Source organism: Lysobacter sp. F6437 (assembly GCF_052547215.1).
Genome location: NZ_JBQWRB010000001.1, coordinates 852,179 through 966,059, shown reverse-complemented (window position 1 = coordinate 966,059; position 113,881 = coordinate 852,179). Strand labels below are relative to the sequence as shown.

The 113,881-nt window shown below is 68.1% G+C and carries 101 protein-coding genes, 6 tRNA genes, 1 other RNA gene and 1 pseudogene (2 of these 109 cut by a window edge); 68 read left to right on the top strand and 41 right to left on the bottom strand.

Annotated elements, in window-relative coordinates; translation table 11 throughout:
* The 6 genes from clpX to ACT9F5_RS04460 all read left to right on the top strand — a co-directional run.
* On the top strand, positions 1-457 hold the 3' portion of the coding sequence (clpX, locus tag ACT9F5_RS04485; protein WP_445118713.1) for an ATP-dependent Clp protease ATP-binding subunit ClpX. The gene continues 839 nt to the left of window position 1, outside the view; the window shows 457 of its 1,296 coding nt (coding positions 840-1,296); its start codon lies beyond the left edge, outside the window; it ends in the stop codon at positions 455-457.
* Positions 458-677: 220 nt separating this feature from the next.
* Positions 678-3,116 (top strand): endopeptidase La, encoded by a 2,439-nt coding sequence (lon, locus tag ACT9F5_RS04480; RefSeq protein WP_445118712.1) that lies wholly within the window; start codon positions 678-680, stop codon positions 3,114-3,116.
* Positions 3,117-3,339: 223 nt separating this feature from the next.
* On the top strand, positions 3,340-3,612 hold the full coding sequence (locus tag ACT9F5_RS04475) for an HU family DNA-binding protein (protein WP_445118711.1): 273 nt from the start codon (positions 3,340-3,342) through the stop codon (positions 3,610-3,612).
* A gap of 45 nt (positions 3,613-3,657) precedes the next feature.
* A tRNA-Val gene (locus ACT9F5_RS04470) sits at positions 3,658-3,732 on the top strand.
* Positions 3,733-3,771: 39 nt separating this feature from the next.
* A tRNA-Asp gene (locus ACT9F5_RS04465) sits at positions 3,772-3,848 on the top strand.
* A 143-nt stretch (positions 3,849-3,991) separates the two neighbouring features.
* Positions 3,992-5,971, top strand: a complete 1,980-nt coding sequence (locus tag ACT9F5_RS04460) for a SurA N-terminal domain-containing protein (RefSeq protein WP_445118710.1) — start codon at positions 3,992-3,994, stop codon at positions 5,969-5,971.
* Between the two features lie 69 nt (positions 5,972-6,040).
* Here ACT9F5_RS04460 and ACT9F5_RS04455 read toward each other — a convergent pair whose 3' ends face one another.
* The 3 genes from ACT9F5_RS04455 to gloB all read right to left on the bottom strand — a co-directional run bounded on the left by ACT9F5_RS04455 (position 6,041) and on the right by gloB (position 8,665).
* Complete coding sequence (locus tag ACT9F5_RS04455) at positions 6,041-6,835, bottom strand: SDR family oxidoreductase (RefSeq protein ID WP_445118709.1); 795 nt, start codon at positions 6,833-6,835, stop codon at positions 6,041-6,043.
* Between the two features lie 64 nt (positions 6,836-6,899).
* The gene (locus tag ACT9F5_RS04450; RefSeq protein WP_445118708.1) at positions 6,900-7,775 is read right to left on the bottom strand and encodes a transglycosylase SLT domain-containing protein; all 876 of its coding nucleotides are present in this window, start codon (positions 7,773-7,775) and stop codon (positions 6,900-6,902) included.
* A gap of 110 nt (positions 7,776-7,885) precedes the next feature.
* Entirely contained in the window at positions 7,886-8,665 is a 780-nt protein-coding gene (gloB, locus tag ACT9F5_RS04445) for a hydroxyacylglutathione hydrolase (RefSeq protein ID WP_445118707.1), read from the bottom strand.
* A gap of 72 nt (positions 8,666-8,737) precedes the next feature.
* On the opposite strand from gloB, the gene ACT9F5_RS04440 reads away from it, so the two are divergent.
* The 3 genes from ACT9F5_RS04440 to dnaQ are packed head-to-tail and all read left to right on the top strand — an operon-like array spanning position 8,738 to position 10,609.
* Positions 8,738-9,406, top strand: a complete 669-nt coding sequence (locus tag ACT9F5_RS04440; protein WP_445118706.1) for a methyltransferase domain-containing protein — start codon at positions 8,738-8,740, stop codon at positions 9,404-9,406.
* The gene (rnhA, locus tag ACT9F5_RS04435) at positions 9,403-9,855 is read left to right on the top strand and encodes a ribonuclease HI (RefSeq protein WP_445118705.1); all 453 of its coding nucleotides are present in this window, start codon (positions 9,403-9,405) and stop codon (positions 9,853-9,855) included. The genes ACT9F5_RS04440 and rnhA overlap by 4 nt, the downstream gene beginning before the upstream one ends.
* Positions 9,856-9,880: 25 nt before the next feature.
* Complete coding sequence (gene dnaQ, locus ACT9F5_RS04430) at positions 9,881-10,609, top strand: DNA polymerase III subunit epsilon (protein ID WP_445118704.1); 729 nt, start codon at positions 9,881-9,883, stop codon at positions 10,607-10,609.
* A gap of 3 nt (positions 10,610-10,612) precedes the next feature.
* On the opposite strand, the gene ACT9F5_RS04425 is transcribed toward dnaQ, so the two are convergent.
* Positions 10,613-11,317 (bottom strand): protein phosphatase 2C domain-containing protein, encoded by a 705-nt coding sequence (locus ACT9F5_RS04425; protein WP_445118703.1) that lies wholly within the window; start codon positions 11,315-11,317, stop codon positions 10,613-10,615.
* Positions 11,318-11,543: 226 nt separating this feature from the next.
* Positions 11,544-11,634 (bottom strand) — tRNA-Ser (locus tag ACT9F5_RS04420).
* A gap of 102 nt (positions 11,635-11,736) precedes the next feature.
* Here ACT9F5_RS04420 and ACT9F5_RS04415 point away from each other — a divergent pair.
* The gene (locus ACT9F5_RS04415) at positions 11,737-12,144 is read left to right on the top strand and encodes a DUF6165 family protein (RefSeq protein WP_445118702.1); all 408 of its coding nucleotides are present in this window, start codon (positions 11,737-11,739) and stop codon (positions 12,142-12,144) included.
* Between the two features lie 18 nt (positions 12,145-12,162).
* On the opposite strand, the gene ACT9F5_RS04410 is transcribed toward ACT9F5_RS04415, so the two are convergent.
* Both ACT9F5_RS04410 and ACT9F5_RS04405 read right to left on the bottom strand, forming a co-directional pair.
* Positions 12,163-12,483, bottom strand: coding sequence for a hypothetical protein (locus ACT9F5_RS04410; protein ID WP_445118701.1), 321 nt, complete (start codon positions 12,481-12,483; stop codon positions 12,163-12,165).
* Between the two features lie 46 nt (positions 12,484-12,529).
* Positions 12,530-13,612, bottom strand: coding sequence for a glycosyltransferase family 9 protein (locus tag ACT9F5_RS04405; protein ID WP_445119495.1), 1,083 nt, complete (start codon positions 13,610-13,612; stop codon positions 12,530-12,532).
* A gap of 16 nt (positions 13,613-13,628) precedes the next feature.
* On the opposite strand from ACT9F5_RS04405, the gene ACT9F5_RS04400 reads away from it, so the two are divergent.
* Positions 13,629-14,378: a 3-deoxy-D-manno-octulosonic acid kinase gene (locus ACT9F5_RS04400; protein WP_445118700.1), complete on the top strand. Its 750-nt coding sequence runs from the start codon at positions 13,629-13,631 to the stop codon at positions 14,376-14,378.
* Position 14,379: 1 nt separating this feature from the next.
* Positions 14,380-15,168, top strand: coding sequence for an MBL fold metallo-hydrolase (locus ACT9F5_RS04395; RefSeq protein WP_445118699.1), 789 nt, complete (start codon positions 14,380-14,382; stop codon positions 15,166-15,168).
* Here the strand turns inward: ACT9F5_RS04395 and ffs are convergent.
* Both ffs and ACT9F5_RS04385 read right to left on the bottom strand, forming a co-directional pair.
* Positions 15,155-15,251, bottom strand: an RNA gene (gene ffs, locus ACT9F5_RS04390) — signal recognition particle sRNA small type. The genes ACT9F5_RS04395 and ffs overlap by 14 nt on opposite strands.
* A 49-nt stretch (positions 15,252-15,300) precedes the next feature.
* Positions 15,301-15,393, bottom strand: a tRNA-Ser gene (locus ACT9F5_RS04385).
* Positions 15,394-15,602: 209 nt separating this feature from the next.
* Here ACT9F5_RS04385 and dnaX point away from each other — a divergent pair.
* The 4 genes from dnaX to ACT9F5_RS04365 all read left to right on the top strand — a co-directional run bounded on the left by dnaX (position 15,603) and on the right by ACT9F5_RS04365 (position 18,912).
* Positions 15,603-17,390 (top strand): DNA polymerase III subunit gamma/tau, encoded by a 1,788-nt coding sequence (gene dnaX, locus ACT9F5_RS04380; RefSeq protein ID WP_445118698.1) that lies wholly within the window; start codon positions 15,603-15,605, stop codon positions 17,388-17,390.
* Positions 17,391-17,492: 102 nt separating this feature from the next.
* A complete protein-coding gene (locus ACT9F5_RS04375; protein WP_445118697.1) occupies positions 17,493-17,813 on the top strand; it encodes a YbaB/EbfC family nucleoid-associated protein in 321 nt (106 codons plus the stop codon).
* 16 nt (positions 17,814-17,829) lie between these two features.
* Positions 17,830-18,426 (top strand): recombination mediator RecR, encoded by a 597-nt coding sequence (gene recR, locus ACT9F5_RS04370; protein ID WP_445118696.1) that lies wholly within the window; start codon positions 17,830-17,832, stop codon positions 18,424-18,426.
* Between the two features lie 135 nt (positions 18,427-18,561).
* Positions 18,562-18,912, top strand: a complete 351-nt coding sequence (locus ACT9F5_RS04365) for an HIT domain-containing protein (RefSeq protein WP_445118695.1) — start codon at positions 18,562-18,564, stop codon at positions 18,910-18,912.
* A gap of 63 nt (positions 18,913-18,975) precedes the next feature.
* Here the strand turns inward: ACT9F5_RS04365 and ACT9F5_RS04360 are convergent, their stop codons facing one another.
* From ACT9F5_RS04360 to ACT9F5_RS04345, 4 genes are read right to left on the bottom strand one after another with little or no spacing between them, the layout of a single operon-like run.
* Positions 18,976-19,473 carry a Slp family lipoprotein gene (locus ACT9F5_RS04360; protein ID WP_445118694.1) on the bottom strand — a complete coding sequence of 166 codons (498 nt, stop codon included), beginning with the start codon at positions 19,471-19,473 and terminating at the stop codon, positions 18,976-18,978.
* Positions 19,474-19,499: 26 nt separating this feature from the next.
* Positions 19,500-21,491, bottom strand: coding sequence for a transglutaminaseTgpA domain-containing protein (locus ACT9F5_RS04355; RefSeq protein WP_445118693.1), 1,992 nt, complete (start codon positions 21,489-21,491; stop codon positions 19,500-19,502).
* A complete protein-coding gene (locus tag ACT9F5_RS04350) occupies positions 21,484-22,449 on the bottom strand; it encodes a DUF58 domain-containing protein (RefSeq protein ID WP_445118692.1) in 966 nt (321 codons plus the stop codon). The genes ACT9F5_RS04355 and ACT9F5_RS04350 overlap by 8 nt, the downstream gene beginning before the upstream one ends.
* Positions 22,450-23,409: an AAA family ATPase gene (locus tag ACT9F5_RS04345; RefSeq protein WP_445118691.1), complete on the bottom strand. Its 960-nt coding sequence runs from the start codon at positions 23,407-23,409 to the stop codon at positions 22,450-22,452.
* Positions 23,410-23,527: 118 nt separating this feature from the next.
* On the opposite strand from ACT9F5_RS04345, the gene ACT9F5_RS04340 reads away from it, so the two are divergent.
* Entirely contained in the window at positions 23,528-25,450 is a 1,923-nt protein-coding gene (locus tag ACT9F5_RS04340; RefSeq protein ID WP_445118690.1) for a glycosyltransferase family 39 protein, read from the top strand.
* 15 nt (positions 25,451-25,465) lie between these two features.
* Here ACT9F5_RS04340 and ACT9F5_RS04335 read toward each other — a convergent pair whose 3' ends face one another.
* Both ACT9F5_RS04335 and ACT9F5_RS04330 read right to left on the bottom strand, forming a co-directional pair.
* Complete coding sequence (locus ACT9F5_RS04335; RefSeq protein WP_445118689.1) at positions 25,466-26,047, bottom strand: Maf family nucleotide pyrophosphatase; 582 nt, start codon at positions 26,045-26,047, stop codon at positions 25,466-25,468.
* A gap of 3 nt (positions 26,048-26,050) precedes the next feature.
* Positions 26,051-26,425: a hypothetical protein gene (locus ACT9F5_RS04330; RefSeq protein WP_445118688.1), complete on the bottom strand. Its 375-nt coding sequence runs from the start codon at positions 26,423-26,425 to the stop codon at positions 26,051-26,053.
* 168 nt (positions 26,426-26,593) lie between these two features.
* Between ACT9F5_RS04330 and ACT9F5_RS04325 the strand changes: the two genes are divergently transcribed.
* The 13 genes from ACT9F5_RS04325 (at position 26,594) to ACT9F5_RS04265 (ending at position 37,561) form a co-directional block, all read left to right on the top strand.
* The gene (locus tag ACT9F5_RS04325; protein WP_445118687.1) at positions 26,594-27,130 is read left to right on the top strand and encodes a YceD family protein; all 537 of its coding nucleotides are present in this window, start codon (positions 26,594-26,596) and stop codon (positions 27,128-27,130) included.
* Between the two features lie 53 nt (positions 27,131-27,183).
* Positions 27,184-27,378, top strand: coding sequence for a 50S ribosomal protein L32 (rpmF, locus tag ACT9F5_RS04320; RefSeq protein ID WP_332615154.1), 195 nt, complete (start codon positions 27,184-27,186; stop codon positions 27,376-27,378).
* Positions 27,379-27,601: 223 nt separating this feature from the next.
* On the top strand, positions 27,602-28,582 hold the full coding sequence (locus ACT9F5_RS04315) for a beta-ketoacyl-ACP synthase 3 (protein WP_445118686.1): 981 nt from the start codon (positions 27,602-27,604) through the stop codon (positions 28,580-28,582).
* Between the two features lie 126 nt (positions 28,583-28,708).
* A complete protein-coding gene (gene fabD / locus ACT9F5_RS04310; protein WP_445119494.1) occupies positions 28,709-29,635 on the top strand; it encodes an ACP S-malonyltransferase in 927 nt (308 codons plus the stop codon).
* 107 nt (positions 29,636-29,742) lie between these two features.
* Complete coding sequence (gene fabG / locus ACT9F5_RS04305) at positions 29,743-30,489, top strand: 3-oxoacyl-ACP reductase FabG (protein WP_445118685.1); 747 nt, start codon at positions 29,743-29,745, stop codon at positions 30,487-30,489.
* 103 nt (positions 30,490-30,592) lie between these two features.
* A complete protein-coding gene (gene acpP / locus ACT9F5_RS04300; RefSeq protein WP_332615151.1) occupies positions 30,593-30,832 on the top strand; it encodes an acyl carrier protein in 240 nt (79 codons plus the stop codon).
* A gap of 133 nt (positions 30,833-30,965) precedes the next feature.
* Positions 30,966-32,222 carry a beta-ketoacyl-ACP synthase II gene (gene fabF, locus ACT9F5_RS04295; RefSeq protein WP_445118684.1) on the top strand — a complete coding sequence of 419 codons (1,257 nt, stop codon included), beginning with the start codon at positions 30,966-30,968 and terminating at the stop codon, positions 32,220-32,222.
* 38 nt (positions 32,223-32,260) lie between these two features.
* Positions 32,261-33,652 carry an aminodeoxychorismate synthase component I gene (locus ACT9F5_RS04290; protein WP_445118683.1) on the top strand — a complete coding sequence of 464 codons (1,392 nt, stop codon included), beginning with the start codon at positions 32,261-32,263 and terminating at the stop codon, positions 33,650-33,652.
* Positions 33,639-34,520, top strand: a complete 882-nt coding sequence (gene pabC / locus ACT9F5_RS04285) for an aminodeoxychorismate lyase (protein ID WP_445118682.1) — start codon at positions 33,639-33,641, stop codon at positions 34,518-34,520. Before ACT9F5_RS04290 ends, pabC begins: the two co-directional genes overlap by 14 nt.
* A 29-nt stretch (positions 34,521-34,549) precedes the next feature.
* Positions 34,550-35,581 (top strand): endolytic transglycosylase MltG, encoded by a 1,032-nt coding sequence (gene mltG, locus ACT9F5_RS04280; protein ID WP_445119493.1) that lies wholly within the window; start codon positions 34,550-34,552, stop codon positions 35,579-35,581.
* The gene (gene tmk / locus ACT9F5_RS04275) at positions 35,578-36,225 is read left to right on the top strand and encodes a dTMP kinase (protein WP_445118681.1); all 648 of its coding nucleotides are present in this window, start codon (positions 35,578-35,580) and stop codon (positions 36,223-36,225) included. The genes mltG and tmk overlap by 4 nt, the downstream gene beginning before the upstream one ends.
* Positions 36,222-37,205, top strand: a complete 984-nt coding sequence (locus ACT9F5_RS04270) for a DNA polymerase III subunit delta' (protein ID WP_445118680.1) — start codon at positions 36,222-36,224, stop codon at positions 37,203-37,205. Before tmk ends, ACT9F5_RS04270 begins: the two co-directional genes overlap by 4 nt.
* Positions 37,202-37,561 (top strand): PilZ domain-containing protein, encoded by a 360-nt coding sequence (locus tag ACT9F5_RS04265; RefSeq protein WP_445118679.1) that lies wholly within the window; start codon positions 37,202-37,204, stop codon positions 37,559-37,561. Before ACT9F5_RS04270 ends, ACT9F5_RS04265 begins: the two co-directional genes overlap by 4 nt.
* 119 nt (positions 37,562-37,680) lie before the next feature.
* Here ACT9F5_RS04265 and ACT9F5_RS04260 read toward each other — a convergent pair whose 3' ends face one another.
* Positions 37,681-39,750 carry a 3-hydroxyacyl-CoA dehydrogenase NAD-binding domain-containing protein gene (locus ACT9F5_RS04260; protein WP_445118678.1) on the bottom strand — a complete coding sequence of 690 codons (2,070 nt, stop codon included), beginning with the start codon at positions 39,748-39,750 and terminating at the stop codon, positions 37,681-37,683.
* Positions 39,751-39,981: 231 nt separating this feature from the next.
* Here ACT9F5_RS04260 and rpoE point away from each other — a divergent pair, with 231 nt between their 5' ends.
* The 9 genes from rpoE to recO all read left to right on the top strand — a co-directional run bounded on the left by rpoE (position 39,982) and on the right by recO (position 48,694).
* Complete coding sequence (gene rpoE / locus ACT9F5_RS04255) at positions 39,982-40,602, top strand: RNA polymerase sigma factor RpoE (RefSeq protein WP_445118677.1); 621 nt, start codon at positions 39,982-39,984, stop codon at positions 40,600-40,602.
* Positions 40,602-41,561, top strand: coding sequence for an RseA family anti-sigma factor (locus ACT9F5_RS04250; RefSeq protein WP_445118676.1), 960 nt, complete (start codon positions 40,602-40,604; stop codon positions 41,559-41,561). The genes rpoE and ACT9F5_RS04250 overlap by 1 nt, the downstream gene beginning before the upstream one ends.
* Before the next feature lie 62 nt (positions 41,562-41,623).
* A complete protein-coding gene (locus tag ACT9F5_RS04245; RefSeq protein ID WP_445118675.1) occupies positions 41,624-43,108 on the top strand; it encodes a Do family serine endopeptidase in 1,485 nt (494 codons plus the stop codon).
* Between the two features lie 136 nt (positions 43,109-43,244).
* Positions 43,245-45,038, top strand: a complete 1,794-nt coding sequence (gene lepA, locus ACT9F5_RS04240; RefSeq protein WP_445118674.1) for a translation elongation factor 4 — start codon at positions 43,245-43,247, stop codon at positions 45,036-45,038.
* 30 nt (positions 45,039-45,068) lie between these two features.
* Positions 45,069-45,854, top strand: coding sequence for a signal peptidase I (gene lepB / locus ACT9F5_RS04235; protein ID WP_445118673.1), 786 nt, complete (start codon positions 45,069-45,071; stop codon positions 45,852-45,854).
* 48 nt (positions 45,855-45,902) lie between these two features.
* Positions 45,903-46,283, top strand: coding sequence for a DUF4845 domain-containing protein (locus ACT9F5_RS04230; protein ID WP_445118672.1), 381 nt, complete (start codon positions 45,903-45,905; stop codon positions 46,281-46,283).
* Positions 46,284-46,286: 3 nt separating this feature from the next.
* A complete protein-coding gene (rnc, locus tag ACT9F5_RS04225; RefSeq protein WP_445118671.1) occupies positions 46,287-46,946 on the top strand; it encodes a ribonuclease III in 660 nt (219 codons plus the stop codon).
* Positions 46,947-47,035: 89 nt separating this feature from the next.
* Positions 47,036-47,941 carry a GTPase Era gene (era, locus tag ACT9F5_RS04220; protein ID WP_445118670.1) on the top strand — a complete coding sequence of 302 codons (906 nt, stop codon included), beginning with the start codon at positions 47,036-47,038 and terminating at the stop codon, positions 47,939-47,941.
* 6 nt (positions 47,942-47,947) lie between these two features.
* Positions 47,948-48,694, top strand: a complete 747-nt coding sequence (gene recO / locus ACT9F5_RS04215; RefSeq protein ID WP_445118669.1) for a DNA repair protein RecO — start codon at positions 47,948-47,950, stop codon at positions 48,692-48,694.
* Here recO and ACT9F5_RS04210 read toward each other — a convergent pair.
* Positions 48,685-49,452 (bottom strand): response regulator, encoded by a 768-nt coding sequence (locus tag ACT9F5_RS04210; protein WP_445118668.1) that lies wholly within the window; start codon positions 49,450-49,452, stop codon positions 48,685-48,687. The two genes, recO and ACT9F5_RS04210, sit on opposite strands and share 10 nt — an antisense overlap.
* A 34-nt stretch (positions 49,453-49,486) precedes the next feature.
* Between ACT9F5_RS04210 and ACT9F5_RS04205 the strand changes: the two genes are divergently transcribed.
* The 9 genes from ACT9F5_RS04205 (at position 49,487) to ACT9F5_RS04165 (ending at position 59,290) form a co-directional block, all read left to right on the top strand.
* The gene (locus ACT9F5_RS04205) at positions 49,487-51,520 is read left to right on the top strand and encodes a hypothetical protein (protein ID WP_445118667.1); all 2,034 of its coding nucleotides are present in this window, start codon (positions 49,487-49,489) and stop codon (positions 51,518-51,520) included.
* Positions 51,521-51,576: 56 nt separating this feature from the next.
* A complete protein-coding gene (locus tag ACT9F5_RS04200) occupies positions 51,577-52,194 on the top strand; it encodes a DUF1318 domain-containing protein (protein ID WP_445118666.1) in 618 nt (205 codons plus the stop codon).
* 520 nt (positions 52,195-52,714) lie between these two features.
* Positions 52,715-54,073: a 23S rRNA (uracil(1939)-C(5))-methyltransferase RlmD gene (gene rlmD, locus ACT9F5_RS04195; RefSeq protein WP_445118665.1), complete on the top strand. Its 1,359-nt coding sequence runs from the start codon at positions 52,715-52,717 to the stop codon at positions 54,071-54,073.
* 9 nt (positions 54,074-54,082) lie between these two features.
* Positions 54,083-54,583 carry a CYTH domain-containing protein gene (locus ACT9F5_RS04190; RefSeq protein ID WP_445118664.1) on the top strand — a complete coding sequence of 167 codons (501 nt, stop codon included), beginning with the start codon at positions 54,083-54,085 and terminating at the stop codon, positions 54,581-54,583.
* Positions 54,584-54,758: 175 nt separating this feature from the next.
* A complete protein-coding gene (gene nagZ / locus ACT9F5_RS04185; protein WP_445118663.1) occupies positions 54,759-55,754 on the top strand; it encodes a beta-N-acetylhexosaminidase in 996 nt (331 codons plus the stop codon).
* Positions 55,754-56,299, top strand: a complete 546-nt coding sequence (locus tag ACT9F5_RS04180) for a hypoxanthine-guanine phosphoribosyltransferase (RefSeq protein ID WP_445118662.1) — start codon at positions 55,754-55,756, stop codon at positions 56,297-56,299. Before nagZ ends, ACT9F5_RS04180 begins: the two co-directional genes overlap by 1 nt.
* 103 nt (positions 56,300-56,402) lie before the next feature.
* A complete protein-coding gene (locus tag ACT9F5_RS04175) occupies positions 56,403-57,179 on the top strand; it encodes an S-methyl-5'-thioinosine phosphorylase (RefSeq protein ID WP_445118661.1) in 777 nt (258 codons plus the stop codon).
* A gap of 111 nt (positions 57,180-57,290) precedes the next feature.
* Positions 57,291-57,497 carry a cold-shock protein gene (locus ACT9F5_RS04170; RefSeq protein WP_332615109.1) on the top strand — a complete coding sequence of 69 codons (207 nt, stop codon included), beginning with the start codon at positions 57,291-57,293 and terminating at the stop codon, positions 57,495-57,497.
* A 119-nt stretch (positions 57,498-57,616) separates the two neighbouring features.
* Positions 57,617-59,290, top strand: a complete 1,674-nt coding sequence (locus tag ACT9F5_RS04165; protein WP_445118660.1) for an acyl-CoA dehydrogenase family protein — start codon at positions 57,617-57,619, stop codon at positions 59,288-59,290.
* Positions 59,291-59,293: 3 nt separating this feature from the next.
* On the opposite strand, the gene ACT9F5_RS04160 is transcribed toward ACT9F5_RS04165, so the two are convergent.
* The 4 genes from ACT9F5_RS04160 to ACT9F5_RS04145 all read right to left on the bottom strand — a co-directional run bounded on the left by ACT9F5_RS04160 (position 59,294) and on the right by ACT9F5_RS04145 (position 63,246).
* Positions 59,294-61,078 (bottom strand): ABC transporter transmembrane domain-containing protein, encoded by a 1,785-nt coding sequence (locus ACT9F5_RS04160; RefSeq protein WP_445118659.1) that lies wholly within the window; start codon positions 61,076-61,078, stop codon positions 59,294-59,296.
* Between the two features lie 61 nt (positions 61,079-61,139).
* Positions 61,140-61,733 (bottom strand): YigZ family protein, encoded by a 594-nt coding sequence (locus ACT9F5_RS04155; RefSeq protein ID WP_445118658.1) that lies wholly within the window; start codon positions 61,731-61,733, stop codon positions 61,140-61,142.
* Complete coding sequence (locus ACT9F5_RS04150; RefSeq protein ID WP_445118657.1) at positions 61,730-62,695, bottom strand: hypothetical protein; 966 nt, start codon at positions 62,693-62,695, stop codon at positions 61,730-61,732. The genes ACT9F5_RS04155 and ACT9F5_RS04150 overlap by 4 nt, the downstream gene beginning before the upstream one ends.
* Positions 62,692-63,246 (bottom strand): RNA polymerase sigma factor, encoded by a 555-nt coding sequence (locus tag ACT9F5_RS04145; protein WP_445118656.1) that lies wholly within the window; start codon positions 63,244-63,246, stop codon positions 62,692-62,694. The genes ACT9F5_RS04150 and ACT9F5_RS04145 overlap by 4 nt, the downstream gene beginning before the upstream one ends.
* Before the next feature lie 147 nt (positions 63,247-63,393).
* On the opposite strand from ACT9F5_RS04145, the gene ACT9F5_RS04140 reads away from it, so the two are divergent.
* Positions 63,394-66,000, top strand: a complete 2,607-nt coding sequence (locus ACT9F5_RS04140; protein ID WP_445118655.1) for an EAL domain-containing protein — start codon at positions 63,394-63,396, stop codon at positions 65,998-66,000.
* On the opposite strand, the gene ACT9F5_RS04135 is transcribed toward ACT9F5_RS04140, so the two are convergent.
* The 4 genes from ACT9F5_RS04135 to xseA all read right to left on the bottom strand — a co-directional run bounded on the left by ACT9F5_RS04135 (position 65,990) and on the right by xseA (position 72,518).
* A complete protein-coding gene (locus ACT9F5_RS04135; RefSeq protein ID WP_445118654.1) occupies positions 65,990-67,717 on the bottom strand; it encodes a YfbK domain-containing protein in 1,728 nt (575 codons plus the stop codon). The genes ACT9F5_RS04140 and ACT9F5_RS04135 overlap by 11 nt on opposite strands.
* Positions 67,718-67,799: 82 nt before the next feature.
* The gene (locus ACT9F5_RS04130; protein ID WP_445118653.1) at positions 67,800-69,236 is read right to left on the bottom strand and encodes an aldehyde dehydrogenase family protein; all 1,437 of its coding nucleotides are present in this window, start codon (positions 69,234-69,236) and stop codon (positions 67,800-67,802) included.
* A gap of 124 nt (positions 69,237-69,360) precedes the next feature.
* Positions 69,361-71,016 carry an acetolactate synthase large subunit gene (locus ACT9F5_RS04125; RefSeq protein ID WP_445118652.1) on the bottom strand — a complete coding sequence of 552 codons (1,656 nt, stop codon included), beginning with the start codon at positions 71,014-71,016 and terminating at the stop codon, positions 69,361-69,363.
* Positions 71,017-71,180: 164 nt separating this feature from the next.
* Positions 71,181-72,518 (bottom strand): exodeoxyribonuclease VII large subunit, encoded by a 1,338-nt coding sequence (gene xseA, locus ACT9F5_RS04120; RefSeq protein WP_445118651.1) that lies wholly within the window; start codon positions 72,516-72,518, stop codon positions 71,181-71,183.
* 188 nt (positions 72,519-72,706) lie between these two features.
* On the opposite strand from xseA, the gene ispG reads away from it, so the two are divergent.
* The 3 genes from ispG (at position 72,707) to ACT9F5_RS04105 (ending at position 77,292) form a co-directional block, all read left to right on the top strand.
* Positions 72,707-73,975, top strand: coding sequence for a flavodoxin-dependent (E)-4-hydroxy-3-methylbut-2-enyl-diphosphate synthase (gene ispG / locus ACT9F5_RS04115; protein ID WP_445118650.1), 1,269 nt, complete (start codon positions 72,707-72,709; stop codon positions 73,973-73,975).
* Positions 73,953-74,696 carry a phosphatase PAP2 family protein gene (locus ACT9F5_RS04110; protein WP_445118649.1) on the top strand — a complete coding sequence of 248 codons (744 nt, stop codon included), beginning with the start codon at positions 73,953-73,955 and terminating at the stop codon, positions 74,694-74,696. The genes ispG and ACT9F5_RS04110 overlap by 23 nt, the downstream gene beginning before the upstream one ends.
* A 400-nt stretch (positions 74,697-75,096) precedes the next feature.
* Positions 75,097-77,292, top strand: coding sequence for a M4 family metallopeptidase (locus tag ACT9F5_RS04105; protein ID WP_445118648.1), 2,196 nt, complete (start codon positions 75,097-75,099; stop codon positions 77,290-77,292).
* Between the two features lie 56 nt (positions 77,293-77,348).
* On the opposite strand, the gene ACT9F5_RS04100 is transcribed toward ACT9F5_RS04105, so the two are convergent.
* From ACT9F5_RS04100 to ACT9F5_RS04065, 8 genes are all read right to left on the bottom strand, one after another.
* Positions 77,349-78,254, bottom strand: a complete 906-nt coding sequence (locus ACT9F5_RS04100; protein ID WP_445118647.1) for an EamA family transporter — start codon at positions 78,252-78,254, stop codon at positions 77,349-77,351.
* A complete protein-coding gene (gene murB, locus ACT9F5_RS04095; RefSeq protein ID WP_445118646.1) occupies positions 78,254-79,321 on the bottom strand; it encodes a UDP-N-acetylmuramate dehydrogenase in 1,068 nt (355 codons plus the stop codon). The genes ACT9F5_RS04100 and murB overlap by 1 nt, the downstream gene beginning before the upstream one ends.
* On the bottom strand, positions 79,318-80,376 hold the full coding sequence (locus ACT9F5_RS04090; protein WP_445118645.1) for a quinone-dependent dihydroorotate dehydrogenase: 1,059 nt from the start codon (positions 80,374-80,376) through the stop codon (positions 79,318-79,320). The genes murB and ACT9F5_RS04090 overlap by 4 nt, the downstream gene beginning before the upstream one ends.
* Before the next feature lie 27 nt (positions 80,377-80,403).
* Entirely contained in the window at positions 80,404-81,936 is a 1,533-nt protein-coding gene (amaB, locus tag ACT9F5_RS04085) for an L-piperidine-6-carboxylate dehydrogenase (RefSeq protein ID WP_445118644.1), read from the bottom strand.
* 110 nt (positions 81,937-82,046) lie between these two features.
* Positions 82,047-82,123: transfer RNA gene (locus tag ACT9F5_RS04080), tRNA-Arg, on the bottom strand.
* 101 nt (positions 82,124-82,224) lie between these two features.
* Positions 82,225-83,076 carry an SIS domain-containing protein gene (locus ACT9F5_RS04075; protein WP_445118643.1) on the bottom strand — a complete coding sequence of 284 codons (852 nt, stop codon included), beginning with the start codon at positions 83,074-83,076 and terminating at the stop codon, positions 82,225-82,227.
* A gap of 2 nt (positions 83,077-83,078) precedes the next feature.
* Entirely contained in the window at positions 83,079-84,191 is a 1,113-nt protein-coding gene (locus ACT9F5_RS04070) for an enolase C-terminal domain-like protein (protein ID WP_445118642.1), read from the bottom strand.
* Positions 84,188-85,672 carry an SH3 domain-containing protein gene (locus ACT9F5_RS04065; protein WP_445118641.1) on the bottom strand — a complete coding sequence of 495 codons (1,485 nt, stop codon included), beginning with the start codon at positions 85,670-85,672 and terminating at the stop codon, positions 84,188-84,190. The genes ACT9F5_RS04070 and ACT9F5_RS04065 overlap by 4 nt, the downstream gene beginning before the upstream one ends.
* A gap of 258 nt (positions 85,673-85,930) precedes the next feature.
* Between ACT9F5_RS04065 and ACT9F5_RS04060 the strand changes: the two genes are divergently transcribed.
* From ACT9F5_RS04060 to ACT9F5_RS04035, 6 genes and pseudogenes are all read left to right on the top strand, one after another.
* Positions 85,931-87,391, top strand: a complete 1,461-nt coding sequence (locus ACT9F5_RS04060) for a transglutaminase domain-containing protein (RefSeq protein ID WP_445119492.1) — start codon at positions 85,931-85,933, stop codon at positions 87,389-87,391.
* Positions 87,388-90,423: a carboxypeptidase regulatory-like domain-containing protein gene (locus ACT9F5_RS04055; protein WP_445118640.1), complete on the top strand. Its 3,036-nt coding sequence runs from the start codon at positions 87,388-87,390 to the stop codon at positions 90,421-90,423. The genes ACT9F5_RS04060 and ACT9F5_RS04055 overlap by 4 nt, the downstream gene beginning before the upstream one ends.
* A gap of 82 nt (positions 90,424-90,505) precedes the next feature.
* A complete protein-coding gene (locus ACT9F5_RS04050) occupies positions 90,506-91,741 on the top strand; it encodes a membrane dipeptidase (RefSeq protein WP_445118639.1) in 1,236 nt (411 codons plus the stop codon).
* A 32-nt stretch (positions 91,742-91,773) separates the two neighbouring features.
* Positions 91,774-93,303 (top strand): serine hydrolase, encoded by a 1,530-nt coding sequence (locus ACT9F5_RS04045; protein WP_445119491.1) that lies wholly within the window; start codon positions 91,774-91,776, stop codon positions 93,301-93,303.
* Positions 93,242-93,973: pseudogene (locus ACT9F5_RS04040) on the top strand (M15 family metallopeptidase); the annotation flags it as partial. The gene ACT9F5_RS04045 and the pseudogene ACT9F5_RS04040, both read left to right, overlap by 62 nt.
* A 15-nt stretch (positions 93,974-93,988) precedes the next feature.
* On the top strand, positions 93,989-94,987 hold the full coding sequence (locus ACT9F5_RS04035; RefSeq protein WP_445119490.1) for a serine hydrolase: 999 nt from the start codon (positions 93,989-93,991) through the stop codon (positions 94,985-94,987).
* Between the two features lie 105 nt (positions 94,988-95,092).
* Here the strand turns inward: ACT9F5_RS04035 and ACT9F5_RS04030 are convergent.
* Both ACT9F5_RS04030 and rnd read right to left on the bottom strand, forming a co-directional pair.
* Positions 95,093-95,168, bottom strand: a tRNA-Ala gene (locus ACT9F5_RS04030).
* A 177-nt stretch (positions 95,169-95,345) separates the two neighbouring features.
* The gene (gene rnd / locus ACT9F5_RS04025) at positions 95,346-96,485 is read right to left on the bottom strand and encodes a ribonuclease D (RefSeq protein WP_445118638.1); all 1,140 of its coding nucleotides are present in this window, start codon (positions 96,483-96,485) and stop codon (positions 95,346-95,348) included.
* Between the two features lie 182 nt (positions 96,486-96,667).
* Here rnd and ACT9F5_RS04020 point away from each other — a divergent pair, with 182 nt between their 5' ends.
* On the top strand, positions 96,668-98,515 hold the full coding sequence (locus tag ACT9F5_RS04020) for an SUMF1/EgtB/PvdO family nonheme iron enzyme (protein WP_445118637.1): 1,848 nt from the start codon (positions 96,668-96,670) through the stop codon (positions 98,513-98,515).
* Positions 98,516-98,556: 41 nt separating this feature from the next.
* Positions 98,557-99,483, top strand: a complete 927-nt coding sequence (locus ACT9F5_RS04015; RefSeq protein ID WP_445118636.1) for a M48 family metalloprotease — start codon at positions 98,557-98,559, stop codon at positions 99,481-99,483.
* Between the two features lie 125 nt (positions 99,484-99,608).
* Here the strand turns inward: ACT9F5_RS04015 and phaR are convergent, their stop codons facing one another.
* The 3 genes from phaR to gluQRS are packed head-to-tail and all read right to left on the bottom strand — an operon-like array spanning position 99,609 to position 101,890.
* The gene (gene phaR, locus ACT9F5_RS04010) at positions 99,609-100,124 is read right to left on the bottom strand and encodes a polyhydroxyalkanoate synthesis repressor PhaR (protein ID WP_445118635.1); all 516 of its coding nucleotides are present in this window, start codon (positions 100,122-100,124) and stop codon (positions 99,609-99,611) included.
* Positions 100,125-100,166: 42 nt separating this feature from the next.
* On the bottom strand, positions 100,167-100,907 hold the full coding sequence (gene phbB / locus ACT9F5_RS04005; RefSeq protein ID WP_445118634.1) for an acetoacetyl-CoA reductase: 741 nt from the start codon (positions 100,905-100,907) through the stop codon (positions 100,167-100,169).
* 38 nt (positions 100,908-100,945) lie between these two features.
* Positions 100,946-101,890, bottom strand: coding sequence for a tRNA glutamyl-Q(34) synthetase GluQRS (gluQRS, locus tag ACT9F5_RS04000; RefSeq protein WP_445118633.1), 945 nt, complete (start codon positions 101,888-101,890; stop codon positions 100,946-100,948).
* Between the two features lie 86 nt (positions 101,891-101,976).
* Between gluQRS and htpX the strand changes: the two genes are divergently transcribed.
* The gene (htpX, locus tag ACT9F5_RS03995) at positions 101,977-102,876 is read left to right on the top strand and encodes a protease HtpX (RefSeq protein ID WP_445118632.1); all 900 of its coding nucleotides are present in this window, start codon (positions 101,977-101,979) and stop codon (positions 102,874-102,876) included.
* 19 nt (positions 102,877-102,895) lie between these two features.
* On the opposite strand, the gene ACT9F5_RS03990 is transcribed toward htpX, so the two are convergent.
* Both ACT9F5_RS03990 and epmB read right to left on the bottom strand, forming a co-directional pair.
* Positions 102,896-104,974: an EAL domain-containing protein gene (locus tag ACT9F5_RS03990; RefSeq protein WP_445118631.1), complete on the bottom strand. Its 2,079-nt coding sequence runs from the start codon at positions 104,972-104,974 to the stop codon at positions 102,896-102,898.
* Positions 104,975-105,274: 300 nt separating this feature from the next.
* A complete protein-coding gene (epmB, locus tag ACT9F5_RS03985; RefSeq protein WP_445118630.1) occupies positions 105,275-106,294 on the bottom strand; it encodes an EF-P beta-lysylation protein EpmB in 1,020 nt (339 codons plus the stop codon).
* Between the two features lie 127 nt (positions 106,295-106,421).
* Between epmB and efp the strand changes: the two genes are divergently transcribed.
* From efp to ACT9F5_RS03950, 7 genes are all read left to right on the top strand, one after another.
* Positions 106,422-106,988 carry an elongation factor P gene (gene efp, locus ACT9F5_RS03980; RefSeq protein WP_445118629.1) on the top strand — a complete coding sequence of 189 codons (567 nt, stop codon included), beginning with the start codon at positions 106,422-106,424 and terminating at the stop codon, positions 106,986-106,988.
* On the top strand, positions 106,989-108,326 hold the full coding sequence (locus ACT9F5_RS03975; protein WP_445118628.1) for a TRZ/ATZ family hydrolase: 1,338 nt from the start codon (positions 106,989-106,991) through the stop codon (positions 108,324-108,326).
* 11 nt (positions 108,327-108,337) lie between these two features.
* On the top strand, positions 108,338-109,069 hold the full coding sequence (gene ubiG / locus ACT9F5_RS03970; RefSeq protein WP_445118627.1) for a bifunctional 2-polyprenyl-6-hydroxyphenol methylase/3-demethylubiquinol 3-O-methyltransferase UbiG: 732 nt from the start codon (positions 108,338-108,340) through the stop codon (positions 109,067-109,069).
* On the top strand, positions 109,066-109,743 hold the full coding sequence (locus ACT9F5_RS03965) for a phosphoglycolate phosphatase (protein WP_445118626.1): 678 nt from the start codon (positions 109,066-109,068) through the stop codon (positions 109,741-109,743). The genes ubiG and ACT9F5_RS03965 overlap by 4 nt, the downstream gene beginning before the upstream one ends.
* Before the next feature lie 4 nt (positions 109,744-109,747).
* A complete protein-coding gene (locus ACT9F5_RS03960) occupies positions 109,748-110,539 on the top strand; it encodes a phytoene/squalene synthase family protein (RefSeq protein WP_445118625.1) in 792 nt (263 codons plus the stop codon).
* Positions 110,540-110,659: 120 nt separating this feature from the next.
* Positions 110,660-111,589 carry a GTP cyclohydrolase FolE2 gene (gene folE2 / locus ACT9F5_RS03955; RefSeq protein WP_445118624.1) on the top strand — a complete coding sequence of 310 codons (930 nt, stop codon included), beginning with the start codon at positions 110,660-110,662 and terminating at the stop codon, positions 111,587-111,589.
* A gap of 198 nt (positions 111,590-111,787) precedes the next feature.
* Positions 111,788-113,398: a diguanylate cyclase gene (locus tag ACT9F5_RS03950; protein WP_445118623.1), complete on the top strand. Its 1,611-nt coding sequence runs from the start codon at positions 111,788-111,790 to the stop codon at positions 113,396-113,398.
* A gap of 35 nt (positions 113,399-113,433) precedes the next feature.
* Here ACT9F5_RS03950 and ACT9F5_RS03945 read toward each other — a convergent pair whose 3' ends face one another.
* Positions 113,434-113,881, bottom strand: partial view of a peptidoglycan DD-metalloendopeptidase family protein gene (locus tag ACT9F5_RS03945; RefSeq protein WP_445119489.1) — the 3' portion only. The gene runs 389 nt beyond the window's last position; the window shows 448 of its 837 coding nt (coding positions 390-837); its start codon lies beyond the right edge, outside the window; the stop codon is at positions 113,434-113,436.

The window sequence follows — 113,881 nt, the reverse complement described above, 5'->3', positions numbered from 1 at the left end:
CGAGCGCAAGACCGAGATCGGCAAGGTGCTGGCCGAGGTCGAGCCGGAAGACCTGATCAAGTTCGGCCTGATCCCCGAGTTCGTCGGCCGCCTGCCGGTGGTCGCGACCCTGGAGGAACTGGACGAGGAAGCCCTGGTCACCATCCTGACCGAGCCGAAGAACGCGATCACCAAGCAGTTCAAGAAGCTGTTCGACATGGAAGGCGTGGAACTGGAGTTCCGCCCCGACGCGCTGGTCGCGATCGCGCGCAAGGCGCTCAAGCGCAAGACCGGTGCGCGCGGCCTGCGCACCATCGTCGAGTCGGTGCTGCTCGACACCATGTACGAGCTGCCGTCGCTTGAGAACGTCAGCAAGGTCGTCGTCGACGAGTCGGTGATCGACCACAAGACCGAGCCGTACCTGATCTACCAGACCCCTCCGGCCGCCGCGCCGCAGAAGGCCGCTTCGGGCGACTGAACCGCCCGATCCGCAGGTTCGACCCCGACAGCCGCTTGCACCCGCAAGCGGCTGTTTTATTTGGGGAATACGCGACCCCAAGCCAGCTGAACGCACGCGTTGCTTGCATCCTCGCGCGCCGGCCCCCATAACCGTGGCCAAGGCCCCGGCAAAGCCGGCGCTTGCCCATTTCCGGCCCGGCGCCACGCGTGCCCGGCCACCTGATGTCCCGGAGCCATCCATGACCGAATCCCTCGATCGCGACCCCGTCGAGCGCGAAGTGCTCGACCTTCCCGTGCTCCCACTGCGCGATGTCGTGGTGTTCCCGCACATGGTTATCCCGCTGTTCGTCGGCCGCGACAAGTCGATCCGCGCGCTCGACCAGGCGATGGAGGCCGACAAGCGGATCCTGCTGGTCGCGCAGAAGACGGCCGAGACCGATGACCCGGCCGGCGACGACCTATACGAGATCGGCACGCTCGCGCACGTGCTGCAACTCCTGAAGCTGCCCGATGGCACCATCAAGGTGCTGGTCGAGGGCGTGTCGCGGGTCCGGGTCGGTGCGATCGTCGAACGCGATGGTGCCCTGGCCGGCCATGCCGATCCGATCGAGCCGGTGGTCGACCGCGAGGAACGCGAACTGGAGGCGATCACCCGTTCGCTGATGGGCCTGTTCGAGCAATACGTCAAGACCAACCGCAAGCTGCCGCCGGAATTGATGCAGACTCTCTCGGGCATCGAGGAGCCGGGCCGCCTCGCCGACACCATCGCCGCGCACCTCGGCGTGCGCATCGGTGACAAGCAGAAGCTGCTCGAGACCGACGGGATCGGCGCGCGGCTGGAGCAACTGGTCGGACTGGTCGACGGCGAGATCGACGTCCAGCAACTGGAGAAGCGCATCCGCGGCCGGGTCAAGGGCCAGATGGAGAAGAGCCAGCGCGAGTACTACCTCAACGAGCAGATGAAGGCGATACAGAAGGAACTGGGCGAGATCGACGACGCGCCCAACGACATCGAGGAGCTGACCCGCAAGATCGCCGCCGCCGGCATGCCCAAGCCGGTCGAGGCCAAGGCCAAATCCGAGCTCAACAAGCTCAAGCAGATGTCGCCGATGTCGGCCGAGGCCGCGGTGGTGCGCAACTACCTGGACTGGCTGCTGGGCGTGCCGTGGAAGAAGCGCAGCAAAGTGCGCAAGGACCTCAAGGCAGCGCAGGACGTGCTCGACGCCGACCACTTCGGACTGGAGAAGGTCAAGGAACGCATCCTCGAATACCTCGCCGTGCAGACCCGGGTGAAGCAGATGAAGGGCGCGATCCTGTGCCTGGTCGGGCCGCCGGGCGTGGGCAAGACCTCGCTCGGCCAGTCGATCGCCAAGGCGACCAACCGCAAGTTCGTGCGGATGAGCCTCGGCGGCGTGCGCGACGAGGCCGAGATCCGCGGCCACCGCCGCACCTACGTCGGCTCGATGCCGGGGCGGATCGTGCAGAACCTCAACAAGACCGGCACGCGCAACCCGCTGTTCATGCTCGACGAGATCGACAAGATGTCGATGGACTTCCGTGGCGACCCGTCATCGGCGTTGCTGGAGGTCCTCGACCCCGAGCAGAACCACGCCTTCAACGACCACTACCTGGAAGTCGACCTGGACCTCAGCGAGGTGATGTTCGTCGCCACCTCCAACTCGCTCAACATCCCCGGCCCGCTACTGGACCGGATGGAAGTGATCCGGCTCCCGGGCTACACCGAGGAGGAGAAGGTCAACATCGCGATGCGCTACCTGCTGCCCAAGCAGATCAAGGCCAACGGGTTGAAGCCCGACGAGTTGAAACTGGCGGAGTCGGCGGTGCGCGACATCGTGCGTTACTACACACGCGAGTCCGGCGTGCGCAACCTCGAGCGCGAGATCTCGAAGATCTGCCGCAAGGTGGTCAAGGAAGTCGCGTTGGCCGGTCCGCAGAAGAAGGCGAAAACTACCAGCGTCAACTCCAAAAACCTCGACAAGTACCTGGGCGTGCGGCGCTTCGACTTCGGCCGCGCCGAGGAACAGAACGAGATCGGCCTGGTAACCGGGCTGGCCTGGACCGAGGTCGGTGGCGAGTTGCTGCAGGTCGAGACCACCCTGGTGCCGGGCAAGGGCCAGTTGATGCTGACCGGCCAGTTGGGCGACGTCATGAAGGAGTCGGCCTCGGCCGCGTTGTCGGTTGTGCGTGCGCGCACCGAGCGGCTCGGGATCGACCTGGACTTCCTGCAGAAGCAGGACGTGCACGTGCACGTGCCCGAGGGGGCGACACCCAAGGACGGTCCCAGCGCCGGCATCGCGATGGCCACCGCCCTGGTGTCGACGTTGACGCGCAACCCGGTGAGGGCCGAAGTCGCGATGACCGGCGAAATCACCTTGCGTGGCCGCGTGCTGCCGATTGGCGGACTGAAGGAGAAGCTGCTGGCGGCGCTGCGTGGTGGCATCACCACGGTAGTCATCCCGGAAGAGAACAAGAAGGACCTGGCAGACCTGCCCAGGAGCGTGACCCAGGGACTCAAGATCATCACCGCCAAGTGGATCGACGAAGTGCTCGACGTGGCGCTTGAGCGTCCGCTTACCCCGATGCCTGCCTCGGGCGGTGGGGTCCTGCCGGTGCACGACAAAAACGAACCCGCTTCCCGGGCTGGCGTCAAGCACTAATCGGCATGATCCGACGCAAAATGCATGAATCGGCTGAAACCCGCGTCATTGCTACGTTTCCGGCTTGCACCCCCAAAATGCCGCTGGTATAACAACTGGCAACCGCACCACAGCGACGCCCATGTCCTGCGGTGCGGCAAGGTCGGTCGAAGGCTCGCCGTGCGCGGGGGGTGCTTCGATTCTCAGAACAATGCGGGCCAATCCGCACAGGGAGTCCAAACGAATGAACAAGGGTGATTTTGTTGCCAGCGTCGCCGACGCTGCAGAGCTGTCCAAGACCGACGCCGCCAACGCAGTAGACGCGATGGTCAGTGTCATCACCAAGGCCCTCAAGAAGGGTGACACGGTGACGCTGGTCGGCTTCGGTACCTTCCAGGTCCGCAAGCGCGCCGCTCGCCAGGGTCGCAACCCGAAGACCGGTGAGGCGATCAAGATCAAGGCGTCGAAGAACCCGGCATTCAAGGCTGGCAAAGCCCTGAAGGACGCTGTAAACTAAGCAGCTTGCCCGCCGATGCTGAACAACGCATCGGTACTGTACCCAGGGTGCTTAGCTCAGTGGTAGAGCGTCTCCTTTACACGGAGAGGGTCGGGGGTTCGAAACCCTCAGCACCCACCAGGCACCGGGCGGAACAGTTGCGGGACAGTTTCAAAGTGCGGAGTGGTAGTTCAGTTGGTTAGAATGCTGGCCTGTCACGCCGGAGGTCGCGGGTTCGAGTCCCGTCCACTCCGCCAGTCTTGATGTCGAACGCCGGGAGAGCAGATCTCCCGGCGTTTTTTTGCTGCGCGCCGCGTGGGTTTCGTCGCCGTGCCGACGGGACTGGTCACGGCCAACCGCGCTAGACTGTGCGGCTTCCGCCTTTCGACGCGACTGGACCATGCTGCAGAAACTCCGCGAAAAGACCTCCGGCTGGATCGCCACGGTGATCCTCGGCCTGCTGATCATTCCCTTTGCGTTCTTCGGGCTCGAGCAGTACATGGGCCAGCGCAGCAACACCACCGTCGCGTCGCTCGAGGCACCGCCGATCTGGTGGAACTCGGCGCCTTCGTTCTGGCCGGTGTCGGTGTTCTGGCGCCACGAGGAAATCACGGTCGACGAGTTCCGCCAGCAGTTCGAGCAGGTGCGCCAGCAGCAGCGCGCCACCCAGGGCGACGCGTTCGACGCGCGCGCCTTCGAGAGCTTCGAGAACAAGCGCGCCGTGCTCGACACCCTGATCGACCAGGAGGTCCAGGCGATGGCCGCCGACAAGGCCGGGGTGAAGGTCAGCGATGCGATGGTGCGTGATGCGATCCAGGCCATCCCGGCGTTCCAGGTCGACGGCAAGTTCGACCTGCAGCGCTACCAGCTGGCCCTCGCTTCGCAGGTGCCGGCACAGAGCCCGGCGCAGTTCGACCAGCTCGTGCGCGAGGGCCTGCAGCAATCGCTGATGGCGAGCACGGTGGCCGGCAGCAACTTCATCACCACGGGCGAGATGGATCGCCTGATCCGGCTGATGGGCGAGCGTCGCGATGTCAGCCTGCTGGTCATCCCGGCCGCGGAGGCCGATACGGCGGCGGTCAGCGATGCCGAAGTGCAGGCCTGGTACAAGGCCCACGAGTCGGATTACCGCGCACCCGAGAGCGTCGCCATCGAATACATCGAGCTCGACGCCAACACCATGCCGGCGCCAGCGGTGGCCGACGAGGCGACGCTGCGCGCCCGCTACGAGCAGGAGAAGGCGCGCTACACGGAAGAGTCGCAGCGGCTGGCCTCGCACATCCTGGTCAACGTCGACGAGGGCGCGGATGCCGCGGCCTGGCAGGCCGCCGAAACCAAGGCGCGTGAATTGGCCACCCAGGCCCAGGCCGAGGGTGCCGATTTCGCCGCGCTCGCCACGGCCAGCAGCGATGACGCCGGCTCCAGCGCGAGCGGTGGCGACCTCGGCTGGATCAGCAAGGACATGATGCCGGGCGCATTTTCGGATGCGCTGTTCGCGATGGCGCCTGGCCAGGTCAGCGATCCGGTCCGGAGCGATTTCGGCTGGCACGTTATCCAGCTGCGCGAAGTCCGCGCCGGGGAGCAGGAGCCGTTCGAACAGGTTCGCGATGCCCTGGCCGCCGAGCAGGTCCAGGCCGATCGCGAGCGCGCCTTCAGCGACGCATCGAGCGCCGTGGTCGACGCCGTGCTGCAGAATCCGGGTGCGCTGGCCCCGGCCGCCGCCGCCGCGGGTACGACGGTGCAGAAGCTCGGGCCGTTTTCACGTGAGGCGAGCGAAGGCCTCGCGGCAAGCCCCGCGATCAAGCGCGCGGCGTTCTCGGAAGCGCTGGTCCAGGACGGCACCGTCAGCGACCCGATCGAGGTTGCGCCGGGCCACAACGTCTGGATTCGCGTGACCGACCACATGCCCGAGCAGGCGCAGCCGCTGGCCACGGTCCGTGGTGAAGTGGTGGCGGCGGTCCGTGCCGACCGTGCCCGCAAGGCCGCCATCGAGCGTGCCGATGCATTGCTGGCGCAAGTGGCTGGTGGCAAGACCCTTGCCGAGGTCGCCACCACCGCTTCGTTGCCGGCGCCGCAGTCCGTGCCGGGCGTGCCGCGTGGCGCCCCGCTGGTGGATCAATCGGTATCGGAGGCGATCTTCGTCGCCGCGGCGCCTGCCGAGGGCAAGGTGACCCCGGGACGGCAGGTGCTGGCTGATGGGACGACCGTGTTGTTCACCGTCGACAAGGTGGTTCCCGGCAATGCCGCCGAGCTTCCACCGCAACAGCTGGAACAGCTGCGGCAGCAACTGGCACAGGTCGCCGGCGCGGACGAAGCGGCCGCACTGGTGGCGGCGATGCGCAAGGACATGAAGGTCAAGGTCGTCGAGCAGAACCTCTGAGCAACGAAAAAGCCCGGCTTCGAGCCGGGCTTTTTCGTTGCCGTTACCGTTGCCGGAGCAACCGGCGCATCACTCTTCCTTGCCGAGTCCGGTCATCCCGAGGATGTTGTAGCCCGCATCGACGTAGGTGACCTCGCCGGTGACGCCAGCCGCGAGATCCGAGCACAGGAACGCGGCGACGCCGCCGACGTCCTCGATCGTCACGGTGCGGCGCAACGGGGCGTTCTCTTCGACGTGGCCGAGGATCTTGCGGAAGCCGGCTATGCCGGCCGCGGCCAGGGTCTTGATCGGGCCGGCGGACACGGCGTTGACCCGGATGCCCTCCGGGCCGAGGTTGTAGGCGAGGTAGCGCACGGTCGCTTCGAGGCTGGCCTTGGCCACGCCCATGACGTTGTAGCCCTCCAGCGCGCGCTCGGCGCCGAGGTAGGACAGGGTCAGGATCGAGCCGTTGCGTCCGGCCATCGCCGGCCGCGCGGCCTTGGCCAGCGCCGCCAGCGAGTAGGCCGAGATGTCGTGGGCCATCGCGAAGTTCTCGCGGGTGAGGCCGTCGAGGAACTGGCCGGCGATCGCCTCGCGCGGGGCATAGGCGATCGCGTGGACGAGGATGTCGAAGCCGTCCCAGCGCTGGCCGAGTTGCTCGAAGCAGTTGGCGATGCTGCCGTCCTCGGCGACGTCCAGCGGCAACACGATGTCGCTGCCATATGCGGCGGCAGCCTTCTCCACGCGCGACTTCAGCTTTTCGGTCTGGTAGGTGAACGCCAGTTCGGCGCCTTGTGCGTGCATCGCCTCGGCAATGCCGCTGGCGATGGAACGCTCGCTGGCGATGCCGGTGATCAGTGCGCGCTTGCCTTGCAGGAAACCCATGGGTGCTCCTCGGTGGTGGGTGCCGACCCGGACCTGGTCGGTAAGGCGCTAGTGTACCTGCGCCCTAGTTGCCACCGGCGGCAACGCCCGCCTCGGTCGTCGCTGCGGGTGCCGCCACGCCGTCGACCGGGTCATCGGCCAGTGCCAGCAGTTGCACAGGGGTGGCACCGTGGCGGATGCGACCATCGACGAACACCGGGTTGAGCCGGCGCAGGCGCTCCGCATCCTGGTCGTTGGCCGCGGCCCATGCCTCGATCCGGTCGATCCCGCCCGGCACGGTCACCACCTCCAGCCGCGGCACCGGGCGATCGAGCGCCTGCAGCCACGGTTCGCGGTCCCCGGCCGCGGTCAGCACGCACGCCAGCGCGTGCAGCTTGCGCACGTAGGCGTGGGTGATGCCCGACAGCCCGGGCAGTTCGGCCGGGCGGGCTTCACGGGCGACCTGGCCGCTGCGCTTCAGCGCCCCGAGGATGCGGTACTCACCGGCGTTGTAGGCCATTGCCGCAAGCCGCCAGTCGCCCGCGAACATGCCGTGCAGGGTTTTGAGGTAACGCACCGCGGCGCGGGTGGAGTCGACCGGCGACAAACGCCCGTCGTAGCCGTTGCGGATTGTCACGTCGTGGTCGCGGGCGGTCCGCTTGATCATCTGCCACAGCCCGGCCGGGCCCAGCGAGCTGCGCGCGGCGGGCTTGTAACCGCTTTCGACGAACGGGATCAGTGCGTATTCGGTGGGCAGGCTGGATTGCCGCAGGTTGTCGACCACGTAACCGAACAACGCCAGGGTGTTCGCATCGGCGGTCGCCAGGCGCTTGGGCGCGGCGGCGAAGTGTTTGCTCCAGCGCGCGCTGACTTCCGGCCCGCAGGTCGGGGTTGCCAGGCCTTCGCGGAACTGCCGGTAGATCTCCTGGCCGTTGCGGGTGGTGTCATCGGCTGCAGGCACGGGAGGCTGCGCCGGGCCCGTGACACCCGACGCCACCGCGGCTTGGGTCGCCAGTGCGACTGCCAGCAGGACGCCGGACACGGCCGCGACAAGGCGTCTTGACGCCCGTGTCATGCACTGAACCCGTCTTTCCAGCGCCGCAGTTCGGCGAATACCTCCACCGGCCCGTCCGGCCCGCGTCCCAGCCGTTGCTCGACCGCGGCGATGACCGCCGGCTGGTCGCAACGCAGGAACGGGTTGCAGGCGCGCTCCTGCGCGATCGTGCTGGGCAGGGTGGGGCGTTGGGCCTGTCGCATTGCCTGGGCTTCCTCGGTGCGGCGCCGCAGCGCCGGGTTGTCGGGTTCGACCACGCGCGCGAACGCCGCGTTGGACAAGGTGTACTCGTGGCCACAGCAGACGCGGGTGGCGTCCGGCAACGCGGCCAGCCGGGATAGTGACCCGTGCATTTGCGCCGCGCTACCCTCGAACAGCCGCCCGCAGCCCAGGCTGAACAGGGTGTCGCCACAGAACAGCAGGCTTTCGCGGCCGGCATCGAGGTGAAACGCGACATGGCTGGTGGTGTGACCTGGGACGGCGATCACGTCGAACGCGTATCCGCCGGCGGTGATCCGCTCACCATCTCCGACCCGGGTGGGGTCGCAGGCGATCCGGTCGTCGCATGGAGCGAACACGGGCAACCCGGGCCAGCGCGCCTGCAGCTCCGCGGCGCCACCGATGTGGTCGGGATGGTGGTGGGTCAACAGCACCGCGGTGGGGCGGAAGCCGCCGGAGGTGGCCGCGTCCACGACTGGCCCGGCCTGGCCCGGATCGACCACCACCGCGCCGCCAGCGTCATCGCGTAGCACCCAGATGTAGTTGTCGGACAGCGCGGGCAGGGCCTGCAGTTGCATCGGAATTCCTTGGGCCAGGTGGCGGACTGGCGCAGAATCAGGCCGCCATCGACCTTTTCACGCACCGGGACCATGCTCGCGACCGCACCCCAGCGTCAAATCCAGCCACCGCCCGGCACGCCCTTCGACTGGTTCGGGAGCGAGGCCGGACAAGGCCTGCTGGCGACCGAAGCCGGCGCGGTCGAGCGGATACTGCGGCGCTCGCCTCCCGGCCTGCCGTGGACCTGGCTCGGCGTGACCGCCGCCGAGCCGCCATCCGCGGCGGGACGCGGCCTGCTGCTGCAGCGCGGACATCGGCACTGGGTCGGCGCCGTGCACAGCGGACTGCCGCTCCCGCTGGCCAGCGAAACCCTCGGTGCGGTGCTGCTGCAGCATGTGCTCGACGACGCGTCCGACCCCGATGCGCTGCTGGGCGAATGCGCGCGCGTGCTTGCCCCCGGCGGCACCCTCTGGCTCGCGGCGCTCAACCCGTGGACGCCCTACCGCTTCCGCTGGGCTGGCACCGGCCTGCGCGCACGCGACCCCGGGCATTGGCAGGCCGCGTTGCGTCGCGCCGGATTCTCCGGCAACTCGGTCAGCCTGCAATGGTTGGGGCCGCACTGGCGGGTCGGCCATGGCGAAGCCGGCATCGGTGCGACCGACCGCCTGCGCGCCGGGTTGGCATTGACTGTTGGCAAGCGGGTGCGCGCGCCCATTCCGCCCACCCGCTTGCGGTTGCGCTCGGCAATAATGGGCGGATGACCTCCGATTCCAGAAAGACCGTTGAAATCCACACCGATGGCGCCTGCCTCGGCAACCCCGGCCCCGGCGGCTGGGCCGCGCTGTTGCGCTGCAAGGGCCGCGAACGCGAAGTCGTCGGCGGCGAAGCCGACACCACCAACAACCGGATGGAGCTGATGGCCGCGATCGCGGCGCTGGAAACCCTCAGCGAGGCCTGCGAGGTCGTCCTCCACACCGACTCCCAGTACGTGCGCCAGGGCATCACCCAGTGGATGGCGAACTGGGTGCGGCGCGGCTGGAAGACCGCCGCTGGCGCCCCGGTCAAGAACCGCGACCTGTGGGAGCGCCTGCATGCCGCAGCGCAGCGCCACGTGATCGACTGGCGCTGGGTCAAGGGCCACTCCGGCAACCCCGACAACGAACGCGTCGACGTGCTCGCGCGCGACGAGGCGATCAAGCTGCGCGGGTAGCCGCACGCCGCTTACACTGGCTCCCATGCGCCAAGTCATCCTCGATACCGAAACCACCGGCCTGAGCTGGGAGCGCGGCAACCGCGTGGTCGAGATCGGCTGCGTCGAGTTCGTCGAGCGACGCCCGACCGGCCGCACCTTCCATCGCTACCTCAACCCGGATCGCGAGTTCGAGCAGGGCGCGCAGGAGGTTACCGGCCTGACCCTGGAGTTCCTCGCCGACAAGCCGCGCTTCGCCGAGGTGGTCGAGGAGTTCCTCGAGTTCATCGACGGCGCCGAGCTGGTGATCCACAACGCCGCGTTCGACGTCGGCTTCCTCGACAACGAACTGCGCATGGCCGGCGCCCGGCACGGTTGCCTGGCCGACCGCTGTGCGATCGAGGACTCCCTGCGGCTTGCCCGCGAACGCTATCCCGGCCAGCGTAATTCGCTGGACGCGCTGTGCAAGCGGCTGGGCGTGGACAATGCCCACCGCCAGTTGCACGGCGCATTGCTCGACGCCCAACTGCTCGCCGAGGTCTACATCGGCCTGACTTCGGGGCAGGAGGAAATCGGTTTTGGCGCCCCCACGCCGGAGCCGGGCGCGGCTGCCGCGGTGGAATTCAAGGTCGACCTGAGCCGCCCGCGCCCGCGCGTGCTGGTTTCCGACGACGAGCGGGCCGCCCACGAGGCGCGGCTGGCCGGCCTGCGCAAGAAGGCCGGGCGTGCGCTGTGGGACGTGGCGACCGAAGCCGAACAGGCGGTCCCGGCCTGACCGCTAGTGGCTGCGCACCAGCACCACGGTGACGTTGTCCGAACCGCCCCCGTCCAGCGCCGCGGCGACCAGGCTGTCGACGCATTCCTGCGCGCTGCAATCCTGGTGTCCCAGCACGCGGGCGATGCTGCGGTCGTCGACCTCTTCGGTCAGGCCGTCACTGCATAGCAGCAGCTGCATGCCGGGTTGCAACTCGCCGGTCATGGTCTCGACGTTGAGGTTGCGCGGGTCGGTCACGCCCAGGGCCTGGGTGACGACATTGCGGTGCGGATGGCTGCGCGCCTGCTCATGGGTGATCGCGCCGTTGGCGATCAGCTCCTGCACGTAGCTGTGGTCCTGAGAAAGCTGGGCCAGTTGCCCGTCGCGCCACAGGTAGACGCGGCTGTCGCCGACCCAGGCCACCTCGAACCGGTTGCCGTCGACGCGCGCGGCGACCACGGTGGTGCCCATCGGCAGCGCGTCGTGGCGACGGCGCGAGGTGCGGATGATCTCCTCGTCGGCGATCCGGATCGACTGCGCGAGCGGGGTGCCGTCGCGGACCTCGCGGACGATGGTCTCCCGTGCAAGCGCGCTGGCGACCTCGCCGTACTCGTGCCCGCCCATGCCGTCGGCCACCAGCCACAATCCCAGTTCGCTGTCGCCGTAATAGCTGTCTTCGTTGAGCTCGCGACGCAGGCCGACGTGGGTCAGGTGTCCGAATTCGATCATGGGTCGGTCATGCCGGTCGCGTTGTCGGGCTCTTCTGACGGAATAACGGAATCATCGTGGCGTGGCGGCCGCGAGGCAAGGCGACCCCCGTCCGGATGGCGTCGATGGAAACACCAAGGAAGCAGGCAGGGGAGGTGGGCAGGGCGTCATGCCCATCAGGCGAAAGCGGCAGGCAGTTACTGCCGCTCAAGAAAAAGGGCTGCAAGCAGCCCATTTCCTGGAACATTGGCGGAGAGGGGGGGATTCGAACCCCCGGTACGCTATTAACGTACGCCTGATTTCGAATCAGGTACATTCAACCGCTCTGCCACCTCTCCGGGTGCAGTCGAGCCGGAAATGATACGGGGCGATCGCCGCCGCGACAAGATCTTTCGTGCCGGCGCTACACTGTCCGCCCCTCTATTCTCGATGGCGGCGTCATGTCGGAAATCCTGGTCCCCGTGTCCTTCGGCGAATTGCTCGACAAGATCGCGATCCTGCAGATCAAGTCCGAGCGCATGAGCGATCCGGCCAAGCTCGCCAATGTCCGCAACGAACTGTCGGCGCTGGAGAAGACCTGGCTGGGGCATCCGGCCGCCAATACCGACATCGTGCGCCTGCGCGCGGACCTCAAGGCGGTCAACGAACGCCTGTGGGACATCGAGGACGACATCCGGATCAAGGAAAAGGCCCAGGCCTTCGACGAGGGCTTCATCAAGCTGGCCCGCAGCGTTTACTTCCAGAACGACGAGCGCGCCCGGCTGAAGCGCGAGATCAATGCCGCGCTGGGTTCGGCCTACGTCGAGGAAAAGTCGTACGAGGATTACGGGTCCGCGGGCGCGCCCTGAACCGGATCCGCGTAGCGCCTACGTCGCCAGAGCGTAGGCGGCGACCGCGAACGCCAGCACGGCGGCGGTGGCGGCCACCAGTGAAAGCCGGTTGGCGCGCTCCAGCTTGCGTTCGAGCTCGCCGGATGCCTGCTGCAGCGCCGTCAGCGTCTGCTGCATTTCCGCGGCGAGTACCCGCACCGATTCGGCGTTCTGTGCCGCCGCGTCCTGCAGTTCGGCGATCTGTCGCGGGACCAGGTCCGGCGCCTTTTCCTCGCCCTTGCTGCGGGTGAAGATCGGCTTTGCCATCTGGATGATGTCGGGCAGGAACGGTGCGACCGCGGTGAACCAGGCTGCCATCGGGAACTCCTGAAAAGTGGTCGATCACGGAACGTGGCCGTGCAGCCTACGCTCCCATATGTGGATGGTCGGTGCGGTAACGCTCGAACGCCGCGACAGCATCGTCGACGGTGACCAGGTCCATCACGCCGTCATGCTCGATCTTGGTTCCCCACGCGATGTCGGCGGCGGGTTTGCCGAGGTATTTGCGCGCGGCATCGTCATAGCGGTCGACGCAGTAGCGCCGATCCGAATAGGGGCCGCTGCGGACCGGGTTGCTTGCCGCATGCAGCCCCAGCACCTTGGTCCCCATCGCGTTGGCGATGTGCATCGGGCCCGAGTCCGGGGTCATCACCAGTTGCGCGCGCTCCAGCAGCGCCGGCAGTTGCTTGAGGGTGTCCTTGCCGATCAGGTCCAGCGGCGTGTCGCGCATCGCCGCGATGATCGCGTCGCCGGCCTGCCGCTCCAGTTCGCTGCGACCGCCGCACAGCACCACCCGCCAGCCGCGGTCGATCGCGTGGTCGGCCACTTCGGCGTAACGGTCGGCATGCCAGTTGCGCCGGACGTGGCTGGAGCAGGGCGAGATCATCAGCGTCGGCTTGCCGTCGGCCGGCCATTGCGCGGCGGCCCACTCGCGCGCGGCGTCCGGGACCGGCAGGTCCCAGCGCACTTCGGTCTGGCGCAGGCCCAGCGGCTCGCAGAAGCTGCCGATCGCGTCGAGCACGTGGATGCCGGGGCGGTCGGGGATGCGGCGGTTGACGAACAACCCGTGGCCGTCCTTCGAGCGCGCGCGGTCGTAGCCGACACGGGTCCGCGCAGGGATGAAGGCGGACAGCACGTTCGCGCGCGCGGCGACCTGCATCTGCAACAACGCCTCGAACGGCAGATCGTGGTCCTGCCGCACCCGGCGCCGCAATTCCAACATGCCGCTCAGGCCGGACTTCTTGTCGTACTCGATCAGTCCGACCCCTCGCAGGCCTTCGAGCAACCGCCGCTCGCCCTTGCCGATCACCCAGCACAGGCGCGTGCCGGGCCAGGCCGACTGCAGCGTGTGCACGAGTGGCACGACATGGGTGACGTCGCCGAGCGCCGACAGTCGCAGCAGGCAGATCGAGGCGGGCGCGGGGGCGGATGCGTGCGTGGCGGTAATTGCTAGACTCCGGGCGATGACGGGGTATGACGCCACTGAGGGATTGACGCCGTTCCGCGACGCCAGCGGATACGGTGCGATTCTGTTCGACCTGACGCGGGTGCGGCAAGCGGATCCCGAATGGTTCTCGCCAGCATACTGGGACGGCAAGGCCCGCCCGGTCGAGAGCGGGGGACGCGGTGGAGCGTGGTTCGTGGACGCGCCGTTCGGCCAGTCGGTGCTGCGGCGCTACCTGCGCGGCGGGCTGGTGGCCCGATTCAACCGCGATCGCTACCTGTGGCGGGGTGCGGACGACACCCGCAGTTTCGCCGAGTTCCGCCTGACCCGCGCCGTTGCCGAGAAGGGCGTGCCGGTGCCGCGGCCGATCGCGGCATGCTACCGGCGCGAAGGCCTGTACTACCGTGCGGCGATCCTGATCGAACGCCTGCCCGACGTACGCACGCTGGCCGACCGCGCCATGGTGGCCGGAGACGGTGCGCCGTGGGAGGAGGCCGGCCGGCTGGTTGCGCGCGCGCATCGCGCCGGACTCGACCATGCCGACCTCAACGCGCACAACCTGTTGTTCGACACGACCGGGCAGGGCTGGGTGATCGACCTCGACCGCGGACGGATGCATATCCCCGCGACCGGCTGGCGCGAGCGAAACCTCAAACGGCTCAAGCGGTCATTGTTGAAGTTGCGCGGCGATCGGCCGGTCGAAGCGGTCGAGCGTGATTTCGCACGGCTTCGCGATACCTACGATCGCATCTGGGCCCGGGGCTACTGACATGGGTTGGGCATTGCGACTGAACGGTGTCGGCAACTCCTCGGCGGTCGAGCTGGGCTCGGCGATGGCCACCATCGAGCGCGATGGCAAGCCATGGTTGACCATCGACTGCGGTGGAGAAGGCCTGACCGCCTATCTCACGCAATACGGCGGGATGCCAAGGGCACTGTTCGTAACCCACACCCACCTCGACCATGTCGGGGGATTCGAGCGGCTGTTCGTCGGCAGCTATTTCAATGAAGAGCGGCGCGGCAAGGTGCGACTGTACGTGCCGGCCAAGCTGGTGCCCTTGCTGCACCAGCGCGTCGGCGACTACCCCAATGCGCTGGCCGAGGGCGGCGCGAATTTCTGGGATGCGTTCCAGGTGATTCCGGTCGGCGAGGCGTTCTGGCATGACGGTGTGCGGCTGGAGGTGTTCCCGGCGCGGCACCACTGGCCCGACACCGCATTCGGCCTGCGCCTGCGCGGCAGCCTGGTCTGGACCGGCGACACCCGGCCGATTCCGGAAGTGCTGGCGCGGTTCGCCGACGCCGGCGAGTTGGTCGCCCACGACTGCGCGCTGCACGGCAACCCGTCGCACAGCGGGATCGATGACCTGGAGCGCGAGTACCCGCGCGAGCTGCTCGACCGCTGCCTGCTCTATCACTACGCCAGCATCGCCGAGGGCGAAATGCTGGCCGCGCGCGGTTACCGGGTGGGGTATCGGGGCGAAGTCGTCGACCTCGCCGATACCAGTGCGGCGCAAGTGCGCCCGGACGAAGCCCGGAAAGGCGATGACCCCGCCGGCTGACCTCGGCACCCGCGTCAGTCAATACCGTTGCTGCCTTCCGGCCCTGGCGGAGTTTTCGACCTAGCGTCGCGAGGGGCCGACGGGGCCACCACAGAGACTTGCTGACCTGCTGGTACTTCTTGCCGGTAAAACTGGCGGAGAGAGGGGGATTCGAACCCCCGAAGCGCGGTTTAGACGCTTACACACTTTCCAGGCGTGCTCCTTCAACCACTCGGACACCTCTCCGCACTGAACACAGCGCCTGAATACGCAGGCCCCCGCGGACGGCATCGCGCCGCCAGCGGGCCGCAAAGTCTAGCGGTGGCGGGGCCTGCCAGCAAGCGCGGTGATGGGCCGGCGGCCCGCATCCGGGGCCATGGCACAATGCCCGGGAACCCGTCGGGTGGCGCGAACCGTCGCGACCACCGACCTTGCCGGACTCCCAAAAGGTACCGATGTCCTACCTCGTCCTCGCCCGTAAATGGCGCCCCAGGCGCTTCGCCGAACTGGTCGGGCAGGAGCACGTGGTGCGCGCGCTGACCAACGCCCTCGACAGTGGCCGCGTCCACCACGCCTTCCTGTTCACCGGCACCCGCGGCGTGGGCAAGACCACGATCGCGCGGATCTTCGCCAAGTCGCTCAACTGCGAACGCGGCACCTCGGCGGAGCCGTGTGGCGAGTGCAACTCGTGCATGGACATCGACGCCGGCCGCTTCCTCGACCTGCTGGAGATCGACGCGGCCTCCAACACCGGCGTCGACGATGTCCGCGAGGTGATCGAGAACGCCCAGTACATGCCGTCGCGCGGGCGCATGAAGGTCTACCTGATCGACGAAGTGCACATGCTGTCGAAGGCGGCGTTCAACGCGTTGCTGAAGACGCTGGAAGAGCCGCCGGGGCACGTGAAGTTCCTGCTGGCCACCACCGACCCGCAGAAGCTGCCGGTGACGGTGCTGTCGCGCTGCCTGCAGTTCAACCTCAAGCGGCTCGACGAGGCCCAGATCAGCGGGCAGATCAACAAGATCCTCGACGCCGAGGGCATCGCGGTGGAGTCCGGCGCGGTGCGCCAGCTCAGCAAGGCTGCCGACGGCAGCCTGCGCGATGGCCTGTCGCTGCTCGACCAGGCGATCGCGTATACCGGCGGCGAGCTGACCGACGCCGCGGTCGCGACCATGCTCGGCAGCGTCGACCACACCCGTGTCGGCGCCCTGCTGGATGCGCTGGCCGACGGCGATGGTGAAGCGTTGCTGGCCGAGGTGGCGGCGCTGGCCGAGTTCTCGCCCGACTGGGGCAGCGTGCTGGAGGCGTTGACCGAGGCGCTGCATCGGATCCAGGTGCGGCAGTTGGTCCCGTCCGCGGCGGTCGAGACCGACGGGGTCGATGTCGATGGTCTTGCGGGACGGTTGCGGCCGGAACTGGTGCAGCTGTGGTACCAGATGGCGCTGCACGGCCGCCGCGACCTGCCGCTGGCGCCAAGCCCGCGTGCCGGGTTCGAGATGAGCGTGCTGCGGATGCTGGCGTTCCGTCCGGCGGGTGAGGGCGGTGAGCCCCGGGCAGTGCCCGCCACGCGCCGGTCCGGGGCGTCGACGCCAGCCGGCCCGCTTCCGGTGGCGCGCGCGGAAAATGACGATTCGATGCCCGTTGCTGAGGCCTCGTCGGGTGCGATCTATACTTCCCCAGCCGAGCCCGCCGTCGTGGTGCCGGCGGATGTAGTTGCGACAACTGCCGCATCGAGCCATCGCGTGGCCGAACCGATCGTCCCTGCGGCGGCACCCCCGGAACAGCGCGGGGACACTCCGCAGGATCACGGCACGCAACCCGCGTCGGCGCCCGGATTCCCGGACGGTGCCATCGTCGACGCCGAGGGCTGGCTCGATTGGCTTACCCGCTGCGAGCTCCGGGGGCCGGCGCGGGTCCTGGCCGAGCATGCCGGCTTCATCCGCAGCGGTGACGGCACCCTCGCACTGGTCCTGGCCGAAGGCGACGAACTGCTGAACAAGCCGGCGCTGGTCAACGAGATCGCCCAGGCCCTCGCGCCGCTGTTCGGCGCGCCGCCGAGGATCCAGTTCGAACTTTCGGATCGCCCCGCCGAATCGCTGCGCCGGCGCACCGAACGCGTGCGCGACGAACGCCAGGTCGCCGCCGAGCAGGCGTTCATGAACGACCCCGAGGTGCAGCGCCTGATCGACCAGCACGGCGCCCGGGTCGTGCCGGATTCGATCCGTCCGTTCCATGACGCATGACGGAGGGGGGCCCTTGAACCACGGCCCCGTCGCCATCATTCCACTGACAGTACGGCCGTCGTTCGTGACGGCTTCCATTTGCCCAGCCAACGAGTAAACGACATGCGCGGAAACATCGCCCAACTCATGCAGCAAGCGCAGAAGATGCAGGAAAACGTGCAGCGCGCGCAGGAAGAACTGGCCAACATCGAGACCACCGGCAACTCGGGTGGCGGCATGGTCAACGTGACCATGACCGGCCGCATGGAGTGCCGCAAGGTGCGGATCGACCCCAGCGTGCTGGCCGACCCGGAAATGGCCGAGGACCTGATCGCCGCGGCGATCAACGACGCGGTCAACAAGATCAACGTCGCCTCGCAGGAGAAGATGGGCGCAGCCACCGCGGGCATGCAGTTGCCGCCCGGGATGAAGATGCCGTTCTGACCGGCGTCGTCGCTCGATGACCTCGCCGCTGCTCGAACAGCTGATCGAAGCCTTCCGGGTGTTGCCCGGCGTCGGCCAGAAATCCGCCCAGCGCATGGCCTACCACGTGCTCGAACGCGAGCGCGACGGCGGCCGGCGGCTGGCCGATGCATTGGCCGCGGCGGTCGAGAAGGTCGGCCATTGCAGCCGCTGCCGCGACTTCAGCGAGGACGAGGTCTGCGCGACCTGTGCCAGCGCCTCGCGCGACGTGCAGCAGCTGTGCGTGGTGGAGAGTCCGGCCGACCGGCTGGCGATCGAGCAGGCCACCGGCTATCGCGGCCTCTATTACGTGCTGCAGGGCCGGTTGAGCCCGCTCGACGGTATCGGTCCGAACGAACTCGGGCTTGACCGGCTCGGCGAGCGGCTGGCCGAGGGCGAGGTGTCGGAGATGATCATCGCGACCAACCCGACCGTCGAAGGCGAGGCGACCGCGCATTACCTCGGCCAGCTGGCCCGCAAGCACCGGGTGCGGCCGAGCCGCCTGACCCACGGCGTGCCGCTGGGCGGCGAACTCGAGTACGTCGACCGCGGCACCCTGTCGCACGCGTTCGGCAGCCGCAGCGAAATGCCATAGGGTTTTGTAGGAGCGGCTTCAGCCGCGATCTGGAACCGGTACGAGCGAACGATTTCCGATCGTGGCTGAAACCGCCCCTACGCCCCGAAGGAAGTCCCCTTGGCGGACAATAGCGCCATCGATCAAGGAACCATCATGACCGACACCATTTTCGACAAGATCATCCGGCGCGAGATCCCCGCCGACATCGTGTACGAAGACGAGCACCTGATCGCGTTTCGCGACATCGCTCCGCAGGCGCCGGTGCATGTGTTGTTCGTGCCGAAGACGCCGATTGCGACCCTCGACGACCTCGCCCCGGACCAGGCCGCGGTCATCGGCCGGCTGGCCTACGCGGCCGCGCAATACGCCAGGAGCGAAGGCTTCGCCGAGGACGGCTACCGGGTGGTGATGAACTGCAACGAGCATGGCGGGCAGACCGTGTTCCAGATCCACCTGCACCTGCTGGCCGGTGCACCGCTGGGACGGTTCGGCACGCCAAAGTGACGCAGGCTTCGCCGTAAAAGGAAACGCCCGGTCAGCCCGGGCGTTTCTCGTTGCGGTCCCGACTCACCACCAGCCCCACCACGGCCACGGTGCCGGACGGGTCACGACGTCGACGCGCTCGCGCACCGGCCACAGGTAGACGACGTCGGCGGCGACCCGCGGGAAGCGGTAGTCGTACTCGCCGATCCGGCGGCTTTCGTAGCCGTCGATGCGACCGGTGAAGGTGACTTCGCGGTTCTTCTCGAACAGCGCCGGATCGTAGAAGCCGTCCCGGCAGGCGATGAAGCGGCCGCCGACGTCGTCGGTCGCCCAGTACGGACGGCCGGAGGCGGTCAGGCGGGTCGAGATCATCTCGAAGCAGGTGCGGTTGGGCTTCGGCTCGACCTGCACGATGCGGCCGCCCCAGCGAACCATCGCACCGGCGCGGTCGGTGCTGGCGGCATCGCGCGGACTGATCTGGGCGAACTCGCCCTGCAGCGGTTTTGGCTGGGTGGCGCACGCGGCCAGCAGCGTGGGAGCCAACGCAAGCGCGGCCCATCGAATCATTCGGGTGGTCTTCATCGGGACACCTTTCATTGGGAGAGGTTTCATCGAGGTTCTCCGTTGCGTGGCCGGTGGGCGCGCAGGGCGCGGACCAGCTGGCGTGTTTCCAGGGCCCGTGCCGCGCCCGGGTGATCCCCAGCGTAGCGCCAATCGCTGAAACGTTGGCTGAGTCGCTGCAGTTCCGTGCCCAGCTCGGGCTTGGCCTGGCTGACCCGTTTGGCCCATGCCAGCGCGCTCTCGGACGGCTCCCTGCCCAGGTGCAGACGACGGTAACGTTTGTCCAGCGCGTGCCAGGCGCGCAACACCGGATCGGGCTGGCGCTCGCCGCGACGGCTCAACCAGGCCATCCAGAGCAGGGCCAGCAGCACCGACAGCGCGAACAGCAGCCCCAGCCGCACGCCGTCGAGCCGTTCGATCCCGAGTGGTCGCAGCATGCGTGCCTGGCGGTCGGCGTCGAAACCGAGGACGAGGTTGTTCCAGCCGCGACGCAACCAGTCGCCGGCGTTGAACCAGTCGCTGCCGGCGCCGAATACGCCGCCCAGCAGGCCGTCCGCGCCGGGCAGGCGATCGTGGATGGTGTCGTAGATGCGCTCGGGCGCGACCGCGGCGGTGGGGTCGACCCGGACCCAGCCGCGGCCGTCCAGCCATACCTCGGCCCAGGCGTGCGCGTCGGAACGGCGCACGAGCCAGTAGTCGCCGAGTGGGTTGCGGTAACCGCCGACGTAGCCGGTGACGACCCGGGACGGGATCCCGGCGGCGCGCATCAGCACCACGAACGCCGAGCTGTAGTGCTCGCAGAAGCCGGCCTGCTGGTCGAACAGGAATTCGTCGACCGCGTTGCGGCCGGGCAGTGGGGTGTCGAGGGTGTAGGCGAACTCGCTGCGGACCCAGTCCAGCGAGCGCTGCACGATCGCAGCGTCATCGTCGCCCGCCTCTGCGCGCCATTGCCGGGCGAGTGCATGGGTGCGCGGGTTGTAACCGGCCGGCAACTGCAACGCGGCACGACGCAGGACCGGCCGCAGTTGCGGCTCGTAGGCCAGTGGCCGTGCCGACTGCATGCGCCAGCGCGTCAGCGAGGTCAACGGTCGCGGCGCGAGCAATTCGTGGTCGTGGTTGAGCCGCGTGCCGTCCGGCGCGGCCAGCGGCAGTTCGAGCGCGACCAGTTGGCGGCGGTCGGTCGGCTCGATCTCGACTTCGTAATCCCAGCGCGTCGGCCCGTGCTGTACCTCGGCCGGCGGCAGCGAGCGCAGCCAGTCCGAGCGCGTCCAGCTGCGGCCGTCGTAGTGCCACATCACCGGGCCGCGCCAGTACATCTGCGAGGTTGGCGGGGTCGCGCCGAAGAAGCGCACCCGCAACGCCGGGGTGTCGTCGGCGATCAGGTCGATCCACTGCCCCGGCGTCATCTCGCCGGACAGGCCCGGCCGACCGAGTGCACGCTCCGGCACGCCCCACATCGGCGAGCCCAGGCGCGGGAACAGCCAGAACGCGGCCAGTGCCAACGGCAACCCGATCGCCAGCAGGCGGCCGATGCCCGCCAACCGGCGGCCGGCGCCCGTCGCCAGCGCATCGCCCGATTCCAGGTCGGCCAATCGTTGCAGCGCGCACAGGGCCAGCAGCGCGCCGACCAGTCCGAGCGCGAGCGCCAGCGGCCCCTGGTCGAGCAGGAACGTGCCAAACGGGGCGAACAGGGCAAAGCCAATCAGGCTGCGGGCGTCGCGCAGGGTGGAGGTCTCGGCCGGCTTGATCGCCAGCATCGCCGCGAGTACCGCGCAGCCGGTGTCGCGGCCGATCCCGAAGTTGGTCAGGACCAGCACCGTGCCGAGCAGTCCGACTGCGAGCACCGCCCGCAGCAGGCCGTGCATCGGTCGCCGCCATGACAGCGTCGCCACCAGTACCGCCGCTGCCGCGACCGTGATCGATAGCGCCGCCGGCAACTGCAGCAGCAGCGGCAACAGGCAGGCCGCGGCGGCGACCAGCGCCCAGCGCCGGCTGCCGGGGTCGAGTTGCGGGGTTGGGGTCGGCACGTGCTCAGCCATGTGGCATCAGCGCCAGTGCGCGCAGGCAGGCATGGCGGTGGACTGGCCCCTGGTCGGGGCCGATCGGGGGTTGGCCGGGCAGGGCCATCCGGTAGCGGCGGCCATCGCGTTCGGCCTCGTCGACCCAGCGTGCCAACCGCGAGATCCTCGCCTCGTACGGCAGCGGCCCGAGGCCATGCCAGTCGAGCACGATGTCGGCGCCCAACGGCTGCTCGTACTCGCGTACCAGCAGGGTGTCGCGTCGCGCCGAAGGCTTCCACGCGATCGCCCGGCGCGAGTCGCCGCGACGGTAGCTGCGCAGGTGGTGGACGTCGTCGCCGCTGGGATGCAACCGGCTCTGTACGCGGTCGCCGGAACCGCTTGGCAATGGCGGGCCGTCGGCTTCGGGGCGCGGGTACACCAGCAGTGGCGCCTGCGACCATGCGTAGGACCATGCCCGCGCGAGCCCCAGCGGCCGGGTGGTCGAGACTTTGAGCCGCGGCAGGTCCAGCCAGCCGCGCTCGACGGTCGGCAGCGGCAACCCGGCTTCGCCACGGCCCTGTTCGAGGTTGAGTACCGCCTCGCGCGACGGCGACGGTTCCAGGCCGACCGCGAGGCCACGGCGGCGCCGGCCGTCATCGGCGTGCGCATGCACCCGCAGCAGCAGGTCGGTACCGGCGGCGACCGGTTCGGCCTCGATCGCGACCACCGCCAGCCCGGTCAACTGCAACTGCGCGGCAACCAGGCTGGCCAGTCCCGCCCCACCGAGCAGCAACCCGAGCAGCAACGCGGGGTTGTTGTTGTAGTTCAGCGCGCCCAGCAGCATCACCAGCAATAACACGGCGTAGAACAGCCCGAACCGGGTCGGCAGCACATAGACCCGGCGGCGGTGGAAACGCGCCGGCAGCGCTTCGGGTTCGCGCGGGCGCGTCCACACCAGCGCCAGGTCATGCAGACGCCGCAAGGCCGTCGACAACATCTAGTCCACCGGCACCGCGTGCAGGATCGACTTGGCCAGCGCCGCATCGTTGCCGGCATCGGCTTCGGGAACCAGTCGATGCGCCGCGACCGCGGTGAACAGCGCCTGCACGTCGTCGGGACGTACATGGGAGCGACCGAGCAGCAACGCATAAGCCCGCGCTGCCCGCAACAACGCCAGCCCCGCGCGTGGCGACAGCCCTACCCGCACGCCCGGATGCTTGCGGCTGCGCGTCAACAACGCCTGCACGTAGCCGATCAGGGCATCGCCGGCATGCACGGACGTGACCGCCGCGCGTGCCGCGATCACGTCGTCGGCGGTCAGCAGCGGCCGCGCCTGCGCGATCAGGCTGCGGCGGTCGGCACCGGCCAGCAGGCCACGCTCCGCGTCTTCGCCCGGATAGCCCAGTGCGAGCCGCAACAGGAAGCGGTCGAGTTGCGAGTCCGGCAACGGATAGGTGCCCGACAGGTCGACCGGATTCTGCGTGGCGATCACGAAGAAAGGCGACGGCAACGCGTGGCTGGTGCCGTCGACGGTGACCTGGTGTTCGGCCATCGCTTCCAGCAACGCGCTTTGCGTGCGCGGTGGCGCGCGGTTGATCTCGTCGGCCAGCAGCACCTGGGTGAATATCGGGCCGGGATGGAACTCGAAACGTCGCGCCTGCGGGTCGAACACCGAGACTCCGACGATGTCGGCCGGCAGCAGGTCGGAGGTGAACTGCACGCGCTGGAACTGCAACCCGAGGGTCGCGGCAAGCGCATGCGCCAAGGTGGTCTTGCCGAGGCCGGGCAGGTCCTCGATCAGCAGGTGCCCCTCCGACAGCAGGGCCACGAATGCCAGCCGTACCTCGTGCGGTTTGCCCAGCACCAGCGAGTTGACCTGCGTCTGTGCGCCGTCAAGGGCAGCGCGCAGGTGGTCGGGTAGCATGCTCGCCGAAGCCGGGGTTGCGGATACCGCCATTCGTACTCTCCAGGAAGCTGCCCGGCCGCATTGCGGAACCCTTGCCGGCATCGCGGGTCAAGCCAGCGATGCCGTGGTGTTTGCTGCGGCCACGATCATCCGAGTCTACCGAGGTCACATGTCCATGCGGGAACGCCCGTCGCCTGTCGTGCCACCGCGATCACCCTTCTCCGGCCCGGCTTCATCGTGGTCACAGCCGGAGGCGGCGAATGCACGTCGGCTGTTCTGGGGGCTGTTCGCGGTGGTGTTCGCGATCAAGCTGCTGGTCGCCGCGCGGTTGCCGCTGTTCGTCGACGAGGCGTTCTACTGGCTCGAAGGGCAGCACCTGGCGCCGGCGTATTCCGACCTGCCGGGCCTGACCGCATGGCTCGCACGGCTGGGCGTCACCCTCGGTGGCGACACCGCGCTCGGCCTGCGGCTGCCGTTCCTGCTGATTGCTGCGCTGGTGCCGTTGCTGGCGATGCGGATCACCGCCCGCGAACACGGCGAGGTCTACGGCTGGCAGGCCGGTTGTTTCGCGCTGCTGCTGCCGCTGTCGGGCACGCTTGGGCTGCTGGCCCTGCCGGACGCGGCGATGGCGCTGGCGACGTTGTTGTGTGTCGACGCCGGCGCGCGGCTGTTGCGCCACGTGACTGCCGGCGGCGCGCTGGAACTTGCGCTCGGGTTGACCATCGGCGCGTTGAGCCATTACCGGTTCATCGCGGTGATCGGGGTTGGACTGGTGGTCCTGTTGTTGTTGGCGGATGGCCGGAAACTGCTGCGCGATGCCCGCGTCTGGACCGCGATCGCGATCGGTGCAGCGGCGTGGACCCCGCTGGTGGCATGGAACTTCGACAACGCCGATGCCGGCCTGCGTTTCCAGCTGGTCGACCGCCATCCCTGGGCGTTCCATGTCGATGGCCTGTGGTTCATCGCGATCCAGGCGTTGCTGGTCACGCCGCTGCTGTTCGTGGCGCTGGCTTCGGCGAGCTGGCGCGGCAACCGGAGTGCCTCCTCGACCTCGCGCTATTTCGCATTGCTTGGCGGGCTGGTGGTGCTCGGCTTCTTCGCGCTCGGGTTCTTTGCCGATACCGAGCGCGTCAGTTTCCACTGGCCACTTCCTGGCTACCTCGCCTTGTTGCCGTTGCTGCCGGCCGTGCTCGCGGCATGGCCGCGCTGGCTGCGAGGGGCGACCTGGGGGCTGGCCGGACTCGGGCTGGTCGCGATGCTCGGCTATTACGTCGCGGTGTCGGTTCCCGACCTGCGGGCGCGGACCGCGGCGGAGAAGTGGTATCCGTCCAACTTCGCCGGCTGGAACGAGCTGGAGGAGGCGGTGCGACTCGCGCGCGCGCAGATGCCCGACGACACCCGGATCGTCGCTGGAAACTTCAAGCTCGGTGCCGAGTTGGGCTTCGCCTTGGGCGAGTCGCGCATCGCCGTGCTCGACCACTCGCTCAACCACAAGCATGGCCGTGCGCCGCAACTGCGGTTGTGGGGCTTGCAATCGTCGGGTCGCGCCGACTGGGGCGATGCGCCGGTGCTGCTGGTGGTCGGCGCGACCGACGTGCCCTACAAATCGCTGCTGCAGCGCTACCACGACCTGTGTGGCATGGTCGGGCCGTTGCCGCCGCCGCGAGTGATCAACGTCGACCATGGGCACCAGCGGTTCCTGCTGTTCAAGCTGGGACGCGGGGTGGACGCCCCGGCTGGCGCGACCTGCACCACGCCGTCGATGGCATGGATCGATACGCCCGTGAGCGGCGCCAAGGTCGGCACGAACTTCGAGGTCGCGGGTTGGGCGTTCAAGAACGGCGTCGGACTGGATCGTGTCGAAGTGACGCTCGATGGTGCCCTGGTCGCGCAGGCGCAATACGGGCTGGAGAACCCCGGGGTCGCGCGCTACTGGCAACTGGCGAACGATCCCAACCAGCCGCGCGTGGGTTTCAGTGCGAGCGTCGACGCCGCTTCCGTCTCGCCGGGCCGGCACTGGCTCGGGCTGCGGCTGCATGGCAGCGACGGCAGCGTGGAAGTCTGGCCGGAGCAGCCGGTCGATATCCGCTGACTGTAGTCGGGCGGGTCAGGGCACTGCGAAACCCGCCTCGCGCAACAGGCGGGCGGTTTCGATCAACGGCAGGCCGACCAGCGCGGTCGGGTCACGGCTGTCGATCGCCTCGAACAGGCTGATGCCAAGGCCTTCGCATTTGAAACTGCCGGCGCAGTCGAACGGCTGCTCGGCATCGACGTAACGCGCGATCTCGTCCGCAGTTAGGGGGCGGAAGCGCACCGTGGTGGTGTCGATCGTGCTCAGGCATTGCTGGCCACGGCACAGCGCCAGGCCGGTGCGGAATGCGATCGCGCGGCCCGACATCGCGCCCAGCTGCGCGATCGCGCCATCGCGGCCACCGGGCTTGCCCAAGGGGTGTCCGTCCAGTTCGGCCACCTGGTCGGACCCGATCACCCACGCGTCGGGATGACGGGCGGCAATGTCCGTGGCCTTGGCAATGGCGAGGCGCCGGACCAGCTCGGTCGGTGTTTCGCCGGGCAGGACGGCCTCGTCGGTTCCGGGGCGAAGGGTCTCGAACGGCAGGCCCAGTCGCGCCAGCAGTTCGCGTCGATAGGGCGAGGTGGACGCGAGGATCAGTCGTGGTCGTACCGCCATCGCTCAGGTCACGGGTACGCGGGCGCGCTCGATGCGGTCCAGTTGCTGCTCGATCCGGCTGCGCGCATCGACGATGGAGCCGCGCACCTGCTGCAGCTCGTCGACGCTGGCGGTGTCGCCATGTTCCCTCAGCCACAGGCGCTGGCGCAGCATCTCGCGCAAGGCATCGTGGACCGGGTCGTCGATATGGTCGCCGGCGACCGCCTCGATCTCCGAACGGGCGGTGCGCAGGCGCGCTTCCAATGCGTCCGCGGCATCCAGCAGTTGCCGGATTTCACGATGGCGACGGCTGTTCCGACGCCGCGCAACCGCGATGGTGAACAGGAGTGTCGCCGCAACCACGGCGAGGCCGAACACTGTCAGTAGGGATGCGTTCACGGTGCCAACAAGCGGGAATCGAGTATCCAGTCTGCCGCGCCCGCAGGGGCGGGGGCAAATCGGTGCGGATGGCGGCGTACAATCCGCCTGCGGGCCGCTCCGGGTGGCCTCTGGCGGGCTGTCACCGGTTTGACAGGTGTCCGCCCCATCCTTAACATTCCCCGGCTTATGTCCGCTGACGCGCCCAAAGTGCCGGTACCCGAAGTCCTGGATGCCTCACGCATGGTCGCGGCGCGACGTGGCGTGGCGGGGCGGGTGTCTCTGTCGGCATTGACGAGGTTGCGCGACAGCCTGTTCGATACCGAAGGCGAGGTGGCGTATTCGCTCGAGTTCGGCACCGACGAGTTGAAGGTTCCATTCGTCGAGTTGCGGATCGAAACGGAGTTGCCGCTGCTGTGCCAGCGCAGCCTCGAGCGCTTCCTGTTCCCGGTGGCGATCGAGCAACGGCTCGGCCTGATCCGCGACGAAGCCGACGAGGCCGCGTTGCCCCCGGGCTACGAGGCGTTGCTGATGCCAGAGGACGGCACGCTTAAGCCGGTCGAGCTGGTGGAGGACGAGCTGATCCTCGCCATCCCGGTGATACCGGTAAAGCCCGGCACCGAGGCGATGGAGCGCGACTGGCCCGCCGAGGAGGTCGAGCTGGAACGCTCCAATCCGTTCGCGGCGCTGTCGGCATTGAAGAACAAACCGGATTCGTCGAAGTAGTTTTTCGCCGGTCCATCGACTGAAGTTTTCAAGGTTTTCCCTGGAGTAAGACCATGGCTGTCCAGAAGTCCCGCGTTTCCCCGTCCAAGCGTGGCATGCGTCGCGCCCACGATTCGCTGTCCAGCAAGCAGCTGGCGACCGATCCGACCACCGGCGAGACCCACATCCGCCACCACGTCACCGCCGACGGCTACTACCGTGGCAAGAAGGTGATCGACACCCAGTCGAAGGTCGCCGACGAAGAGTAAGCTCGACGCGCCCGCAGGTTCGCGGGCGCTCCCGCACCCGCGGTGGCCGCGCCGGGCTGAATCGTTGGCCCGGCCAGCCCGGGCGTTCTCCGGGTCGGCCTGACCGGCTCGTGGCGGCCGCATGGCGTTGTTTCGGTGCGTCCAACTGCGGGGAGCCTCATCGCCAGCACGCTGGCGTTCGTGAACAGCCCTCGTGAACCAGCCCTTTCGCCGCGGAGCCGCAATGACCGATCCCATTTTTTCCCGCATCGCGGGTACCGGCAGCTACTTGCCGGAGAAAGTGCTGACCAACGACCACCTGTCGAAGATCGTCGATACCACCGACGAGTGGATCGCCTCGCGCACCGGCATCCGCGAACGCCACGTCGCCGCTGAAGGCGAGACCACTTGCGACCTGGCCTACCACGCCGCGGTGCGCGCGATGGAAGCGGCCGGTGTCGAGGCGTCCGAGCTCGACCTGATCGTGCTGGGCACCACCACCCCCGACCTCATCTTCCCGTCGACGGCCTGTCTGTTGCAGCACCGCCTCGGTGCCAACGGCTGCCCGGCATTCGACGTCAACGCCGCCTGTTCTGGTTTCATCTACGCGTTGACCGTGGCCGACAAGTTCATCCGCAGCGGCGCGGCGAAGACGGTGCTGGTGGTCGGGGCCGAGACCCTGACCCGGATGCTCGACTGGAACGACCGTTCCACCTGCGTGCTGTTCGGCGATGGCGCCGGTGCGGTCGTGCTGAAAGCCGACAGCGAAGCCGGCATCCTCAGCACCCACCTGCACGCCGATGGCGGCAAGAAGGAACTGCTGTGGAACCCGGTGGGCGTCTCGGTCGGTTTCAAGCCCGAGGAGCACAACGCCGGCGTCAAGGTGCTGATGACCGGCAACGACGTGTTCAAGCATGCGGTGAAGGCGCTGGATGCACTGGTCGAGGAGACGCTCGAAGCCAACGGGCTGGACCGCCACGACATCGACTGGCTGATCCCGCACCAGGCCAACCTGCGCATAATCGAGGCCACCGCCAAGCGGCTGGACATGCCGATGGAGCGGGTCATCGTCACCGTCGACAAGCACGGCAACACGTCCTCCGGGTCGGTGCCGCTGGCGCTGGACGAGGCCGTACGCTCCGGGCGCATGCAGCGCGGGCAACTGGTGTTGCTGGAGGCGTTCGGCGGCGGTTTCACCTGGGGTTCGGCGCTGCTGCGCTACTGATCCCGCGCAAACTGTACGCCGTGGTACAGACGGGTCGGTGCGATCGCTCGTATCATGGCGCGTTCTTTCCGCAGGGGCCGTCGTGTGAGCGATCCACAACACACCGACCAACAAGCTGATCCGCAACTGGCCTTCGTTTTCCCGGGGCAGGGCTCGCAGTCGCTCGGCATGCTCGCCGGGCTGGCGCAGGACCACGCGATCATCGGTGAAACCTTCGCCGAAGCCAGCAACGGCGCCGGCACCGACCTCTGGACGCTGAGCCAGTCCGGTCCCGAGGATCGTCTCAACCAGACCGAGTTCACCCAGCCGGCATTGCTGGCCGCGGGCGTCGCGGTATGGCGCCTGTGGCAGGCACGCGGTGGTGCGATGCCGGCGCGACTCGCCGGCCACAGTCTCGGCGAGTACAGCGCGCTGGTCGCGGCTGGCGTGCTGACACTGGTTGACGCAGCCCGGCTGGTGCGCCTGCGTGGACAGTTGATGCAGGATGCCGCGCCTGCGGGCACCGGCGCGATGGCGGCCGTGCTGGGTGCCGAGGATGCGCTGGTGCAGGAAGTCTGCGAAGCGGCGTCGGGCAAGGAAGTGGTGGTCCCGGCCAACTACAACTCACCCGGCCAGATCGTGATCGGCGGCCATGCGGCTGCCGTCGACAAGGCATTGACCCAGTTGGCCGAGCGCGGAGTGCGCAAGGTGGTGAAGCTTGCCGTCAGCGTGCCGTCGCACACGCCGCTGATGCGCGAGGCCGCCGACAAGCTGGCCGAGTCGATGGCCGACATCGAATGGCAGGCACCGCGTCTGCCGGTGGTGCAGAACGTCGACGCTACGGTGCATGAAGGCACCGACGCGATCCGCGACGCGTTGGTGCGCCAGCTGTACCTGCCGGTGCAGTGGACCGGTTGCGTGCAGGCGCTGGCATCGGCGGGCGCGACCCGCGTCGCCGAATGCGGTCCCGGCAAGGTGCTGGCCGGGCTGGTCAAGCGCATCGACAAGTCGATCGACGCGCGCGCACTAGGTGCACCGGCTGACTTCGAGGCCGCGCTGGACGATTGGAAATAACCCGAACCCTGTAGGAGCGGCTTCGGCCGCGATCGCATGTTTGTGGTGCGAACTGATTCCCGATCGCGGCTGAAGCCGCTCCTACCAAAGAAAGCAGGAAGGAACACATGAGCAACTTGCCCCTCACTGGAGAGATCGCACTCGTCACCGGCGCCAGCCGTGGCATCGGTGCGGCGATCGCCGACGAACTGGCCGCGCAGGGCGCGACGGTCATCGGCACCGCGACGTCCGACGCCGGCGCCGCCGCCATTGGCGAGCGCCTGTCCGCGAACGGCGGCCACGGCCGCGTGCTGGACGTCGCCAACCCGGATTCGATCAGCGCGCTGGTCGATGCCATCGGCAAGGACATCGGTGCGATCTCGATCCTGGTCAACAACGCCGGCATCACCCGCGACAACCTGCTGATGCGGATGAAGGATGAGGACTGGCAGGCGATCATCGACACCAACCTCACCAGCGTCTACCGCACCTCCAAGGCGGTGATGCGCTCGATGATGAAGGCGCGCAAGGGCCGCATCGTCAACATCGCCTCGGTGATCGGCGTGACCGGCAACGCCGGCCAGGCCAATTACGCCGCGGCCAAGGCCGGAATCATCGCCTTCAGCAAGTCGCTGGCCAAGGAGATCGGGTCGCGCGGGGTCACCGTCAACGTGGTCGCTCCGGGTTTTATCGACACCGACATGACCCGCGCATTGCCGGAAGATGCGAAGGACGCGATGCTCGGGCAGATCGCGCTTGGCCGATTCGGCGAGCCGGCCGACATCGCACGCGCGGTGGCTTTCCTGGCCGGGCCGTCGGCCGCCTACATCACCGGCGAGACCCTGCACGTCAACGGCGGCATGTACATGGCCTAGGCCATAAAGCATTGAGACACAAGGCCTTTTGCAGCTATTCGCAGGGGCCTCGATTCCACTACACTATTCCATCGAATATCCCGTCCGGGAGGAGTGAACAGCAATGAGCAGCATCGAAGAGCGCGTCAAGAAGATCGTGATTGAACAGTTGGGCGTGAAGGAAGAGGACGTCACCAACAATGCCTCGTTCGTCGACGACCTGGGTGCCGACTCGCTCGACACCGTCGAGCTGGTGATGGCGCTGGAAGAAGAGTTCGAGTGCGAGATCCCGGACGAAGAGGCCGAGAAGATCACCTCGGTCCAGCAGGCGATCGATTACGTCAAGGCCCACGTCAAGGCGTAAGCACCTGCTTCCAGCAACACAGACCGGGGCCGCATCGTGCGGCCCTGCGTCTTTCTCGACAGCCATCACCCGTCGCATATTTCCAGGCGCGGATCCGGCCCATCGCCGGTCGCGTTCGCAAGCGGAGTCATCCATGTCCAATCGTCCGGCCTCCTTCAACCGGCGCGTCGTCGTCACCGGCCTCGGCCTTGTCTCGCCGCTGGGCAACGACCTGGCCAGCAGCTGGGACGGCGTCATCAACGGCCGCTCCGGCATCGGTCCGATCACGCATTTCGACACCACGGGTTTCACCACCCGCATCGCTGGTGAAGTGCGCGATTTCGACGTCACCAAATGGGTGTCGCCGAAGGACGCGCGCAAGATGGATCCGTTCATCCACTACGGCGTCGCCGCGTCGATGATGGCGATGGAGGATGCGGGCCTGGTCGTCGACGAGTCCAATGCCGAGCGCATCGGCGCGCTGATCGGTTCGGGCATCGGCGGCATCCTCGGCATCGAGGAGCAGACCATCAAGTTCCATGAGGGCGGCGCGCGCAAGATCTCGCCGTTCTACGTGCCCAGCACCATCATCAACATGCTGCCCGGTCAGGTGTCGCTGCTCACCGGCATCAAGGGGCCCAACTTCTCCGCGGTATCGGCCTGCGCCACGTCCAACCACTCGATCGGCATGGCGATGCGCATGATCCAGTACGGCGACGCCGACGTGATGATCGCCGGCGGCGCCGAGCGCGGTTCCTCGCCCACATCGGTTGGCGGCTTCTGCGCGATGAAGGCGATGTCGACACGCAACGACGACCCGACGGTCGCCTCGCGCCCGTGGGACAAGGACCGCGATGGCTTCGTGCTCGGCGACGGCGCCGGCATCCTCGTGCTCGAGGAGTACGAGCGCGCCAAGGCCCGCGGCGCGCGCATCTATTGCGAACTGGCCGGCTTCGGCGCCAGCTCCGACGCGTTCCACATGACCGCGCCCAGCGAGAACGGCGAAGGCCCGGCGCGCTGCATGGCGATGGCGATCAAGGACGCGGGGGTCAACCCGGAAGAGATCGGCTACCTCAACGCCCACGGCACCTCGACGCCGCTCGGCGACCTGGCCGAGACCCTCGCGATCAAGCGCGCGTTCGGCGACCACGCCTACAAGACCATGGTCAGCTCGACCAAGTCGATGACCGGGCACCTGCTCGGCGCGGCCGGCGGCGCCGAGGCGATCTTCTCGGTGATGGCGCTGCACGAGGGCGTCATTCCGCCGACCACCAACCTGGACGAGCCGGGCGAGGGCTGCGACCTCGACTACGTGCCCAACACCGCGCGCGAGGCGAAGATCGACGTCGCGATGTCGAACGGCTTCGGCTTCGGTGGCACCAACGGCACGCTGGTGTTCAAGCGGGTCTGACCGGCGCGGTTCCGCGACCGCGGTGACGACGACTCGACATGCTGCTGACCCGCGCGCTGCCGCCCTCGATCGACCTGCTGGACCTGCATCGGCACGATCGGGGGCGTTACCCGTTGCTGCTTGAATCCAGTGCAGCCGGTACGGCGCAGGGCCGCTGGGACCTGTTGCTGGTTGCCGATGGTGCTTCGTTGCGGCTCGACTGCGATGGCGTCACCCGCGACACCGATGGACGCGCGGTCACCGGCGATTTCCTGCAGGCGCTGGATGCTGCATGGAGCGCCGCCCGGACCGCCCGTGACGAGCCGCGCTGGCCATTCCGTGGTGGCTGGGCATTGCTGTTGGGGTATGAGCTGGCCGCGCAGGTCGAGCCCGTGCTGCACCTGCCGCCGGCACCGGGTGGCCTGCCGGTGGCGCTCGCGCTGCGGTGTCCCGGTGCGATCTTGCGTGACCACGCCAGTGGCGACTGCGTGGCGGTTGTCGAGCCCGGCCACGAGGCCCTGCTTGAAAAGATCATGGCCGACCTCGCGCCGGTCGCGGCGCTCGCGCCGTTGCCCGAATGGCAGCCGCCGGACCGGATCGACGAGGACCCGCCGCACCGCTACACCGATGGTGTCGCCCGGGTACTCGACTACCTCGTTGCCGGCGATGTCTTCCAAGCCAATCTCTCGCGTGGCTGGCTTGCGCGGTTCGATCGCCCGCTGCAGCCGGCGGGGCTGTTCCAGCGCCTTCGCGAGAACAACCCGGCGCCGTTTGCGGGATTGTTCGCCGGCAAGGACTGGGCGGTCGTCAGTGCCTCTCCCGAGCGCCTGGTATCGGTACGGGGCGACCTGGTCGAGACCCGTCCGATCGCCGGCACCCGTCCCCGCATCCCCGGCGACGACGACCACGCGCGCATCAGCGAGCTGGTCGGCCACCCCAAGGAACGCGCCGAGCACGTGATGTTGATCGACCTGGAGCGCAACGACCTCGGCCGTGTCTGCACGCCGGGCAGCGTCGAGGTCGACGAACTGATGACGGTCGAGAGCTACGCCCACGTGCACCACATCGTCAGCAACGTGCGCGGCCGCCTGCGTGAAGGCGTCACCCCCGGCGAGGTGATCCGTGCGACCTTTCCCGGCGGCACCATCACCGGCTGCCCCAAGGTGCGTTGCATGCAGATCATCGCCGAGCTGGAGGGCGAGGGCCGCGGCGCGTACACCGGCGCGATGGGCTGGCTCAACCGCGACGGCGACCTCGACCTCAACATCCTGATCCGCAGCGCCGAGGTCGAGGACGATTGCGGTGGCAGCCTGCTCCGGTTCCGCACCGGCGCCGGTATCGTCGCCGACTCCGACCCGCAGCGGGAACTCGACGAAACCCGGGCCAAGGCGCGCGGCATGTTGCGTGCGCTCGGGATCGATGATGCACGGGGGGCGTGTGGCGAGCCCTGAGGTCCGGGTATTCGTCGGCGACGACCGCGTGTCGGGAATCCCGCTGGACGATCGGGGATTGGCCTATGGAGATGGCGTATTCGAAACCATGCGCGCGCATCGTGGCGAACTGCCGTGGTGGGATCTGCACTGGGCACGGCTCGAACGCGGCGCGTCGCGACTGGGGCTGGCGTTGCCACGGCGGGCGCAGGTGCGCGAGGAGGCCGGGCGCCTGCTCGATGGCGCTGATGCCGTGCTCAGGTTGCAACTCAACCGGGGCAGCGGCGGTCGCGGCTACGCGCCATCGCCGGGTGTCGACCCGGTCTGGATACTCGCCCGCCATCCACTACCCGCTGCGATGCCGCCGCGGGGCATCGCTTTGCGTTGGTGCGCCACCCGTCTGGCCATCCAGCCGGCGCTGGCCGGGATCAAGCATTGCAACCGCCTCGAACAGGTGCTGGCCCGCGCCGAATGGCTGGCGGCCGATACCGATGACAGCGACGCCGATGACGGCCTGATGTGCAGCATGGAGGGTGACGTGGTCTGTGCGATCGCCGCGAACCTGTTCGTGCTGCACGATGGCCTCTGGCGCACGCCGTGGCTGGACCACTGCGGTGTCGCGGGCGTGTGCCGGCAATGGCTGCTCGACGACGTCGGGATCGAGCAGGCGCGGTTGAAGGTCATCGATGTCGAAACTGCCGACGCCATCGTCCTGACCAATGCGGTGCGCGGTATCCTGCCGGTCGCGCGACTGGGCACGCGACGTTGGCGGCAGCACCCCGCGGTGCTTGAATGGCAGCGACGCCTGGCCCGGGCCCATCCCGGGTTTGCCGCGGCGGATCCCGGTCCGTCCGGCCCCCACCCATCCAGCCCACCGGAGATGCCGTGAGCCGCACCCGCAAGCGTCGTTTTGGCGCGATGTTCCTGTTGCTTTTGATCGTCTTGGCGATCGCGGCCGCCGTGGTCGGGGCCTGGGCATGGCAGCGCTACACCGCGTTCGCCGATGCGCCGCTCGCCGGCTTGCAGCAGGGCGACAGCGTGGTGATCGAGCGCGGCGATTCGTTCCCGACGGTCATTGCCAGGCTGCGTACGGCAGGTGTGCGCGAAGGCGAGCAGCTCGAATGGCGCCTGCTGGCGCGGCAACTGGGCGCGGCCGCGAACCTGCATGTCGGCGAATACGCGCTTGATCCCGGCACCACGCCGCGCGAGTTGCTGGTCGCGATGCGCGAAGGCGACACCATCCAGCACCGCTTCACCATTGTCGAAGGCTGGAACATCCGCGAGCTGCGCGCCGCGCTGGCGACCGCCGAGCCGCTGGAGCACGAGTCCGCTGAAATGGATGCCGCGGAGCTGATGGTGGCGCTCGATCACGCCGACGAACACCCCGAGGGGCGCTTCCTTCCCGAGACCTACCTCTACACCCGTGGCGACAGCGACCTCGACCTGCTGCGCCGCGCATACGCCGCCAGCGAGAAGGCGCTGGCCGCCGCGTGGGAGAAGCGCGATCCCGACACCCGGCTCGATACGCCCTACGAGATGCTGATCCTCGCCTCGATCGTCGAGAAGGAAACCGGCATCGCCTCGGAACGGCCGCAGATCGCCGGGTTGTTCGAGCGCCGCCTGCGCATCGGCATGAAGCTGCAGACCGACCCGACCGTGATCTACGGTCTCGGCAAGGACTACGACGGCAACATCCGGCGCCGCGACCTGGTCACCGACACGCCCTACAACACCTACACCCGCGCCGGCCTGCCGCCGACCCCGATCGCGATGCCCGGCGTCGATGCGCTCAATGCGGTCGCCAACCCGGCCGAAGGCACCGCGCTGTACTTCGTCGCCATCGGTGACGGCAGTGGCCGGCACCTGTTCGCCGACAGTCTGGCCGAGCACCAGTCCAACGTCCGCACGTACCTGCGCAACTACCGCCAGAACACCGGTAGCGCCGAATGAGCCTGCAGCGACAGCCGCGGCTGGTGACCCTGGAAGGTGGCGAGGGTGCCGGCAAGTCGACCGTGCTGGCCGCATTGCGCGACGCGTTGCTGGCCAGCGGCTGCGAGGTCGTATGCACCCGCGAACCCGGCGGCACGCCGCTGGCGGAGCAGATTCGCGGCTTGCTGCTCGACACCCGCCACGAGCCGCCGTCACCGGAAACCGAACTGCTCTTGATGTTCGCAGCGCGGGCCCAGCACGTCAGCGAGACCATCGTGCCGGCGCTGCGTCGTGGCGCCTGGGTGCTGAGCGATCGCTTCACCGATGCCAGCTATGCTTACCAGGGCGCTGCCCGTGGTGGGGATGTCGACTTCATCACCGAGCTCGAACGGCGCGTGGTCGGGATCAGCCCGGGGCTGACCCTGCTGCTCGACCTGCCGGTCGAGATCGGCCTGCAGCGTGCCCGCGGACGCGGCGATGCGGACCGGATCGAGTCGGAGGCCGACGAGTTCTTCGAACGCGTGCGCAGCGGTTACCGCACGCGCGCCGAGGCCGAACCGCAGCGGTTCCGGATCATCGATGCCAGCCGGCCGGTTGAAGCGGTTGCCGCACAGGCGGTGGCTCAACTGCAGGTGCATCGTGACGCATTGCAGGTATCCGGATGACGACCTTCGCACCCTGGCAGCAACGGATCCACGACCAGGCCGCCGCCGCGCTTGATGCCGGTCGCCTGGGTCATGGCCTGCTGTTTTGCGGACCGGGCAGGCTGGGCAAGCGCCAGGTCGCCGAACATCTCGCCCGTCGCCTGCTGTGCACCGACCGCCGCACCGATGGCGAGCCCTGCGGCGAGTGCCGCGGCTGTCGCCTCTGGGCCGCCGGCAGCCACCCGGACTATCAACTGGTGTCGTTCATCCCGACCAAGGACGGCAGCAAGCTGCGGACCGAGATCGTGATCGAGCAGATCCGCAAGCTGTCCGAGCAGATGGCGCTGACCCCGCAGTACGGCGGCGCCCAGGTCGTGATCATCGATCCGGCCGACGCGATCAACCACGCCGCTGCCAACGCGTTGCTGAAAACCCTCGAAGAGCCGGTGCCGGGACGTTATCTGTGGCTGGTCAGTGCCCAGCCGAGCCGGTTGTCGGCCACCATCCGCAGCCGCTGCCAGAAACTCGAGTTCCGCCTGCCGCCACGCACTGAGGCGCTGGACTGGCTGCAGCGGCAGGGTCACGCCGCCACCGAGGCCGGGGAAGCCCTCGACGCCGCGCGCGGTCACCCGGGGCTCGCCCACGAATGGCTGGGAGGCGAGGGCCTGGCGTTGCGCCGCGAAGTCGCTTCCGACCTCGACAAACTGCTGCGCAATGAACTGGCGGTGGTCGAGACCGCGCAACGCTGGACCGCCGACGGACAGGCCGACCAGCGGCTCCGTTTTGCCGCCGATCTCGCCGTGGCCGAAGCGACCGGCGGCTTGACCGACCCGCTGCGGGCGCGCAGTCTGGCGGAGTGGTTCGACCGCGCCAACCGCGCCCGCGAATTGTTGCGCACCACGGTGCGCGCGGAGCTGGTGGTGGTCGAGTTGTTGATGGCCTGGCGGGCCGGGGTTGGCCGGGCCGGGACTAACCAGATGGGACAGGGGATGAAAGCATGAGTTCGACAGGCGGCAGTGCGCGTCAGGGCATCCTGTCGCTGGCGGTGAAGGACAAGGCGTCGCTGTACAACGCCTACATGCCGTACCTGAGGCACGGTGGCATCTTCGTGCCGACGCCCAAACGTTACTTCCTTGGCGACGAGGTGTTCCTGCTGTTGACCCTGCCCGAATCCAGCGAGCGCCTGCCGGTTGCCGGCAAGGTGGTCTGGGTCACGCCCGCCGGTGCGCAGGGTAATCGTCCCGCCGGGGTCGGCGTCCAGTTCGGAGACGGCGCCGAAGGCGAGAACGTCAAGGGCAAGATCGAGGCGCTGCTGGCCGGCACGCTCGGCTCCGAGCGCGCGACCCATACGATGTAGCCAGCCGATGTAGCCGGCTCGTTCCTTTGTAGGAGCGGCTTCAGCCGCGATCGGAAGTCGGTGCGGGCGAACGATTCCAGATCGCGGCTGAAGCCGCTCCTACAGGGAGCACCGCAGGCTCACCGCAGCGCGGAGGAATCCCAGCCCGGGCGCGGCGCGAAACGATCGCCATGGCGCGCCTGCAACTGCTTCAGCCGCTCCAGCAGTCCATCCACACCGGTCTCGCGGATGTACTGGATCGGGCCGCCACGGAACGGTGCGAAGCCGGTTCCGAAGATCACTCCGGCGTCGAGCAGGTCGGCATCGGCCACCACGCCATCGTGCAGGCAGGCCACTGCCTCGTTGAGCAGCGGCAGGATCAGGCGATCCTCCAGGTCGTCGGGTGTCTTGTAGTTCTCCGGCAGCTCCGGCTTGACCGCCTTGCCTTCCTCCCACTTGTACAGGCCCTGGCCATCCTTCTTGCCGCGCTTGCCCTGCTCGGCGCCGCCGGCAAGCGCCGCCGGAACCTGCAACCCAAGGAACGGCGACAGCTCCGCACCGACGCCTGCCGCCACGTCCAGCCCCACCGTGTCGACCAGTTCGATCGGCCCCATCGGCATGCCGAACTTGACCGCGGCCTTGTCGATCGCCTTGCCCGGGATGCCTTCCGAATACGCGGTCACCGCTTCCAGCATGTACGGGAACAGCACCCGGTTGACCAGGAACCCCGGCGTCCCCGCGACCGGTACCGGCAACTTGCCGATCGCCTTGCAGAACGACGCGAGCCGTTGCCGGGTCTCGGCCGCCATCGCATCGTGCTGGACGATCTCGACCAGCGGCATCAGCGCCACCGGGTTGAAATAGTGCAGGCCGGCGAACTGCGCCGGGCGCGCGATGTCGTCGCGCAACTCGACCAGCGGGATCGACGAGGTGTTGCTGGTCAGCAGCGCGTCGGCTTTCATCCGCGGCTCGACATCGGCATACAGCCCGCGCTTGGCCTCGGCCTGCTCGATGATCGCCTCGATCACCAGGTCAGCCGTCGCGGCGCCATCACCAGCGAGGTCGCTCTTGAGCCGGGCCGCCACCGCCGGACGTTTGCTTTCGTCCTTGACCTTCTTCGTGAACAACTCGCCGGCGCGATTCATCGCATTGTCGATGAAGCGCTGCTCGCGGTCGTTGAGGGTGACCTCGAAACCCTTGTAGGCCGACCACGCCGCGATGTCGCCGCCCATCACTCCCGCGCCGATCACATGCACGCGGCTGATCCCGTGATCCTTGCCGCCGGCCGACTTCAGCCGTTCCTGCAGGAAGAACACCCGGATCAGGTTGCGCGCGGTCGGGGTCGAGGCGAGTTTGGCGACCGACTTGCGTTCGGCTGCGAGCTTGCGCTCGATGCCGCCACCGGTGTTCTTCCAGGTGTTGGCCAGCGCGTACGGCGCCGGGTAATGCTCCTTGCGGGCCTTGCGCGCGACCTGCTTGAGCAGCATCGGAGCGATGACCTGCCGCGCCGGCCAGGTATTCGTCAGCCATCCCATGAAGCGCTGCTTGAATGGCCGCTTGCGACCCTTCAGTGCCAGCGACGCGGCGCTGTCGACCAGCACCGCCTTGTCCGCGGTCTTGTCGACCAGGCCCGTGGTGCGCGCGGCCGATGCCGACAAGGTGCGACCGGTCAGCATCATGTCGAACGCCGCCGGCGCACCGACCAGCTTCGGCAACCGCACGCTGCCGCCCCAGCCCGGGTAGATGCCGAGCTTGACCTCAGGCAGGCCAATCCGTGTCGAGTCGTCCGTGCTGGCGACGCGGTAGTCGCAGGCCAGCGCCAGCTCGGTGCCGCCGCCCATGCAGAAGCCATGGATCGCGGCGACGGTCGGGCAGGGCAGTTGCGCCAGTCGCTGGAACACCTGCTGGCCGCGCTGGAGTGCGCCGGCGACGTTGCCCTTTTCGTCGAAGCCCTGGAACTCCTTGATATCGGCACCGGCGATGAAGCCGCTGTCCTTGGCCGAGCGGAATACCACGGCCTTGGGCGGGTCGATCGCGATGCGCTCCAGCAGGCCGTCGAGCTCGATCAGCACGTCCTGCGACAGCGCATTGACCGACTCGCCGGCGCGATCCAGCGACAGCACGAGGACTTCGTCGGGGCGCTTTTCCACGTGCCAATGCTGGACACGAAGCCCGTCGAAGCTCGGAAGTCCGGTGTCGTGCGAGGCCATGCTGCACCATCCGTTCAGGTATGGAATAGGCCGCTATCATCCCGAGGATGCTCGATCGCCGTCAAATGAAGTCGGCATCGGACCATGCAGCGCTCGCCCGGCCATCGGGGGTGCCGGGTGGCAGTTGCGGAAGGGTCGCCGTGCCCCAATCGTTGTGGAGTGAACTTTTCCCCGACAGGGTTGTCCCATTGTTCGGCCACGGCCGAGCTGACAGGAGTGCCGGCGCGCGGTATGGCCGAGAATGACGTGGAGTCAAACCAGGAGCTGGACCAGGAGCTCGTCAGGCGTGTCCAGCGCGGTGACAGCACGGCCTTCGATGCGTTGGTGCGCAAGTACCAGCACCGGATCGTCGGGCTGATCGGGCGCTACGTCTCGGACTGGAGCGAGTGCCAGGATGTTGCCCAGGACACCTTCATCCGCGCCTATCGCGCGCTGCCGAACTTCCGTGGCGACGCGCAGTTCTACACATGGTTGCACCGGATCGCAGTGAATACCGCCAAGAACCACCTAGTCGCGCAGAACCGCCGCCCGCCGCCCGCCGACATCGACGTTGGTGATGCCGAGCAGTTCGACGTCGGTATCCGCCTGCGTGACAACGACACGCCGGAGCGTGAATTGATGCGGCAACAGGTGGAACAAACCGTCATGCGCGTGGTCGAAGGCTTGCCCGAAGACCTGCGCACGGCAATCAGCCTGCGTGAGGTCGATGGCCTGAGTTACGAGGAGATCGCGCAGAGGATGGACTGTCCGATCGGCACGGTGCGTTCGCGGATTTTCCGCGCCCGCGATGCGATCGACGCCGAGTTGAAACCCTTGCTTGACCAAGACGACCGCCGGGAACGGAGCATTTGATGTCGACCACCCAACACCATGATGCAGATCGGGAAACCCTCAGCGCGCTGTTCGATGGCGAGCTGCAGGGCGATTCGGCGCGCTTCGCGTTGAGGCGACTCGACCACGACGTGCAGTGGGGCGAGGCGTGCGGCCGCTGGCAGTTGTGTGGCGATGTGCTGCGCGGCCAGGCGGGCGTGGTGGCGCCGGCGGGATTCGCGGAGCGTGTCGGCGCGGCTTTGGCGCAGGAAGCCGTGGCCCAACCGGCGACTGCCGTGGCGCGTGCGACGCCGGTGCGCCGACGCTGGATCGGTGGTGCCGCGCTGGCCGCATCGGTGGCGGTTGCGGCGCTGTTCGTAGTCCGGCCGTTCTCGCAATCGGGTGACTTGCCGTTGTCGGCCCCGCAGGTCGCGGCGACCGCTGGTTCGATCGTGGCGCCGGTTGATGGCGACGCGGGTACGCCCGGGCAGCTCGCGATGCAGGAGCCGGCCGCACCGGCTGCGCCAGACACCATCCCGGAGGCACCGGGTACCGGGATCGGGCTTGCCGCCGCGGCGGTGGCAGTCGCCGAGGTGCCGCGCCGCGCCGGTGAGCGCCGTTCGCGCGGCCAGTCGCAGCGCGCGGCCGTACGCAATTCGCGAAACCAGGCCGCACCCCCGGCGATGGCAGCCGTTTCGAGCCCATCGACGGCGGTAGCCACCACGGTCGACCCAGCGCCTGCATTGATCCAGCCCTCGTCGACCCATCCGTTCCTGCCGCAGGGCGAGATCGTTTCGCGACCTTGGCCGCGCGCGGCGCTGCCGGACTATCCGACGGGCAACACCTTCACCGCGGGTTTTTCCGGTCGCTCCGCCGTGGCGCAGTCGCCGGACGCGACATCGCCGTTCTATCCGTTTGAACCACTGCTTGAGCCGCAACCCGAATCCGCGACGACGCCTGGCGCCGGACAACCGGACGGGTCCGACTGGCCACGGCGCTGACAGGCGCACTGCCACTGCGTCTTCCGAACGACAAGAATCCATTCGCAACCCGAGGCCGATCCATGAACCGACCGCTTCGCGCCGTTGCCGTGCTTGGCATCCTCGCCGCTTCATTGCCGGTAGCCTGCACGGCGCAACAGACCCCCACCACCGCCGCTGCCGCACAGGCGGTCACGCCGCCCATCGCGGCGCCGATCGTCACCGGCTTGCCGGACTTCACCCAGCTGGTCAAACGGGTCGGTCCCGCGGTGGTCAACATCAGCGCCGAGATCGCCCCGCCCGAGCGTGGCGCCAACAGCGGGATGCCGCCGGGCTTCGAGGATTTCCTGCGCCAGTTCGGCATGCCGATGCCGGGCATGCCTGACGACCCGCGCGGCGGCGGCACCTCGCTGGGCAGCGGTTTCGTGATCTCCGATGACGGCTACGTGCTGACCAACAACCATGTCATCGACGGCGCCGACGACGTCACGGTGACCCTTTCCGACCGTCGTGAATTCAAGGCTGAAGTGGTTGGCAGTGACGAGACATATGACATCGCCCTGCTCAAGATCAAGGCTGACGGCCTGTCATGGCTGCGTACCGGCAACTCGCATAGCCTGCAGCCAGGACAGTGGGTGGTCGCGATCGGCTCGCCGTTCGGGCTCGACCACTCGGTTACCGCCGGCATCGTCAGCGCGGTCGGCCGCGCCAACCGCAGCCAGCAGTACGTGCCGTTCATCCAGACCGACGTCGCGATCAACCGCGGCAACTCTGGCGGCCCGCTGCTCAACACCTCCGGCGAGGTGGTCGGGATCAACTCGCAGATCTTCAGCAATTCCGGCGGCTACATGGGCGTCAGCTTCGCGATCCCGATCGACCTGGCGATGAACGCGGTCGAGCAGATCAAGGAGACCGGCGAGGTCCGCCGCGGCATGATTGGCGTCGGCATCCAGCCGGTAACCACCGAGGCTGCGCGGGCGATGGAATTGCCGGACACGCGGGGCGCGATGATCAACAACGTGCAGCCCGGCAGTGCCGCGGACAAGGCAGGCCTCCGCCGTATGGACGTGATCCGCGCTTTCAACGGCGTCCGCATCGCCGACGCCAGCGACCTACCACCACTTGTCGGTGCGATCGCGCCTGGCAGCAAGGCCACCGTCGAGGTGCTCCGCGAGGGCGACACCGTCAAGCTGGACCTGGTACTCGGCGCCGAGAGCGCGCTGGGTGCAACCGCCACCGGCGGGGCCCGCGGCAATGACGGCGACAGCACGGTGCCCGCAGGCTCCAATCCGCTGGGCCTGGAGGGTCGTGAACTGAATGACGCGACCCGCCGGCGGCTCGGCGTCAGTGGCGACGAAGGCATGCTGCTGGCCCGGGTACCGGCCGAGATTACCCGTGAAACCGGATTGCGAGCAGGTGACGTGGTGTTGCAGGTTGGGCGCCAGAGCGTCGCCAGCGTGGCCGGATTCAATCGCGCACTGGCCGACGTGGAGCCCGGCGATACGGTGATGCTGCTGGTCCAGCGAGGCGGCGCCAGCCAGTTCGTGGCGGTGACGGCACCGGACTGACCGGCTGCCGGTGATGGGGCGGCGACCCAGACACTCTCCAGTCGCCGCCGCGCGCCCCGTGAATACGGGGTTGCCGGGATGCGGTATGCGATAATCGCCCGTTAACTTTCCCGGCCCCCGAGCCATTGCCGACCCCATGCAGCAGATCCGCAACTTCTCCATCATCGCCCACGTCGACCACGGCAAGTCGACCCTGGCCGACCGCATCATCCACCTGTGCGGCGGCCTGACCGAGCGCGAAATGGAAGCGCAGGTGCTCGACAACAATCCGATCGAGCGCGAGCGGGGCATCACCATCAAGTCGCAGTCGGTGTCACTGCCGTACACCGCGCGCGATGGCAAGACCTACCACCTCAATTTCATCGACACCCCGGGCCACGTCGACTTCAGCTACGAGGTCAGCCGCTCGCTGGCGGCGTGCGAGGGCGCGCTGCTGGTGGTCGATGCGGCGCAGGGCGTGGAGGCGCAGTCGGTCGCCAACTGCTACACCGCGGTCGAGCAGGGCCTGGAAGTGGTGCCGGTGCTCAACAAGATCGACCTGCCGACCGCCGACGTCGATCGCGCCAAGGCCGAGATCGAGGCGGTGATCGGCATCGACGCCAGCGATGCGGTCGCGATCAGCGCCAAGACCGGGCTCAACATCGATGAAGTGCTGGAGGCGATCGTCAAGCGCATCCCGCCGCCGCAGCCGCGCGACACCGACAAGCTGCAGGCGCTGATCATCGACTCGTGGTTCGACAACTACCTCGGCGTGGTCAGCCTGGTGCGCGTCATGCAGGGCGAGATCACCCCCGGCAGCAAGATCCTGGTGATGTCGACCGGCCGCACCCACCTGGTCGACAAGGTCGGCGTGTTCACCCCCAAGCGCAAGGAGCTGGGCAAGCTCGGAGCCGGCGAAGTGGGCTGGATCAACGCCTCGATCAAGGACGTCCACGGCGCCCCGGTCGGCGACACCCTGACCCTCGCCGCCGATCCCGCGACCAAGCCGCTGCCCGGCTTCCAGGAGATGCAACCGCGCGTGTTCGCCGGCCTGTTCCCGGTCGACGCGGAGGACTTCCCGGACCTGCGCGAGGCGCTCGACAAGCTGCGCCTCAACGACGCCGCGCTGCGTTTCGAACCCGAATCGTCGGAGGCGATGGGCTTCGGCTTCCGCTGCGGCTTCCTCGGCATGCTGCACATGGAGATCGTGCAGGAGCGGCTGGAGCGCGAGTACGACCTCAACCTCATCAGCACCGCGCCGACGGTGATCTACGAGGTGCTGAAGACCGACGGCACGATCCTGCCGCTGGACAACCCGTCCAAGCTGCCGCAGGTCAACCTGGTCGAGGAAATCCGCGAGCCGATCATCCGCGCCAACATCCTCACCCCGCCCGATTACGTCGGCAACGTGATCACCCTGTGCGAGGAGAAGCGCGGCAACCAGATCGGCATCACCTACATGGGCCAGCAGGTGCAGATCAGCTACGAGCTGCCGATGGCCGAGGTGGTGCTGGACTTCTTCGATCGCCTGAAGTCGGTGTCGCGCGGCTACGCCTCGCTGGACTACCACTTCATCCGTTTCCAGGCCGGTCCGTTCGTGCGGGTCGACACCCTGATCAACGGCGACAAGGTCGACGCGCTGAGCATCATCACCCACCGCGCCCATGCCGACCGGCGCGGCCGCGAGATCGCCGAGAAGATGCGCGAGCTGATTCCGCGGCAGATGTTCGACGTCGCCATCCAGGCCGCGGTCGGCTCGCAGATCATCGCCCGCAGCACGGTCAAGGCGATGCGCAAGAACGTGTTGGCCAAGTGCTACGGTGGCGACATTTCGCGCAAGAAGAAGCTGCTGGAAAAGCAGAAAGCCGGCAAGAAGCGGATGAAGCAGGTCGGCAGTGTCGAGATCCCGCAGGAAGCCTTCCTGGCGGTGTTGCAGATGGACAACAAATAACAGTGTCGCCAGTCGATCAAAGGAGCAGGCATGCGTTGGTTTGAAATCGCCCTGGTGGTGCTCACCCTCGTCACCGGGCTGGTCTGGCTGCTCGACAGGCTGGTACTGGCCAAGCACCGCGCTACCCACCAGGGACTGTTGGATGACGATGCCGAGCCCTGGTACGTCGACTATGCCAAGGCCTTTTTCCCGGTGCTGCTGGTGGTGCTGATCCTGCGCAGCTTCATTGCAGAACCCTTCCGCATCCCGTCCAACTCGATGATGCCGACCCTGCTGACCGGCGACTTCATCCTGGTCAACAAGTTCGCCTACGGCCTGCGCTGGCCGATCATCAACAAGAAGTTCATCGACATCGGCGAGCCCGAGCGCGGCGACGTGGTGGTGTTCCATCCGCCGCACCACCCCGAGCAGGACTGGATCAAGCGGGTCATGGGCCTGCCGGGCGACCGCATCGGCTATTACGACAACCAGGTCCACATCAATGGCGAGCCGATCGGCTACGAGTCGCTGGGTACCTACCAGGGCCATGACAGCGGCGTCGGCATGACCGGTGCCGAGGAACTGCGCGAGCAACTCGCCGGTCGCCCGCACCTCGTGCTCGAGCGCACTGGCCTGCCGTACCGCGATCCGGGCGAAGGCGAGTGGGTGGTCCCGCCGGGCCACTATTTCGTGATGGGCGACAATCGCGACAACAGTGAAGACAGCCGATACTGGGGCTTCCTGCCGGAGGAGAACCTCCGCGGCAAGGCGTTCCTGATCTGGATGAATATCGATGGGGGTATCGATTTCTCCCGGATCGGCAAGAGCATCCAGTAGGATCCGTGCAGCGGGATCCGTCGACCAGTCATCCAGGGGAGTAAAGGCATGAAACGTGCGCAAGGGGGCATGACCCTTATCGGGTTCATCATCGTGCTGGCCGTGGCCGGCGTGTTCATCTACACGGGCATGAAAGTCATCCCGATGTATTCGGAGTACTACGCGGTCAAGCAGGCCCTGCAGGGGCTGGCCGGAGAGCCCGGGATCGCCGACCAGAGTCCGGCCAAGATCAAGGACCTGTTCTTCCGCCGCCTGTACATCAGCTATGCAGACACGGTGAAGTCCGAGCACGTGAAGATCGTGCGCAAGGACGCCGGCTACCTGATGACGGTGAAGTACGAAGTCCGCAAACCTTTGATCGCCAACCTGGACGTGGTCGGCAAGTTCGAGGCGGAAAAGGAACTGCGCCGCGGCGGGGCGATCGACTGACCGATGGTTGACCGTATCGGCCATCCGTTCGTCCGGCCGGAGTTGCTGGCGCAGGCGCTGACCCATCGCAGCGCCGGCGCTCCGCACAACGAGCGGTTGGAGTTCCTCGGCGACGCGCTGGTCAACCTGTTCGCGGCAGAGGCCCTTTACGCGCGCTGGCCGCGGGCCGACGAAGGCGCGTTGACCCGTGCACGCGCCGAGCTCGTCCGCGAGTCGGCGCTGGCACCGATCGGCCGGGCGCTGGAACTGGGCGGACGCCTGACCCTCGGCCCCGGGGAAATGAAATCCGGTGGCCACCGTCGCGACTCGATCCTGGCCGACGCGGTCGAGGCCGTGGTGGCCGCGATCTACCTTGACGCCGGTTTCGAGGCCTGCCGCGCCGTGGTCCTGCCATGGTTCACCGCCGCGATGGACGCGCTTCCACCACCGCACAAGGTCGGCAAGGACGCCAAGACCCGCTTGCAGGAATGGCTGCAGGGTCGGCAGAAACCGTTGCCGGTGTACGACCTGGTCGCCGAGAGCGGCGAGGACCACGCCAAGACCTTCCGGGTCAGCTGCACGCTGGCCATGCCAGCGCTGGTCACCGAGGGTGAAGGCAACTCGCGCCGCAGCGCCGAGCAGGCCGCCGCCGAGGCGATGCTGGCGGCCATCGAAGCGCTCTGAGCGGCGGGTACCGGGTACAAGAACCCCGGTACAGGCGCACACCGCATAAGTACCCCCGACCAGCCCTGCAAAACCTACAATCCCCCCCCATGAACCCATCACACCGCAGTGGCCACGTCGCCGTCATCGGTCGGCCCAACGTCGGAAAGTCGACCCTGACCAACGCGCTGGTCGGGGCCAAGATCAGCATCGTCTCGCCGCGCCCGCAGACCACCCGCCACCGTCTGCTCGGCATCGCCACGGTCGACGGCGGCCAGTTGCTGCTGGTCGATACCCCGGGCCTGCACCGCGACCAGGGCAAGTCGACCGCGACCGCGATGCACCGCTGGATGAACCGTGCCGCCCGCGGCGCGCTGGAGGGCATCGACGCGGCCATGCTGGTGGTGCGCGCCGGCCAGTGGGACGAAGCGGATGATTTCGCCTACCAGGCACTGCGCCACGTCGGCGTGCCGGTGGTGCTGGTGGTCAACCAGGTCGACCGGCTCAAGGACAAGACCGTGCTGCTGCCGTACCTGGCCCAGGTCAGCGAGGGCCGCGAGTTCGCCGGCGTGCACCCGATCTCCGCACTCAAGCGCAAGGGGCTCGAAGCGTTGACCAAGGAGGTCCTGGCACTGCTGCCCGAGCAGCCCGCGCTGTACGCCGAGGACGAGATCACCGACAAGAGCCAGCGCTTTCTCGCCGGTGAACTGGTGCGCGAGCAGCTGATGCGCCAGCTTGGCGAGGAGCTCCCGTACGCGACCACGGTCGAGATCGAGCGCTTCATTGTCGACGGTGCGTTGCTGCGGATAGGCGCGGTGATATGGGTCGAACGCGACGGCCAGAAATCGATCGTGATCGGCAAGGGCGGCGAGCGCCTGCGCGAGATCGGCACCAAGGCGCGACAGCAGATGGAGCGACTGTTCGACTCCAAGGTGTTCCTGGAAACCTGGGTGCGCGTGCGCGAAGGCTGGTCGGACGACGAAGCCGCGCTGCGCACGTTCGGGTACCACGATTAGGCGCCGATGCGCCTGGACAGCGAGCCAGCGTTCGTCCTCCATGCCCGTGCCTGGCGCGAGACCAGCCTGCTGGTCGAGGTGTTGAGCGCGAACCACGGCCGTGTCGGATTGCTGGCGCGCGGTCTTCGTGGACCGCGGAGCCACCCGCTACGCGCCGCGCTGCAGCCATTGCAATCGATCCGCTTCGATGCGGTGCAACGTGGCGAACTGGCTCAGCTGCGCGCGGCTGAAGCGCTCGACGCCGCCCCGCGACTGGCCGGCGACGCGATGATGGCCGGCTTCTACCTCAACGAGCTGGCCCTGCGCCTGACCCAACGCGACGACCCGCAACCCGACCTCTTCACAGCCTATGCGCGCACCCGCGAGCGCCTGCGTGCCGGGGAGCCGCTGGCGTGGACGCTGCGCAGGTTCGAGCGCGACCTGCTGGACGCGCTGGGGCTGGGGTTCGAGTGGAACGTCGATGGCGATGGCGAACCGATCGACCCGGCCGCGCGTTATCGACTCGATCCCGAACACGGCCCGCGGCGCGTGCTCAGCGACCGCGGCCAGGCGGATCGCAGCGGCGCGGCGACCGGACGTGGCTTGATCGACCTCGGTGCCGACCGGCAACCGGCCGATGTCGACCTGCCGGGCCTGCGCCGGGTGTTGCGCAGCGTGCTCGCGCATCACCTGGGTGCGCGCGGGCTGAAGTCGTGGGAGATGCTTGCCGGGTTGAAGACGCCGGGGTCCGGCCTCGTCAGGGATCAGGAGTAGTCGGGCTTGCCGTCGTTGTTGCCTGACCGTTCGACGATGTCGAGCGCGGCCCGATCGAAGCATTCCAGCACATCGGTGGCATCGGGTTGTGATTGCAGCGCCCGTACGGTGTCGGCCAGTCGTGCGGCACCTACGAAACCGCAACTTGCGCGCAACTTGTGCAGTTCGGCCTGCACCGAGTCGCGGTCGCCACTGCGGGCAGCCGCGAGGATTCGCTCGCGGGTCTGTGGCAACTCGGCGATGAACAACTGGCGCAGGATCGCGACATGCGCCTGGTTGCCGTTGAGCGCCGCGGTGGCCGCGACGTCATCCCATGTCGGTTGCGTGTCGGCGACGGTGCCCATCGACTCCGTCGGCGCCCCGAGGCCCAGCGCGTGCCGTACCGCCCACTGGACCGCGGATGCGGGCATCGGCTTGATCAGGACGTCGCGAAAGCCGGCGGCCAACAGCGTACCGCGCACCTCGGCGTCGTTCGATGCGGTATGCGCCAGCGCCATGGCGTCCGGTTGCTCCAGGCGCGCCCGTGCCAACAGGTCGCGGCCGTCGCCGTCGGGCAGGTTGGCATCGAACATCCACAGGTCGTAGTGCCTGCCGCCGAGCAGGGCGAGCGCGCCGGCGAGGCTGTCGGCGGCGTCGACCTCGGCCGGGATCGCCTGCAGCGCGGCGGTCAGGAACGCGCGACTGGTCGGGTCATCCTCGACCAGCAGGATGCGTGGCGGGCTTTGGGGCGAGGCCGGCGGGTCGGGCAGTGTTTTCATCGGAAGATGCGTCCGGGCTCGTTATGCTGCATCGATGTCGCGCCTGATTTTACGCTTGCTGCCGTCGTCCGCGTTGTTCGCATGCCTGATGCTGGCCGGGGTCGGGCAGGCGTTCGCGGCGCCGCGTTCGGCGACGGCGCGCATCGAGCGGGTGACCACCGCGGTCGCCACGCTGCACGATGTCCGGGTCGACCTTGCATGGCCTTCGGGCATGCCGCAGGGCGAACTTCGCCTGCAGGCACGCTTGGTCGATGCGCCGGATCTCGGGTACCGGTTCCGCGATCTCGACTGGCGCTGCCCATTGCTGCGGGACGCCAGCGGCGCGTGGCAGTGCGCGGGCGAGCTGCGCAGTGGCGGCGAGCGCATGCGGTTGTCGGTCGAGCTGGGTGTCGCGACCACCGAGGCAAGCCTCGTGCACGGCGCGAGCCGGATCGAACTGCATCGCAATGCCACCACTCCCGATGCAACCCATATCGACCTGACGCGGGTGCCACTGGCGTGGACCCAGGCGCTGCTGTCGAAGGCATGGGAGGCAAGCCGAATCACCGGCGGCACGTTCGATGCTGCCTTGACGATCACCGCGGCCACGGACGAGCCGATCCGTGTTGCCGGTCCGCTGCGCATCGCTGCGGCATCGTTCGACACCCCCGACGGCACCATTGCGGGCGCCAACCTCGGTGCACGACTCGACGTCGATGCGCGGTTGGGCGAGCGCGACCGGTTCACCATCGATGGCCAACTGCTTGGTGGCGAAGTGCTGTTCGGGACAACCTATGTGTCGTTGCAGGAGCGTCCGGTCGAATTGCACCTGTCGGGCCTCCAGGACGGGCAGGGCTGGACGCTCCCGCGCATCGGCTGGAATGACCGGGGCATCCTCGCGGTCGAAGGCAGCGCCGCGATCGGCCCGCAGGCCGAACTTCGCGCGCTCGACCTGCAACTGCACGCGTCCGACCTCGCGCCAATGTCGGCGGCCTATCTGAGCGGTTGGCTCGGATTGGCGGGACTGGGCGATCTGGCGATCGGTGGCGCCGCCGACGCGACCGTGCGGATCAGTGACGGGGAGCTCGACGATGGACTCCTGCGCCTGCACCAGGTCCGGCTGGACGATCCGCGCGGGCGCTTCGCCTTCAACGGCATCGATGGCGACCTGGCGTTTTCGGGGGCGGCGCCGGTGTCCAGCGAACTGCGTTGGCAGGGTGGCGACCTTTACGGGCTGGCGTTCGGACCGAGCCGCCTGCCGTTCCGCAGCGCCGCGGGCGTGCTGCAGCTGGCGGATGCGGTCGAGTTGTCATTGCTCGGCGGGGCCGCACGTTTCGACCACCTGCAAATCCGCCCGCCGGGTGGCGATGAATCCATGGACGTGCGCTTCGGCCTGACCCTGGAGCGACTTGATGTGGCCCAACTGTCGGAGGCGCTGGATTGGCCCGCCTTCACCGGTGAACTCAGCGGCACGATTCCCGAAGCGCGCTATGCCGACGATCGCGTCCAGTTCGATGGCGGGTTGGCAATGCAACTGTTCGGCGGCGAGGTCGAGGTTACCCAGTTGTCGATGGAGCGCCCGTTCGGGGTGTTGCCGACGCTGTCGGCCGACGTCACGTTCGACGACATCGACCTGGCCGCACTGACTGGCGCATTCGACTTCGGCAGCATCAGCGGCAAGCTCGATGGCCGTATCGCCGACCTGCGCCTGGTCAACTGGCAGCCGGTCGCGTTCGACGCTCGGCTCGACACCGATCGACATTCCGGCGTGCGCCAGCGGATCAGCCAGCGCGCCGTGCAGGACCTCACCAGCGTCGGCAACGCGTCGATCGTCGGCAGCCTGCAGTCGCAGTTGATCGGGTTTTTCGACGACTTCGGCTACTCGCGGATCGGCATCGCCTGCCGTCTGTCGGACGAGGTCTGCACGATGGACGGGCTTGGTTCAGCGGGCGAGGGCTTTATTATCGTCGAAGGGTCCGGACTGCCGCGGTTGACGGTGGTCGGGTACAACCGCCGGGTCGATTGGCCGACGCTGGTCGAGCGGCTCGCGGCGGTCGGCAAGGGTGACGTGAAGCCGGTGGTCGAATGACCGGCCGCGCAGCTTCCCGTCCTGCAAATTTCAGTCTTGAACAAGGGAGAAGTCGGATGCGTCGTTGGATGGGAGTTCCGGTCGCCGCCGTGATGGTCACGGCCTGCGTCACGATCAACGTGTATTTCCCGGCCGCGGAGGCGAGGGAGGCGGCCCGTCAGTTCGTCGACAAGGTGATCGGCGAGGAGCCGCAGCCGTCGACGCCGGTCGAGGATGGCCAAGGCGGTCCTAGCGCGATGCTGGAGCCGGTGACGTTGCGTCAGCTGGCGTCGCGGGTCGATCTGTATTCGCTGGTGGGCATCGGCAGTGCGCATGCGCAGTCGCCGGATATCTCGATCAAGACGCCGGCCATCCAGGCGATCCAGGCGCGGATGGCGTCGCGGTTCAATTCGACCCTGCGGGCGGGCTTCGATGCGGGTGCGTTGGGGTTCGCCAGTGACGGCACGATCGTGGTGCGCGATGCGTCGAAGCTGGAGTTGAGGGATCGGGTGAAGATCCAGCAGGCGGTGGCCGAAGACAATCGTGACCGCAATGCGGTGTACCGCGAGGTGGCGGTGGCCAATGGGCACCCGGAGTGGGAGTCGCAGATCCGCGAGGTGTTCGCCAAGCAGTGGATTGCGAGCGCGCGTAGTGGTTGGTGGTACCAGAGTGGTGGTGGGTGGAAGCAGAAGTAGTAGGCCGCTCGTTGCTTCAACGGCAGCAACAGAAGTAGCCGCAAACGGCAAAGGCAACGGCAGAGCGGGTCGGGCGGGTTTCTCGACTTCGGGCGGGAGCGCCGCCCTGTCCGGGTGCTGCCACTCGGTTCGGGCGGCCTTCCATGGCCGCACTCACCGCCGTGCGCCATCCATGGCGCACTCTCCGCAGCACCCGGACAGGACGCCGCTTCGCGGCCAGAGTGGCGGATTCCGTGTATTGGAGTTCTGGAACCAACCGCAGAACGCTCGTGTCGATGCGACGTCCTCTGTTGTAGGAGCGACGTAAGTCGCGACGCTCTGAACCCGTGAGGCATCGAGGAAATCGCGACTTACGTCGCTCCTACCCGCGGCCCGCCTCAGGGCAGGATGCCCTGATGAAGGGCTGGAGTAATCCCCCGGTGGCCGCCTCCTGCGCGAGGAACCCACCAGACATCCTGCGAGCCACTCCCATGGGGCACACGGCCCGCCTCTGCGACAATACGCGGCCCTGAATAACCGTGTGTTGCCCGTGGCCCGAATCGACAAGACCCCGTTTGAAGCCGAAATCACCGGCATGACCCACGACGGCCGCGGCGTGGCCCGCCGGGCGTCGAAGGAGCCCGGCGAGGCCGGCAAGGCGGTGTTCGTCGCCGGTGCGCTGCCGGGCGAGCGGGTGATGGCGGTGCAGACCGGTCGCCATCGGAGCTTCGACGAAGCGCGGACGGTCGAAGTGTTGCATGCAGCGCCGGAGCGGGTTGAACCGCGCTGTGCGCATTTCGGAGTGTGCGCTGGCTGCGCGCTGCAACATTACGCCGAGGACAAGCAGATCCTCGCCAAGCAGAAGGTGTTGCTGGAAAACCTCGAGCGCATCGGCCACGTCACCCCCGAGCGCGTGCTGGAACCGCTGGTCGACGCGGCCTGGGGATACCGGCGCAAGGGGCGGTTTTCCGTGCGCCGGGTCGAGAAGAAGGACAAGACCCTGGTCGGTTTCCGCGAGACCGATCCGCGTTTCGTTGCAGACATCGCGCGCTGCCACACGGTGATCCCGCAGATCGGCGAGAAGGTCGAGGCGCTGGGTGCGCTGGTCGATGGGCTGGAGGCGCGCCGCGACATTCCGCAGATCGAGTTCATCGCGGGCGATCCGACCGGCGAATTCAGCGGGATTGCACTGACCATCCGCCACCTCGCCCCGCTGTCGGAGGTCGACCGCGGCGCACTGGTCGCGTTCGGCCAGCAACACGGTTTCGCGATCTTCCTGCAGCCCGGCGGCCTCGACAGCGTGCATCCGCTGTGGCCGGAGGACGCGAAGCTGGCGTTCGCGCTGCCGCAATGGAACCTCGAGTTTGTTTTCCGCCCGCTCGACTTCATCCAGGTCAACGCCGGACTCAACGGCAAGATGATCGCCGACGCGATCGAGCTGCTCGATGCCGATCCCGACGACCGCGTGCTCGACCTGTTCTGCGGTCTCGGCAACTTCACCCTGCCGCTGGCGCGCTCGGTGCGCGAGGTGGTCGGCGTCGAAGGCGAGGCGGGGCTGGTCCAGCGGGCGCGCGAGAACGCGGTGCACAACGGCATCGCCAACGTGCAGTTCCACGCCGCCGACCTGGCCAAGGATCTTGGTGGCCAATCGTGGATGCGCGAAGGCTTCGACAAACTGCTGCTCGACCCGCCGCGCTCGGGCGCCGATTTCGTGCTGGCGCACCTGCCGCTCAAGCAGTTCAAGCGGATCGTCTACGTCAGTTGCCACCCGGCCTCGCTGGCGCGCGATGCCGGCTATCTGGTCAATGAAAGGGGCTGGAAGTTGCGTGCGGCCGGGGTAATGGACATGTTCCCGCACACTGCGCACGTGGAATCGATCGCGATGTTCGAACGGGGCTGAGGCGAAACCATGGCCATCGAGATCGAACGCAAGTTCCTCGTCAGCTCCGACGCCTGGCGCACCGCCGCGCACCGGGTCGTGCCGATGGCGCAGGGTTACCTCAATGACCTCGCGGCCATGGACACAGGCGCCATGAAGGCCTCGGTGCGCGTGCGCATCGCCGGTGACGCCGCCTTCCTCAACCTCAAGTCACGCGAGCTTGGCCATACCCGGCAGGAGTTCGATTACCCGATCCCGGTCGAAGATGCCCGCGCGTTGCTGGCGTTGAGCGTCGGTGGGTTGGTCGACAAGCGCCGCCATTACGTCGAGTTCGAAGGGCACCTGTGGGAGGTCGACGAGTTCCTCGGCGACAACGCCGGGCTGGTGGTGGCGGAGATCGAGTTGGGCAGCGCCGACGAGGCGTTCGCCCGGCCTGGATGGCTCGGCGCCGAAGTCACCGACGAATCACGGTATTACAACATCGCCCTGGCGACGCGGCCGTATGCGCAGTGGAGCGCGGCGGAGCGGTAGGCCTTGGCTTGGGCCTTTCGTAGGAGCGGCTTCAGCCGCGATCTGGAGTGGGCGCGGGCGCACGATTGTCCGATCGCGGCTGAAGCCGCTCCTACAAGAAACCGTCCTCGCGCCATCACCCGCCATCTGCGCGACAATGCGGGTCCGTTTCCGTGCCTCCACCGGGAGTCCACCCATGCTCGTGATCGGCGTCGCCGGCACCGAACTCACCGCGCAGGAGCGCGACTGGCTGCAGCACGATGGCTGCGCCGGCGTGATCCTGTTCACCCGCAATTTCGCGTCGAAGGCGCAGGTCGCCGACCTGTCGCAGGCGATCCGCGAGGCCGCGCCGCGTCCGCAACTGGTCTGCGTCGACCAGGAGGGCGGCCGGGTCCAGCGCTTCCGCGAGGGCTACAGCGCGTTGCCTCCGCTGGAAGGGTTCGGCAGGCAATACGCCCGGGATCCCGCCACCGCGCTCAAGCTGGCGGAAGAGCACGCCTGGTTGATGGCCAGCGAGGTCAAGGCCAGCGGCGTCGATCTCAGCTTCGCCCCGGTGGTCGACCTGGGTCGCGGCAACCGCGCGATCGGAAATCGCGCCTTTTCCGAAGACCCACAGGTGGTCGCCGAGTTCACCCGCGCCTACGTGCGCGGCATGCATGCGGCGGGGATGGCGGCCACGCTCAAGCATTTCCCGGGCCATGGCTCGGTGCTGGAAGACACCCATTTCGATGACGCGGTCGACCCGCGACCGCTCGACGAGATCCGCGCGCTCGACCTGGTGCCGTTCGTCGCCGGCATCGAGGCCAAGGCCGACGCGGTGATGATGGCGCACGTGGTCTACCCGGCGGTCGCGCCGGAGCCGGCGGGCTATTCGAAGCGCTGGATCGAGGACATCCTGCGCACGGAGATGGGCTTCCGCGGCGTGGTCTTCAGCGACGACATCGGCATGGCCGCGGCGTTCTCCGCCGGCGGCATCAAGCAGCGTGTCGATTTGCACCTCGACGCCGGCTGCGACGTGGTGCTGGTATGCCACCCGGAGCTGGTCGAGGAGTCGCTGAAAGCCGTGGAGGGCCGCGCGCTCAACACGATGGCGCTGGCCGGCCTGATCGGTCGCGGCCCGATGGGCTGGGACGGACTGCTGGCCGACAATCGCTACGGCGACAGTCGCGGTCGGCTGGAGGGCATGGCCTGATGGGCGACCTGCAGGCCGCACTGGCCAATTCGGAAGTCATCCACGACCGCGGCAGCCTGGAGACCGCCATCGCGGGCATGGCCGCCAACATCGCCGACGACTACGCCGGCAGCGTGCCGGTCTACCTGACCGTGATGCATGGCGGCATGCCGTTTGCCGCGCAACTGGCGTTCGCGCTGGGCGAGCGCGGGCTCGACCTGGAGTTCGACTACCTGCACGCGACCCGCTACCGCGGTGCCACCTCCGGCGGCGAGCTGACCTGGAAACACCGCCCGGCGACCCCGCTGCCAGGCCGGCGGGTGTTGCTGGTCGACGACATCCTCGACGAGGGCCACACCATGGCCGGCATCGTCGCCTGGTGCCGCGGGCAGGGCGCCGCCGACGTGCGCATCGCCGCGCTGGCGGTGAAGGTCCACGACCGCTGCGTCGAGGGCATGCGCGCCGACTACGCCGGCGTCGAGGTGCCGGACCGCTATGTGTTCGGCTACGGCATGGACTACCACGAGCAAGGCCGCAACCTGCCGGCGATCTACGCGCTGAAGTGACGGCCTGACTGTAGGAGCGGCTTCAGCCGCGATCTGAAGTCGGCGCGGGCGAAAGCCATCCGAACGCGGCTGAAGCCGCTCCTACAAGAGCAGGAGGCATGACATGAGTACTGAAACCAGCTCCATCGCGCTGGCCGTCATCGGGGGGACCGGTCTCTACCAGTTGGCCGAACTGGAGGACGTCGAAACCCACCAGCCGGTGACCCACTTCGGCGCGCCGTCCGGGCCGATCCGCGTGGGCACGCTCGATGGGCAGCGCATCGCATTCCTGGCCCGCCACGGCGAGGGCCATTCCCTGCCGCCGCACCAGATCAACTACCGCGCCAACCTCGCCGCGTTGCAGGCGACCGGCGCGCAACGCGTGCTCGCGCTCAATACCGTCGGCGGCATCACCGAACGCTTCGGTCCGCGCGTTCTCGGTTGTCCCGACCAGCTCATCGACTACACCTGGGGCCGCATCTCGACGATCTGCGAGGAGCCCGGCAGCGAAGTCCTCCACGTCGACTTCGGCGAGCCCTACACCCGCTCGCTACGCGCCGCGGTCATCGGCGCCGCGGCCGATGCCGGTGTCGCCCTGGTCGATGGCGGTTGCTACGGCGCGACCCAGGGCCCGCGGCTGGAAACCCGCGCCGAAATCGCGCGGATGCGGCGCGACGGCTGCGACCTGGTGGGCATGACCGGCATGCCCGAAGCCGGCCTCGCGCGCGAGATGGGACTTGATTACGCATGCCTCGCGATCGTCGCCAACTGGGCCGCTGGTGCCGGCCCGGAGCCCGACGAGGTGATCACCCTGCAGGACGTGCTCGACAACGTCGCGGCGGCCTCGTCCGGCCTGCCGTCGCTGCTCCGTGCGCTGTTGAGGCTCGAAATTGCGGACTAAACACACCAACGCGATTGTCAAGCGACCGTTCAGTTTGCATACTCGGGCCGCGTCCGGCCTTTCCCCCGCACCGCGACGCGACAATGAATCCAGCATGAGGTTTTCCAGAAAATGACGTACGGCACCGTGAAATGGTTCAACGACGCGAAAGGCTTCGGCTTCATTTCGCCCGAAGATGGCAGCGCGGATGTGTTCGCACATTTTTCCGCGATCAACTCCAAGGGCTTCCGCAGCCTGCAGGAAGGCCAGCGTGTCAGCTACGAGCTGACCCAGGGCCCGAAGGGCGCGCAGGCGTCCGACATCACGCCGGTCGAGTGATCCGCCGGCAGGGTTGAAGAGCCCCGCTCCGGCGGGGCTTTTTTTATGTCTCGACCGGGCAGCGCCCTGCATCGTGCGCCGGTGCTAGATTCGTGTCGGGAATCCATGCGGAGCCGGCCATGAACCCGCCGCAGAACGAGAACCCGGGCTTCGAGACACCGCGTTTCGAAACCCACAGTGTCGAAAACCAGCCGCCCGACTTTGCGCCGCGCGACCTGTGGGAAGACGACATCGTCCTGCGCGAGGCGATGCAACGTGAGGGCGCCGGGGAATTCGCAGGGCGAGTAGCGACCTACGGCGCGCTGGCTGGCAGCGTCCTGTACGAGCTGTCCTTCGACGCCCACCGTGATCGCCCGAGACTGCGCAGCCACGACGCGCATGGCCATCGCATCGACCGGGTCGAATTCCACCCGAGTTACCACGCACTGATGCAGGCGGCGATCGAACATGGCGTCGCCGGCCTGAGCTGGCACGAGCCTGCACCCGGCGCTCACGTGGCCCGCGCAGCCCTGAGCTATCTGCATCACCAGGTCGAGCCCGGCACCAGTTGCCCGCTGACCATGACCCACGCCGCGGTACCGGTATTGCGGCGTGAGCCAGGGCTGGCGGATTGGGCGGACAAGGCCGCGGTGCCGCATTACGATCCGCGCGAAGTGCCGATCGCCGACAAGCGCGGCGTCACCCTCGGCATGGGCATGACCGAGAAGCAGGGCGGCAGCGATGTCCGTGCAAACACCACCACCGCGACACCGCTCGCGGATGACGGCGAGTACAGCCTGGTCGGCCACAAGTGGTTCTTCTCCGCACCGATGAGCGATGGCTTCCTGGTCCTGGCGCAGGCACCCGGAGGGCTGACCTGCCTGCTGATGCCCCGCCACCTGCCCGATGGCCGGAAGAACCCGTTCCGGCTGGTCCGGCTGAAGGACAAGCTCGGTGACTGGTCCAACGCCTCGTCCGAGGTCGAGTTCTGCGGCGCCTGGGCCCGGCGCATCGGCGAAGAGGGACGCGGCATCGCGACCATCCTTGAGATGGTGATGCTGACCCGGCTGGACTGCATGCTCGGTGCCGCCGCGCAGGTGCGGATGGCGCTGGCCCATGCGATCCACCATTGCCGCCACCGTCGCGCATTCGGCAAGCCGCTGGCGGAGCACCCGCTGATGCGCAACCTGCTGGCCGACCTCGCGGTCGAAGCGGAGGCGGCGCTGGCGTTGTCGATGCGCGTGGCGCGCGCGGTCGATGCGGCTCCGCGTGATCCGGTCGAGGCGTCGCTGGCGCGGGTCGCGACCGCCGTCGGCAAGTACTGGCTGTGCCGGCGCGCACCTGCCTTCGTCAACGAGGCGCAGGAATGCCTCGGCGGAAACGGCTACATCGAGGAGTCGATCCTGCCGCGCCTGTATCGCCAGGCACCGCTCAACTCGATCTGGGAGGGCAGTGGCAACATCCAGTGCCTGGACGTGTTGCGCGCGCTGGCGAAGGAGCCAGGGACCGGCGAGGCGCTGTGGGCGGTGCTGCAGGATGCCGGCAACGGCCACCCCGACCATGCGGCCGCGATCGAGCGCCTGCGCGGGCCGTTGCATGGCGAGTCGCGTATCGATGAAGCCGGTGCGCGCCGTTTCGTCGAATCCCTGGCGCTGGCATTGCAAGGCAGCGTGCTGCTGGCCGCGGGCAGTCCGACGGCCGACATGTTCTGCCGCTCGCGGTTGGGTGGCGTACATGGGCTCGCGATGGGAACCTTGTCGTCCGACCTGCCGTCCGACGACATGATCGAACGGGCGTTGCCGCCCGCGGGCTGACGCTCAGTCCAGGAACTGCAGCTTCGCCAGCTCCGCGTACAGGCCGCCCTCGGCCAGCAACTGCGCGTGCGTGCCCTCGGCGACGATCCGGCCGCGATCCATCACCACGATCCGGTCGGCCTTCAGCACGGTTGCGAGCCGGTGCGCAATGACCAGCGTGGTTCGGCCTTCCATCAGGGTTTCAAGCGCCTGCTGCACCGCGCGCTCACTTTGCGCATCGAGCGCGCTGGTGGCCTCGTCGAGCAGCAGGATCGGTGCGTCCTTCAGCAATGCACGGGCGATCGCGATGCGCTGCTGCTGCCCGCCGGACAGGCGTGCGCCGCGTTCGCCCAGTTCGGTGTCGAGACCTTGCGGCAACGCGTCGATGAAGTCCGTCGCGTGGGCGGCCCGGACTGCCGCACCCACTTCGGCGTCGGTGGCTTCGAGCCGGCCGTAGCGGATGTTGTCGCGGGCACTGGTGGCGAAGATCGTCGCCTGTTGCGGGACGAGTGCGATGGCGTCGCGCAGGTCGGCGAGGGCGAGCGAACGGATGTCGTTGCCGTCAACCCGGAGCGTGCCCGTCTGCGGATCGTGGAAACGCAGCAGCAGTGAGAACACGGTGCTCTTGCCGGCGCCCGAAGGGCCGACCAGCGCGACGGTCTCGCCCGGGGCGACCCGCAGGTCGAAAGTGTCCAGCGCGGGCAGCTCGGGGCGCAGCGGGTAGTGGAAGGTGACGCCATCGAAATGCAGGTCGCCGCGCACCGGCGCGGCCAGTGGTTGCGGCCGGTCCGGCGCTTCCACGGTGGGCGCCTCGACCAGCAGCTCGGTGATCCGGCCCATGCCGCCGGCGGCACGCTGGAGTTCGTTCCAGACCTCGGCCAGCGCGCCTACCGAGCCGCCACCGATCAGCGCGTACAGCACGAACTGGCCGAGTGCGCCGGCGCTCATCCGGCCGTCGACCACGTCGTGCGCCCCGGACCACAGCACCAGCGTGATGGCACCGAATACCAGCACGATGGCGACCGCGGTGACCCAGGCTTGGGCGCGGATGCGCTTGCGGGCGGTGGCCACGGCGACCTTGAGTGCCTCGACGAATCGGCCCAGTTCGTAGGGTTCGCGCGCATGCGCCTGCACCGTGCGCACCGCGCCGAGGGTCTCGTTGGCCAGCGCATTGGCGTCGGCGACCCGGTCCTGGCTGTCACGCGAAATTTTCTGCAGGCGGCGCCCGCCCAGCACGATCGGCAACACCGCCAGCGGGATGCCGATCAACGCATAGGCGGCCAGGTGCGGGCTGGTCACGAACAGCATCACGATGCTGCCGACGAAGGTCACCGTGCTGCGCAGCGCCACCGACATGCTGGTGGCGATCACGCCGCGCAACAGTTCGGCATCGGCGGTCAGCCGCGACACCAGCTCGCCACTGCGGTTGCGGTCGTGGAAGCCGGCATCGAGGTCGATCAGGTGGGAGTACAACTGCCCGCGCAAGTCGGCCACCACCCGTTCGCCGAGCAGGGAAACGAAATAGAACCGTGCCGCGGTCGCCAGCGCGAGCGCCACGGCGACGATGAACAGCAACACGAATGCGCGATCGATCGCGCTGCCACCGCCCTGGCTGAAGCCCTGGTCGATCATGATCCGGAACGCGAACGGCAGGCTCAGGGTGGCGGTCGAGGAGCAGGCCAGCGCCAGCAGCCAGGCCACGAACAAGCCGTTGTGCCGGCGCACGAACGGCCACAGGGTGCGCAGGCTGCCGATCGGGGCCTTGGCGGGCGAGGGCGTGGGGTTCTCGGATTCGGACGGTGCGGTCATCGCGCCATTGTCCGTCATCCGTCCCGGTGCGTCGCGTCCGCGGGGTGTCGATACCCGCGGATCAGCCCCGCGGAGACGTCACGATCGCCCGGTCGCGGGTCGCGTCGCGCAACTGGATCCGCAGGGCGTCCAGTTGTTCGGCAGGCAAGCACAGTCGCAGGTGTGCGCCGGCGGCGTCGAATCGCTCGTCGAGCTTGTAGGCACCATGTGCGGCGACGGTCGCATGCACCGCGCCGGTATCGGCGAAACCGTAGGCTACGGTGCATTCGACCAGTTCGACCAGTTCCCGCCGTGGCGCGGTGCGCAGGCACTCCGCCGCGCAGCCGCCGTAGGCACGGACCAGGCCGCCGGCTCCCAGCTTGATGCCTCCGTACCAGCGGGTGACCACGACCACGACCTGGTCGAATCCCTGGCCGTCGATCGCGGCGAGGATCGGCCGGCCCGCGGTCCCGGCGGGTTCGCCGTCGTCGCTGGAGCGATAGAGCCCGCCGATGCGGTAGGCCCAGCAGTTGTGGGTGGCGTCGACGGTGCCGACCTCGGCGACGAACGCCAATGCCGCCTCGGGCGACTCGACCGGCCCGGCCAGCGCGAGGAAGCGGCTGTGCTTGATCTCGATCTCGTGGCTGGCGCGCTGGGCGAGGGTGGTGCCGCTCATCGTTCCGGAGGGGTTTCGGCGGTGATCGCGATCGCCAGCACGTCGTCGGGCAACGCCAATGCCGGATGCGCCTCGCGCAACGCGTCGAGGCTGGCGCGCGCGCTGCCCAGGTCGCCGCTGTCGCGCCGCTGGCGGATGCGTTCGATCCAGTCGACCGGATCGAGCAGGCGGTCACTGTCGACCGGGACATCGGCGATGGTGATCGTGCGCTGGTGGGCATCGATATCGATGCTGAAACCGGCCTGTGCATCGTCGGCGGCCCACTTGGCGGCGGCGGTGTCGGTGGCTTCGCGCTGCATCGCCGCAGCCTTGGAATCCGCCTGCGGACGTGCCCGCGCCGCGGCAGCGGGCCTGTTCACCGCCGCTGCCGTCGTGTCCATCACCGGTACGGGAGGAGCCGGCGGCACGGGAGGGGGAGGTGGTGCAGGTGCAGGTGCAGGCTCAGGGGGAGCAGCCGGAGGGGCCGGGAGAGCGGCAACCTCGGGCGCGCTGACCGGCGACGGATCATCGAACACCACGGGTGGCGACGGCCGCGGCGCAGGCGGTGGAAGCATGCGCAGCCGCGGCTCGGACGATTGCGCAGGTGCCGCAATGTCCGTTGCCCGGGGCTCGGCGGGGCGGGGGAGGCCGCGTTCCGACACGGGCGCCTCCGCCACTGCCGCCGTCGGACGGACCATTGCACTGGACGGCATCTCGTCGCGCTCGACCGGCGCCTCGTGCACCGGCCGCAGCTGCCACACCACGCCGACTGCCAGCGCCAGCGTCGCCGCGATACCGACCAGCGCGGGCCAGCGCGGACGTGAGCGTGGTGGACCGGCCTTGCGGCCCGCGGCCGTATGCGCGGCACCGAGGATCCGCGCGTCCAGCTCGGCCGACGGCGTCGCGCGCGGGGCGATGCGGCCCACCCGCTCGGCCAACTCGCGCTCTTCGGGCGTCAACGGATCCGGTCGTTGGTTGGTCATGGATTCAACCCCGCGCGCAGTTTGTCCATCGCGTAGCGCAGGCGCGACTTGACGGTTTCCCGGCCGCTGCCGGTGATCGCGCCGATTTCCTCGAGGCTCAGCTCCTGCTCCAGCCGCAACAGCACCACCACGCGTTGCTCGTCGGGCAGCTCGTCGATTGCGCGCTGCAACTGGCGGCGCTGCTCGAATTCCGACAACTCGTGCTCGGGATTGGACGGATCGGGCTGGCGGTTGGCGCTATCCTCGCCGTCGACCGGTGCGGGCGGCCGATGCTTGAGTGCGCGCCAGTGGTCGTTCAGGCGATTGTGGGCGATCCGGAACAGCCAGGTCCGGAAGGCGGCTTCGGGTTTCCACCCGTCGCGGGCGCCGATGACCCGTTGCCACACGTCCTGGAAGAATTCGTCGGCCATCGACGGATCGCGCAGTTGGCGCAGCAGGAACCGGTACAACGGGCTCCTGTGGCGTGCGTAGAGCAGCTCGAACGCGGTCGCGTCGCCCCCCGCCCAGGCCAGCATCAGCATTTCATCGCTCGAGTCGACGGCGCCATTCATTGGCAGCAGGGTACGGGCTGGCGCGGGCGGCGAAAAGCCATCGGACCACGGCCGGGGCAGGCGCGCTATCCTGCGCGGGGACACGGGGGACGGCAGCGGGTGCAGAAGGCAAGCGCAAAGATGGGCAGCGCGCACAACGTGGCTGGCATGGCCGGCAATCCCGACGTGCCCGCTGCGCTGGTCGCGGAGTTGCGCGATGCGCGCGCGCGCGTCGAATCGCTGGAAAAGTCCGAGCGATTGCAGCAGGCCCTGTACGAAATCGCCGACCTCGCCGGTTCCGACCTCGAGATGGACGAGATGCTGCAGCGCCTGCACGCGGTCGTGGCCGGGCTGATGTACGCGGAGAACTTCTACATCGTGTTGTTCGACGATGTACGCGACAGCTACCGCTTCCTCTACTTCGCCGATCGCCTCGACCCGTACGTGGCCGAGCCGGAGCGCGAGATCCTCGCCGAGGAGTCGCCCACCAGCCTGACCCTCGCCCTGCTGCACCATGGCGAGCCGGTACGCGGATCGTCGGACGAAGTGCGCAGGCAACTGTCGGTCGGGCGTGATGACCGGCACGGCCCCGACAGCGAGGACTGGCTCGGCGTGCCGATGCGCCGCGACGACCGGGTGTGCGGCGCGATCGTGGTGCAGAGCTACGACCGTCCCGACAGTTTCGGCGACGAGGAGCGCGCGCTGTTGGCGTTCGTCGCCCAGCACATCCTGACCGCGCTGGACCGCCACCAGGCCCGCGAGGAACTGGAGCTGCGGGTCGAGGAGCGGACCCAGGCCCTGCAGCAGAGCAACCGCGACCTGCAGAGCGAGATCGTCGAGCGCCAGCGCGCGGAACGCCTGCAACGGGCACTGTTCCGCATCGCCGAGCTGTCGATCACCTCCGAGACCCTGGAGCGCTTCTACGCCCAGGTCCACGACGTGGTCGGCGAGCTGCTCTACGCCCGCAATTTCTACATCGCGCTGTTGTCGGACGATGGCGAGCGGCTGGAGTTCCCGTACTCGATCGACGAGCGCGACGCCGCCCGTGTCACCCGCCGGCTCGGCGCGGGCATGACCGAGTACGTGATCTCCAGCGGCCGCCCGGTGCTGGCCGATCGCCGGCGCATCGCCGAGCTGGAGGCACAGGGCCACTGGCGCAGCCACGGCAGCCTGTCGCATTGCTGGCTTGGCGTGCCGTTGTTCCGCAACGAAGCGGTGGTCGGGGTCATCGCGGTGCAGAGCTATTCCAACGCGATCAACTTCAGCGCGCGCGACCAGGACCTGCTCACCTTCGTCGCCCATCACATCAGCATCGGGCTGGCGCGCAAGCAGGGCCAGGACCGGCTCATCGCCGCCCACGTCGAGCTCGAACACCGGGTCGAGTCGCGCACCCGGGAACTGGCGATGGCCAATGCCGAATTGCTCGAGCAGATCGGCGAGCGACTGCGGGCCGAGCAGAAACTGACCCACCAGGCGCGGCATGACGCGCTGACCGGCCTGCCCAACCGTTCGCAGTTGCTCGACCGGCTCAGCGCCGCGATCAGCAATGCGCGGACCAACGCGCGGCACAGCTCGATGGGCGAGGCGTCGCGGGTATTCGCGGTGCTGTTCCTCGACCTCGACCGGTTCAAACTGGTCAACGACAGCGTCGGCCATTCCGCCGGCGACGACCTGCTGGTCGAGGCCGGCCGGCGGATCGTCGCCACCGTGCGCGACGGCGATACCGTGGCGCGCCTCGGCGGTGACGAATTCGCCATCCTGGTCGAGGACATCGACGGCCTGTACGTGGCCGAGGAACTGGCCCAGCGGATCCTCAACGCACTCGGGCAGCCGTGCTGGGTCGCGGGGCGCGAGGTGTTCCCGTCGGCCAGCCTCGGCATCGCCCTGTGGCACCCGCGCTACCACACCGGTGCCGAACTGCTGCGCGATGCCGATGCGGCGATGTACCGGGCCAAGGCATCCGGCCGCGACCGTTGCGCGGTATTCGACGAGGCGATGCGTGAGCAGGCCTTGCAGATCCTCGACCTGGAGGCCGACCTGCGTCGCGCGATCAACGGCGACAGTTTCATTGCCCATTACCAGCCGATCGTACGGCTCGGCGACAACGTGGTGATCGGCCACGAAGCATTGCTGCGCTGGCGCCACCAGACGCGCGGCCTGCTGAGCCCGGGCGAGTTCATCGGGGTCGGCGAGGACAACGGGCTGATCGAGGAAGTCGACTGGCTGATGTACGCGCAGGTGATCTCGCGGCTGTCGGTCGAGGGCACCGGTTACATATCGATCAACGTCTCGCCCCGGCACTTCCGCACCGATGATTTCGCCGACCGCCTGCTGCGCCTGATCAACGCCGCCGGCGCCGACCCGCGACGGTTGCGCATCGAGATCACCGAGGTCGCCCTGCTCGACGACGTGCCGCGTGCACTGCGTACGCTGGAGATGCTGCGCAGCCATGGAGTGCTGGCGCAGCTGGACGACTTCGGCACCGGCTACTCGGCGTTGTCGTACCTGCACCGGTTCCCGATCGAGTGCCTGAAGATCGACCGCAGCTTCGTCGCCGGCCTGACCGGGGACAGCAAGAACGAAAGCATCGCGGTGGTGCGGGCGATCCAGGCATTGGCCGGTGCGCTCGGGATCTACACCATCGGCGAAGGGATCGAGAGCGACGAGCAGCGCGCGTTGCTGCGTGAGCTCGGCTGCGACTATGGCCAGGGTTACCTGCTCGGCCGGCCGGCCGAGCAGATGTCGCCGGCGATTCCCCAGGCCGTCAATCGCTGACGAGCGCACCGGCGTCCCGGTCGTCGCTGCGTTCGCCATTGCTGTCGTCCTTCCCGTCAACCAGCAGGCGTGCCTGTTCGACCAGGTCGACGAATTCCGCGCGGCGCGGATCCACGCGGTCGCTTCCGGTCGGTCGCCCGGCGGCGAGGATGCCGTCCCAGCCCCAGCCGTCGGTGCGCGCACCCCCCCGGAGCGCATCGGCGAAACCGGCGACCGCGGCCGTGAACCGCAACGAGTCGCTGGCGCGCGGGCGCAGGTCGGAATGCAGGATCGGGGTCTCGACCAAGCGGCTATGGTCGCTGCCGGGCTGCTTGTAGCGCAAGCGCAGGTGGGCGACCTCATCGCTTTTGGTGGCACGCGGCTGGTCGGCGCCATAACGCAGGGGCGGTAGCCGCGTTTCACCCGAATCCACCGGGGTGATCTCGTACAGCGCGGTCACCTCGTGGCCCGCGCCGATCTCGCCGGCGTCGACCTTGTCGTTGGCGAAGTCCTCGTTGCGCAGGACGCGGTTCTCGTACCCGATCAGCCGGTACTCGGCGACCAGCGCCGGATTGAATTCGACCTGGATCTTGACGTCGCTGGCGATCGTCAGCAACGTCGAACCCATTGCTTCTACCAGCACCCGCCGCGCCTCCAGCGCGCTGTCGATATAGGCGTGGTTGCCGTTGCCCAGGTCGGCCAGGCGCTCGGCCAGCGCGTCGTTGTAGTTGCCGCTGCCGAAGCCCAGCGTGGTCAGCGCGATGCCGCTCCTGCGCTGATCGGCGACCAGCGTTTCCAGCGCGCCCTGGTCGACCGTGCCGACGTTGAAGTCGCCATCGGTCGCCAGCAGGATGCGGTTGACGCCGCCGTCGACATAGCCCTGCCGTGCCATGTCGTAGGCCAGCTGGATGCCGGCGCCGCCATTGGTGCTGCCTCCGGCCTGCAACTGGCCGAGTGCCGCGAGGATCTCACCCTGGCGATCGCCCGGCGTCGGCGGCAGCACCAGCCCTGCGGAACCGGCGTAGACCACGATCGAGATCGTGTCCTGCGGCCGCAATTGCCGCACCAGCATGCCCATCGCGCGCTTGAGCAGCGGCAGCTTGTCGGCCGAGTGCATCGAACCCGAGGTGTCGACCAGCAGCACCAGGTTGGCCGGGGGCAGTGCCTGGCGCGGAACGTCGTAGCCTTTGATGCCGATCATCAGCAGTTGCCGGCCTGCGTTCCACGGCGCCGGTGCCAGCTCGGTGCTGACCCGGAACGGAACCTCGCGCGACGTCGGTGCAGGGTGGCCGTGGTCGAAGTAGTTGATGAATTCCTCGGCGCGCACCGCATCGGCCGGCGGGCGCACACCATCGACCAGCATGCGGCGCACGTTGGCGTAGCTGCCGGTGTCGACGTCGATGGAGAAGGTGGACACCGGTTGGTCCGAGGCGCGGTGGACGGGGTTGTCGTCGAAGTCGGCGTAGTTCTCGGTGTTGGTCGGCGCGGCGACCGGCGGCCGGTACCAGTGGCTCGCGTCCGCGACGATCGAACGGGCCATGGCTTGCGGCGCGTACATCACCGGTGCCGGCGGGGCGGGTGGGGCAACGAGCTTGGCCTGGCGCGCGGTCGTCGCCAGGTCTTCCCGGGCGACGGCTGCTTCGCGGGTCGAGTTGCAGGCGGTCACGGCAAGGCCGGCGACCAGCGCGGCCGCGAGGGTGGCGACGCGCGCGGTGGAAAGCGAGTGGTATCGATGCATGGCGGAAGCCTCGTGGGTCGGTACCGATGGCAAACGCATGTCGGTCCGGAACGGGGTTGCCGCCAATCGATGGCAGGCGCGATCAGCGGTCGCGGATCACCAGCAGCCGTTGCTCGGTCATGTCCTCGATCGCGTAGCGCAGGCCTTCACGGCCGAGTCCGGACGCCTTCACCCCGCCATAGGGCATGTTGTCGACCCGGAAACTCGGGATGTCGCCAACCACCACTCCGCCGACGTCGAGCCGGTCCCAGGCCCGCATCGCGTGGTCCAGGCGCGCGGTGAACACACCGGCCTGCAGGCCGAACTCGCTGTCGTTGACCGCGGCGAGGGCGTCGTCGAAATCCTCGAACGGTTCGATGAAGGCAACCGGGCCGAACGCCTCCTGGCGATAGAGATCGGTGTCATGCGGCACCTTCTCCAGCAGCCACGCCGGCAGCATGTTGCCCTCGCGCTCGCCACCGGCGAGCTTCTTCGCGCCCGCCTTGCGCGCCTTGGCAATCCAGCCCTCGACGCGCTTGGCGGCATCCTCGTCGATCATCGGGCCTATGAAGGTCTTCTCGTCGCGCGGGTCGCCCATGCGCAGCTTGCCGACGGCGGCCTTGAGCTTGCGCCGCAGGGCGTCGTGGATGTCGACGTGGGCATAGATGCGCTGCACGCCGATGCAGCTCTGGCCGCTCTGGTAATAGGAGCCCGAGACCAGTCGCTTGACCACCTCGTCGAGCCCCACACCCGGGTCGGCATCGACGATGCAGGCGGCGTTGCCGCCCAGCTCCAGCACGACCTTCTTGCGCCCGGCCCGGGCCTTGAGGTCCCAGCCGATCAGGCCGCCGGTGAAACTCAGCAGCGCAATGCGCTCGTCCTCGACCAGCTGCGAGGCGTCGTCGTTGGAGCAGGTGACCACCGAGAACGCGCCCTTCGGCAGGTCGGTCTCGGCCAGGATCTCGGCGATGATCAAGGCCCCGATCGGAGTCTTCAATGCCGGCTTGAGCACGAACGGGCAACCGGCCGCGATCGCCGGCGCGACCTTGTGTGCGACCAGGTTGAGCGGGAAGTTGAACGGCGTGATCAGGCTGCACACGCCGACCGGCACGCGCTTGACCATGCCGCGGTAGCCGACCGTGCGTTCGGATATCTGCAACTCCAGCACTTCGCCGCCGATGCGGGTCGCCTCGCCGGCGGCGATGCGGAACGTGTCGATCAGCCGGGTGACTTCGCCGCGGGCGTCGGCGATCGGCTTTCCGGCCTCGATGCACAGGGCCAGTGCGAGTTCCTCGTGGCGCTCTTCGAAGCGGCGCACGCAATGCTCCAGAACCTTGCGACGGGCGCTGGGCGGAAACGCGGCCATCGTCTCGCGCGCCTTGTACGCCGCGGTGATCGCCTTGCCGACTGCCCGGGCGTCGGCCATCGCGACCCGGGTGACGCGCTTGCCGTTGTACTTGTCGAACACTTCCAAGTCGGTGTTGGCCGCGACCGCCTTGTTGGCGAGGTAGTAGGGATAGGTTTTCTTCAGGGTGGCCACTGTTCTCTCTCCCGGTTTGCGTTCGATTGGGCTCTTGTAGGAGCGGCTTCAGCCGCGATCGGATGGTTGATCGCTCGCGCCGGTTCCCGATCGCGGCTGAAGCCGCTCCTACAAAAGCCCGTGGCTAGGGGCTGCTCTGGAGTGCCGCGCTCAGCCGCGGGATCTCCTCGTTGAGGATGCGGTCGTCGTCGCTGTAGTCGATCGGCACCTCGATCAGGTCGATGCCGGGGCGCGCGATCGCCTTGCGCAGCAGCGGCAGGAACTCCGCCGTCGACGCGGGACGATGCCCGCGCGCGCCGTAACTCTCCGCGTAGCTGACGAAGTCGGGGTTGGACACGTCCATGCCGTAATCGGGGTAGTCCTCGTGCTGCTGCTTCCACTTGATCATGCCGAACGCGTTGTCGTTGAGCAGCAGCACGGTGAGGTCGATGCCCAGCCGCACCGCGGTTTCCAGCTCCTGCGAATTCATCATGAAGCCGCCGTCGCCGCAGACCGCCAGCACGTTGCGGTCCGGATGTACGATGCGCGCCGCGATCGTCGAGGGCAGGCCGGCGCCCATCGTCGCCAGCGCGTTGTCGAGCAGCAGGGTGTTGGGCAGGCGGCAGCGGTAGTTGCGCGCGAACCACAGTTTGTACAGGCCGTTGTCGAGGCAGACGATGTCGTCGTCGCCCATCGCGCGGCGCACGTCGGCGACCAGGCGCGGGCCGGTCAACGGAAAACGGTCGTCCGCGGCGCGCGCGTCGATGTTCGCGGCCAGCGCCTCGCGCACGCGATCGAAGAACCCGAAGTCCCAGTGCGGCTGCGGCGTCAGCGCCTCGCCCAGCTGCCACACCGCGTTGGCGATGTCGCCGACCACCTCGATCTGCGGGAAGTACACCGCGTCGACCTCGGCACCCTCGTAGTTGACGTGGATGACCTTGCGCTTGCCCTCGCGCATGAAGAACGGCGGCTTCTCGATGACGTCGTGGCCGATGTTGACGATGCAGTCGGCGGCGTCGATCGCGCGGTGCACGAAGTCGTGGTCCGACAGCGCGGCGCAGCCGAGCCACAGCGGGTGGTCCTCGTCGAGCACGCCCTTGCCCATCTGGGTGGTGAAGAACGGAATGCCGAGCTTGTCGATGAACGCGCGCAGGCAGTTGGCGGTGGTCTGGCGGTTGGCGCCGGCGCCGATCATCAGCAACGGGTGGCGCGCGTCGGCGATCGTGCGGGCGGCATGGGCGATCGCCTTGGACTCGGCGACCGGGCGGCGCGAATACGACGCCGGCAGCAGGCGGGCGTCGGTCGGGTCGCCGGCGATGTCCTGCGGCAGTTCCAGGTGGACCGCGCCCGGTCGTTCCATCTGCGCGCGCCGGAACGCCTCGCGCACGCGCGCCGGGATGCTGCCGGCGGAGACGATCTGACGCGTGTACTTGGTCAGCGGCCGCATGGTGTCGACCACGTCGATGATCTGGAAGTGGCCCTGCTTGCTGGTCTTGATCGGCTTCTGGCCGGTGATCATCAGCATCGGCATCGCGCCGAGCTGGGCGTAGGCCGCAGCGGTCACCAGGTTGGTCGCGCCGGGGCCGAGCGTCGACAGGCAGACCCCGGCGCGGCCGGTCAGGCGGCCGCAGGTCGCGGCCATGAAACCGGCGGCCTGTTCGTGGCGGGTCAGCAACAGTTTGATCGACGAAGTGCGCAGGGATTCGAGGAGGTCGAGGTTCTCCTCGCCGGGGATGCCGAAGATGTACTCGACGCCTTCGGCTTCGAGCGCGGCGACGAACAGGTCGGACGCCTTCGCCATGCGTGCCTCCTTGGTGCGACTGGATTGCGCAGTCTGAACGGGATCACGTTAGCGCAGGGCGACGACGGAACGCTTGTTCTGTAGGAGCGGCTTCAGCCGCGATCGGGAGTCGGCGCGAGCGACCGGTGTCGGATCGCGGCTGAAGCCGCTCCTACGACAGCGGACTACCGCGGTTCGACCTTGAGACGCAGCGTGCCATCGCTCACCCGTGCGTCGAGCCGATCACCAGGCGCGGCGTCCAGCACGCTGCGGACGATGCGGCCGTCGTCGTGTTGCAGGATCGCGTAGCCGCGCGCGACCGTCGCCAGCGGGCTGACCGCTTCCAGCGAGCGGGCGAGGGCGCGCAGGCGCTGGGCGTCGTTGCCGAGCCGGCGGGCGATGCAGGCCTGTGGCCGGTTCGCCAACGAGGCGAGTCGCTCACGCAGGCGGTCGATGCAACGTTGCGGGTGGGCGGCGCGCAGCACCGCGTCGGCATGGCGCAGGTGGGCGCGTTCGCGATCGAGGCGTTGCTGCCACGCGGCCGCCAGCCGTCGCATCGCCTCGGCGTGGCGCCGGTGCAGCAGGTCGAGCCGCGCGCGCGGGCGCAGGGCGTTGAGGCGCAGCGCGGCGCGGTCGGCGCGCTGCATCCGCTGCCGCAGGTGCTGGGACTGCAGGTTGCGCAGGCGGGCGTCGAGGGCGCGCAGGCGGCGCTCCAGGTCGTCGCGGCCCGGCACCAGCAGTTCGGCCGCGACCGACGGCGTCGGCGCGCGCAGGTCGGCGGCGAAGTCGGCGAGGCTGAAATCGGTCTCGTGGCCGACCGCCGATACCACCGGCACGTCGCAGGCCGCGATCGCGCGGGCGAGCTGCTCGTCATTGAACGCCCACAGGTCTTCCAGCGAGCCACCGCCGCGCGCCAGCACCAGCACGTCATAGCGTCCGGACGCTGCCGCGCGCTGCAGCATCGTGGTGATCTGTGCCGCAGCAGTCGCGCCCTGCACCTGCACCGGCAGCACGTCGGCCTCGACCAGCGGGAAACGCCGGCCCAGCACGCTGAGCACGTCACGCACCGCGGCGCCACTGGGCGAGGTGATCACGCCGATGCGCGACGCGAACGCCGGCAGCGGCCGCTTGCGCGCGTCGTCGAACAGGCCCTCCGCCTGCAGCTTGGCCTTGAGTTCCTCGAACGCGCGACGCAGCGCCCCTTCGCCGGCTTCCTCCATGTGGTCGAGCACCATCTGGTACTCGCCGCGCGCTTCATAGAGGGTGACCCGGCCGCGCGCGAGTACCCGCAGGCCTTCGCGCGGCTGGAACTTCAGCCAGGTGCTCTTGGGCTTGAACATCGCGCATCGCACCTGTGCGCGCGCGTCCTTGAGGGTGAAGTACAGATGGCCCGATGCCGGCCGCGAGACGTTGCCCAGTTCCGCCTCGACCCAGATCAGCGGGAAGGCGCCTTCCAGCAGGTCGCGCGCCAGCGTGTTGAGCTGGCTCGGGGTGAGGACGTGGTTGCGGTCGTCGAGGCTCATCGGGAGTGGGGCGGGGCGGCTGGATACGGTAGCGCAGCGCCCCGCGGCGGTCACCCGCGCGCTGGTGGCAACCACTGTAGGAGCGGCTTCAGCCGCGATCCGGAGTCGGTGCGAGCGACCACACATCCGATCGCGGCTGAAGTCGCTCCTACAGGAGCGGTCGCAATGGCGGCGGTACAATGCCGGGCATGAATTCCGAAGTCGCCAATCCCTCTGCCCACCCCGTATTCGGCCCGCAATCGCGACGCCCGACCCGCGCCGTGACCATCGGCGGCGTGCAGGTCGGCGGCGGCGCGCCGGTGGTGGTGCAGTCGATGACCAACACCGACACCGCCGACGTCGACGGCACCGTCAAGCAGGTCGCCGACCTGTGGCGCGCCGGCTCCGAACTGGTCCGGATCACCGTCAACACGCCGGAGGCCGCCGCCGCGGTGCCACGTATCCGCGACAAGCTGGCGATGATCGGCGCACAGGTGCCGCTGATCGGCGATTTCCACTACAACGGCCACCAGTTGCTCACCGCCGAGCCGGCCGCGGCCGAGGCGCTGGCCAAGTACCGCATCAACCCGGGCAACGTCGGTTTCGGCAAGAAGCGCGACAGCCAGTTCGCGACCCTGATCGAGCTGGCGATCAAGCACGGCAAGCCGGTCCGGATCGGCGCCAACTGGGGCTCGCTCGACCAGTCGCTGGCGACCCGGCTGATGGACGAGAACAGTGCCCGCGCCGAACCCTGGGACGCCGGCCGGGTGCTGCGCGAGGCGTTGATCCGCTCGGCGCTGGATTCGGCCGAGCGTGCAGTCGAGATCGGCCTGCCGGCCGACCGCATCGTGCTCAGCGCCAAGGTCAGCGGCGTGCAGGAATTGATCGCCGTGTACCGCGAACTGGCCAGCCGCGGCAATTACGCGCTGCATCTGGGCCTGACCGAAGCCGGCATCGGCAGCAAGGGCATCGTCGCCTCCAGCGCGGCGCTGGCGGTGCTGATGCAGGAAGGCATCGGCGACACCATCCGCATTTCGCTGACCCCCGAGCCCGGCCAGTCGCGTACCAACGAGGTCATCGTCGCGCAGGAACTGCTGCAGACGATGGGCCTGCGTGCGTTCACCCCGATGGTGACCGCGTGCCCGGGCTGCGGCCGCACCACCAGCGAGTTCTTCCAGGAGCTGGCCAAGACCGTGCAGGAACACGTGCGCGCGAAGATGCCGCAGTGGAAGGTCACCCATCCGGGCGCGGAGAACCTGACGCTCGCGGTGATGGGCTGCGTGGTCAATGGGCCGGGCGAGTCGCGCCACGCGAACATCGGCATCTCGCTGCCGGGCACCGGCGAGGCGCCGTCGGCGCCGGTGTTCGAAGATGGCCAGAAGACGGTCACCCTGCGTGGCGAGAACATCGCCGACGAGTTCGTCGGCCTGATCGACAGCTACGTGGAACGCCATTATGGCGGCGTCCGGGTCGCCTGACGCCGGCAACGGCACCGGGCTGCCGAAGCCCGGTGAGGTACTGCGCGAAGAGCGCCGCGTCACCACCGACCTGCTGCATCGGCATGGCTGGCGACTGCTGCTGGTGTTCATCGGGCTGCTGCTGCCGCTGTGGGGCTTTGCCGAGCTGGCGGACGAGATCCACGAGCAGGAGGCCATCGCGTTCGACGAGCCACTGCTGCATTTCGCCCACGGGCTGGCGGCACCCGGACTCGACCGCTTCTTCGTCGTCCTGACCGACATCGGCTACCTGCACGGCGTGGTTCCGTTCGACATTGCGCTGGTGGTGGTTCTGCTGGCGCTGCGCCGCTGGCGTGCGGCGACGTTCGCGGCGGTCGCGCTGGCCGGCTCCGGACTGCTCAACGTCGGCACCAAGCTGGTGTTCGCGCGTGACCGTCCGTCGCTGTGGGAGTCGATCACGCCCGAACTTACCTACAGCTTCCCCAGCGGACACGCGATGGGGTCGGCGACGCTGGCCTGGGTGCTTGTTCTCTTGGCGTGGAGGACCCGGTGGCGCTGGCCCGTGGTTGTTGTCGCGGTTCCGTTCGTGTTGCTGGTCGGTTTCTCGCGCGTCTACCTGGGTGTGCATTACCCCTCCGACATCCTGGCCGGATGGGCCGCAGCCAGCGCGTGGGCGGTGGTGAGTTACTTGGCGGTGTTCCGGCTGCATGGGCGGCCGTGGAGGGAGCCGCTGGTCCGGTAATGGACCGCCGTCACGCGGAAATATTTGCTGCACTGCACGATATTTCCTGGAACAGTGTTTCAACTAGCGATGCCTGCCAGTGCGTGCCGCGCCTATCCTGACAGCGCTTGCAAGTCCCATATGACGGGTTTATGCCCCGTTTATCCACTTCCTTGGGCAAACCGCCAGATTCGGCACGGTCGCGCCAGCGCAGAACGAAAATTGACGGCGAACCCGGCCGCTCCTAGTTTCGCCCGGTCGCGCACCGACCCGGTGCCGACGGTCCGCGCGGATGAGCCCCGGCACCTGGACAGGTGCCGCCGAGCAATCGGTGAAGGCAGTCGCGGGGAACAGGGGGAATTTGTTCAATCCACGGCACCGCCATGGCGGTTGCAGTTTCTTCATGGAAAGGAGATTTCGGATGGCACGCAACTCCCGTATCAATCACTTCCGCAACAACCACGTGAAAGTCCTGGTCGCCGCGATCGGCATGGCCGCGGCGTCGACGGCGATGGCCGCCAACACCCAGCAGGTGCAGCGCCAGAGCCTGGTGGCCACCCCGGCCAGCCAGCTTGCCGGCGAACTGGGCCTCGGCGCCGGCATGGCACTGAAGGCGCGCAGTTCCGCCGCGACCCCCGGCAATACCCGCACCGTGCGCATGCAGCAGACCTATCGCGGCGTGCCGGTCTACGGCCACAGCGTGGCGGTGGTGCAGGATGCCCGCGGCAATGCCCTGCGCATGAATGGCCAGGTATTGCAGGGCGTGCAGGTCGACCTGCCGTCGGTGACACCGAAGCTGAGCCAGGCCCGTGCCCAGGCCGTGCTCGCGCGCAACAGCCAGTCGGTGCGGGCTGCCGGTGAGGTCAGCAACCAGAAGGCGCAGTTGTTCGTCTATGCGCCGCAGGGCCAGGCGCGGCTGGTGTACCTGACCTCGTATTTCGTCAACGGCGACGCCCCCGCGCGCCCGACCGCGATCATCGACGCCAACACCGGCGAGGTCATCTCGCAGTGGGACGGCCTGACCACCGCCGATGGCTTCGGCCCGGGCGGCAACCAGAAGATCGGCCAGTACCAGTACGGCACCGATTTCCCGGCGCTGGACGTGCAGCAGTCGGGCAGCACGTGTTCGATGGTCAACGCCAACGTCGAGACGCACAACTTCAACAGCGGTTCCAGCGGCCCGATCCACAGCTTCAACTGCCCGACCAACACGGTGAAGCAGATCAACGGCGCCTACTCGCCGCTCAACGACGCGCACCATTTCGGCGGCGTGATCTACGACATGTACGACGCCTACCTGGGCGTGCCGCCGCTGACGTTCCGGCTGAAGATGAACGTGCATTACGGCAACAATTACGAGAACGCGTTCTGGGACGGCTCGTCGATGACCTTCGGTGACGGTGCCAGCACCTTCTATCCGCTGGTATCGCTGGACGTCAGCGCGCATGAGGTCAGCCACGGCTTCACCGAGCAGAACTCGGGACTGGAGTACCAGTACCAGTCCGGCGGCATGAACGAAGCGTTCTCGGACATGGCCGGCGAGGCGGCGGAGTTCTTCGACCGCGGCAGCAGCGACTTCCTGGTCGGTGCCGACATCTTCAAGGGCAGCGGTTCGCTGCGCTACATGTGCAACCCCAGCCAGGATGGCGCCTCGATCGACCACGCCGATGACTACTACGACGGCCTCGACGTGCACTACTCCAGCGGCGTCTACAACAAAGCCTACTGCGAACTGGCGCAGACCAGCGGGTGGGATGCGAAGGAAGCGTTCCAGGTGTTCGCCTACGCCAACCAGTTCGAGTGGCAGCCCAACTCGACTTTCGATGAAGGCGCGTGCGGGGTCGAGGCCGGTGCGACCGAGCTCGGGTTCCCGGTGGCCGACGTCACCGCGGCGTTCGCCGTGGTCGGTGTCAGCTGCGACGGTGGCACCACGCCGGACCCGGGTGGCGGCGAACTCGAGAACGGCGTCCCGGAAACCGGAATTTCCGGCAACCAGGGCAGCCAGCAGTTCTGGACCCTGGAAGTGCCGGCCGGTGCGTCCAACCTGGAGTTCACCACGTCCGGTGGCAGTGGCGATGCGGACCTGTACGTCAAGTTCGGTTCCGCGCCGACCACGTCCAGCTACGACTGCCGTCCGTACCGCAGCGGCAACAACGAGACCTGCAGCATCAGCAACGTGCAGGCAGGCACGTACCACGTGATGCTGCGTGGCTACAGCTCGTTCTCGGGCGTCAGCCTGACCGGCAGCTTCGATGGTGATGGCGGTGGTGGTGGCAACACCTACTTCGAGAATGGCTCCGACGTGGCGATCCGCGATCGTGCGACCGTGGAAAGCCCGATCACTGTCAGCGGCGTCGGCGGTAACGCCCCGTCGGACCTGGAAGTGACGGTGAGCATCGACCACACCTACGTCGGCGACCTGCGCGTGGACCTGGTGGCGCCCGATGGCAGCGTCTACAACCTGCGCAACCGCAGTGGCGGCAGTGCCAACGACATCGACGCGACCTACACCGTCAATGCCTCGTCGGAGTCCGCCGACGGCACCTGGAAGCTGCGGGTCAACGATGCCTATACCTACGACACCGGCAAGATCGACCTGTGGAGCCTGCAGTTCTGAGGCTTGATGGTCGAGTGATGTGAAACCGGACCCCGGCCTCGCGCCGGGGTTCTTTTTTACTCGCCCGGCTTGACCGCGCTGGTCGGCGCCGTGGTCGCGGCGCGGCGCGCGAGTTGCGCCTCGCGGTGGGCGATGTAGCCATTGGCGCCGAGGATGATCGCGGCGCCAATGAGGGTCCAGCGGTCGACGCCCTCGTTGAACAGGAAGAACGCCAGCACCGCGACGATCGGAAGCTGCATGAAGCTGATCGGCTGCAACGCCGACACGTCGCCGATTTTCAGCGCACGCGTCCACAGCATGTGGCCGGCGGTGCCGAGCCCGCCGGCGGCGATGACCCACAGCCAGGTGATGCCCTGCGGCCACTCCCAGACCGCCAACGCCGGCAGCAGCGACAACGGCACCCAGAACAGCGTGGTCAGGATGACGATGCGGTCGGCCGGCTCGGTGTGGGAAAGCTGCTTGATCTGGATCGCGACGATGGCGCTGATCACCGCCGCGGATACCGCCACCAGCGTCCCGGCGCTGAAGCCCTCGGTGCCGGGGCGCACGATCACCAGCACGCCGATGAAGCCCAGCACCACCGCGCTCCAGCGGCGCGCGCGGACTACTTCGCCCAGCATCAGCACCGCGGCGATGGTGGCGAACAGCGGGCTCGAATATGACAGCGACACCGCTTGCGCCAACGGCAGGTGGCCGATCGCCCAGAAGCCGCAGAACATCGAGAGGGTGCCGAGCACGCAGCGCACGCCGTAGCGCGGCAGTTGTTGCGTGCGCAACAGTCCCGGGCCGTGCTTGAGCAGCAGCGGCAAGGCCGCGATCAGGCCGAAGAAACTCCGGAAGAACGCGACTTCGAAGGTGTGCAGCGATTCCGACGCCAGCCGGATCGCGATCACCATGACTGCGAAGAAACCAGTGCTGCCCAGCATCAGCAGCGCGGCGCGGGTGTGGGTCGGGAGCGCCATTACCAGTGCGTGCCTATCATTCGGGGTTCCGGTTCCAGCGCGACCCCGAAACGGACCTGTACCGAATCGGCGATGCGGCGCGCGAGGTCGAACAACTGGCGTCCGGTGGCGTTGCCGTGGTTGACCAGCACCAGCGCATGCGAGGCCGCGACGCCCGCGTCGCCGTCGCGATGGCCCTTCCAGCCGCAGGCGTCGATCAGCCAGCCGGCCGACAGCTTGCGGCGGTCAGGATCACCCGCGCCGAAGGCGGGCAGGGTGGGATGGTCGGCCACCAATGCATCGGCCTGGCTGGCGGGCACGATCGGGTTCTTGAAGAAGCTGCCGGCGTTGCCGAGCACCGCAGGGTCGGGCAGCTTGCGGCGGCGGATTGCGATCACGGCGTCGGCGACATCGCGCGGGGTGGGACGCTCGATGCCCTTGGCCGCGAGTTCGTCGCCGAGGCCGGCGTAGTCAAGGATCGGCGCATGCCGGTGGGGCAGGTCGAACTCGACCGCCGTGACGATGAAACGGTCTGGCTGGCGCTTGAACACGCTGTCGCGATACGCGAATCCGCATGCCTCTCGGGTGAGCCGCATGGCCTGACCAGTGGTCGGTTCGAACGCCTCCACGGCGTGGATGAACTCGCGGACCTCGACCCCGTAGGCACCGATGTTCTGGATCGGCGCGGCACCAACGGTGCCGGGAATCAGCGCAAGGTTTTCGAGCCCGGCGAACCCCCCGGCAAGGGTGTCCATGACGAAGCCGTGCCACTGCACGCCAGCGTCGGCACGCACGATCGCGCGATCGCCATCGTCGGCCAGCACCCGTACATCGCGGCCGGTCAGCGCCACCAGCGGCCGCCCGGGATCATCGACGAACAGCATGTTGCTGCCCCCGCCAAGCACCAGCGGCGCCTGACCGGCAAACTCCGGGGACTCCAGCAGGGCGGGCAATGCGCGGGCATCGTCGACCTCGGCCAGCACGGTCGCGCGGGCGGGTACGCCGAAAGTGTTGCGCGATTGCAATGGGGCGTCGCGAAGGATGCGGATGGCGCGGTCGGGCTCGAGAGCCGGGTCCTGCACGTTCATGCGACCGGCGGCACCGGCCCGCGGCTGGGTGCGAACTTGCGTCGGCGGATCGCCTCGACACATTCGCCGACGAGTTCCGGACCGCGGTAGACCAGCCCCGAGTAGCACTGCACCAGGCTCGCGCCGGCCGCCATCTTGGTCACCGCGTCGGCGCCCGACAGGATGCCGCCGACACCGACCAGCGGGATCGCTTCCGGCAGGCGGGTGCGCATCATCCGCAACACCGTGGTCGACTGGCCCATCAGCGGCCGGCCGGACAGGCCACCTTGCTCTTCGGCATGGCGCGCGCCCTCGACCGGGATCCGCGACACCGTGGTGTTGGTCGCAATCACGCCGTCGACCTCCAGCTCGGTCAGCACGCGGGCGCAGGCCTCGATGTCGGCATCCGACAGGTCCGGCGCGATCTTGACCAGCATAGGGATGCGCCGGCCGTGCTTCGCTCCGAGGCGCTCCTGCTCCTCGCGTAGCGTGCCGATCAGGCGGCGCAGCAGTTGCTCTTCCTGCAACTCGCGCAGCCCGGCGGTGTTGGGCGAGGAGATGTTGATCGTCACGTAGTCCGCCAACGGGTAGACCCGCGACAGGCAATACATGTAGTCGCCCTCGGCGATCTCGTTGGGCGTGTCCTTGTTCTTGCCGATATTGATGCCGAGCAGGGCACCCTTGCGCTCGGCGCGCTCGACATTGCGTACCAGTGCGTCGACGCCGCCGTTGTTGAAGCCCAGCCGGTTGATCACCGCCTGCTGCTCGGGCAGGCGGAACATGCGTGGTTTCGGATTGCCGGCTTGCGGCCGCGGAGTAACCGTGCCGATTTCGACGAAGCCGAAACCCAGCGCCATCAATGCATCGATGTGCGCGCCGTCCTTGTCGAGCCCCGCCGCCAGGCCAACGGGGTTCGGGAAGTCGAGGCCGAACACGCGGGTCGGCAACGGCTCGGGCGCCCGCCCGAGCAGTCCAGCCAACCCGCTGCGATGGCCGGCCCCGAGCGCACGCAGGCTCAGGTCATGCGCGCGCTCGGCATCGAGCCGGAACAGCCAGGGACGGGCGAGCGCGTACATGTCCGGTTCTCGCTGTACGGGTCGCGGTTACAGGTCGAACTTGATGCCCTGGGCGAGCGGCAGTTCGTCGGAGTAGTTGATCGTGTTGGTCTGCCGGCGCATGTAGGCACGCCACGCATCCGAACCCGACTCGCGACCGCCACCGGTCTCCTTCTCGCCGCCGAACGCGCCGCCGATCTCCGCACCCGAGGTGCCGATGTTGACGTTGCAGATGCCGCAGTCGGAGCCGCGCGCCGACAGGAACAGCTCGGCCGCCTTCAGGCTCTCGGTGAACAACGCCGAGGACAGGCCCTGCGGCACGTCGTTCTGCATCGCGATCGCTTCTTCGAGGTCCTTGAACTTCATCACGTACAGGATCGGCGCGAAGGTCTCGGTCTGCACGACCTCCGAGTCGTTGGACAGGCCAGTGACGATCGTCGGCTTGACGAAGTTGCCCTTGCGATCCAGCGCGGCACCGCCGGTCTCGACCTTTCCGCCAAGCGCCTTGGCCTTTTCGATCGCGTCCAGGTACGCCTGCACGCCGTCCTTGCTATTGAGCGGGCCCATCAGGTTGGCGGTGTCCATCGGGTCACCGGTCTTGCTCTCGACCTGCTGGTAGGCGGTGACCAGCTTGGCCAGCACGTCGTCATGGATGGACTCGTGGATGAACACGCGGCGGGTGGTGGTGCAGCGCTGGCCGGCGGTGCCGACCGCGCCGAAGACGATGGCCGGGATCGCCAGCTTCAGGTCGGCGGTCTGGTCGACGATCATCGCGTTGTTGCCGCCCAGCTCCAGCAGCGAACGGCCCATGCGGCGGGCGACGCGCTCGCCGACGTGGCGGCCGACCTTGGTCGAGCCGGTGAAGCTGATCAGGCCGATGCGCTTGTCGTCGACGAAGGTCTGGGCCAGTTCGGTGCCGGCGTCGTTGAACAGGAAGAAGATGTCGGGGAAGCCGCCCTTCTTCAGCGCCTCGTTGCAGATGCGGATCGAGGCGATTGCCGACAGCGGGGTCTTCGGCGACGGCTTCCAGATCGTGATGTCGCCGCAGACCGCCGCGACCAGCGCGTTCCAGGCCCACACCGCGACCGGGAAGTTGAACGCCGAGATCACCCCGACCACGCCCAGCGGGTGCCACTGCTCGTACATGCGGTGGCCCGGACGCTCGGAATGCATGGTCAGGCCGTACAGCTGGCGCGACAGGCCGACGGCGAATTCGCCGATGTCGATCATCTCCTGCACTTCGCCGTCGCCCTCGGGCTTGGACTTGCCCATTTCCAGCGCGACCAGCGAACCGAGCAGGTCCTTGTTCTCGCGCAGCGCGTCGGCGCACAGGCGCACGGCTTCACCGCGGCGCGGGGCCGGGGTGGTGCGCCAGACCTTGAAGGCCGCCTGGGCGCGCTCGACGATGGTGTCGTAGTCGTCCTGGGAGGACGCCTGGACCCGCGCCAGCACCTCGCCGTCGGTCGGGTTGACCGGCTCCAGGATGCCGGCGTCGCTCGTCTTGGCCCATTCGCCATTGCCGAGGTAGGTGCCGGATTCGGTGCCGTTCAGGCCGAGCGCGGTGAGGACGGGGTGGGTCATGGGTAACTCCTTGGAAACAAACAGAAAAGGGTGGAGCGGAAAGCCAAAGCATTGAATAGTCTGGCCATGGACGGCCGGGCTCTTGCGCACGGACGCGCAAAAAGTACTGCTGGTGACCCCGACACGATTCGAACGTGTGACCTGTCCCTTAGGAGGGGACCGCTCTATCCAGCTGAGCTACGGGGCCATCCGGTCGATTATCGCAGGAACGGGTCGCGATGACCTCCCCCGGAGCGAGCAGCCGGCCGCGATCGGTCCGGACGACCACTCGCGACGGGATCGCCGGCCTCAGCCCTCCAGCATCGGCCGGATCCGGTCCAGGTTCTCCTGCAGTTGCTCGTCGCGTCCGCCCTCGCAAAGCAGCACGAACACGCGGTCGAGCAGGTGCTGCAGCGCGGAGTGGTACAGCAGGGGTTCGATATGTGTCCGGTCGTCGTGTGCCGACACCAGCAGGGTGAGGTCGGCGTGCGCCCGCAGCGGGTTGGAGGTGTGCCGGGTCACGGTGACGACGCTGCCGCCGCGTTGCCGGAACAGCCGGCCGATCTGGCACAGCGCGGGTTGCTTGCCGTGCTCGGAGAACACCAGCAACACGTCGCCGGCGCGGGCGGCCGAGACGCTGGCGGTCATGTGCGCGGTATCGAAGTTGTGCACGGTGAGGATGCCCAGCAGCGACAGCCGCAGCGCGAACGCGCGGGCATGGATGTCGTCCTCGCCGAGGCCGATGATGAACACCTTGCCGTGGTGGCCGGCATCGGCGATCACCGTCGCCACCGCCTCGATCGCCTCGGGCGGGTTTATCGAGCGGGTTTCCTCCTGCGCCTCGGACTTGCTGCGCCACAACTCGAGTGCGGCATCGCGTTGCGGTTCGACGTCGTCCGCATCCGGGTGCGTCGCGTCGTCGCCGTTGTCGGCGCGGGCAATCGCCTCGCCAACCGAGTATTTGAGGTCCGGATAGCCTTTGAAGCCGAGCTTCTGGCAGAACTTGACCACGCTGGACTGGCTGATGCCCAGTGCGTTGGCCAGTTGCTGCGAGGAGTAGTCGCGCAGCAGCTGGGCGTTGTCGAGGATGAAGTCGGCGATGCGGCGCTCGATCGCCGACATCTGGTCGCGACCGGCGCGGATCTTCAGCAGCGCCGCCACGGTCAGGCCGCCGCGCTGCCCATCAGGATCGGTTCCAGTCCCTGGATGCTGCGGATGCCGAGTCCCGGGGCGTCGGTGATCGAGATCTCCGACTCGTTGAAGATCACCCCGCCTTCGACCGGGTTGCCTTCGCACAGCGATGGGCCGTCGAGGTCGACCTTGGTGATCACGTCGGACTTGGCGACCGCGAGGTGCACCGCGGCGGCGACGCTGATGCTGGATTCGAGCATGCAGCCGATCATGCAGTCGACCTGGTGCATGCCGGCGATGTCGGCGATGCGGATGGCGTTGGAGATACCACCGGTCTTCATCAGCTTGATGTTGATGATGTCGGCCGCGCGCATGTTGATCAGCTTGATCACCTCCATCGGCCCGAACACGCTTTCGTCGGCCATGATCGGGGTGTGCACGCGCTCGGTGACGTAGCGCATGCCTTCCAGGTCGCGCGCCTTGACCGGCTGCTCGACCAGTTCCAGCCGCACCCCGGCGTCCTCCAGCGCGGTGATCGCGAACACCGCCTGCTTGGCGGTCCAACCCTGGTTGGCGTCGAGGCGGAGCAGGGCGCGGTTCTCGACCGCTGCGTAGATCGCCTTGGTGCGTTCGATGTCGACGCCGATGTCCTTGCCGACCTTGATCTTCAGCGAGTCGAAGCCGCGCTCGACCGCGCTGATCGAGTCGGCCACCATCTTGTCGATGGTGTCGACGCTGATGGTGATGTCGGTGGTGACGACCGGATCTCCGCCGCCGAGCATCTTGTACAGCGGCGCGTCGTACAGTTGGGCCCACAGGTCGTAGATCGCGATCTCGACCGCCGCCTTGGCGCTGGAGTTCTTCTCCATCGAGGTCTGGATCAGTCGCGTGATGCGGTTGAGGTTGGCGATCTCCTCGCCGATCAGGCGCGGCGAGATGTAGTGGTGGATCGCGTCGATGATCGAGCCGTGGGTGTCGCCGGTGATCACCGCGGTCGCCGGCGCCTCGCCGTAGCCGACGTGGCCGGTGTCGGTATGCACCATCACCACGATGTCCTCGACCCGCTCGACCGTGCGCAGCGCGGTCTTGAACGGCGTCTTCAACGGCACCCGCAACATGCCGAACTTGATCTCCGTGATCTTCATGGCCTGGCCTTCATGGTCGTGGTTTCGACACCGGTCGGGGTGGTCGCGAGTCCGCCCAGCCCGCCGTGGGGCCGCACGATACTGGTCATCCGGTCTACGTAGGTTTCGTGGTCGTTGAACATCATCGGCAGCAGCGGGGTGACCGACACGCCGTTGAGCGACATGCCCTGCAACTCGCCGTCGGCACCGAGGTAGCTGCCGCCGTTGGTGTCGTGGATGACATACGGCGCGCCGTCGACGTGGCCGATCACCATCATCACGTGGCCGGGGATGTAGACCAGGTCGCCGACCTGCAGCTCCGCCACCGCGGCCATCCGCGTGGCGCGGTCGTCGTCCTTGTCGAAAGTGACGTGGTGCAGCGCCGGGCTGACCGCCTGCGCGCTGGTGTTGCGCGGCAACTGCACGCCCATGCTGCGGTAGATTTCCGACACGAAGCCGCTGCAGTCGCGGGCGTCATAGGAATGGCCCCAGCCATAACGCTCGCCGAGGAACTTGAAACCCTGCCGGACCAGGTTGGCGGGGGTCAGCGGCAGGTAGTCGGATGCGCTGTCGAGACGCCTGGGCAACAACGCCGACGAAAAGCCCAAGCTGCCATCGTCATTGCGCACCGGCAGCCGGAGGATGTGCGCGGTATACGGATGCTGGCCATTGACCGCCTGGTCCGGCGGCGCGTCGGCGAGCGGTACGCGCAGGCCCATGTCGAGCTGCAGTTGCGAGACGCGCGGTTCCTCGCGGGTGATCACGGTGTCCTCGGTGCCGCCGGTGATGACGCGGTAGGGCGCCTGGTCGACGTAGCCGAAGACTTCGGCGGCGCTGCCGATCGCCACGTAGCGCTTTTCGATCCACGCCGCGTAGCGCGGGCTGACCACGAAAAGCCAGTCGCCGTCGCGGCTCTCATGGGCAACCACCACCGGCGTGCCGGGGAACAAGGCGCTTTCCTGCAGGCGGTCGATGTCGGTCTCGCCGGCGCGGCTGAACATGCGTTGTGCGGTCGGGAAGGTACGCAGTGCCGCACGATGGACGACCAGCCCATGGCGGGTCGGTTGCGAGGCCGGAATCGCATCGAGCGCAAGGTTGTCGACCATCGCGTCCAGCGCTGCCTCCGGCACCGGCGCGCCATCGACATCGAAACGCTCGCTGGTCGGACGCTCCGACAGATCCTCGATCCAGCCACGCACGGTGGCGCGGTCGAGCGTCGACGGGATCGCGCGCACGTCGTGCATCGACGGGTCGAGTTGCTGCAACCGGGCGTTCTGCGCGGTGATCGCCGCACGATCCATCAGCACCCCGTCCGGTTGCGTCATCCGTGCGACCCAGAAGCCGGGGGCGAGGTACTCATCCCGGATGCCGATGACACCGCTTTCCGGCACTTCGTAGGTCGGCGTGGCTGGCGTGTCACGCGCAGACGATGGCGCGGCGGCGCCGAACGCGATTGCCAGTCCAAGTGCCAGCGCGGTAAGGAGCGGCGATCGCCTCGTCATGGTTGTCCCCGTGAGAGCTGCATTGCGTTCGTTGTGCGCTGCGGAATACATGATTCTTATATCACACCATAAAAGAATAAATTATTGACCGGTCATGACGCCCGTGCTACACACCCACCTTCACTGGAAAACCCGGGTGGGGAAGACTCGCGGATGGACACGGTGCGACAAACAGCTACCGCAACGATGCGGCAGGCCAGGCGACGAAGCCGGAAGGGGACGGTGTCGATCTGGTCGATGTGGTTGGCATTGGGGCTGATGTGCTGCTCCGGTGTCGTGGCCGCGCAGCAACCGGTGCCGCTGCCGGAAGTCATCGAACTGGTGGATGAAGGCCACTTCGCCGATGCCGAAGCCATGATCGCCAAGGGTCTCGACGACGCGACGTTGCCTGCGGACACCCGCGAGGCGCTGGAGTTCGAGCGCGAGCGCATGCGCCGCATCCTGATCGACTTCCATCGCGACGAAGCCGAGGTGCGCAAGCGCCTGGGCGAACGCATCCCCGACCTTCGCGACGAGGAGTTCGCACGCTGGAAGCAGGCCAACCTGCTGGAGCATCGGGTCATCGACGGTCGCACGTGGTACTTCGACCGCGCGATCTCCAATCTGTTCCGCCTGAGTCCGGAGGCCAACGCCCGGCGCGCCGATCCTTCCTTCAGTGAGGGACCGATGGAGTCACCGAACGCGCACCAGGCCAGCGTGCGCGAAGCGGCACTGGCCAGCGGCAATACCAGCGTCGGTGGCCACCGCATCCGCGTCACCCAGACCCTTACCGTCGACGCCGACGCGGTGCCTGCCGGCGAGACCGTGCGCGCATGGATTCCGTATCCGCGTGCGATCCCCGGGCAGCAGGAAGACATCCGCCTGGTCCGCAGCAGCCCGGAGGGTGCCGAGGTCGCACCTGAGTCGGTGCTGCAGCGCACCGCTTACCTGGAGCAGCCAGCGCGTGCCGGCGAGCCGACCGAATTCGCGATCACCTACGAGCTGGACATCCTGGCGCGCTATTTCGACATCGATGCCGAGCGGGTGACGCCGGCGCCGGCCACCGCCGAACTCGCCGCCTATCTCGGCGAGCGCGCGCCGCACATCGTGTTTACTCCCGAACTGCGCGAGTTCTCGAGCAAGGTCGTCGGCGATGAGACCAACCCGTACCTGATCGCCCGCAAGCTGTTCGCCGCGGTCGACGAGATTCCGTGGGCCGGGGCGCGCGAGTACTCCACCATCTCCAACATCAGCGACTACGCGTTGCACGCCGGCCATGCCGATTGCGGCCAGCAGACGCTGCTGCTGATCACCCTGCTGCGACTCAACGGCATTCCCGCGCGCTGGCAGTCGGGAATGGTGTTCGAAGGGGGCGAGGGTCCCGACCACGACTACTGGAACCTGCATGACTGGGGCTGGGTCTACCTCGCGCCCTACGGCTGGGTGCCGATGGACGTGACCACCGGTCGCTTCGAGGGCAACGCCGAGCTCGAGTGGTTCTACCTCGGCGGCCTCGACGCCTACCGCATCGTGTTCAACGACGGCTGGGGCAGCCAGTTCCAGCCCGCCAAGGTCCACTTCCGCTCCGAGACCGTCGACTCGCAGCGCGGCGAAGTCGAGTGGAGCGGAGGCAACCTGTATTTCGACCAGTGGGATTACGGATTCGAGGCACGCGAGATCCGGCCCAGCACAACCAATCCATCAACCAGATCGACGATCACACCGCCGGAGGGGACATGAACAGCAGGGCATTCCGTAGAAACGCGCTTTCCATAGCCATGGGGCTTTGCATGGCGTCCCTTGCACCGGTGGCACTGGCCCAGGACGGCTCGGTCATCGGCCAGTCCCAGGCCGGGGCGCAGGTCACGGTGACCAATCCGCAGACCGGCTTCAGCCGCAGCGTCACCGCCGATGCCAGTGGCAACTACCGCTTCGCCTTCTTGCCGGTGGGCACCTACCAGTTGCAGACCAGTGTCGATGGCCAGCCGGTCGGCGAGGCGGTGCAGGTGCGCGTCGGGCTCGGCAACGCCACCTACGTCGGCTCCGTCGACGACGCCGGGACCACTACCCTGGGTGCCGTGCAGGTGACCGGTTCGCGCGTCATCAACGCGGTCGACGTCAGTTCCACCGAGTCCGCCACCAACGTGACCGCGGAAGAGATCGCGCGCATGCCGGTGGAGCGCAGCGTCAGCTCGGTGGCGCTGCTCGCACCCGGCGTGGCGGGCGGCAGCGCCGGTTTCGGCGGCATTTCGTTCGGCGGCTCGTCGGTGGCGGAAAACGCCTTTTACATCAACGGCCTGAACGTCACCGACTTCTACAACCGCGTCGGCTTCTCGGAAGCGCCGTTCGATTTCTACCAGGAGTTCCAGGTCAAGACCGGCGGCTACTCGGTGGAGTTCGGACGCACCACCGGTGGCGTGGTCAACGCCGTCGCGAAGTCCGGCACCAACGAGTTCCATTCCGGCGCAAAGGTGGTCCTGACGCCGGAGAACTGGCGCGAGGAAGCGCACGACAGCTACCTGGATGGTGAGCGCTACCTCACCCGCAGCCGAGACACCTCCGACTCCACCCGCATGAACATCTGGGCCTCCGGTCCGCTGGTGAAGGACAAGCTGTTCTTCTTCGCCATGTACGAGGGACGCCAGGTCGATCCGCAGAACACCGACAACCAGGGCAACAACCTCACCGAAGGCAACAGCGACGACGGTTTCTGGGGCACGACGCTCGACTGGCAGGTGACCAACAACAACCTGCTCAGCCTGATGGCGTTCTCCAACGAGAACCGGGTCAACAGCACCACCTACGACTACGATTACGACACCGACACCATCGGCGACGAGCTGAGCACCGGGTATTCGGAGAGTGGTGGCAAGAACTGGGCGCTGACGTGGACGTCCTACCTCACCGACAACCTGTCGATGAAGCTGATGCATGGCACCAACGAGCGCAACAGCATCACCGGCTCGCCGGTCGATGGGGATTGCAATTACGTCACCGCCGGCACCGGCGTGGTCGATCCCGGCGTGCCGCTGGGTTGCAACAACAACTCCAGCATCTACGACCGCAACGACGAGCGCGAACAGACGCGCGCGGACTTCGAGTGGGCAGCCGGCGACCACCTGGTGCGGTTCGGCATCGACCGCGAGGTCAACACCTCCGACCTCAGCCAGGTCTACTCCGGGCCGGATCGCCTCCAGTACAACGTCTACAGCGCCGTAGCCGGAACCCAGAACGACAACTGCGGCGGGTTCTTCGTGCCCGACGGTTACACCGCCTGCATCCGTGCCCGGCAGTACGAAATCTCCGGCGCCTTCGAATCCAACAACCAGGCGTGGTACATCGAGGACAACTGGTCGATCACCGACGACTTCATCCTGAGCCTGGGCATCCGCAACGAGGCGTTCGACAACAAGGACGCGGAAGGCACCACCTACATCGAGATGGACGACATGTGGGCGCCGCGGCTCGGCTTCTCGTGGGACATGAAGAGCGACGGCACCACCAAGCTGTTCGGTAACGTGGGCCGTTACTTCCTGCCGGTGGCCAACGTCATCAACATCAAGCAGGGCGGCGCGCTGCTTGATGCGCGCAGTTACTACGGATTCGACGGATGGGAGATCCGCGAGACCAACGGCGTCGAGTACGCGATGCCGATCCTCGGCGAGTTCATGGGCTTCGACGACGACCAGGGCGACGGCACCGTCGGCGACCTGCGTTCGGAGGTCGACTCCGACATGGACCCGGTCTACCAGGACGAGTTGATCCTCGGCTTCCAGCAGCAGCTCAGCCAGGCCTGGTCGTGGGGCGTGCGCGGCATCTACCGCAAGCTCAACAATGCGATCGACGACATCAACATCACCGCGACCCATTGCGGCCGGGTCAGCAGCAACTGGGTGATGGCCAACCCGGGCGAGGAAGTCACCATCTGGGGTGACACCGATTGCGACGGCGTCGATGACGGCTACGTCAGCATCGATACCTCGCAAGGCGGCTATTGGACCGAGGCCGACAACTACGAGTTCGTCGACGGCGAGTGGGAGTACGCCGGTTCCACCCCGACCGGCCAGCGCGGCTGGGTCAAGCCGGAGCGCACCTACAAGGCGCTGGAGTTCCAGGTCGACCGCGCGTGGGATGACAAGTGGATGTTCAACGGCTCGTACACGCTGTCGTGGAACGAGGGCAACGCCGAGGGTCCGGTCAACACCGACACCAACTTCGGCGATACCGGCCGCACCGAGAACTTCGACGACCCGTTCGTGAACCTCGATGGCTACGGTCCGCTGGCCAACGACCACCGCCACCAGATCAAGCTGCGCGGCACCTACGCGCTCAACGACAACTGGCGCGTGGGCGCCACGGTGGATGCGAAGTCGGGTGGCCCGATCACCGGGTTCGGCGTCGGCAACCCGTACAACTGGAAGCTCTACCACAGCTACTACCTGTGCGTTGAGAACTGCACGCCGCCCGATGGCGCGGCGGAAGGCGATACCTGGAGCACCAGCGACCGCATTTACGAGCACTCCCCGCGTGGTGGCGAGGGCCGGATGCCGTGGACGGTCGACCTTGGCGCCAGCGTCGCCTATGAACGCGAGTTCGGGCTGGCCACGTTCCGCGCCAAGCTGGCTGTCTACAACCTGCTCAACGACCAGGAGCCGGTCTGGGTCTACCAGGAACTGGAGTCCAGCGTGGGCGAGCGCGATCCGTTCTTCGGCCAGGAGCGCTTCCTGCAGTCCCCGCGTTACGCGCAGTTGATCCTCTCCTTGTCCTACTGATCCATCCGATTGGCGGCCTGCTCTGCGGGCCGCCATTTTTTTCAGGCGCCGGCGAACAGCCGGCAGGGAAGTGGAGGAGTACATGAACATCCGCATCGGCGTCGCTTGTGCGGCGCTGGCCGGCGCACTTGCCGGTTGCGCGCAACAGCCGGTCCAGACAGCCGCTCCCGACCTGCTGACCCTCGACACCCACGTCGACATCCCGCTGGACTACATGCGCGAGCCGCGCTACGACGTGGGCGGCGACAGCGTGCTCAAGGTGGACCTGGGCAAGATGGAGCGCGGTGGTCTCGATGGTGCGTTCTTCATCGTCTACGTGGGGCAGGGGCCGTTGACCGAAGCGGGCTATGCCGATGCGGTCGCACAGGCCGAACGCAAGTACTCGGCCATCGCACTGATGCTCGACAAATATCCCGACCGCATCCGGCTGGCGACCACGCCGGCGCAAATCCGCGACAACCAGGCGAGCGGCCTGCTGTCGGCAATGATCGGCATCGAGAATCCGTATTCACTCGGCCACGATCTGTCGCGTCTCGACACCGCCCATGCCCGCGGTGCCCGCTACGTCGGGCTCACCCACGTGGGCAACAACTCGGTGTGCAGCAGCGCCAATCCGGATGCCGAAGCCGGCGAGCCCGCGCACAACTCCGCACAGGACCCGGGGATGAGCGAGTTCGGCCGTGCGCTGGTCGCGCGCGCCAATGCGCTGGGGATGATGGTCGATGTCTCGCATGCCTCCGACAAGTGCGTGCTCGATGCGATCGCCGCTTCGCGGGCACCGGTGTTCGCCTCGCACTCCTCGGCACGGGGGCTGGTCGACGTGCCGCGCAACCTGCCCGACGACCTGTTGCGCGCGATCGCCGACGACGACGGGGTGGTACAGGCGGTCGCCTATTACGAGTTCGTCAAGCACGATCCTGCGCGGCAGGCTGCCGAGGAGGCGTTGAAGCAGGAGATCGCCCGCCAGTCGGGTGCCGAGGAATTCGACTGGGATGTCCACGGTGAGTTGCCGGCGTTGACCGCCGGAATGGCGCGGATCCAGCGCGAGCACCCGTTGGCCACCCTGCAGGAGTACGTCGACCATATCGACTACATGGTCGACCTGATTGGCATCGACCACGTGGGCATCGCTTCCGACTTCGATGGCGGCGGCGAGGTGACCGGCTGGATGGATGCCAGCGAGTCTCCCAACGTCACCGCGGAACTGCGCAGGCGCGGTTACAGCGATGCCGACATCGCCAAGCTGTGGGGTGGCAACCTGATGCGCGTCTGGCAGGCCGCCGGCGACGCCGCGGGCAGTGGGGCCGGTGCCCCGTGAGGAAGCTGCCGCAGGCTGCCATTGCACTGTTGATGGGTCTGTCCTGCGCCTCCGAGGCAGGAGCCGCGGAAGCCGCGGGAACAAGCCCGGCCCGGATCGACGAAATCGCCCGGGCCACCGTCGCCCGCTACCAGCTTCCGGGCCTCGCCATCGGTGTCATCGAGGGCGGTGAAGTGGTGTTTGCCCGCGGCTATGGCGAGACCGTCGCCGGCAGCGGCGACGCGGTTGATCCCGACACCCTGTTCAAGATCGCCTCCAACACCAAGGCGATGACCGCGAGCGTGCTGGCGCGGCTGGTCGATGCCGGCAAGCTGCGCTGGGACGACCCGGTGGTCAAGCACCTGCCGCAGTTCCGCATGCATGACCCCTGGGTCACGCAGCACATGACGGTGGCCGACCTGCTGGTGCACAACAGCGGCCTGCCCGAAGGCGGCGGCGACCTGATGCTGTGGCCGGAACCGAACCATTTCGACCGCGACGACATCATCAACGGCCTGGCCCACATCAAGCCTGCCTACGGCTTCCGCTCAGGCTACGCCTACGACAACCTGCTTTACGTCGTCGCGGGCGAGGTGGCGGCCGCGGTCGGCGGCGCGTCGTACGAGGAGATGGTGCGGCGCCAGGTGTTCCAGCCCCTCGGACTCGATCGATGCCGCGTCGGCGAGATCGACCGCAAGGCGGTCGGCAACATCGCCCGGCCGCACCGGCGCGAGGATGGCCGCAACATGCCGGCATCGGTCGAGGGCGACACCATCCCTGCGATCACCTCGGCCGCGGCCGGCGGCATCCGCTGCAGCCTCGACGACATGCTCGTTTGGGCGAAAAACTGGCTCGACCCGACCGAACGACAGCTGCAATGGCTGTCGGCGGATCAGCGCGAAGCGATGTGGACCGCGCGCACGCCGATGCCGATCTCGCAGCGCCGTCGCGACTGGGACAACACCCACTACTACGCCTACGCGTTCGGCTTCCGCCTGGCCGATGTCGACGGCGCCTGGACCGTCTCGCACACCGGTACGCTGTCGGGCATGTATTCGGTGATGACGCTGTTGCCGGACTCCGATTCCGGTTTCGTGGTGCTGATGAACGGCCAGGCCGACGAGGCCCGGACCGTGATCAACCAAGTGCTGCTCAAGCACTTCACGGCCCCGCAGGACAACGCCACCGTGGCCGGGTATGCCGCGCGCATCGCCAGCCAACCGGCATCGGGCGAGGGTTCATCCGCGCCCGACACCTCCGCGCGCAAGCCCGCCACGGCCACGGCCCTTTCAAGCCATCTCGGCCGCTACACCGACCCCTGGTTCGGCGAAATCTCGATATGCAGGGGCGACGGCGGCGTGCGCTTCACCTCGGCGAAGTCGCCGCGGCTGCGCGGGCAGGTGATGGTTGTCGGCGAGCGACTGCTGGTTGATTGGGACGGTCCGGGGCTTGATGAAGCCTGGCTCGATTTCGCGGCCCCGGGCGTGTCGCCCGCGCTGGCGATGGCCAAGGTGGATCCCAATGCCGACTTCAGTTCCGACTACGAGGACCTGGCCTTTGAACGCACCGGAAACTGTGACTAGGGCGATAACCCGGCTGGCGGCGGGCGCTCTCGCCACGTTGCTTTGCGCCTGCGCATCGACCACGCCGGCGCCACAGTTGTCGTCGGCACAGACGCACGACGAGGCCGGCCTGGTCGACATCCGCAGCCTCGTCCCCGACATCGCCCAGGATATCCGCTACGCCGGCAGCGACAACTTCGTCGGCATGCCGATCGACGGCTACGACGCGCCGCGCTGCTACCTGCTCGAACCGGTTGCCGAGGCATTGCAGAAGGTCGAACAGGGCCTGCGCGAACAGGACCTGCGTCTGAAGATCTTCGACTGCTACCGGCCAACGCGCGCGGTCGCGCACTTCGTCCGCTGGGCCCACGACCCCGACGACCAGCGCAACCGGGCTGACTACTACCCCGACATGGACAAGCCCGACCTGCTGGACGGCTACATCGCCGAGGTATCCGGCCACAGCCGCGGTGCCACGGTCGACCTGACCCTGCTGCAATGCGACGACGGAACGTGCGAACCGCTCGACATGGGCACCGGTTTCGATTTCTTCGGCCCGCGTGCCAACACCGACTCGCCGCTGGCCACCCCGGCCCAGCGCGCCAATCGCGCGCGCCTGCGCGGGGCGATGGCCCTGCACGGCTTCGTCAACTATCCGATGGAATGGTGGCACTACACGCTACAACCCGAACCGAGTCCGACGCTGATGTACGACATACCCGTGTCCCGACCCAGCACCGACCAGTTGATGGCCCGTTACGACGGCGACGTGCCCGGCGCATCGTTGCTGGTGCTCAAGGATGGCGAGCCGGTGGTGCGGCGCGGCTACGGCCGCTCGGATCTCGAGCGCGGCATCGAAGCCGGTCCGGCAACCAACTACCGGCTGGCGTCCGTCACCAAGCAGTTCACCGCCGCGGCGATCCTGCTGCTGGCGCAGGACGGCACGCTCGACCTCGACGACCCGCTGCGCCAGTGGCTGCCGTCGCTGCCACCGGCTACCGATGGAATCACCCTGCACCAGGTGCTCAGCCATACCTCGGGGCTGATCGACTACGAGGACGTCATCCCGGAGAACATGACCGCGCAATTGCACGATGCGGACGTGCTGCGCATCCTGGAGGGCCAGGACCGCACCTATTTCGAGCCCGGTAGCAGCTATCGCTACAGCAACAGCGGTTACGCGCTGCTGGCAGTGATCGTCGAGCGCGCTTCCGGGCAGGACTTCCCGGCATTCCTGCGCGAGCGGATCTTCCGGCCGCTGGGCATGCACGACACCCTGGCCTACGTGCAGGGCGGGCCCGAAGTGCCCAACCGGGCTTTCGGATACAGCCGGATCGACGGCGACTGGACCCGTACCGACCAGAGCCAGACCAGCGCGGTGCTCGGCGACGGCGGCATCTACTCATCGATCGATGACCTTGCCCAGTGGGACGCGGCGCTGTACGACGACCGCCTGCTGAGCGACGAATCGCGCCGGCTGGCGTTCAGCGCCGTGACCCCGACCGACGATCCCGCGGTGGAATACGGCTACGGTTGGCGCATCACCGGCGATAGCCTGTGGCATTCCGGCGAGACCATGGGGTTCCGCAACGTCATCGTGCGCTGGCCGCAGCAGCGGTTGACGGTGATCCTGCTGAGCAACCGCAACGACCCCGAGCCGTACCGGACCGCGTTGGAAATCGCGGCGCCGTGGCTGGAGGAATGAAGGAAAAGGTCGGGATTTCCCGCGATGCCAGAACCCGGAGGGCCGCGATTTCCCGCGGCCCCGGAACCAGAAAAGGCCGCGATTGCTCGCGGCCTTTTGGATTCATGGTGGAGCGGAGGGGGATCGAACCCCTGACCTCCACGATGCGAACGTGGCGCTCTCCCAGCTGAGCTACCGCCCCATGAAGGTGGTGATTCTAGCGGGCCGGAATGGACGGCGCCAGTCCCCGATTCGCTGGTCTCGACTAACCCGTCGTTACCCGGGCCCATGTAGGAGCGGCTTCAGCCGCGATCGGAAGATTGGTCGCGCGTCCGATTCCAGATCGCGGCTGAAGCCGCTCCTACGAAAAACAGCCTGCCTACTCGGACAGCAGCGGGGCCAGGCTCGGTTCCAGCAGTTCGCGGCGCCAGCCGGCGAGGGCCGCGGGCCACTCGCCGTGGTCGAGCAGCGTTTCCAGGTAGCGGCGCGATGCCAGCAGGCCATCGGGCAACCCCAACTCGGCGCTGCGGGCGGCGACTGCGTCCTGCAATTGGCGCACGCGGTTCTTGTCGCGCTTCTCGGCGACGCTGGCATCGGGCGTTTCGGCCTCGTCGTCCAGCGGCGTGGACAGTGCCCGCCAGATCGCGTCGCCGAGTTTGCGTGGGGCTTTCGGGTGGGCGTCCAGTTGCCCTTGCAGTGCGCCGCGATCGGATGGAGGGGTGCGGGCAAGGCCAACCGCGAGTTCGTTGTCGAGGATCCAACTGCGCGGCCGGTCGCTGTCGCGCGCCTGGGCCTCGCGCCAGCGTAACAACCGCACCAGCCGGCGCTGGGCATCCAGGTCGAGGAAATGCGCGCTGCGCATCGACAGGTGGGGCCAGCGTTCAAGCGCGTCGGAATCGGCGCTGGCGACGGTACGGCGGGCGTCGTCGGCCAGCCACTGCCGACGCCCGAGTTCGCCGAGCATGTCGTCCAGCGCGTCGTGCATCTCGAACAGATGGCGGACATCGTCCGCCGCGTATTCCAACTGCGACGGCGACAACGGCCGGCGCAGCCAGTCGGAGCGGGTCTCGCCCTTGCTCAGCATCACACCGGTGATCCGCTCGACCAGCTTCTGGTAGCCCATGCCGCCGGCGATCCCGGCCAGCGCGGCCGCGAGCTGGGTGTCGAACAATGGTCGCGGCACCACCTTGCAGGCATGCCTGAAGGCGACCAGGTCCTCGCTGGGACTGTGCATGACCTTGAGGATCGACTCATCGGCGAGGATTGGCGCGAGCGCATCGGTGATCCCCGGCGCCAGCGGGTCGACCAGCAGGATCTCGATGGCGGCCCCGCGCTCGATCGCGACCTGCACCAGCGCCAGTTGCGGCCAGTAGGTGCGTTCGCGGATGAACTCGGTATCCAGGCCGATGCGCGCCGGGCGGCTGGTGAAGCGGGCGGTCAGCTCGGCCGGATCGGTGATCCAGGCCGGCGTGGTTGAATCGGCGGCGGTCGGGGCGGGATTTGTCGGTTCGATGGGCACTTTGCGTGGATCGCGATTCGAGTTGCCGGGGTGGGCGACAATAGCCTACTTTCAGGGCGCCCTCGCGGGGGCGCCGGTGGGCCGTCAGGCAGGGAGGACGATTGCGAGCAAGGTTGTCAGCGGGATTGCCAGCATCAACGCCGCCAGTGCCGGTGTCGCGGACGCCTGTCCGCCGGAGCCGCATGTGGGTGGTCGGCGTGCTGGTCGCGGCCGCGTTGGCCACCACGCTGGCCGGTTGCTCCGGCGACGACGATTCGACATCGCCCGCGACCCCGGAAGCCCCCGGCCGCCCCGGTTCGCCAATCGTGACCATCGGTGCGGGGCAGGAGGTCTCGCCGGTCCCGCCATGGAGCGCGCCCGAGGTCGAGATCGATGCGGACAACGTCGCACAGCTCAAAGTGGATGCCTCCGCGGCGCTGGAAGCGGGCGAGCTTTTTGGTGAGGACGACGATGCGATCCCGCTGTACCTGGCGCTGCGCGAGCACGCCCCCGGGGACGCCGATGTGGCTGCCGGCTTCCAGCAGGCACTGGGTGCGGTGATCGAACGGGGCGATGACGCGCTTGCGGCGATCGACGACGACCCGGCCGCGCTGCGGCGTGCCCACCAGGTTGCCGCGGTGGCCCGCGAAGCGGCGCCGGATGCGGATCCGGTGGTCGAATACCTGGGCCGGCTCGATCGCGCCGACCAGGCGGCGCAGGCCAACCGGCGGGGCGAGCAGGCGCTCAACGCGCGACGGATCATCGGCGACGACGGCAACGCGGCAATCGACCGTTTCCGCGAGGCGCTGCAACTGCGACCCGGCGACGCGCGGGCGCTGCAGGGACTCGCCGCCGCCGAAAGCGCACTGATCCGCCAGGCCGAACTGGCGGCCAACCAGGACGACTACGCCGCGGCCGCGCAGTGGCTCGACAAGGCGGCCACGGTCCGACCGGAGATGCAGACGGTGCCCGAAGCCCGGCAGCGCATTGCGCGCCACCGCGCATCGCGGGTCGGCAACCTGCGCGACCTCGGGCTGGCCGCACTGACCCGCGAGGGCGGCATCGACGAAGCGCGCCGCCATCTCGCGGACCTGTTGCGCATCGCCCCGGAGGGTGATCCGGCGGCGGTTGAATTGCGCGAGCAGATCGAACTCACCAGCCATTACGGGTTGTTCCGCCCCGGCCAGGCGTTCACCGAGGCACTGGAGCGTGGCGGCCGGGGCCCGGAGATGGTGGTCGTCCCGCACGGCGCGTTCCGGATGGGCGCGGGACCGGACGAGGAGGGCGCCAGCGATGTCGAGCGCCCTGCCCGCAACGTGCGTTTCGACCGTGGCCTGGCGGTGTCGCGCAACGAGATCACCGTCGGTGAGTTCCGCCGGTTCGTCACCGCAACGGGGTACGAGGCACGGGCGACCCGCCGCGGGTATTCCACGGTCTACGACGAGCGCAGCGGCAACCTGGTGCGGCGCAGCGGCATCGACTGGCGCTCCGACTACGCCGGCAACCCGGCCGGCGACAGCCTGCCGGTGGTGCATGTCAGTGCCCAGGATGCGAAGGCGTTCGCCGAATGGCTGTCGGCCCAGACCGGCCACGCCTACCGCCTGCCCAGCGAGGCCGAGTTCGAACACATGCTCCGCGCGGGCAGCGACTCGCGGTTCCCCTGGGGTCAGGGCACCCCGCCTGCCGGGGCCGGCAACTTCACCGGCAGCAAGGACGAGTCGCCCGGCGGGCGCCACTGGCGCAACGCCTTCGAGGGTTACGGCGACGACGCGTGGGGTCCGGCGCGGGTGGGGTCCTACGCGGCCAATGCATTCGGCCTTCACGACCTCGCCGGCAATGTCAGCGAGTGGGTCGCCGATTGCTGGCACGACGGTTACCGTCGCGCGCCACCGGATGGCCAGGCTTGGATCAACCCGGGTTGCAGGGAGCAGGTGGTGCGGGGCGGGTCGTGGGCCAGCTCCCCGACCCAGACCCGCTCGGCCTGGCGCCTGGGCAGCGAGATCGGTACCACCAACGCGCGGGTCGGTTTCCGCGTGGTGCGGGAAATCTGACAACAATCAACGTCCCGGTGTCGCCGGGCAAGGAGCGCTGAATGAACATCTCCCTGGGACGCGCGCGCGGCAGCTCTGCGGGTGGCCGGCGTCGCGGCGGCGGCATCCGTTGGTGGATCCTGTTGCTGTTCGCCGGGTACGCGGCGTGGCAGTGGTTCGGCAGCGCCGAGACCGATCCGTACACCGGCGAGACCGCGCATTACGGGGCCAGTGCAGAGGAAGAGGTCCAATTGGGCGCGCAGGCCTACCAGCAGGTGCTGGGTGATGCCCAGGCGCAGGGTGCGCTGATGCCGGCCGATTCCGAAGTCAGCCGCCAGATCAGCACGATCGCGCAGCGACTGGTCGCGCGGGTGCCGCAGGTCACCAGCGACCTGGCCGCCATGCACCAGCAGCAGACGCCCACCGCCTACCAGCAGTTCCAGTGGGATGTCAGCGTGATCCAGTCCGACCAGGCCAACGCGTTCTGCCTGCCGGGCGGGAAGATGGCGGTCTACACCGGCCTGCTGCCGATCGCCCAGAGCGAGGATGCGATGGCGGTGGTGATGGGCCACGAGATCGCCCATGCGCTGCTCCGCCACGGCTCCCAGCGCATGGCCCAGCAGAAGCTGGTGCAGATGGGGCAGATGGCCGCCGGCATGGCGTTGGGCGGGATGGATCCGGGACAGCAGCAGGCGGTGATGGCCGCGCTCGGCGCCGGCGCGCAGTACGGGTTCATCCTGCCGTATGGGCGCGACCACGAGACCCAGGCCGACCAGGTGGGCCTGATGCTGGCGGCGGCGGCCTGCTACGACCCGCGCACCGCGATCCCGCTATGGGAGCGGATGTCGCAACTGGGCGGCGGCGAGCGTCCCCCGGAGTTCGCCTCGACCCACCCCGATCCGGCCAACCGCATCCAGACCCTGCAATCGTTGATGCCGCAGGCGGTCGGGTTCCACGAGAAATACTGTGGTGGGCAATCCCTGCAATGACCGCGGCGAACCGAACCCGTCTTTCGTAGGAGCGGCTTCAGCCGCGATCGGGAGTTGGCGCGGGCGAACGGTTTCCGATCGCGGCTGAAGCCGCTCCTACCGAGGGCGTGTCGCCAGGACCGGTCTCAGCGCTTGCCTTCGGGTTTCTTGCCCGACGCCGGACTCTGGCCGACGCTGCCCGACAGGTTCTGCAGTTCCTTCCACATCGCCAGGTTGCGTTCGGTCAGCTGGTTCATCATCGCCCACGGCGTCTGGCCGATCATCCCGCCCATCTGCTTGCGGAACTGTTGCTGCTGCTCCAGGAAACCCTGCATCGAGCGTTCCAGGTAGCTGCCCATGAAGCCCTGCAGCGAGTCGCCATAGAACCGGATGATCTGGCTGAGCAACTGGGTCGAGAGCATCGGCTCTCCGTCCTGTTCGTGCTCGGTGATGATCTGCAGCAACACCTGCCGCGTCAGGTCCTCGCCCGAACGCGCGTCGCGGACCTCGAAATCCTCGTTGTCGACGATCAACTGGCGGACATCCTCGATCGTGATGTAGCTGGAGATCTCGGTGTCGTACAGGCGGCGGTTGGGGTACTTCTTGATGACGCGGGTCGAGGCCATGGAGCAAACGCTCAGAGTCATGATGCTTTGCAGCATGGCGCAGGCCGCGGCCGCTTTGCAACTTGTGGCGGGAGCGCCTCACCAGCCCATGTACTGGCCGCCGTTCGCCGACAGGTTGGCGCCGGTGATCCAGCCGGCCTCGTCGGGCATGAAGAAGCTGACCGCGTAGGCGATCTCCTCCGGCGTGCCGAGGCGGCCGGTCGGGATCTGCGCGACGATCTTGTTGCGCACCTCCTCGGGCACCGCCATCACCATGTCGGTGCCGATGTAGCCTGGCGAGACGGTGTTGACGGTGATGCCGAACTTCGCGTTTTCCTGCGCCAGCGAGATGGTGAAGCCGTGCATGCCGGCCTTGGCCGCGGCGTAGTTGGCCTGGCCGTACTGGCCCTTCTGGCCATTGATCGAGCTGATCTGCACGATCCGCCCCCACTTGCGCGCGCGCATGCCCTCGATCACCGGGCGGGTGACGTTGAAGCAGGAGTTGAGGTTGGTGCAGATAACGTCGTTCCACTGCTGCGCGCTCATCTTGTGGAACGTCGAGTCGCGGGTGATGCCGGCGTTGTTGACCAGGATATCGATGGGGCCGAGCTGGCTCTCGACCTCGCGTACCAGCGCCTCGGCCTGCCCGGGCGAGGACACGTCGCCCTGCGCCAGTGCCACGTCGACGCCGGCGGACTTCATCTTCTCCTGCCAGGCACGCCCGCGGGCCTCGTCGCGGAAGTTGGTCGCGACCTTGTGGCCCATGTCGGCCAGTCGCTTGACGATCGAGGTGCCGATGCCACCGGTACCGCCGGTGACCAACGCGACGCGTGCCTGCATGCTGCTCTCCATCTGCCTGGGAAACTCCCCACGAAATACTAGTCCGGGATTGTGAAATCCCTGTTGTGCAACGCGGGAGGCGGAGCCACGCCGCGCGGGATCCGGTCGGGTTGGAACGAGGTGCGCGCGGCGACGAGCAGGTCCGCGACGCGGGTGGCCCCGGCCAGCGCGTGTGCCGCCTGGCCGAGGGCCGCCCAGGCGCGGCGCAGCGCAGGTAGCGGGTCGCCGGGGTTGACTGGTTGCGCCGCATCCGACTTGGAGAGCTTCCGGCCTTCCGGGTCGAGGACCAGCGGCAGGTGGGCATACCGCGGTGTCGGCAACCGCAGCGCGCGTTGCAGCAGGATCTGGCGCGGCGTGGAATCGAGCAGGTCGGCGCCGCGCACGACATCCGTGATGCCCTGGTCCGCGTCGTCCACCACCACCGCCAGCTGGTAGGCCCAGCAGCCATCGGCGCGCTTGAGCACGAAGTCGCCGACTTCGATGGCGACGTCCTGCGATTGCGGGCCCTGGATGCCGTCGATGAAGTCGATGCGGGTACCTTCATCGACCCGCAGGCGGATCGCCGGGTCCGGTCGCGTCGCCGAAGCGACGCAGTGACGGTGGATCCCGCCGGTCGCAACCAGGTCGGTGCGGCTGCAGTGGCAGGTGAACGCGCGACCGTCCGCCAGCAACTGGTCCAGCGCGCGCTGGTAGATCACGTCGCGCCCGCTCTGGCGCACCACCGGGGCATCGGAGGCCAGGCCGAATGCGGCCAGCGCGGCGAGCTGACGATCAGCGGCGCCGGCAACTTCCCGCGGGCCGTCCACGTCCTCGATCCGCACCCACCATTCTCCGCCGGCCGCATGCGCCAGCAACCAGCTGCCGAACGCGGCCAGCAGCGAGCCGGCGTGCAGGTCGCCGGTGGGCGAGGGTGCGAAGCGGCCGCGGTAGCCGGCGGACGACGCCGCGGGTGCTGATGAAGTCGGGAGTACGGCTGGACCCACTCGGCAAACCCGTCACCTTGAATTCGCCGTGAGCCTGCCACATTTTTCGTCGGTAGCCGCGCATCGGGCGCGACCGGGTCAACGACATGTTCAAGCGGATCGGATTGTTCCTCGCCACCAACCTCGCCGTGATGGTGCTGCTCGGCATCGTGCTGAGCGTGCTGCAGGGCGTGTTCGGGGTCACCCTCGGCAACAACGGCGTGCTGCTGGTGATGGCCGCGCTGTTCGGCTTCGGCGGCTCGCTGGTGTCGCTGCTGATGTCGAAGTGGATGGCCAAGCGCGGCACCGGCGCGCAGGTCATCAAGCAGCCACGCAACGAGGCCGAGCAATGGCTGCTGGCCACCGTCGGTCGGCAGGCCGCCGCGGCCGGGATCAAGATGCCCGAGGTGGCGATCTACGACGCGCCGGAGATCAACGCCTTCGCCACCGGGCCGAGCCGCAACAACTCGCTGGTCGCGGTGTCGACCGGCCTGCTGCAACAGATGGACCGCAACGAGGCCGAGGCCGTCCTGGGGCACGAGGTCAGCCACGTGGCCAACGGCGACATGGTGACGATGGCGCTGATCCAGGGCGTGCTCAACACCTTCGTGATCGTGCTGGCGCGGCTGGTCGGCCGCGTGATCGACAGCTATCTCAGCGGCAACCGCGAGGGCGGTCCGGGGTTCGGCTATTACATCATCGTGTTCGTGCTGGACATGGTGTTCGGGCTGTTCGCGAGCATGATCGCGATGTGGTTCTCGCGGCATCGCGAGTTCCGCGCCGATGCCGGCGGTGCCAGCCTTGCCGGTCGCGACAAGATGGTCGCCGCGTTGCAGCGGCTGTCGTTGAACCACGGGGTCAACACCCTGCCCAAGCAGGTCGCGGCCTTCGGCATCAGCGGCGCGATCGGCCACGGCCTCAAGCGTCTGTTGATGAGCCACCCGCCGCTGGAAGAACGCATCGCCGCGTTGCGGCAGATGCCGGACACGATCCGGACCGCCGCATGACCGCGGCGGGTTCATCCGGTCAGGAGAAGTCGTAGTCCATCGAGGGCCCTGCCTGGGCGAGGAAGTGGCCCTGGGCGTAGTCGATCCCGGCACTGAACAGGATCGTCATGCTGGCCGCGTCCTGCACGAATTCGGCGATGGCCTGCTTGCCGAGTTCGTGGGCCCGGGTCGCGATCTCGCGGATCTTCTGCTGGTACTCGGGGTTGGCCCCCAGGTCTTCCATGAAGGCGCGGTCGAGCTTGACCAAGTCGGCATCGAAATGGCTCAGCAACTGGAACGAGTTGAGCCCGCTGCCGAACTGCTCCAGGCCGACCCGCACTCCCGCCTTGGACGCGCGTTGCTGGAACGCCTGCGCCGCCTTGAGGTGGGTGGATACCTTCGACTCGGTGAGCTGCAGCACCAGCAGGCTGCCGTCGGCACCGTGCGTGGCCAGCTTTTCCTCGATGTGCTGCAGCAGGCTGTCGTCCTGCAGCGACGCTTCGGTGATCCGGACCATCAGGGTGGTGCGGTGGCCGGCCTTGAGCCGTTCGCCGATGTCGGCGATCGCGCGGCCCACCATCCAGCGGTCGATCTCCCACAGCAGGCCGTGTTCCTCGGCGATCTGCAGGAAGGTCAGCGGCTGCACCAGTTCGCCGTGTTCGCCCTGCATGCGCAGGTAGACGTCGTAGATCTCGATGGGCTCGCCGTGCAGGCTCATCAGCGGCTGGTAGTAGGGGACGAACCGGTCGCTGTCGATCGCGTCGCGGATCCGGTTGACCCAGGCTTCGACGCGCTCTTCCTCGGCACGGTCGACCGCGCCGGGGTCGAAGATGTCGACCCGGTTGCCGCCGACGCCGATGGCCGATTGCACGCCCTGGCTGGCCTTGCCGAGCACCGCCGCGACGCTGGCGATCTTCTGTCCGATCTGCACGCCGCCGATGCTCGCGGTGGCGTTGAGCGAGCGGTCGTCGATGTCGAGCACGCTGTCGGCGAACGCCGCGCGCACCGTCTCGGCCAAGGCCGACGTCGCGGCGTAATCGCTGCCGCGACGAAGTACCGCGAACTGGTGTTCGCCGAAGCGGGCGACGACGTCGTCGGGGCCGAGCGCGTTGCGCAGGCGTGCGGCACAGGCGGCGATCAGCTCGTCGGCGGCGTCCAGCCCGAGTTCCTGCAGCAGGCGTGAATAGTGGTCCGGTTCGACCAGCAGCAGCGCGTGGTGGCTGGCGTTCTGGCCGGCATCGGCAACCGCGTCCTCGAGCGCGCGCAGGAAGGTCGCGCGGTTGAGCAGGCCGGTGGCCTGGTCGCGCTGGCGCAGTTCCTCGACCTCGCGGGCCAGCTCCGGATCGAGCTCCTGGCGGCGCAGGATCACCTGCTGGCAGGTTTCACCTTCATAGCTGGCCGCGGTGAACTCCATCACCGCCGGGAAGCTGTTGCCTTCGAGCGTCCGCGCCTCGATCTCATGCCGTGGTGGTGGCGCCTCGCCCTTGCCGAGCCGCTTGAGCAGCTGCTTGAATTCGTCGACATGCTGCGGTGCGACCAGGTCCAGCAGCGACATGCCCTCGATGTCCTCGAACGATTCGAAGCCGAACATCTCCAGGTAGGCGCTGTTGGCGCGGATGTGCATGCCCTCGTGGACATAGGCGATCGGATCGCGCGAGGAGTCGATCAATGCATCGCACCGGCGCTCGGTCTCGCGGACCTGCGACTCGAGCCGGCGCAGCGAACGGCGCGCCTCGAGGTCGGCCCACTCGTTGCGGACGGTGCCCTCGATCTGCGCGATGCGGTCGCGCAGCACCACGCTGCGGACGCCAAGCGAACTGGCCTGCAACAGGCTGGCGTCGTCGATGCTGTCCAGCAGCAGCAGCACCGGCAAATCCTTGCCGCTGGCGGCGACGTGCTGCATGACGGTGGCGAAGGGCACGCTGGTGGCGTCCCGCGCGATCAGCACGAAATCCGGCGGCTGGTTGGCCAGCAGCGCGAGGAAGTCGGACTCGGTTTCGGGGCGGTTGGGCCGAACGGCGATGCCGCTGTTGCGAAGCCCGCTGGCAATGGCTTCGGCGGCCTCGACACTGTCGTCGACGATCAACAGCCGCAGCACCATGTCCTTACCCACTTGCATAGGCCCTCCGTCCGGGTCCGTTGGCATCTGTTGCAGGGAGGGCAGCATGCTCACGCCGCACTCGGCCGGCAAGGCGGCCGGATGTGACCCGCCCGCCATCGCGGCTTCGCCGCTCGCATATATAAGCATGTTGTCCCCCTGCGTTTCCGCGGACGTTGCCGTCCGGATTGCCGGGCCTGGCCCGTAGGCCCGTCGCTCAGCGACGTTGCGCGACCCGTTTCGACGCATTCCGCCGTGTTATGACAGATGCCGGAGCCACCGTCCATTGCGCCTCTCTGGAGTTGAGACGCAAGTTGGTGCTCAGAGCGGCCGCTTGCCGCTGTCGCCGGGGATTTCGCGCACCAGCCGGGGCACCAGGTATCCCGACAGGCGGGCGGCGAGGCTGGCGTGGAGCGCCCGGGCGCGGTCGTCCCCGACCTCGAAGTGGGCCGCACCCTGCACCCGGTCGAGCTGGTGCAGGTAATAGGGCAATACGCCGGCCTGGAACCCGCGCTCACTCAATGCCGCCAGCGCCTCGACCGAATCATTGACCCCGCGCAGCAACACGGCCTGGTTGAGCAGGGTCGCACCCGCTCGGCGCAGGCGGCCCATGGCGGCATCGACGTTGGCGTCGAACTCGTTGGCGTGGTTGGCATGCAGCACCACGGTCACCGGCCACGGCAGGCCCCCGAGCCAGTCGAGCAGGGCCTCGTCGATCCGTTCAGGCAGGACCACGGGCAGCCGGGTGTGGATACGCAGGCGCTTGAGGTGCGCGATTCCGGCAAGCGCACGGGTCAGCTCGGCCAGCTTGGGCGTGGCGAGCGACAGAGGATCGCCGCCGGACAGGATCACCTCGTCGATGCTGCTGTCGGCACCAATCAGCGCCACTGCCTCGCGCCAGCCAGCCGCAGCCGCGGTTTCGTCGGCATACGGAAAATGGCGGCGGAAGCAGTAACGGCAGTTGATCGCGCAGCTGCCGGTGGCCACCAGCAAGGCGCGGCCCCGGTACTTCTGGATCACCCCGTGGCCGGAGCGGGCGGCGCCGTCGCCAACCGCGTCGAGGCTGAAGCCGGGCATCGGCTGCATTTCCGCGCCCAGCGGCAGCACCTGGCGCAGCAACGGGTCGTCAGGGTCGCCATGGCGCATGCGGGTGACGAAGCCGCGCGGCACCCGCAGCGGGAACTGCGCGGCGGCGTCGGCGGAAACGCCCATGGCGTCCGGATCGAGCCCAAGCATCCCGAGCAGCTCGCGAGGGTCGCGCACCGCCTCGCGCCACAACTGCTGCCAGCGCGGCGGCTGCGGGGTTGACGGCGTCTGCAAGGCTGGGGCGGCGGGCGTCACTGCGGTTATCATTCGGGTCCGGTTTTGCCTGCATCCGACCTTTGGGCCGGGCGCAGCCCGACATTCTAGCCGCCCGGCACCTGCCGGGCCGGGTCACTCCATTCATCTACACCGCAGGAGTTCCAGCATGGCCAGTTACGGCATGAACGACGTAAAGAACGGGATGAAGATCCTGGTCAACAACGACCCGTGCATCATCACCGACACCGAGTACGTCAAGCCGGGCAAGGGCCAGGCATTCACCCGCATGAAGTACCGCAGCATCAAGAGCGGCCGGGTGCAGGAAATCACCATGAAGGCGACCGACAACGTCGAAGCCGCCGACGTGGTCGAGACCGACATGCAGTTCCTCTACGCCGACGGCGAGCACTGGCATTTCATGGACCCGACCAGCTTCGAGCAGGTCCAGGCCGACAAGAACGGCGTGGGCGATGCCCACAAGTGGCTCAAGGGCGAGGAAGAGTGCGTGGTGACGCTGTGGGCCGGCGTGCCGATCTTCGTGACCCCGCCGAACTTCGTCGAACTCAAGATCACCGAGACCGACCCGGGCGTCCGTGGCGACACCTCCGGTGGTGGCGGCAAGCCGGCCACGCTGGAGACCGGCGCGGTGGTGCGCGTGCCGCTGTTCGTCGGCCAGGAAGAGGTCATCAAGGTCGATACCCGCTCCGGCGAGTACGTCAGCCGGGTCAAGTAAATGACTGATCGCACCCCCCAGCCCTGCGACCTGCTGATCGAGGCCGGCTGGGTGGTGCCGGTCGAGCCGCGCGGCGTGGTCCTGCAGGACCATGCCGTGGCGGTTACCGGCGGTGTCATCGTCGCGTTGTTGCCGATCGCCGAGGCGCGCGCGCGTTTCGACGCGAAGGAAACCGTGTCGCGTCCCGATGCGGCGCTGATGCCCGGCCTGGTCAACGCGCATACGCACAACCCGATGACGCTGCTGCGCGGGGTTGCCGACGACCTGCCGCTGATGGAGTGGCTGAACGGCCACATCTGGCCGATCGAGGCGGCGGTGATCGGGCCGGAGTTCGTCGCCGACGGCGTGACCCTGGCGATCGCCGAGATGCTGCGTGGCGGTACCACCTGCGCCAACGAGAACTACTTCTTCCCCGACGTGCAGGCCGCGACCTACAAGCGCCACGGCTTCCGCGCGCGGGTGGGCCTGCCGGTGATCGACTTCCCGACCGCGTGGGCGGCCAGCGACGACGAATACTTCGATCGCGCGGCCGAAGTCTTCGACCAGTGGCGCGATGACGCGCTGGTATCCACGGCGTTCGTCCCGCATGCGCCGTACACGGTGTCGGACGCGAGCTTCGAACGGATCCGGATGCTGGCCGACCAGCTCGATGTGCCGGTCCACCTGCACACGCACGAGACCCGGCATGAAGTCGAGGAGTCGCTGCAGAAATACGGCCAGCGTCCGCTGGCGCGGCTCGACCGGCTTGGACTGGTCAATGACCGCCTGATCGCGGTGCACATGACCGACGTGACCGATGCCGAGATCGAGCTGTGCGCGCAGCGTGGCGTCAGCGTGGTGCATTGCCCCGAATCCAACCTCAAGCTGGCATCGGGTTTCTGCCCGGTCGGCAAGTTCGAGCAGGCCGGCGTCAACATCGCGATCGGCACCGACGGCGCGGCCAGCAACAACGACCTCGACATGTTCGGCGAGACCCGCACCGCCGCCCAGCTTGCCAAGGCCGTCGCCGGTGATGCCGCGGCCTTCAGTGCTGCCACCGCGCTGCGTGCGGCAACCCTGGGCGGGGCGAAGGCCATGGGCCTGGAGCACGCGATCGGCTCGATTGAAATCGGCAAGCAGGCCGACCTGGCCTGCGTCGATCTGTCCCAGCTCGAAACCCAGCCACTGCACAACGTGGTGTCGCAACTGGTCTATGCCACCGGCCGGCACCAGGTCAGCGATGTCTGGATCGGCGGCGTGGCCAGGCTGCGCGAGCGCGTGCTGGTCGGCATCGACGCGGCGGCAGTGGTCGCCAACGCCCGGCAATGGCGACAGCGGATCGCCGCGGTCCGGGCCTGAGGAGTTACGCAATGAACCAAGCCGCCAACGCGCCTGACGACAATTTCAGCCAGTCCGAACTGGACAAGTTCGGCGCACTCGCACAACGCTGGTGGGACCCGGCGGGCCCGCAGAAGGCGCTGCATGCGCTGAACCCCGCTCGGCTGGGCTACGTCGCCAGCCGGGCGTCGCTGGCGGGTGCCGAGGTGCTCGATGTCGGCTGCGGCGGCGGGCTGCTGAGCGAGGCGCTGGCCGGTCACGGCGCCCGGGTTACCGCGCTCGACCTGGCGCCGGAGCTGGTCAAGGTCGCCAGGCTGCATCGGCTGGAAAGCGGCGTCGATGTCGACTACCGGCTGCAGTCGGTCGAGTCGCTGGCGCTGGAGCGCCCGGAAAGTTTCGACGTCGTCACCTGCATGGAAATGCTGGAGCACGTGCCCGACCCGGGGTCGATCATCGACGCCTGCGCGGCGCTGCTGAAGCCCGGTGGCCAGCTGTTCGTGTCGACCCTCAACCGCACCCCGGCCGCGTTCGCGCTGGCGGTGGTCGGCGCCGAATACGTCGCCCGCCTGCTACCCAGGGGCACCCACCAGTACCGCGACTTCATCAAGCCGTCGGAGCTCGCGGCCTGGTTGCGCGACGCCGGCTTGCAACTGGATGACGTCAGCGGGCTGATGTACGAGCCGTGGCGCAACACGGCCCGGATCATCGGCCGGACCGACGTCAACTACCTCGCCTGCGCGCGCAAGCCCGGTCCGGCCGCATGAACCGCCTGTTTCCGAAGGCGGTGTTGTTCGACCTCGATGGCACTTTGCTCGACAGCGCTCCCGACATGCTCGCCGCGATCAACAATGCGCGCGCCGCCCGTGCGATGCCGCCGATGCTGCTGTCCGAACTGCGGCCCCACGTCTCGAAAGGCGCGCGTGCGATGGTCGCCGCTGCGTTCCCGGACGTGGGCGAGGCCGAGCGCGACTCGTGGATCCCGTCCTTCCTCGACCACTACCAGGCCGAACTGGGGCGCCACTGCGCGGCGTTCGAGGGCGTCGAGCCGATGCTGGCCGCGCTCGAGACAGCGGGATGCGCCTGGGGCATCGTCACCAACAAGCCCGAGTACCTGGCGGCACCGTTGCTGCCGATGCTGGGCTGGCAGGACCGTTGCGCGGTGCTGATCGGCGGCGACACGCTGGCTGCGCGCAAGCCCGACCCGTTGCCGTTGCTGGTGGCTGCCGAACGCATCGGCATCGAGCCGGGCGACTGCATCTATGTCGGCGACGACGAGCGCGACATCGTCGCCGCGCGCGCGGCTGGCATGCCGTCGGTGGTGGCGCTGTGGGGCTATCGGCTGTCCAGCGACGATCCGGTGGCCTGGCAGGGTGACGTGATGATCGAGCAGCCCGCGCAACTGTGCGAAGCGGCCGCATGGCCTGCCTGCAATGCCTGAGCCGGTGGGCGCCGACGACGCCGCTGCGCCGGCGACGGCGCGGCCCGACGCCGGTGGCGACGCGCTGGCCAGCTTCATCGAAAAGTGGCGCGCACGCTGGCCGGAATGGCGGGTGGCCGAGGTATTCATTCCTGCCGCGCAGCGCGAAACGGCACTCGCCTGGGCGGCGCTGCAACAGGAACTGACCGACGCCGCGTGGGGCGGCAGCGACCCGCGCCCGGGCGAGGCCAAGCTCGCGTGGTGGCAGGAGGAACTGGCGGGCTGGGGCAGGGGAGCGCGTCGCCATCCGCTGGGCGCCGTGCTGCAGCGTCGCCCGGCAGCGTGGGCGACATTGGCCGCATCGCTGCCGTCCCTGCTTGCAAGCCGCGAACGACCCGGCAGCGTCGAAGAGGCGTTCGCCGCCGTTGCGCCGTTCGCCGAGGCGGTGGCGCGGATCGACGCCGGGCTCTTCGCGGATTCCACGGGCGGAAAGGCCGAAGCGGTCGATTCCGTCGAAGTGCGGCTGGTTGCGGCGGGGCTGCTGCAATCACGCCTGGGCCAGACCGATGCCCTGGCGGATATTCACGCCGCTGCCGCCGGCGTGCCGTTGGCCGTGCTCGCGCGCGCCGGCGACGCCGACCCGCTACCGATCTGGGCCGGGCAACTACGCCGTCAATGGCCGTCCAGCCGTCCCGCGAGCCGTCCACGCCGGATCTGGGCGGCATTGGCGCACGACCGGCTGGGCCAGGCCGATCCGACGCAGCCCCGGGCTTCGTGGAAGGCGCTGCTGGTTGCCTGGCGTGCGGCCCGCGGCTGACGCGCAATGGCGGCAAGGGTTCCCGCGACGCAGCGTTCCAGCAGGGCCGCCATCCGCCTGCAGCGCGCCCGCTAGAATGACGGCGTTGCAACTTCCCGCGACGCCCCCATTTCCCCCGACGTGACCACGAATCCAAACGCCCCCCGCCGCTTGCCCGATGTAGCCTCCGATGCCGCCGCGATGGCGCGTCCACTGGATTGGGTCGGCATGGCCAACATCGCATTGCCGTTGCGGGTCGCGACGGCCGGTGGTGAGCCCATCCAGGTCGCCGCCTCGGTCGATGTCTCGGTCAACCTGGCCGACGCCGACGCCCGCGGCATCCACATGTCACGGCTGTACCTCGAACTGCAGACCGCGTTCGCCGGCGAGACGGTCACTCCGGCCGGCCTGCGCCGCGTGCTGCAGACCCTGGTCGAGACCCAGGCCGGGTTGTCGACCGCCGCGCGGCTGGTGCTGCGCTACGAGCAGATGCTGTTGCGCCCGGCCCTGGCCAGTGCCAACGCCGGCTGGAAGCGCTACCCGGTCGAGATCGACGCCAGTCTGGTGGACGGCCACCTGCAGGTGGCGCTGCGCTTCGCGGTCGAGTACTCCAGTACCTGCCCGGCCTCGGCCGCGCTTTCGCGGCAACTGAACGCGGAGCGCTTCGCCGAGGATTTCGCCGATGCCCGCCCGTTGTCCAGCGCGATCCATGAATGGCTGGCATCCGAACGCGGCCTCGCCGCGACCCCGCACGCCCAGCGCAGCCGCGCCGACGTCAGGGTCGAACTGCGCCCGGCATTCGACGAGTTGCCGCTCACCGCGCTGATCGACGCCTTGGAGACGGTGCTCGCGACGCCGGTGCAGACCGCGGTCAAGCGCGAGGACGAGCAGGCGTTCGCCCGCCTCAACGCCGCCAACCTGATGTTCTGCGAGGACGCCGCGCGCCGGGTCGCCGCAGCGCTCTCGGCCGATCCGCGGATCGAGCGCTTCGACGCCGAGGTCGCGCATTTCGAAAGCCTGCATGCGCACGATGCGGTGGCCCGCGTGACCGGCCACGGCGCCACCGCCTGACGGTTTCCCGGCGACCCGCAACCCCGTTGTCCGCGGGCATTGCGCCGGCACCCCGGCTTCGCGCTATGCTGCAGCGGCAACAAGACCGGGATGGGTATGGGGACACCCCTGCGTCGATGGATTACGGGATGCGCGCAAGTCGCGCTGCTTGCGCTCGCCTCGATTGTGGCGCTGCCGTCGACGTCGCATGCCGATCCATTGCCATCCGCGACAATCGCGGAGCTGACCCTGTCGCGGCTGGTCTCCGACCCGGTGCCGGCGCGGGTCGTCGCGGGTGATTTCGCCAGCGATTTCGTTGCCCAGCCGGGCGCGGTCATCCACGAGCGCGACGAGGCGCCGCACTGGTGGCGGGTAACCGTCGACCGCGCGGTACCGGCGGAATCGCGGCCGCAACTGGTCCTGCAGTCACCCCACCTGGCCCAGGTGGAAGCCTGGACGCCTGGCCATCCGATGCCGATACGGCGATCGCTCATGGGGCCGGATGCCGACCGGGGGTATTCCACCCGCGCGCTGGTGATCCCGCTGGACGACGGACTCGATGCCGGCGAGTCGGTGTGGCTGCGCGTGCACACGCCTTCGACGGCGCCGATGCCGGTGTCGATCGAGTCGATGGCGCAGGTGCATCGTGCCGACCTGGTCCACGTCGCGTGGCGGACCATGATCCTGGTCAGCCTGCTGTTGCTCGCATTGCTGGCACTGGGGTTCTGGCTCGGCATCGGCGAACGCAGCTACGCCTACCTGTTGCTGACGCTGCTGGCGCAGGCGGCATTCTTCGCGACCACGGGCGGCGAGGTGCGGATGTTGCCGGGCGTCGCGGCGCTGATCCAGAACGACCCGCGCATCCCGCTGCTGCTGGGGTTGCTGGGCGCGCTGTCCAGCCTGGTGTTCCTGATCCACTACCTCGACCTGCGCGCCCGGCAGCCGCGCACCCTGCGGGTGCTGGTCGGCTGCGGCGCGGCGCTGTTGCTGCTTGTTCTGCTGTCGCTGGTCGGGACCATGGGCTGGGTGGCTGTGGTCGCCAACTCGATCCTGCTGGTCGCGGCCGTGGTGGTGCTGGTGGCGAGCATCATCGGTTGCCTGCAGCGACAGCGCGCCGCGTACTTCGTGTTGCTGTCGTGGTTGCCGATGATAGGCCTGCTGTTCCTGCGGGTGGGAGAGCTGTCCGGCCTGTGGCCGGCGTCGACCTGGGTCGGCTACGCGTTCCCTGCGGCGTTCGTTCTGTCCGGGCTGGTGATCATGATCGGCCTCAGCGATACCCTGCAGCAACTGCGCCGCGACCGCGACCGCGCCAGCCGGCTGGCGACGTTCGACGCACTGACCGGTGCGATGTCACGGCCCGCGATCGAGGAACGGCTGAAGGCCAGCGTCGCCGATTCGCATCGCACCGGCATGCCGTTGTCGGTGGTGTTCTTCGATATCGACCGGTTCAAGCGGATCAACGACGATTTCGGCCATCGGGTCGGCGACAGTTGCCTGAAGATCATCGCGCTGCGCACCCGCAACCGCCTGCGGACCTATGACCTGTTTGGCCGCTGGGGTGGCGACGAGGTTCTCGTGCTGCTCCCCGATACTCGCCTGGGCGAGGCCCTGGGAGTAGCGGAGAACCTGCGCTCGGCGGTCAATTGCCGGCCGCTGTCGATCGATGGCCACCTGTTCGATGCCAGCCTGAGCCTCGGGGTCGCGCAGTTGGGTGAGGGCGAGACCGCCGAGCAACTGCTCGAACGAGCCGACGCCGCGCTGTATTCGAGCAAGTCGGCGGGCCGGGATCGCGTCACCGCGCACAGCCGCGGTGGTTTGGCGATGGCCTGACGCCGCCGCGGAGCAAGGGTTTCCGCGGATAAGCCTCAGGGCTGCGCCGCGTCGGACGCCTCGATCATCAACAGCGGATCGATCCGGACCGTCAGCCAGTTCATGCCCCAGTGCAGGTGCGGGCCGGTCGCGCGTCCGGTCGCGCCCACCCGGCCGATGACCTCGCCCTGTTTGACGCTGTCGCCGACCGCCACGTCCATCCGTGACAGATGCAGGAAGTTGGAACTGACCCCATGCCCGTGGTCGAGCAGGATCGTGCCCCCGGTCAGGTAGAGGTCGTCGGCGAAGGTGACCAGGCCATCGGCCGGCGCCTTCACCGGCGTGCCATTGGCGGCTGCGATATCCATCCCCGAGTGTGCCGAGCCAGGCGTGCCGTTGTAGATGCGCTGGTTGCCGAAGCGGCCGCTGATCCGGCCCCGGACCGGCCAGGTGAAATCCTGGGCGAAGCCGGTGCGGGCGTCGTCGCGGGTCCGTGCGGCGGTC

Bases quoted from the DNA above. Each gene is read 5' to 3' on its own strand.
- fabF (WP_445118684.1), top strand. From the start codon at position 30,966: ATGTCCAATCGTCCGGCCTCCTTCAACCGGCGCGTCGTCGTCACCGGC.
- ACT9F5_RS04265 (WP_445118679.1), top strand. From the start codon at position 37,202: ATGAGTTCGACAGGCGGCAGTGCGCGTCAGGGCATCCTGTCGCTGGCG.
- phbB (WP_445118634.1), bottom strand. From the start codon at position 100,907: ATGCAGGCACGCGTCGCGTTGGTCACCGGCGGTACCGGTGGCATCGGC.
- amaB (WP_445118644.1), bottom strand. From the start codon at position 81,936: ATGACCCACCCCGTCCTCACCGCGCTCGGCCTGAACGGCACCGAATCC.
- ACT9F5_RS04335 (WP_445118689.1), bottom strand. From the start codon at position 26,047: ATGGCGGTACGACCACGACTGATCCTCGCGTCCACCTCGCCCTATCGA.
- ACT9F5_RS04440 (WP_445118706.1), top strand. From the start codon at position 8,738: ATGCTCGCGACCGCACCCCAGCGTCAAATCCAGCCACCGCCCGGCACG.
- ACT9F5_RS04410 (WP_445118701.1), bottom strand. From the start codon at position 12,483: ATGGCAGCCTGGTTCACCGCGGTCGCACCGTTCCTGCCCGACATCATC.
- ubiG (WP_445118627.1), top strand. From the start codon at position 108,338: ATGAACCAAGCCGCCAACGCGCCTGACGACAATTTCAGCCAGTCCGAA.
- ACT9F5_RS04145 (WP_445118656.1), bottom strand. From the start codon at position 63,246: ATGAATGGCGCCGTCGACTCGAGCGATGAAATGCTGATGCTGGCCTGG.
- ACT9F5_RS04345 (WP_445118691.1), bottom strand. From the start codon at position 23,409: ATGGCGGTATCCGCAACCCCGGCTTCGGCGAGCATGCTACCCGACCAC.
- ACT9F5_RS04155 (WP_445118658.1), bottom strand. From the start codon at position 61,733: ATGAGCGGCACCACCCTCGCCCAGCGCGCCAGCCACGAGATCGAGATC.
- xseA (WP_445118651.1), bottom strand. From the start codon at position 72,518: ATGAGCCTCGACGACCGCAACCACGTCCTCACCCCGAGCCAGCTCAAC.
- rnhA (WP_445118705.1), top strand. From the start codon at position 9,403: ATGACCTCCGATTCCAGAAAGACCGTTGAAATCCACACCGATGGCGCC.
- acpP (WP_332615151.1), top strand. From the start codon at position 30,593: ATGAGCAGCATCGAAGAGCGCGTCAAGAAGATCGTGATTGAACAGTTG.
- ACT9F5_RS04015 (WP_445118636.1), top strand. From the start codon at position 98,557: ATGAACATCTCCCTGGGACGCGCGCGCGGCAGCTCTGCGGGTGGCCGG.
- ispG (WP_445118650.1), top strand. From the start codon at position 72,707: ATGAATTCCGAAGTCGCCAATCCCTCTGCCCACCCCGTATTCGGCCCG.
- tmk (WP_445118681.1), top strand. From the start codon at position 35,578: ATGAGCCTGCAGCGACAGCCGCGGCTGGTGACCCTGGAAGGTGGCGAG.
- dnaX (WP_445118698.1), top strand. From the start codon at position 15,603: ATGTCCTACCTCGTCCTCGCCCGTAAATGGCGCCCCAGGCGCTTCGCC.
- ACT9F5_RS04415 (WP_445118702.1), top strand. From the start codon at position 11,737: ATGTCGGAAATCCTGGTCCCCGTGTCCTTCGGCGAATTGCTCGACAAG.
- ACT9F5_RS04110 (WP_445118649.1), top strand. From the start codon at position 73,953: ATGGCGGCGTCCGGGTCGCCTGACGCCGGCAACGGCACCGGGCTGCCG.
- ACT9F5_RS04355 (WP_445118693.1), bottom strand. From the start codon at position 21,491: ATGGCTGAGCACGTGCCGACCCCAACCCCGCAACTCGACCCCGGCAGC.
- ACT9F5_RS04065 (WP_445118641.1), bottom strand. From the start codon at position 85,672: ATGACGAGGCGATCGCCGCTCCTTACCGCGCTGGCACTTGGACTGGCA.
- ACT9F5_RS04100 (WP_445118647.1), bottom strand. From the start codon at position 78,254: ATGGCGCTCCCGACCCACACCCGCGCCGCGCTGCTGATGCTGGGCAGC.
- ACT9F5_RS04245 (WP_445118675.1), top strand. From the start codon at position 41,624: ATGAACCGACCGCTTCGCGCCGTTGCCGTGCTTGGCATCCTCGCCGCT.
- ACT9F5_RS04020 (WP_445118637.1), top strand. From the start codon at position 96,668: ATGTGGGTGGTCGGCGTGCTGGTCGCGGCCGCGTTGGCCACCACGCTG.
- ACT9F5_RS04290 (WP_445118683.1), top strand. From the start codon at position 32,261: ATGCTGCTGACCCGCGCGCTGCCGCCCTCGATCGACCTGCTGGACCTG.
- ACT9F5_RS04055 (WP_445118640.1), top strand. From the start codon at position 87,388: ATGAACAGCAGGGCATTCCGTAGAAACGCGCTTTCCATAGCCATGGGG.
- nagZ (WP_445118663.1), top strand. From the start codon at position 54,759: ATGCTCGTGATCGGCGTCGCCGGCACCGAACTCACCGCGCAGGAGCGC.
- ACT9F5_RS04340 (WP_445118690.1), top strand. From the start codon at position 23,528: ATGTCCATGCGGGAACGCCCGTCGCCTGTCGTGCCACCGCGATCACCC.
- ACT9F5_RS04170 (WP_332615109.1), top strand. From the start codon at position 57,291: ATGACGTACGGCACCGTGAAATGGTTCAACGACGCGAAAGGCTTCGGC.
- ACT9F5_RS04325 (WP_445118687.1), top strand. From the start codon at position 26,594: ATGTCCGCTGACGCGCCCAAAGTGCCGGTACCCGAAGTCCTGGATGCC.
- recO (WP_445118669.1), top strand. From the start codon at position 47,948: ATGCGCCTGGACAGCGAGCCAGCGTTCGTCCTCCATGCCCGTGCCTGG.
- ACT9F5_RS04475 (WP_445118711.1), top strand. From the start codon at position 3,340: ATGAACAAGGGTGATTTTGTTGCCAGCGTCGCCGACGCTGCAGAGCTG.
- efp (WP_445118629.1), top strand. From the start codon at position 106,422: ATGGCCAGTTACGGCATGAACGACGTAAAGAACGGGATGAAGATCCTG.
- mltG (WP_445119493.1), top strand. From the start codon at position 34,550: ATGTTCCTGTTGCTTTTGATCGTCTTGGCGATCGCGGCCGCCGTGGTC.
- rpmF (WP_332615154.1), top strand. From the start codon at position 27,184: ATGGCTGTCCAGAAGTCCCGCGTTTCCCCGTCCAAGCGTGGCATGCGT.
- ACT9F5_RS04205 (WP_445118667.1), top strand. From the start codon at position 49,487: ATGTCGCGCCTGATTTTACGCTTGCTGCCGTCGTCCGCGTTGTTCGCA.
- recR (WP_445118696.1), top strand. From the start codon at position 17,830: ATGACCTCGCCGCTGCTCGAACAGCTGATCGAAGCCTTCCGGGTGTTG.
- ACT9F5_RS04180 (WP_445118662.1), top strand. From the start codon at position 55,754: ATGGGCGACCTGCAGGCCGCACTGGCCAATTCGGAAGTCATCCACGAC.
- ACT9F5_RS04250 (WP_445118676.1), top strand. From the start codon at position 40,602: ATGTCGACCACCCAACACCATGATGCAGATCGGGAAACCCTCAGCGCG.
- murB (WP_445118646.1), bottom strand. From the start codon at position 79,321: ATGAACGTGCAGGACCCGGCTCTCGAGCCCGACCGCGCCATCCGCATC.
- lon (WP_445118712.1), top strand. From the start codon at position 678: ATGACCGAATCCCTCGATCGCGACCCCGTCGAGCGCGAAGTGCTCGAC.
- rnc (WP_445118671.1), top strand. From the start codon at position 46,287: ATGGTTGACCGTATCGGCCATCCGTTCGTCCGGCCGGAGTTGCTGGCG.
- ACT9F5_RS03990 (WP_445118631.1), bottom strand. From the start codon at position 104,974: ATGCAAGTGGGTAAGGACATGGTGCTGCGGCTGTTGATCGTCGACGAC.
- ACT9F5_RS04175 (WP_445118661.1), top strand. From the start codon at position 56,403: ATGAGTACTGAAACCAGCTCCATCGCGCTGGCCGTCATCGGGGGGACC.
- fabG (WP_445118685.1), top strand. From the start codon at position 29,743: ATGAGCAACTTGCCCCTCACTGGAGAGATCGCACTCGTCACCGGCGCC.
- ACT9F5_RS04315 (WP_445118686.1), top strand. From the start codon at position 27,602: ATGACCGATCCCATTTTTTCCCGCATCGCGGGTACCGGCAGCTACTTG.
- rpoE (WP_445118677.1), top strand. From the start codon at position 39,982: ATGGCCGAGAATGACGTGGAGTCAAACCAGGAGCTGGACCAGGAGCTC.
- ACT9F5_RS04375 (WP_445118697.1), top strand. From the start codon at position 17,493: ATGCGCGGAAACATCGCCCAACTCATGCAGCAAGCGCAGAAGATGCAG.
- ACT9F5_RS04035 (WP_445119490.1), top strand. From the start codon at position 93,989: ATGTACGACATACCCGTGTCCCGACCCAGCACCGACCAGTTGATGGCC.
- ACT9F5_RS04160 (WP_445118659.1), bottom strand. From the start codon at position 61,078: ATGACCGCACCGTCCGAATCCGAGAACCCCACGCCCTCGCCCGCCAAG.
- ACT9F5_RS04200 (WP_445118666.1), top strand. From the start codon at position 51,577: ATGCGTCGTTGGATGGGAGTTCCGGTCGCCGCCGTGATGGTCACGGCC.
- ACT9F5_RS04090 (WP_445118645.1), bottom strand. From the start codon at position 80,376: ATGTACGCGCTCGCCCGTCCCTGGCTGTTCCGGCTCGATGCCGAGCGC.
- ACT9F5_RS04135 (WP_445118654.1), bottom strand. From the start codon at position 67,717: ATGCATCGATACCACTCGCTTTCCACCGCGCGCGTCGCCACCCTCGCG.
- phaR (WP_445118635.1), bottom strand. From the start codon at position 100,124: ATGCTGCAAAGCATCATGACTCTGAGCGTTTGCTCCATGGCCTCGACC.
- ACT9F5_RS04050 (WP_445118639.1), top strand. From the start codon at position 90,506: ATGAACATCCGCATCGGCGTCGCTTGTGCGGCGCTGGCCGGCGCACTT.
- ACT9F5_RS04425 (WP_445118703.1), bottom strand. From the start codon at position 11,317: ATGATCGAATTCGGACACCTGACCCACGTCGGCCTGCGTCGCGAGCTC.
- htpX (WP_445118632.1), top strand. From the start codon at position 101,977: ATGTTCAAGCGGATCGGATTGTTCCTCGCCACCAACCTCGCCGTGATG.
- gloB (WP_445118707.1), bottom strand. From the start codon at position 8,665: ATGCAACTGCAGGCCCTGCCCGCGCTGTCCGACAACTACATCTGGGTG.
- ACT9F5_RS04165 (WP_445118660.1), top strand. From the start codon at position 57,617: ATGAACCCGCCGCAGAACGAGAACCCGGGCTTCGAGACACCGCGTTTC.
- ACT9F5_RS04210 (WP_445118668.1), bottom strand. From the start codon at position 49,452: ATGAAAACACTGCCCGACCCGCCGGCCTCGCCCCAAAGCCCGCCACGC.
- ACT9F5_RS04125 (WP_445118652.1), bottom strand. From the start codon at position 71,016: ATGGCGAAGGCGTCCGACCTGTTCGTCGCCGCGCTCGAAGCCGAAGGC.
- ACT9F5_RS04365 (WP_445118695.1), top strand. From the start codon at position 18,562: ATGACCGACACCATTTTCGACAAGATCATCCGGCGCGAGATCCCCGCC.
- ACT9F5_RS04360 (WP_445118694.1), bottom strand. From the start codon at position 19,473: ATGAAGACCACCCGAATGATTCGATGGGCCGCGCTTGCGTTGGCTCCC.
- ACT9F5_RS04070 (WP_445118642.1), bottom strand. From the start codon at position 84,191: ATGAAGATCACGGAGATCAAGTTCGGCATGTTGCGGGTGCCGTTGAAG.
- ACT9F5_RS04060 (WP_445119492.1), top strand. From the start codon at position 85,931: ATGTGCTGCTCCGGTGTCGTGGCCGCGCAGCAACCGGTGCCGCTGCCG.
- ACT9F5_RS04260 (WP_445118678.1), bottom strand. From the start codon at position 39,750: ATGGCCTCGCACGACACCGGACTTCCGAGCTTCGACGGGCTTCGTGTC.
- ACT9F5_RS04400 (WP_445118700.1), top strand. From the start codon at position 13,629: ATGACGGGGTATGACGCCACTGAGGGATTGACGCCGTTCCGCGACGCC.
- ACT9F5_RS04190 (WP_445118664.1), top strand. From the start codon at position 54,083: ATGGCCATCGAGATCGAACGCAAGTTCCTCGTCAGCTCCGACGCCTGG.
- ACT9F5_RS04150 (WP_445118657.1), bottom strand. From the start codon at position 62,695: ATGACCAACCAACGACCGGATCCGTTGACGCCCGAAGAGCGCGAGTTG.
- ACT9F5_RS04460 (WP_445118710.1), top strand. From the start codon at position 3,992: ATGCTGCAGAAACTCCGCGAAAAGACCTCCGGCTGGATCGCCACGGTG.
- lepB (WP_445118673.1), top strand. From the start codon at position 45,069: ATGCGTTGGTTTGAAATCGCCCTGGTGGTGCTCACCCTCGTCACCGGG.
- ACT9F5_RS04350 (WP_445118692.1), bottom strand. From the start codon at position 22,449: ATGTTGTCGACGGCCTTGCGGCGTCTGCATGACCTGGCGCTGGTGTGG.
- ACT9F5_RS04105 (WP_445118648.1), top strand. From the start codon at position 75,097: ATGGCACGCAACTCCCGTATCAATCACTTCCGCAACAACCACGTGAAA.
- ACT9F5_RS04270 (WP_445118680.1), top strand. From the start codon at position 36,222: ATGACGACCTTCGCACCCTGGCAGCAACGGATCCACGACCAGGCCGCC.
- ACT9F5_RS04230 (WP_445118672.1), top strand. From the start codon at position 45,903: ATGAAACGTGCGCAAGGGGGCATGACCCTTATCGGGTTCATCATCGTG.
- ACT9F5_RS03965 (WP_445118626.1), top strand. From the start codon at position 109,066: ATGAACCGCCTGTTTCCGAAGGCGGTGTTGTTCGACCTCGATGGCACT.
- era (WP_445118670.1), top strand. From the start codon at position 47,036: ATGAACCCATCACACCGCAGTGGCCACGTCGCCGTCATCGGTCGGCCC.
- ACT9F5_RS04395 (WP_445118699.1), top strand. From the start codon at position 14,380: ATGGGTTGGGCATTGCGACTGAACGGTGTCGGCAACTCCTCGGCGGTC.
- ACT9F5_RS04455 (WP_445118709.1), bottom strand. From the start codon at position 6,835: ATGGGTTTCCTGCAAGGCAAGCGCGCACTGATCACCGGCATCGCCAGC.
- dnaQ (WP_445118704.1), top strand. From the start codon at position 9,881: ATGCGCCAAGTCATCCTCGATACCGAAACCACCGGCCTGAGCTGGGAG.
- ACT9F5_RS03975 (WP_445118628.1), top strand. From the start codon at position 106,989: ATGACTGATCGCACCCCCCAGCCCTGCGACCTGCTGATCGAGGCCGGC.
- ACT9F5_RS04045 (WP_445119491.1), top strand. From the start codon at position 91,774: ATGGGTCTGTCCTGCGCCTCCGAGGCAGGAGCCGCGGAAGCCGCGGGA.
- lepA (WP_445118674.1), top strand. From the start codon at position 43,245: ATGCAGCAGATCCGCAACTTCTCCATCATCGCCCACGTCGACCACGGC.
- ACT9F5_RS04140 (WP_445118655.1), top strand. From the start codon at position 63,394: ATGGCCGGCAATCCCGACGTGCCCGCTGCGCTGGTCGCGGAGTTGCGC.